Raw genomic sequence first — 115,343 nt, 5'->3', positions numbered from 1 at the left:
GCTCACAATATCCCGCTTGCTACGATAGGAACGTTCATCCTGTGGTTCGGCTGGTGGGGATTCAACGGTGGATCCGCTCTTTCCGGAAATCCTTTCGATACTTCCCTCATTCTGGTGACGACGAACTTGGCCGCAGTCGCTGGCATTATTACGGCCACGGCGACCTCCTGGATTCTTTCGAAGAAGCCCGATGCCACGATGGCTTTGAACGGATGCCTTGCGGGACTTGTCGCCATTACCGCTGGAGCTGATACGGTGACTCCCATGAGTTCCTGGATTATCGGGGCGATTGCTGGAGTGCTGGTAGTCTTCTCCGTGTTCTTCTTTGATAGAATGCGCTTGGACGATCCCGTTGGTGCCCTCTCTGTCCACTTGGTCAATGGCGTCTGGGGAACTCTCGCTGTCGGCATCTTCGATTACACGGGACGATTCAGCGTTCTGACGCAGCTCATCGGCGTTGTCGCTTATGCGATTCCGTGTTTCCTCTGCGCTGCCATTATTTTCCTTGCCATCAAGAAGACCATCGGTCTGCGGGTGAGCGAAAAAGAAGAACTTCGTGGACTGGACCTTTCCGAACATGGACAAGAATCCTACGGCGGATTCCAAATTTTCAGCAACACTTAATCGGTTTGGATTTTTTAAGAAAGGCATCTGCGTAGGCGGGTGCCTTTTGTCATGGGAAAAATGGAGCGCTTTGATAAAAATGTTAATGCGTAGGAACAGTCATTCCCCAATAGGAATGACATAGTTGCCTGTCCAGTCGTTGTATTCGGAATCGGATAGCGAATAGGGGCGGATGGCGGTAATGGTAAATGTACAGGGACGGGATTCGCTTCGCAGATAAAAATCCGTAGTTTCCTGTTCGTTGGAATTGAGGGAAAAAGAAGTCGTGCCGTAATCCTTGTAATTGTCGGCTTCGCAAAAGATGAAATAGTCCATATAAAAATGGGGAAGCGCTCGATTTTGCATATTTTTGACAACCAAGGTGAAGTTGGAGTAATAAGAAGAATTGTAGTAGGCGTCGATAATGGCGAAATCTTCTCCGGGCACGATGGTTGCTTGGGTGCTTTCGCTGGACAAATCGGAGCAGCCGGAAAGAAGGATGGATACCGGTAACAGCAGAAGAGAAATGGATTTTTGAAAAATAGGCATGGACTTCTCCTTTTTGACAAATATATTTTCTTTTCTTGTCAAAGCCTGTCAAACGGAAAAAAGTGGTGCCTTGCGAGGGCGCAGTGGGCTTTCTCTAAAAATTGCTTTGGTGAATGCTTCGACAGGCTCAGCAACCGGTTAAGAGTTAAAACTGAAAACTGAAAACTACTCTTTCCCTAGGGCAATGCTTTGGGAAGGCCCTTTTCGCCAGTGGAACTTTCTTTTTGCTCGTTTCTTTTATTTTCGTCGATTCTTGGCAATTTTCTTTTTGCACCTGGAACTTTTTTGTTTTGCTGCGGCTTTATTTTTCTGCGTATATTTGAATCATGCAGGAATCTCTTAAAATCAAAGTCTTTGTGTCGCCTTTGGTGCGTTCCCAGTTGGAAATGGACGTGCAGGATTATAAACTGCGCGGGCTGGGGGAACTTTGCAATCGGATTATCGCCCGCTTTCCAGAGCTGGAACCGATGCGAAAAGGGGAATCTTCCGAGGAACTTTACAAGAACTGTCCGCCGTTGCAGTTTTATGTCCGCAAGGAAAATGCGGATTTTCTCCGCTTTGCCCAAGAAAGGAACTTTAAAAAGGGAACTCTTTGCCGGCATTACTTTGAAGAATACGTGAATCTTTCGCGCGGGGATCGGGAATGTTTTTTGCAGCGGGACTTGTTGCAGAAAGTGAATGCCGCTATCGAAGCCAAGGAAAATCTTTTTATCGGTTATCGGGATGCCGTTTTGCACGTTGCGCCTTGTTTTGTCGCGTTTTCTCCGTCTCGGGTTCGGGCGTATCTGGTTGTTTGCGAAGAGGCGAACAGGGTTTCGGAGGCGTTTCGTGCGCTGCGGATTTCCCACATGAAAAGCGTTGTGGCGGATCCGAAAAGCGAAGCGTTTCACCTCTCCTCGTTCGCCCTCTCTAAACAGGCGGAACTTTTCCGGGAACATTTTGATCCCTTTCTTTGCTATGGAAAAGAAGTGCTAGTTCGCTTGAATGAAACGGGAATCGATTTGCTCCGGCGCGCCGTGACCAACCGTCCTCCATTTGAAAGGGTAAAGGGTTTGGATGGCGTTTACCGTTTTCAGTGTTCCGAGAAGCTCGCCCAGATTTATTTTCCGCAGTTCCTGGAGAATGCGGAGATCCTTTCGCCGCAGTCCCTTCGCGAGTGGTTTTTAACGCGTTTTCAAAAGGCGATGGTGCTTTATCGAAAAGCTTGATACAGGCTGGGGAGAGTGGAGGTGTTTGAAACGCTGTCGATTCAAAGGAAATCGGGACAAAAAAGAAGAACCGCCTTGTGACGGTTCTTTTATCGGAATAGCGGGATTCGGACCCACGACCTCTTGCTCCCGAAGCAAGCGCTCTACCAGGCTGAGCTATATTCCGAGGTCGCCCCTATTTTAGCAAATTTTAGGGGAAATCGCAAGGGGTAATCGGAAAAAAAGTGAACTATTTGCGTCTTCTGTCCCGAGGAATGACATTGAAAGTGTCGGTGCGGTTGATTTTCATGATGCTGGACCCGGAATTGTTCGGTTCCGTTTTGTAAAAAGAGACTTTGTGCCGCCAGACCGTCGCCACTTTTTGGTCGATGATGCGTTTGACATTTCCGTATTCGGGATTTCCGCCGCCGTGGATGATGCGGAGAACGGAAAGGCCGGCGCGCCGCATTCCTTCCATCAGATTTTCGACAGCCGCCGCCGCTTCTTCGGCGACATAGCCGTGCAGGTCTATCTCCTGTTCCGGTTCGGGGAAGTTCCACGCTGCCGGATTTTTCCGCGGTTTGAATTTCTTGACTTGTTCCCTTTTCTTTTCTTCTTCGGCTTTGGCTTCTTCGATGATGCCGTCCTTGTCCTGAATGGGGTGCATATCCATCCAAGCGAGCTGCATTTTTTCGATTTCGTTCAGGTTTTCGCTCATTTTGCAAGTCCTATGCTAAAATTACGGTGATAATTCCAGGTCCACTGTTCGGGGTGCTCCGAAATCCACAGGGAAACTTCTTCCGCAATTTTTCCGGTTACTTCCGCTGCGGGTGAGCGTGGCAAATAATAGTTTTCAAAACGGACGATGTGTTTGCCGTTTTCGAAAAAAGTCCGGAATGTGACGATTCCAGCACCTAATTCCATCGTTTTGAGGGGAAGCCGCAGAAAAAGTTCCGCTGGCTGGCCGAGAATTTGCACGTGGATCCCACGAGCGTCTTCTGCCTGATCGATCAGCATGGCGAGGATTCCCCGGTTTTTGAGGAATTCCCGCAGGGTGTGTGCGACGGAAGAGGTTTCCCGTTCTTCTAGGCCTTGGGTGCCGCGAATCCGGTGCAGAAGCCGGGTGAGGGCTTTGTCCTTGAAACTGTGAGTAAAAAGATAGACGTGGTTGGAATAGCGAGTCAGGACGCGGTGCATCATTTCGAAAGCACCCTGGTGAATGCCGAGGGCGACGAGGGGCGTGCCGTCCTTTAGCGGTCTCCGGATGATTTCTTCGTTTTCGAAATGGACTTTTTGAATGGCGCTGGGCAAGCGGCAAAGGTAGCGCAGGCTTTGCAGATAGTTGGTGTACAGGGAGTGAAAGACTTTCCGCGGACAGGTGCGCGCGTCCATCCGGGTGTTTTGCAAGTGCCGTTGAACACGCCCCCATGCGCGTTTTTGGTGGGTCGCTTTGTAGGCGGGGTAAAGGACGGCAAACAAAAGGTTTTCCACCGGCTTTGGCATATAGAGCAAGAGCAGGAGGAAAAATTTGTAAGCGAAGAACATGGGAAAAAGGGCGGTCAGGCGGGGAATTCAAAAATGCCGCGTCCGAGTTCTCGGTCAAAAACTTCCTGCGAAAGGTTTTCGCCGGCGTAGGTGAGGCGCGGGGAAATTTCGTAGAGCATTCCCGGCTTTATCCGGACTTTTGCTTTTTCCAACCAGAAGCGGTGGAGTTTTCCCAGCCATTTGCGGGCGACTTCCGGGGAATCGTTGCCGGTGGCGTTTTTGATAGGCGCAAATTCGTCTTCGCGTTCCACGCCGAAAAGGAAAATCTTGCCGAGGAAGGGAAAGGCGTCCAGCAGGAACTGTTCAAATTTCCAGCAGTTTGCGACGCCATTGACCGTTTTTCGGGCGGCGTGCCAGGGGAGTTCTTGGGTGGAAATTTTGCGGAGGGCGTCCATGCGGAAAAGATACATTCCCGTGTTTCCCCCGTCGAATTGCAAAGAGCCGTCGGCGTTGGTCGTCGTTCTTAATGCGTCCGAAATGTCCGAGTATTCCAAAACGCAGGGTTTGCCGTTGCGGCTGGCGAATATGCCGACTTTTTCGTCCGCACTTTTTTTGTGGACGACCTTGGCGGCGCAGGGAAGACCGCTGGTGGCGAGCGCCCCGATGAAAATCGGATCGGCCATTTTGACGAGCGCATTATCTACGTTGCAGAGGAAGAGGAATCGAACGCCTTTTTCCACGAGCCAGGCGAGCGTTCCGCTGGCGGCGAGCGCGCGGAAACAGCCTCCGTTTCCGTCCGGAGCTTCTACATAGTCGCCGTTTTCGTCTTGCAGGGGCGTGCCGTCGGGCTTTAATGCGCACAGCATTCCTTGGTCGAAAAAGCGGATGTAGTCGCGGTTGTATCCGAAATAGGAATGCTCTTCAAAATGCTGGACGGTTGCCTCGCGGTTGAGCGGAGAGGTCATGATAGCCCAAGGGATGGGCTTTCCCGCTTTGGCTCCGAGATTCATGAGTCGCCGGGCCTGCAATCGGAAAAGCGTCGCGTGGCTGGGAAGCCCGAAATCGAATGTGCCCTTGGGACCTTCAAATCCGAGGCGAGAACCCTGCCCGCCGGCCAAAGTGAAAGCGGCGACAGCGCCTTGTTTCAAAAGCAGATTGCCCGTTTCTTCCCACATTTCCCGACGCTGGTCCTCATCGGCCATGGTGAAAGGGAGTGGCTGGATTTTTTCCTTATCCGTTTCGGAATTGTCCTTGGGGGAGTCCGCAAAACGGGAGTAGAGCTTTTTCAAAAAATCAAAATCGATAGGGGACATAGGATTTTCGTTTTAACGGATGCCAAAGAAAATGACGAAACTGACGATGAGCGCAAAGATGCTGACCAAGTGCATTCTCCAGACGATTTTGGAGTTCATCAGGGGTTTGCTTGCAAAATGCCCGTCCCATTTTTTTTGGTAATGGTGGTGGAGGGGCGCGCAGAGAAACAGGCGTTTTCCTTCTCCCGACATTTTTTTGGTGGCTTTGAACCAGGAAATTTGGAGCAGGACGGAGCACGCTTCCGCAATGATGATGATGCAGACGAGTGGGAGAAAGAGTCCGGCTTGCACCAGAATGAACATGATACCGATGGCGGCTCCAAAACCGACGGAACCCGCGTCCCCCATATAAATTTCCGCAGGGGGGCTGTTGAACCAGAGATAGGCGAGAAGCGCACCGGCGATGGACGTGGCCAGCGGGAAAAGTTCGTCGCAGCCGGGCAGGAAGGGCATATTCAAGTAATTGCTGAAAATGAAGTTTCCGCACACATAGGCGACGACGCCGACAAAAACCATGCTTGTGAGAATGGGAACCGAGACGAGGCTGTCCAGGCCATCGGTAAAGTTCGTGCCGTTTGCCGTAGCCGCAATGACGAAGGTCATGAATCCGATGAAAGCCCAGTTCGGCAGGTGGATTTGAAAAACATCGACAGGTACGAAGGGAACGGTGAGATGCCCGCGCAGATCGGGAATGAACTTGTAGCAGAAAATGGCGATAATCAGGCTGAATAGAAAATACAGGCCGAGCCGGACGGAACTGGAGATGCCGTCGGCTTTTTCCATATAGGATGCCGCCGTCGCTTTCCCTTGCGCTATCAGCCGTTTCGTTTTGACTTTTGCAAGGTCGTCGATAGCGCCGACGGAACTGAACGCCACGAGAACCAGAAGAGTGGAAATCGTGTAGCCGTTCAATTTGCAGGTCAGCAGAGAAACGATGCCGACGACCACAACAAGAAGCACCCCCCCCATAATGGGCGGGGCTTTGACCTTGCTGTTCTGGTCAAAATCCGAAGTGGCATCCGTCTTTTGCAGAAAGCGGATGTAGGGCGGCATGGTGGTGAGAACAAGAAGAATCGAAAGCAAGGCCGCAATTCCTGCTCGGAACAAGCGACTGTCAAAAAGAGGGATATCGGTAAGATGATAGATCCATTCGCAAAGCATACGCCAAATGTAGAAAAGTTGTCGTTTCGGATAGGGATGAATCTGTAAATGGGATTCTCTAAAAAGGCCGAGGCCGATAGAACTAGCAAATTTTTCCCAATTCTATTTCCGGCAAAATGATGGGACAAAAATCTTCCCGTTCCTTATTATGCCACGCTACCACATAACGGATTTTTATGCTTTTGATGGAATAACCCAAATTCTGGAGATGAGAAATTTTTTCTGCAGCCCTCTTTGACAAAACGGCCACAGGATTCTTTGAATCGCTGGAGTCAAAAAGTCCACGATGAGAATACTTCAATGTATCGCCGCTGCGCAATTTGAAGATTCGCTTCTTCAAGTTTTCCCTTTCGTCAGTGGTCTCTCCATAAGAATAATCCAACCACATATCCTTGTGGCCAAAGTGGCAAATGATTTCTGCAGGTTCCGAATACTTTGCCTTTTCAACAATTGCAGTAGCATACTTATCCAAGAAGGGACAACAATGGAAAACATACAGTTGTTTCTTTGCCCGGGTGAAGCCGACATACAACACGCGGCGCCCCTGCTCGGAGCTTGCTCTTGAATCTTTAATCATCATGTAAACCCTGTCAAATTCACGGCCCTTTGCCTTATGAATTGTAGAGACCACGACTTCGTTCTTTTCACCTCGTTCAAAATCCGAAATTCTGGATTCCATCAAGAACAGCTTCAAATCATTTCTATAGAGTCGCCCATTGTCCTTTTTGTAAACATTAAGGGCCTCCACACAAATAGGCAACAAAGAACTTTTTTGATAATGCTGTTGCAATTTTTCTATGGCAACTTTCCATTCTTCAGGGGCGATGATAGGATTGTCATTACTGGAGAGCCATTTCATGAAACTTCTGAATTCCACAAGATCATAGAGCGAGAACCCGTCGCTGTCTTGAATCAGCTTTGCCTTTATTTTTTCATGATTTAACAGCGCCATCATTTTCAGAGCATCGTCATTCGTCTGGGTCAAAACGCAAACACTTCCTTGAGGAGGATTCTTTTTGATGTGTTCAACGATAGGATACTCCATATTTGCCGAATCAAACTGGTGAACCTGAAGCTCGCCTTCGCCATCAGACATGGCTCGAATAGGTTTCGTCTTTAAACGATTGGGAATATCCTGAACAAAGGCGTTGCTGAAATCCACCACCTTTTTGATGCTGCGATAGTTCTCTACCAATTCATACTTTTTTGCCTTGTAAAGTTCCACAAAGCGATTTAAATCTACAGACCTTGAACCCGCTTTTTGATGGACGCCTTCAAAAATATTCTGGTCATCATCGCCTACAACAATGACACGCATATCCTCATTTTCTTCCATTAAGGTTTGAATAAGAGCGAACTGGTGCTCATCCATATCTTGAGCCTCATCAATAACCAGAACTTTTTTAGTTATCTTGCTGTGTTCAATCTCTCCATTCTTGATTTTAGCTACAGCCATTTCTACAGCAGATCCCGCCTTGTCCAAATTTCCCATGGTGCCAAGTAAATCAAAGGCGTATGAATGGAATGTTTTCGCGGTCAGGAACGAAGCCGCGTTACCTATCAACTTGTGAAGTTTTTCTTTAAAGTCAATGGTCGCACTGCGAGAGAATGTCAGCATCAGTAACTGTTCGTGTTTCACATCTTCCAACAGCATCAATGAAGCGAGTTTGTGTACAAGGACGCGGGTTTTTCCGCTCCCCGGCCCTGCGGCCACCATAATATATTGGCTGTCCTTATCTTCAATAATTTGCTTTTGACGTTCCGAAAGGGAATCTACAATTTTATGGTATTTTTCTGGAGTAATATTGTGGTTTATTTCGTCCAGACGATTTCCCTTGAAATACTTATTCAGGAACATCTTGTAATCCAGAGCAAAATAATCCCTTACAAAAGTTAGCGCCTGTTTACTATCACGCACCATCATATTGGCATACTCGCCAACAATATGGATTTGCTGCATTTTCATTTGGTAGAAGTGATTCAACTTTTCGTAGTCATCGATTTTGTACTTGATTAAATTGCTCTTTTCAATTCGATGAATTTCAAGCGCATTGTAAAGGACGAGGAAACCGTCTTCCAACTGCAAAGCGTTTATCTTGGAAAGATACAGGAGGGATTTCTCCAGTTCCTTATAGGAAACAGCATCCTTTTCAAAAATCGATGGTTGATTTTCGTACGCCGTCAGCAATTCCTTTTCGGAAAACCGGATTAAGGTTTCGTTGCGGGAATCCGCTTCGGCATCCAAATTGGCTTGATACAGTTGATCGATAATGAAATGGGAAAATTTGGCGCGACGGTTGAAGTCGTTCGTCAATTCGTCCGTGGAAACCTTCAATTCGATTTTCGTACAAATGTCGGAGCAATAGTTCTTTTCGATAAGACCGTTGATCATCCAGAAAAACAGAATTGTCTTTATGTCCTTTACGTTGGCTTTCTTGATGCCGTTGGACAAGGCTTCTTCGTTCAACTCCTTCAGATTGAAAACGGATTTCCCGTTTTTCAGTTTGGATATGAGGAAATTTTCCAGGGATTCAAACCGTTTTAAAACCAACTTCGATTTGTTTTCTCCATCGCCCTTTTTGATATAGGCGGTCAAATCCTTGGAGTCCGCCAAAATGTTTTCGGCGCGCAGAAGTTGAACCGTTTCCTGAACTACGCCGCATTCCAGGCCAAGGATGTCGGCGATATAATCGATACGGGATTCCGCCGCGTCGTCCTTTGCTTTGGATACGCTTCGTTCGGAAATCAAAAGGCTTACAATTCTAATGGCGTTCTCTTTTTGCTTTTCGTCAAACATTTTGGAAACCGTAATCTTATTACGCGCTTCCTCCATATTTGAAGCGAGAATGCCGGTTGCGTAAACTCGCGGGCAGTTCTGTTTGCGTTCAATATAGCCAGCTTCTTCCAAAGCAAGAATGGCCGTTTTCACACGGGTTTCCACGTCGCCATTGGGACTTTCGAATCCAGCTTCCCTTGCGATTTCGAGTGGCGAACGCTTGAGCACCGTTCTGTTTTTTGTCAGCGACTTGATGGCTCGCCAGACCTGCTGTATTTCGCTTAAGCTGAGTTTCGTCTGATTCAACAACAAGAAATGCTTGTCTAAATCATTTTCATTGAAAAGAACATAACATTCCGCCTGCAAGCTTTGATCGCGCCCCGCGCGGCCTGCTTCTTGGACATAGTTTTCCAGAGAATCAGAAATTTCATAATGCACCACAAGCTGCACGTCGGACTTATCGACCCCCATCCCGAATGCGGACGTTGCCACAATAATTTGGACTTTGCCGCTAATAAATGCTTCCTGATTTTCCACCTTTTCACGACTTTCCATTTTTCCGTTAAAAGGCAACGCCACAAATCCGTCTTTGCTCAGTTTATCTGCCAACTCCTGAGTTTTCTTGGTTCTAGAGACATAAACAATGGTTGGGCAATTTTGGGTCTCAATCAAGGATCTTAAAGTCTTGTATTTTTGATCGTCATCTTCTTGATAAATGACGTGATAAGTGAGATTTGCACGAGTTGCCCTCGTAGCGAAAATTTTCAAATCAAGATCCAGTTTCTTCTTGAAATAATCACAAATATCCTGCACCACTTTTTGTTTCGCCGTCGCAGTAAAACAAGAAATAGGGATTTTTCTTAAGGCCGATTTTTGCTCCTGAAGTTTTTTGATGAAATCCCCGATATAGAGGTAGTCCACACGAAAGTCATGACCCCAACTGGAAAAACAGTGAGCTTCATCGATTACAAATCGCGCGATCTGCCTTGAAAGTAAAAGCTTTTCTATGGTGCGAGAACGCAGGGATTCCGGAGAAATGTACAACATGGAAGCCAGGCCTGATTCAACACGTTTTATTGCCTCTGCTCGTTCAATAGGATCCAGCAAACCGTTAATGGTGACTGCGTCCGCAATGCCTTTGGAACTCAAGTTGTCCACCTGATCCTTCATTAAAGATTGCAAAGGCGAAATCACGACCGTCAATCCCTTGTAGTTTTCTCCCGCCATCAATGCGGGCAACTGGAAAGTGATTGATTTTCCGCCTCCCGTAGGAAAAATCGCCAAGAGAGATTCATTGTTGACAGCAGCAGAAGCCGCCTTCTCCTGCAAAGGTTCCCCTTCGTAAGTCCTAAAACTATCGTATCCAAAAATTTCTTTCAGTTTTTTGCGGACATCCAATTTCCCATAACAATATGGGCATGTAGGCTCATGACATGGATTATTTCGCAATAAAAAAAGAATGTTCTCCGTATAGGGATAGTTGCGCAGGACCCAAGCCGGTGTAATAGAGCGCTTCTCTTGCAGGTGAATAACAGATAATGCATAAGCCAATTCTACCGGATGCTCCACGACAAAGGATTCTAATGAAGCATTTCCACAAATCAAGCCAGCGAATCGCTTTTGAATCTGCGCAACAACATTCTTGATGTGGGATTTTGCCGAAAAAAGATTGTTAAAGAAGCTTTTGCTTTCTTCTTTCAAGCCGACATATTCAAAAAAATCCTTAAATTCCCTTGCGCCCTTCAAAAGGTTAAAATAGATGTCTTTTAAGTCATTGTCCAAAGAATGGAACGCATTCACTTCGTCATAAAACAGGTCTCTAGACTTTTGGGCGTCCAGCAAGGGATTATTCAATGAATCGCTAAGAATTTTTTCGTCTTTTAGCAACCTGTGACTGGGTCGCATGGGGAACATTAGCGGAGAAAGGTAAAGTGTATCGACAACTTTCTTTTTTTCCAATTCGAGATGTTTGAGGTATTGAAGGTCGTGATTCAAGACATTGTGACCTCCGACATATTCTGCATCCTTTACAAAATCCAGGAATTCGCCCTGACTAGCCGTATGAATTGTCCGGCCAAGAGAATCGACCGCACCGAGATCGGCGATTTTACCGCTGGATGTTGAAACTTCAATATCTAGAAAAATAAGGCTCACCATATTAAAATAATTCTTTTTTTACAAAAGAACTGGATGATTTTCTAGACGTGCCAGCATATCAACGGATTCGTCTTTGCTGCGTGCTTCGTTATGCTTTTCAACTTTTTTGCGAACCAAAGCCTTCTAGACAAAAAGATTCTCCATTTCAGTTCCTTCAGAAGAATATTTTCCCCCTGAAATTCATGGAACCTGCCGTTTTGCATTTTCTTCCAAGCGGCAAAATGCCGCTTCTCCTGTAACTCTCCTCTCCCAACTTTTCACTAATTATCACTAGCCACTCTTATGCTAACGATTTTTTGAAAAGCTCTTTTATATCAGCCGACGCTGTGTTCCAATTTTAAAGTCAGAAGCTGCTTGGCTTCGGTAGCGAATTCCCCGGGGAGTTCCTTGAAAACATCCTTGCAAAAACCGCTGACGAGAGCCTGGATGGCGTCTTCCCGACGGATGCCCCTGCTTTCGAAATAGAAAAGCTGTTCTTCGCTTATCCGGCTTGTGGAGGCTTCGTGTTCGGTAGAGGAATGGCGGTTGGCGACGCTGATATACGGAAAGGTATGGGCCGCGCTTTTGGAACCGACGAGCATATTGTCGCATTCGGTGTAGTTTCTCGCACCGACGGCACTTTTGTGGATGTCCACGAGGCCGCGGTAAGCGTTGGAACTTTCGTCTGCGCTAATCCCTTTGCTGATAATGGTGCTTTTCGTGTTCTTGCCGAGGTGGATCATTTTGGTTCCCGTATCGGCCTGCATTTTTCCGTTCGTGAGGGCGACGGAGTAAAATTCGCAGCGGGAATCGTCCCCTTGCAGAATGCAGCTCGGGTATTTCCAGGTAATGGCACTGCCCGTTTCGACTTGCGTCCAGCTGATATGGGAATTTTTGCCGACGCATTTCCCGCGTTTCGTCACAAAGTTGTAAACGCCGCCTTTGCCCGTTTCCCGGTCGCCTGCGTACCAGTTTTGCACGGTGCTGTATTTGATGCTCGCCCTGTCGAGGGCGACGAGTTCCACGACGGCGGAATGCAGCTGATTGCTTGAAAATTCGGGGGCCGTGCAGCCTTCCAAATAGCTGACGCTCGAGTCTTCGTCGGCGATGATGAGCGTCCTTTCAAATTGTCCCGCTTCCTTGTTGTTGATGCGGAAGTAGGTCGAAAGGTCCATGGGGCATTGGACTCCGGGCGGGATATAGACGAAGCTCCCGTCTCCAAAAACCGCGCTGTTGAGTGCTGCAAAATAATTGTCGCCCGCAGGAACGACGCTTCCCATATAGCGTTCGATCAGTTCGGGATATTCTTGAATCGCATCCGAGATGGAGCAAAAGAGGATTCCCATTTCCATCAATTTTTTCTTGTGGCTCGTGTAGATGCTCACGCTGTCGAAAACCGCATCGACCGCCACGTTGGCGAGCCGTTTCTGCTCGTCAAGGGGAATGCCCAGTTTGTCAAAAGTTTCCAGAAGTTCCGGGTCCACGTCTTCCAGGGAGTCGTGTGCCTTTTTGGTCTTAGGCGCGGAATAGTAAACGATGTCCTGCAAATCGACGGGAGCGAATTGCAATTCTCCCCAGCGGGGTTCTTCCATTTTCAGGAGTTTTTCGTAGGCGTCCAGGCGAAATTTCAGCATGAACTCCGGCTCTTTGCGGATTTTCGAGGCGCGCCGAATAATGCCTTCGTTCAGTCCCTTTTCAAAGGATTCGTTTTCGATGGGGGTGACAAAGCCGTATTTGTAAGGCTCTCTGTAGGAATCGGGCATTTTACGTCTCCGTCGCCGAGGCGAGCGCTTCGCTGAACGGGTCTTCGGGAACGACATTCAGATTGTAGTAAACGTTGTCCCGGAGCTGGTCTTCGATATAATAGAGGGTGCCGCCACTCGATGCGGAACAGCCCGCGCAGGCTCCCTGAAAGCGGATTTTGACGTGGTTTTCGTCCGGCATTCCGAGAATCTCCAAGTCGCCGCCGTCCATTTGCAGAGTGGAGCGCACGTTCACGTGCAGGCAGTCGGCGATTTTTTGCAGGCGTTCTTCCGCAGAAAGAGCCGCCCATTCCTTGTCGGCTTCTTGCCTTCCTTCCACGGTCTGCGTCCGGTATCTGACCTTTTCCATGGTTTCCCGTGCGGCGAGCGCGACCGCTTTCTTTTCCGGGTAGGAATCGACGAGCTTTTGAATCAGCTTGGCAAGGCTTGAAAGCTCGGGAGCGGTTTCGGGGAATGCCGGCGCATCGGGAGTGTCCCGCAATTCTTTTTCCAGCAGGAGAACATTCGTCTTTTGCAAAAATTCAACCGCTTTGCCTTGCAGGTGTTCGCAAAGGGTGTCGGCGAGGGCGGTAAAAATGGGGCCGCCGTAAGTGAAAAAGCGGGTTTCGACAATCTGGTCTTTATCGGGATCCACCGTGATGTAGATTTTGAGGCTTTCTTCCTTGCCGTCGATCAGGGCGAGGCCGTGCTCGTCCGCTTCGACTTGAAAAATGGCTCCTCGATACTTGGGAGCGCGCGCAATCTCTTTGACTTTTTCAGAAACAAAAGATTCTGGATTTTCACTCATCATGGCCCCAAATTTAGTAATTTCACAGGGACAGGATTAAAAAAGGATTTTGAATATGGAAAAACCTGACGAAAAAATCGGCATTGTCTTGGAAGGCGGCGGAATGCGTGGCGTCTATACCGCAGGAGTTCTTGATTTTTTGCAGAGCGAAAACTTTTTTGCGGATGGTGTGATCGGCGTTAGCGCGGGGGCTGTTCAGGCGGTGAATTATGTTTCGAACCAGCCCAAACGGGGCTTTCGGGTGATTGCGAATTATGCGAACGACAAGCGTTACATGAGCTTTCGGTCCCTTCTATTTTCGGGGGATCTTTTCAATAAGAAATTTTGCTACGAGGTGATTCCGAATGCGCTGGATCCGTTTGACTACGACGCTTTTGCGGAGTCGCCGATAAAATGTTTTGCGACGGTCACGAACGTGCTGACGGGCGAAGCGGAACATTTGGAATTGCGGGATTTGCGGGAGGATATGGACAAGTTGCGGGCTTCGGGATCTTTGCCGCTGGTGTCCCGGCTGGTTTCGATCGACGGCGTTCCGCACTTGGACGGCGGCATCGCGGATTCGATTCCCTACGAGGCGTTCCGTCGCATGGGATATGGAAAGTGCATTGTCGTTTTGACCCGGGCGAAAGGCTACCGCAAAAATCCAAACAAATTAATGCCCTTGATCCGTTGGAAGTATCGTCGTTATCCGCGTTTTGTCGAAGCTTGCGCGAATCGCTATATCGAATATAACCGCACTTTGGAAAATTTGGAAGCCGCGGAAAGCCGAGGCGAAGTCTTTGTCATCCGTCCGGAAAGAACGGTGGAAGTCGCACGTCTGGAAAAAAATGTGGATAAATTAAGGGTTTTGTACGAAGAAGGTTTTGATGAAGCGAAATCCCGATTTGAAGATCTGAAAAGGTTTGTGGGGAAGTAGCGAGGGCTTCGGAGATGGAGTGGGAGTATTGACGTCAAAGAAGTGTTACGCTTCTCGAATCTAACCATTGACGCTTGACAACGAGTCGCTATTTGTACGTTCTGAATGCTCGGAGGGGGAGGCATGACTTCAACCATCTTGACAAATGTATGTTTTTTTTTACATATTCGAGTAAAAATAAACAGGAGAAGATTCGATGGATTTGAAACTTTCAAGATTTGCGCTAGGTTGCGCGCTGGCTTTTGGCTTAAATACATTTGTGGGATGCGGTGACAACTCCTCTACAAAGGCGGGGAATGCGGAAAAGATTCAAAACAAGTCTATTGCAGGCGTGAGCCAGAAGGGACCTTTTGTGACGGGTTCCGTAGTCAGGCTTTATGAACTGGATGGGGAATATGCTCAGACGGGCAAGAGCTTTACGGGAAAAATTTCCAGCGATAATGGCGAGTTTACCGTACCGAACGTGACGCTGGCCAGCCAATACGCCCTGCTCGAAGCCAATGGCTATTTCCGTAACGAGGTGACTGGCGAAAAATCTCTTGGCACCATCACCTTGAACGCTCTGACGGATTTAAGCGACCGGGAAAATGTGAACATCAATTTGCTAACCCACTTGGAATACGAGCGCGCCCTTTATCTGGTCGGTATGGGGCTCAGTGTGCCCGCCGCGAAGAAACAAGCCGAGACGGAAATTTTTAACGCTTTCGGTATTTTGGGGGATTTTGAAAACTCCGAAGACCTGAACATTTTCAGCGAAGGCGAAGGCAATGCCGCCCTCTTGGCGTTTAGCGTGCTGATGCAGGGAGAGAGGAACGAAGCGGAATTGACGGAACTTTTGACAAAGTTTGCCACTGATATCGAAATGGATGGCGAATGGAATGACGAAGCCACCAAAATGGAAATTGCGGACTGGGCAATGGAACAAGATTTTAATAACGGCTTGGCATCTATTCGTTCTAATATCAATGGATGGAATTTGGGAACTGCTCCCGATTTTGAAAAGTATGTACGAAATTTTTGGTATATGAATTATGGACTTGGTGTCTGCGACAAGGACTCCGAAGGTGTAGTGAAACCGGTTGCAAACCCGTTGTCTAAAGAATATGGAAATAAATTTTATTGCAGCGCAAACGGATGGGTAAACCTTGAAATATGGAGTTGGGATGTTCCCAAAGAAGTTCGCTTGAATCCGAATATTGCATACAGCTCTATGACGGATGAACGTGATGGTCAGACTTATAAAACCGTCACCATCGGCACTCAAACCTGGATGGCGGAGAACCTGAATTATGCGGATTCCGTCAATACGCCCAGCCTGATGAATCATAGTTGGTGTTATGACGACGATCCTAAAAAATGTGCGGTAACTGGACGGTTTTATTCATTTGCGGCTGCTATTGATTCGGTGGCTTTGGCAAATGACAAGGATAATCCGCAGTTTTGTGGCGTTGAAACAGATTGCGACCGACTTTCTGACGAAAACCTTGCTTTGCATCCAATTCAAGGAATTTGCCCCGAAGGCTGGCACTTGCCTAGCAACGCAGAATGGAATATTTTGATCGCTTATGCAGGTGGAGATAGCGTTGCCGGTACAAAATTGAAATCCACTGGAGGTTGGGGTAGCATTTGGGGGGACTTCGAAGACAATGGAACTGATGACTTTGGATTTTCCGCTCTCCCTGCCGGCATAAGAGAAAGTGATACTTATACTAGCTTTGCTGGTTTCTTTGCTTATTTTTGGTCTGCATCCCAGTATTATGCGATAAACCTCTGTATTGACAATGAATACAGAGATTGTGGCGAGAGAACTTTTTTGGAGTATTTGGGGTGGGCTTCTGGTATCTCCATCCGCTGTATCAAGAATTCCAACTAGCTTTGGAAAGTCCTTTTTTACGGTACAATAAAGGCGGCGAAATTCGCCGCCTTTTCGGTAAGAACGCGAAAGAATCTACCCGCCCATCCGGATTTTATTCAGGGCACTTCCCGCTTTGAACCATTCCCATTGCTGGGCGTTGTAAGTCTGGTTCAGCTTGGCGGATTCCGAGGAACCGTCCGCATGGTGGATTACCAGTGTGAACTGGCATCCCGGCGCAAATGCGGTCAAGCCTTCGATGTCGAAGTAATCGCCTTCGCGGACTTTTTCGTAATCAGCGGGGTCGGCAAAGGTGAGTGCCAGCATTCCCTGTTTTTTCAGATTGGTTTCGTGAATGCGGGCGAAGCTTTTCACAATGACTGCCTTGACGCCGAGGAATCGCGGTTCCATGGCAGCGTGTTCACGGCTGGAACCTTCGCCGTAGTTTTCGTCGCCAATGACAATGGATCCGCAGTTTTCGTCCCGATATCTGCGGGCGAGGGCCGGCACTTCGTAGAACCGCCCGTCGTTTCCTTTGACCTGGTTGGTCTGCCCGTTAAAGGCGTTCACCGCTCCGATGAGCATATTGTTCGAGATGTTTTCCAAGTGCCCGCGGAATTTGAGCCACGGTCCCGCCATCGAAATATGGTCGGTCGTGCATTTGCCCTTGGCCTTGATGAGGAGCGGGGCTCCCGAAATGTTCTTGCCGTCCCAAGCTGCGAAAGGCTTGAGGAGTTGCAGACGCTTGGAGTCCGGATTCACGGAAATCTGGATGCCGCTGCCGTCGGGAGCGGGAGGGACGAATCCCGCGTCCTTCACTTCAAATCCCTTGGACGGGAGTTCTTCCTTTGTCGGCGGTTCGAGTTTTACCTGTTCCCCTTTATCGTTGATGAGAAAATCTTTTTCGGGGTCAAAAAGGAGCGAGCCGGAAAGGGCGGCGACGACGGCCATGAGCGGGCTTGCGACAAAAGCGTGCGTGTTGGGGTTGCCGTCTGCGCGCTTGGCAAAATTCCGGTTGAAGCTGTGGACGATGGAATTTTTTTCCTTCTTGTCGGCGCCGATTCTATCCCACATGCCGATGCAGGGGCCGCAGGCGTTCGTCATGATGGTCGCACCGAATCTTTTGAAAAGGTCGATGAACCCGTCGCGTTCGGCGGTGTAGCGGACCTGTTCGGAACCCGGGTTGATAATGAGCGGGGCTTTGGGGGAAAGCCCTTTGTCGAGTGCCTGCTGGATCATGGAGGCGACTTGGGACAAATCTTCGTAGCTGGAATTGGTGCAGCTGCCGATGAGGGCTGCGCTGACTTTGTCCGTCGAACCGAATTCCTGGAGCGAACCTTGCATTTCGGAAACGGGGAATCCGCGGTCCGGGCTGAAAGGTCCGTTGTAATAGGGTTTGAGGGTCGATAAATCGATTTCGATGACCTTGTCGAAGAATTTTTCCGGATTCTCTTCCACTTCCGGGTCAGCACGCAGATATTCCTGGATTTTGTTCGCTTCGTTGGCGACGGCTTCGCGTCCGGTGGCGCGCAGGTAGCGTTCCATCGATGCGTCATAACCGAAAGTGCTGCAAGTTGCTCCGACTTCGGCACCCATGTTGGCAATGCTCGCTTTTCCCGTGGCGGAAAGGGCCCTTGCGCCTTCGCCGAAGTATTCGATGATAGCGTTGGTCCCGCCTTTTACGGTAAGCAGCCGCGCGACTTTCAGAATGACATCCTTCGGGCTTGCAAATCCGTGGAGCTTTCCTTTCAAGTGAATGCCGATGAGCTTCGGGTACTTGAGTTCCCACGGAAGTCCGACCATGGCATCTACGGCATCTGCGCCGCCGACTCCGATGGCGAGCATCCCAAGGCCGCCCGCATTGACCGTGTGCGAGTCCGTTCCAATCATCATGCCGCCGGGGAATGCGTAGTTTTCCAGAACAACCTGATGGATGATTCCGGCTCCGGGTTTCCAAAAGTCAATGCCGTATTTGGCGGCGACCGACGAAAGAAATCCATAGACTTCCTTGTTTTCGTCCAGGGCTTTGGGAAGATCTTCGTCTTTGCCGTTCCTCGCGGTAATCAGGTGGTCGCAATGTACAGAAGAGGGGAGAGCCACTTTGGATTTTCCGGCGGTCGTAAACTGGAGAAGCGCCATTTGCGCGGTGGCATCCTGCATAGCGACGCGATCCGGGTGAAATTCCGCAAAGGAAGTACCCCGTTCGTAGATTTTGTTTTCTGTTCCGTCAATCAAATGGGAGTAGAGAATTTTTTCGGCGAGGGTGAGCGGGCGACCGAGAAGTTTTTTGGCCGCATCGACGCGGGCGGGGATTTTCGCATAGCGGGCTTGAATCATGTTCAAGTTGAAAAGCATAATGACCTCATAAACGTTTTGCAAAAATTTAGAAAATTGCGGTGGAAATGGGAGTTTGACGATTCGCTTAGGCTTCTATGTCCGTGAGGATTTTCACTTTTTTTTCTGCGTGGCGTCGTGCCGCAAGGGGCGAAACGCTTTTGGAGTTGCCCGAATGGAAATCCTTTTTTAAATTAGGCGACCGCACTTGATTGAGGTTTTGAAATGATAGCTGATGTCGCTTCTAAATTTCCGTTTGCCAAAATGCTGAAAATTTCCAAAATGAAAAAGAACGGCGATATAAAAGATGTGCTGATTGTTGCGCTTCCGATGATTCTTTCCATGTCGTTCGACACGCTGATGACTTTTGTCGATCGCCTTTTTCTTTCGAAGCTTGGACCGACGGAAATGAACGCGTCGCTGGGAGGCGGCGGCATGAGCGTGGTTCTCTTGACTTTTTTTACGGGGACGCTCAGTTATACGACGGCGATGGTGGCGCAACGTCTGGGCGCGCGCAAAAATGCGGACTGTTCCAAAATTTTTATTCAGGCGGTGTATCTTTCCGTTTTTTGCTTGCCCTTTCTTTTTTTGACGATTCCCTTGGGACATTGGGTTTTCCGGATGCAGAATTTGGATGCCGCGCAGTTTTCTGCCCAGACGACGTATTTTGACATTTTGGTGTACGGCGGGATTATCAATCTGGTTCGGAATGCCGCTCCCTGCTTTTTTACCGGCATCGGCGAAACGAAAATCGTCATGAAAGCGGCGTTCGTCGGCATGATTACCAATGTTGTCTGCAATTATTTTTTGATTTATGGTTTTGGTCCGATTCCTTGCTTTGGCGTCGCGGGGGCGGCTTATGGAACGCTCTTTGGAAATTTTGTCTCGACGGCCATTCTTTTGGGGGCTTATTTTGGCAAGCGTTACCGTCGCCGTTTTTTGACGACCTCTTCCTTTGCTTTGAATGGCAGATTGATGCGGGAATTGCTTTCTCGCGGGCTTCCGGCTGGAGTGGAAATGTTTCTCAATATGTCGGCATTTCAGCTTTTGATTCTGATGCTCCATGGCCTTGGACCGGTTTCGGCGACGTCGGCTTCGATCATGTTCAACTGGGATATGGTGGCGTACGTCCCCTTGATGGGGCTGGAAATTGCGACGACGAGTTTGGTCGGTCGTTATGCTGGGGCAAAAGCGGGAGCGGCGGCGAACCGTTCGACTTTTTCCGGCCTGAAAATCGGCTGGATGTATTCCCTTTTTATCGGAATTTTATTCCTCTTTTTGCCGGGCGTACTGGCTGACGTTTTTAGTCCAGAAAATTCCGCATCCGCAGAGGCACTCGCGGTATTTGCAGAGGCGCGACCACATGCGATTTTTATGGTTCGTTTTGCGACGATTTACATTATTGTGGAAGTTTTGATGGTCGTCTATGCGGGTGCTTTGCGAGGCGCGGGAGATACCATCTGGGTGATGTGTATGAGCGGCATCATGAACTGGACGGCGGCAATCGCGCTGTATTTGGCTGCTTACGTATTGAATTTGCCTTCGCATTTCGCGTGGATTGTGGTTATCGCCTCTTACGGCATCGCTCCGTTATTTTATTGGCGGCGTTGGAAAAGTGGACGCTGGCGCCGCCATGTGATGGATGCGGACAGGCGCGTCGCTTAAAAATTTGCGCTACCGGCGAGGATGCGTGAAGAAGACGGTGAAAAATTTCCTGTTTTAAAGTGAAAGCTTGTTTTGAAACGGGGTCTCTGATTCGGGAAGGAAAAGCTTGTTCAGGAATGGATTTCTTGTTCGGGAAAGGAATGCCCGCCGGAGTTTCGGTTTGCAAAGACCGTTCAACATCAAAAGGAATTTTTGTTCCGAATAGGGATTCATTCTTTGTGAAAACGCTCGCTTTTGCATAGCGATTCTTTGTTTGAATTGAAAAAAGCTCCATGTTAAAAAAAATTTTGAAAATTATGGAGAATCCTCCACGAAATACCCACATTTTGATTTTCCCACGTGTGAACTTCTTATCGCAAGATGAACTCTTTTTAAAGTAGGGAACTTTCTTTCACAAAGTGAATTTCCCTCGCAGCCTGTGACAGTGCGCATGGGTACTTTTCCAATTTTCAACTAACCACTGATCGCTAACCACTAACGGCGTGAGGCATACGGAGGGTGGGAAATTTGCTGCCGGGAAATACCGAGCCAGTGCGAAGCGCCGATTGAAAGCAAAAGCAAGGCGATCCTTTGAGCCTTGCGAAGCTGTAGCCCGTAGCTCGCCGACCCGCTAAAGCGGGGCACGCCCAGAATCAGTTCGGGTAGGCGCAGCAGCGATAGGAGATGGACGCGTCCGTGTAGAATGCCGCAGACCCTTTGTATTTGACGGATTCGCCGGTGAAGAAGACCGCTTCGGTTCGGATGGGTTCGTAGGAAAGGTTTCCCGCCAATTCCTGCAACCATTTGTCGCCGCCTTTTTGATATTCCGAGAGAGGGGCGTAGTCTTCGCCGAGGGAATCGCCGTCCGCGGTCGATACTTTGAATATCTGGATGGAGTCGGTGAAGTCTTTCAATGTCAAGATCTTATACAGCGTCCGGCTCGTGTCTGCGGTATAGCTGGTATCGACTTTGGAGCCTTCGCGGTAAAGATAGACGGAGTCCTGCGTGTAACCGGCGCGGTATCGGTTCGGCAGGGAATAGGTGGTGCACTTGGACAGAGATTCCCGTGAAGCTCCCGTGTAGTAAACGTAGCTGGATCCTCGGAGAACGTAGAGCAGCGTGTCCGAAGGGCCGAGCGTCCATTCCTGGAATGCGCCGGAAAGGTTCCGGATGCCGTCGGGGCTTGTGCAGAGCTTGTTTCTTTTTTTCGGGTCGGTCGCGGTCGTCGAATCGCCTGAACCCACGCCGCAGTTTTTATACAGGAATTCGCCTGCCGAAAAGTCGCCCTCTTCGATGAGTCCGTAGGAGCTTCTTCCTTGCGCCATGCAAGCGGCTTTCCAGTCGGCGGTTTTGCAGAGGGAGACGGTGAATCCTTCGGCGGTTATGCTTTCGCAGCCGGCAACCGCTTCGTTAAAGAGAACGCCGTGGGCGAAGGTGGAATCGGAATCCATGTGCTCGAATTTTTCCATGCAGAATCGCGTGGAGTCGTCGGTGCGTACGGGGACAAAGCCTTCCGGGCAATTCAAATCGGCTTCGGGGCCTTGCGATACGACGATCGTGTCGGTCAGGGCCTTGGAGTAGTAGCCGGAAGAATCCATCGAGCGGATGCGCAAAATCAGAGTGTCGCCGGGGACTATCCAACGGATCGTGTCGCCGACATAATCCCCGGTTGCGAAAACCTTCATCGAGTCGCCGTCCAGTGCGTAGGAGCGTGTGTATTTTTCTTCGGAAAGTCCGCCCGCTCCAGTGGCCACTTCCCAATCGCTTCCGTTCCAAAGGTGGATTTCGTAACTTTTGACATGCCTGAAGCAAACCCCTTCATAGCAGGATGCCGGGTAGTGGAGAATCGAATCGGCGACGATGCCGCTGGTGTCGGAAAGCGGGTCGGCACTGCGCGCCCAATAAATGAAAATCCGGTTGGAGTCGAGCCGGGCGGCGGATGGATCCGTGGAATCGGAGCGGAACCAGAGCCTGTTCGGCATGAGGGGCGGAACGTTGTCCGTCGTCATGAAGAGCTGATTCGTCTCCACGGAACCCGTGCCGGACGGATTGCCCGCGGAATCCCAGGCGATAATGCCGATAGTGTAATTGCTTTCCGGCTTGAGTCCTTCGAGCACCATGCGGAAGCGGTTTGCGCTGTCCGATGAAAAATCAAAGCCTTTCCCGTCCAAGACGGCGAGGCGCAAATAATTTTTGGAAGATTCTGCGCGGCTCGTGGTGTCTATCCACAGGGAATCGTGGGTAAAGCGGAATCGGTGGTGGCGTTTCCACAGGGTGTTGCCCAGCGAATCGACTTTGCCGTCGTGCGAAATTTTCACCTTGATATTCCGGATGTCCTGGTTTTCGTTTTCGGACCAGAGCAGAATGTTGTAGCCCGCGATAGGCCCCGAGAGGCTTTCGGGAACGTAGTAGTCGCGCTGGTCTGTGGGGCGAGACCAGTCGATGGCGGCTCCGGTCGTCCAGACGGAATCGGTAATCGTAATGAGTGAGGGGGGCAGGTCGTCGCCGAAATGGATGAAAATATGTTGGATGTCGCCGGAACGCTGCCCGTCACCGTAATCGCACCAGATGGAAATGGAGAGGCTGTCCTGCTTCAGGTAATCTTGGACGTGCGGTGTCAAATCCAGCGTGTCGTAAAGTTTTTCTTCGCCTTTAAAGGATACCTTGATGGAATGCTCCGTGGCTCCGCTCGGGACGCTCGTCGTGGAATCGCCCACATAAAGGGTATCGACCCAGATATGGAATTGCTTTAGGTTTTCCGTCTCGATGGGGATGCGCCAACGCAACTGGTAGCAAAATTTAGACGTGTCATTGTTGCCGGGGCAGCGGCGCAAAATGGAGAGGTCTTGGACGGCGCGTTCAAAACCGTAGTCGTCGGAAGAGGAATCGGCAGAACAGGCGACCGTCAGGAAGGCGAATGCAAAAATAGCCAGAAAGGAAAGTAAAAAACGCATCGCAAACAAGATACAAAAATCTAGGCGTTTTCAGAAACCATCGCCAGGAAGTGCCTGTGCAGACGTTCGTCCGCATTCAATTCCGGATGAAACGAAATGGCCAACTGATTTTTGTAACGGACGGCGACGATGCGGTTTTCCACCCGGGCGAGGATTTGCACCCCTTTGCGGACGTTTTCCACAAAGGGTGCGCGGATGAATGTCATCGGGATTTTTCCGACGCCATCCATTTCCTCTTCTACAAAGAAACTGCCCAGTTGGCGACCGTAGGCGTTGCGCTGCACGGTGACGGGAAGAGTCCCGAAGTAAGTTGCGCTGTCGTTGCTCAGCGTTTCCGCCAAAAGGATAAGTCCCGCACAGGTTCCGAGTACGGGCATCCCTTCTTGAATCCGCTTTTGCAGGGGAAGGAAAAGCCCGAGGTCTTTCAGTAGCTTTCCTTGCACGGTGCTTTCTCCGCCGGGAAGAACAAGCCCGTCAAAAGGTCCGTCCAAGTCTTTCAACTGGCGGATTTCAAAAGCGTCTGCGCCGATTTGGGAAAGCATCTGAACGTGTTCGATGAATGCGCCCTGCACCGCCAGAACGCCTATTCGGGGGATTTTCCCGGAACCCATTTACTTGCCTCTTTCCGCCATAAGCAGGGAAATTTCCTGTTCGTTGATGCCGACCATTGCTTCGCCCAAATCTTCCGAAAGTTTGGCGATAAGCTTGGCGTCCTTGAAGTTTGTCACCGCTTGAACGATGGCGGCGGCGCGCTTTGCCGGATTTCCCGATTTGAAAATGCCCGAACCGACGAAAACGCCTTCGGCTCCGAGCTGCATCATAAGAGCCGCATCGGCCGGAGTCGCCACACCGCCCGCGGCAAAGTTCACCACCGGAAGACGCTTGTTGTCGTACACATATTTCACCAGTTCGTAGGAAACCTGCAATTCCTTTGCTCGGTTGAAAAGCTCGTCTTCGCGCATGGACGAAATGCGGGCGATTTCCTGATTCATCAAGCGCATGTGGCGGACGGCCTGCACGATGTCGCCCGTTCCCGGCTCGCCTTTGGTGCGGATCATCGATGCGCCCTCTTCAATGCGACGGAGCGCTTCGCCGAGGTCTTTGGCTCCGCAGACAAACGGCACTTTAAACTCGTGCTTGTTGATGTGGAAAACGTCGTCGGCGGGGGAGAGTACTTCGCTTTCGTCGATGTAGTCGATTTCAATGGCTTCGAGAAGTTGCGCTTCCACAAAGTGTCCGATGCGGCACTTTGCCATGACGGGGATGGAAACGGCGTTCTGGATGCCCTGAATCATTTTCGGGTCGCTCATGCGGGAAACGCCTCCTGCGGCGCGGATGTCGGCGGGAATGCGCTCGAGTGCCATCACGGCGGCGGCACCGGCTTCTTCGGCGATTTTTGCCTGTTCCGGCGTGGTCACGTCCATGATGACGCCCCCCTTGAGCATCTGGGCGAGATTCTTGTTCAATTCGTAGCGGTTTTCGGTAGCCATTGTGTTTTCTCCTTGAAATCTGCGGAAAATTCCGTTTTCGTTCCGTAAATTAGCTTTCCGCTTGACCTTTTGAAATGTTCAAATTTCTATTATTTCGATACGGCCAGTTTATGGCCAGATTGAAGTCAGCCGAGGTGAAATGCTATCCTACGAAATGAAAAATTCGGGCGACGAAAGCCTCTACCATTTTCTTTACCGCTCCATCCGGAACGATATTCTGGCGGGGCGCCTCGAAGCCGATCAGAAATTGCCGTCCAAACGCCCTTTTGCAAGGCAACTCGGGGTGAGCGTGGTGACCGTGGAAAATGCCTACGCCCAGTTGCTCGCCGAAGGCTTTATATGGACGCAGCCCAGAAAGGGATTTTTCGTGTCGGCAATACGCACGCCCAAAGAATCCGTGCAAAAACAGCCCGCCTTGCCCGAATCGCGTGAATCCCGGGAAGAAAAAAGCGAAGCGCCGACAGAGCTCGTGGCGAATTTTGCCGACAACCAGCTGGAAGAATCCAGTTTTCCTTTTTCGACCTGGGCGACCATTGCCCGGCGGGTGCTGGGCGAACGGCAAAGGGATTTGCTCAAGCGTTCTCCGCACTGTGGCGTTCGGGAATTGCGGGTGGCGATTGCGAAAATGCTCTTCGATTTTCGGGGGCTTTCGGTGGATCCGGAGTGCATTGTAGTCGGCGCGGGCACGGACTGCCTTTACAGCTGGCTCGTTCAGCTTTTGGGATTCGATAAAAAATATGGCGTCGAAGATCCGGGCTACAGCAAAATTTCCAAAATTTATCGCAAGCTGAACGTCGTCTGCCATTTTATTCCGATGGATGAAAACGGCATTCGCATTGACCAGCTGGAAGAAACTTGTACGGATGTTGTGCATATCTCGCCGTCGCACCATTTTCCGACAGGCAGGGTCATGCCGATCAGTCGGCGTTATGAACTTTTGGGATGGGCGTCCAGGTCCAGCAACCGCTATATCGTGGAAGACGAATACGACAGCGAGTTTCGCATGGTAGGGCATCCGATTCCTTCGCTGCAGAGTATCGACGTTCAAGAAAAGACCATTTACATCAACTCGTTCACCAAAACGCTGGCTTCGACGGTGCGCGTCGGCTATATGGTTCTTCCAAAATCGCTGGCCCAAAGATTCCGAAATGAATTTTCGTTTTACACTTGCACGGTTTCCAATTTGGAGCAGTATGTGTTGGCGACATACATCGCGGGCGGTTTTTACGAAAAGCACATCAACCGAATGCGAAATTTTTACCGCGGGCGTCGGGATTTTTTGATAGAGGCCATTCGGCAAAGCCGCTTGAAGGATTTTGTGGAAATCGCCGGGCAGGATGCGGGACTGCACTTCATTTTAAAAGTGAAGACCGATTTGAAGGACGAAGATTTTTGTGCGCTATTGCGGGAAAAGGGCGTTTTTTTGCGGGCGCTTTCCGATTATTATGCCATTTCCGAGCCTTCCAGCCATGAATTTGTAGTCAATTATTCTTCGGTGCCGCAAAATAAAATACCTCTGGCGGTTCAAAAAATCGCCGAAGTTTTGAAGCTCGGATGACGTTTTTCGGGTAATAATTTTCTTGAGGGGGATGTCTTTTTCCAAGAGGGAAGTTAGGAGTAGTGAGTGGTTGGCGAGCCTGTCGAACCATAGCGATGAGTGATTAGTGGGCAGAGGGAAGTTGGAAGAATCGTTTTCTTGCCGCTTTGCGGTCTTCTCGTCGTGACGAAGGCAGGTCATTTATTTTAGCGGGAATTTCTTTTTACAAGGGGGAACTCTTTTTCAGAGGGGACTTTTCCTTTCGCAAGGGGAACTTCCTTTTAAAGTGGAATGGCTCTTCATAAGGTGAACTCTTCTTTAAAACAAGAATTTCTTTTTCACAAGGTGAATTTTCTCGCAGACTGCGAGGTACCCCCAGCCCCCACGGGTACGCTTTTGTTCGGCGCGCGGGCGATAAATATCGTTTGATATTTGCCGGAAAACGCGTGGGGCAGCTAGTTAGTGGTTATGAAAAAAGCCCTTTTTTCGCCTTTTGGGGCTTCGACTAAATGAAAAATGCCTGTTTCGACGCAAAGTCGGCCTTTGTCAAATGGAACACAAGTCATCGCCAGAGTACGTCATTGCGAGCCGCGATAGCGGCCCATGAGCCTTGGGAACTTGTTCCCTTAGGCGAATTGTGCAAAGCCGAAGCAATCTGTGCTGGCACCTCGTCATTGCGAGCCGCGATAGCGGCCCATGAGCCTTGGATGCTCTGCTTCCTTTAGGCGAATTGTCTCTTCCAGAGATACTTCAACTATGGAATCGGAGATTCCCAGTTTCAGGGATGCAAAGCTCCATGAGTCTTGGGAACTTTTTCCCTTAGGCGAATTGTCCCTTCCAGGGATACTTCAACTATGGAATCAGAGATTCCCAGTTTCAGGGATGCAAAGCCGTGGCAATCCTGGCTGCGGGAAAGGATTGCTTCTACACTTCGAGTATAACTCCACTAAGGTAACAAAGTTACCAAGTGTCGTATATCCACATAGAGGATAACTCCACTAAGTCAATAAATTGACAAGTGTCGTATAACCCCTCCGGGGTTCGGGGTGACGCTCGCTTTCAAATATGACTGATTTTCTCCTTGGTGGGTACGTAATGACGAATACTACTAGTCTCCTCGAAGATAATGCCTGCAAGCAAGCTTGCGGCGCAACATTCGCCTTGCAGGCTTTTGCAAAGGCTCCCTTCCAGGGACAATTCGTCTAAAAGAGTAAAACTCTTAAGACTCATGGGCAGCCCCTTTTCCCTTCACCCTATCCCCCGCCACGCTTTGTGGTAGGATGTTTTGGTTTTGTGGGGTAGAATTGGATATTGCGCCATAGCGAGAAGGGGGAACTCGGTTATCAGTTATTAGTTTTCAGTTGTCAGTTTCAACCCTCAACCCTCAACCCTCAACCCTCAACTCCCAACTTTCAACTAACCACTAATCCCTAACCATGGTTCGACTAGTTCGACAAGCGGTTACCGAGCTTGCCGAGGTGCACTAACCGACGGTCCCTGAGTTTATCGAAGGGCACTAACCAAGCAAATCGAGGTGGAATTTTGTATATAAATCCCTTTATTTTCAGATCAGGCTTTTACTATCCTCTGAGCACGAAGCGTTACCTGCCCCGTACCCATTCCACTTTCATCAGAACCAGTTCTTTCATGTCGGCGTTGAAATCCGTTTCGGGAGCTTCGATGCCGATTTTTTGCAACGCTTGAAGAATCAGGGGATTTGCATAGCAGCAACAGGCGATGGAACTGGCGTATAAAAGAATATCCAGCAGAAGTTTGTATGCAATATCTGCGCGAATGCCGAGCATTTCGGCAAGGCGATTCCTAAATGCGTACGCTTTGTCGTAGTATTTCTTTTTGAAAGCGGCGAGCCTTTCTACGGTGACATTGGTTTCGATGACGGGATTGAGATAGGCGACGTAGCGAAGGTAATCCTTGTGGGCGTTCAAAATTCCCGCCCAGATTTCGGCAATGATTTCCGGCGAAAAATGGTTGCCTTCGGGAAAGGCCGCAAGCAGGGAGTCGAAATAGGACTGCATTTTGTCGTTGGCGATGTCCAGAATGATTTCTTCCTTGGTCGTCGCGTATTTATAGAGATTCGCACGCGACCAGCCCAGTTTTTGGGCTATCAGCGTCAGGGTGATTTCGTGGTAGGGTACGTTTTCAAAAAGTTCCGCGGTAACGGTCTTGATTTCGTTCCGGCGAGAGTCCTTTTGATTCTCGCTGCGTGCCCGGATAAAATCGTTCATGGAGCTTTCTTCCTTTTTCCAAAAAGAGAGGCAACGCCGATCATTCCTGCGGTCATTCCCAGCAATTCGCCAACGCACTGGAACAGGTTTGTCGCCGACCTTTTCCACATATTCATCTGGAAAAGGTAAACGTAAAATTCGCTGTGAATCGCGCAGAAGAGTCCTAGCCCCATGGAAAAAATGACGAGGGAAATGTATGGGATTGCGGGCAATTTGTCGAGGAACCGCTTCAGATGAATTCCCAAATGGAAGCCCATCACCAGAAATCCCCAGCTGCAAGAAAACGTGTGCAGCGGGCGACTCCAAGAAGTCATTTGAATGGAGGAAAATTCAAAAATGGAACCGCTCATCATCACGCTGGAAAACGCCATCAAAAGCATCAGAAGGAGCAGCAGCAAATCGGTCGTGCAGAGCAAGATGCGCTGGCGGTTGAAATGCCCTTTGAGAAGGGAACGGAAAAATCCCGGATTCAAAAAATGGTGGACGAGAAACAGAAAGAAGAGCGCGATGCCCAAGCAACCGTGGGCATACAAATCTCTCGTGAACTCGTGGGACATCAAAAACAGAAAGTCCGCAAACATCAGAACGTCTATGAAAATTTTGATTTTCTTTTTGATGCCCATTTTACAGCCCGCTTTTTTTTGACCCAGCTTTCCAGACGGGATTCCAGATCGCTTCCGCCGCCGTAGAAAAATTCAAAAGGAAGTCCCACATAGCTTTGCGGAAGGGCTTTGTTCAAGTCGCTGACGCTATCACCGTAGCGCGTTCCACCGTGGCTCGAAAAACTGATGACCGTTTTCCCGCGAAAATCGTAGCTTTCGAGGAATGTCATGACGGGCATGGGCAGGGTCGCCCACCAGGTCGGGTAACCCAAGAGGATCACGTCGTATTTTTTCATGTCGGCGATTTTGGTTTTCAGCGTCGGGCGGGCACCGGCGTTCAGGTCTTTTTGACTCGCTTCATAAATGCCGCCTCGATAGGGCTTTTGCATTTCGATTTCCACCAGATCCACATTGGCGTTGCCGTGTTTTTTTCGGAGAATTTTGTTCAGGTGTTCCGCGGCGCTTTCCGTGTTTCCGGAATAGGAAAAATAGGCGATGAGGATTTTGGGATTTTTCGGAATCTGGATCTTGGCGATTTCCGAGTCGTATCGCGTTTGGATATTTTCCGAATCGAAGATTGCCGAACGGGCAATGCGGAATCCCAGATTTTCGTCGCTGTCCTGCGGGTTGGTCGCCGAACGGTAAGCGGAACGCAGATGCTTTCCAAAATCGTTGAAGGCGCCGCCTCGATTCACCCGATAAATTCCCGTTTTCGCTCCAGCGGGGTTCGCAGAATCCGAAACGTCGTATTCTCCGTAGAAATCGAACACCCATTCGCTGACGTTGCCGTGCATATTGTAAAGCCCGAAAGCGTTCGGCTTCAGGGAATTGACGGCTATCGGCTTATTGCGGATTTTTCCCGTGACGATGTTTTTCTCCGTGTGGTGCATGTAGTTTTCTTCGATCAGGTAAGGATAGCTTCCTTGGTAGTTCGCTTCTTCTACATGGTTCCAGTTCCCGGTGTTGAAAATGGTCGTCGTTCCCGCCCGGCACGCGTATTCCCATTCGGCTTCCGTCAAAAGCCTGTAACCGTTGGCGTTGCGGTTAAAGAAAACGTCCTTTCCCTGGAGCGTATAGACTTCTTGCAGGCCTTCGGCTTTGCTTTTCAGGTTGCAGTATTCCAGCGCATCGAAATAGGAAACGTTCTGGACGGGGAGCGATTCGCCCTTGTACGTGCTGGGATTTTTCCCCGTGATGCGTTCGTAATCTTTTTGCTGGACTTCGTAGGCGTCGCAGTAGAAATCGTTCACGGTGACGGTGTGCTGTTTTTCGTCCGCGTTGCGCTGGCGCTCGGTCGTGGGGCTGCCCATTACAAAAGAGCCGCCTTTGACCAGAACCATTTTGCTTTCGGCGAAAACGGCGGAATAAATTCCCAACAGGGCGAGGAAGCAGAAAAGTTTCATGAAGCGTTCTCCGTTCGCTTTTCGAGATGGGGAACCCGAATTATTTCAGCAGTTTTTCGACGAATTTTTTGATTTCTTCGGCGCTTCCGCTGGTAAAGTCCTTGCCGCCTTTATAAATGCTGCCTTTGGCGTATTTGCAAAGGTCCGTGCCGCTTCTGCCGAGTTCGCTTCCGCCGCTCGTGACAAGGGCGACGACTTTTTTCCCGTTCAGGTTGTTCTGTTCTACAAAGGTGTAGAGGATTTTGGGAGCAAGTCCCCACCAGATGGGATAGGCGAGAATGACGGCATCGTACGAGGTCAAGTCCACTTTGTTGGCAATCGCCGGGCGGCTTTTCGGGTCGTTGCTTTCGATGGAACTGCGGGATTTGGAATTGTGCCAGTTGAGGTCGTCGGAAGAATAGGTTTGCGCCGGCTGGATTTCGTGCAGGTCTGCGCCGATGGCTTTGGCTGTTTTTTCGGCCAGGGCTTTTGTGGTGCCGGTTGCGCTGAAATAGCATACGATGGTTTTTGCTGAAAGGGAAGTGGAAAGGATTGTCGCCATGAGAAATGCTCCTAATAGTTTGTTCATTTCGAGCCTCGTTTAGGTTAAGCGACGAAGTGTTCCTTAAATATATTCCTTTTTTAGCAACGTGTCAATGCTTATTTTAAAAATAAGTGACATTGTGAAACTTATTTTGGGCGGCTAGATACAAAAAAGCCGTCAACATAAAATGTCGGCGGCTATCATGCAAAATGAAATAGGGATTAGTCTTTGCCGGTAAAGATGATGACCAGCACGCTGGCGATGAAAGCGGCGCTCACAATCAGGAATTCCAGCGGGTTTTCCATGATGGTCTGGCCGGCGGTGCGCGGTTCGCTGCTGGCTGGGGCCTGTTCGGTTTTTGCGGAGTCAGCAGGAGCGGCTGCGGTGGAGTCGGCTGCGGCTACAACGGATTCTACCTTGGCGGAATCCGCGACAGCTTGCTTGGCGGTGTCGGCAACAGCGGCTTTGGCTTCAAGAACTTCCGTCGTATCGGTTTTTGCGGAATCCGCTTTAACGGAATCGACCGGTGCTGCGGCAACGACTTCTGCCTGAGTTGTATCGGCCTTGGCGGTGTCCACTGCGGCAGTCTTGGCGGAGTCGGTTGCGACCGGAGCATTTGCCTGCGCAGAATCGGCTACGGCTTTGGCTGTAGTGTCGGCTGCCGCTACAGGAGCGGCTTCCGCAGCTGCGGTTTTTGCGGAGTCCGCCTTGGCTTCGACCTGAGGTGTCGAGTCGGTTGCGGCAGCGGGAGCAGCGGCTTCAACCTTTTTCGTGGTGTCGGCGACGGCTGCTGCGGCTGCGGGTGCTGCAGTTTCTGCTGCGAACGCAAAGGCAGAGAGTACAAGAGCTGCGGCGAGAGTTTTCTTGATTGTCATTGTTTTGCCTCACTATAAATAAAGTGCTTGGCAGCCAGGCTGCCTATTTCATCCAAAAAGATAACTCTTCTTGGGGAAATGCGGTAATTTTTTTTTCTCAAAATAGCGAAAATTCTATTTTCTAGCCGTTCCATTCTTCTTATAGAGGTTCTTATGGCATTTCAATACGAAGCGACCGTTCAGCACGGTAAAGATACCACAGAATACGTCTGTCTTGGAAAGGAGGGCGTTTCCGTTGCCGAATTTGAAGGCAAGAAAATCCTGAAAGTTTCCAAAGAGGCTTTGACGAAAATCGCTCAGGCCGCTTTTGAAGAAGTCGAATTTTGCCTGCGTCCCGCTCATACGGCTAAGGTCGCGAGCATTCTCCAGGATCCGGAAGCCAGCGACAACGACAAGTTCGTCGCCTTGACCATGTTGAAAAATGCGGTGGTCGCTGCCAAGGGGATTCTTCCGTTCTGCCAGGATACGGGAACGGCGATTTGCGTGGCGCACAAGGGCCAGCAGGTTTGGACCGGATTCGACGACGCCGCAGCGATTTCCGAAGGCATTTACAACGCCTACACGACAAAAAATTTGCGCTACAGCCAGATCGCTCCGCTTTCGATGTACGAAGAAAAGAATACCGCTTGCAATTTGCCCGCCCAGATCGATATTCACGCAGAAGAAGGCGCGGAAATGAAATTTCTCTTTGTGGCCAAAGGCGGCGGCTCGGCGAACAAGACGTATTACTGGCCGATGACGAAAGCGCTCCTCAACCCGAAGTCCTTGGAAAAATTTTTGGCGGAAAAAGTGAAGACTCTCGGCACGGCGGCTTGCCCTCCGTACCACTTGGCGATTGTTATTGGCGGAACCAGCGCCGAGATGAACACGCATACGGTGAAGCTCGCCAGCTGCGGTTACCTGGACGACATTCCGACGACGGGTTCCGAAGGCGGGCGCATTTTCCGCGATCTCGAAATGGAAGAAAAGGTTTTGCACATTTGCCAGAAGACCGGAATCGGTGCGCAGTTCGGCGGCAAGTATCTGGTGCACGATGTCCGCGTTATCCGCTGCCCGCGCCATGCGGCGAGCTGTCCGGTTTCTATCGGGGTAAGCTGTTCTGCGGACCGCAACATCAAGGCGAAGATTGACGAAAACGGGCTCTGGCTCGAAAAGATGGAACACCATCCGGAAAATTACATTCCGGCGGGGAATGCCGTGAATCTGGCTCCTGCGGTGGAAATCGACCTGGACCGTCCGATGAAGGACGTGCTTGCGGATCTTTCCAAGTATCCGGTCAAGACCCGCTTGAATTTGAAAGGCACGATGATTGTCGCCCGAGACATGGCGCATGCAAAGATTGCGGAAATCTTTGACAAGCAGGAACGGGGCGAAGCCTTGTCGGATATGGAAAAGACGGTTCTTCAACTGGTTTCCGACCATCCGATTTATTACGCGGGTCCTGCCAAAACGCCAGCGGGAATGCCGACCGGAAGTTTTGGCCCGACGACGGCGAATCGCATGGATCCGTATGTGATGCGCTTCCAGAGCAAGGGCGCGTCGATGATCATGGTGGCAAAGGGAAACCGCAGTCAGGAAGTGACCGACGCCTGCAAAAAATACGGCGGATTCTTCTTGGGTTCTATTGGCGGACCGGCAGCGATTCTCGCCGAACAGAACATCCTCTCGAACGACGTGGTGGCATTCCCCGAACTCGGCATGGAAGCCATTCGCAAAATTACCATCAAGGATTTCCCGGCGTTCATCCTCGTTGATGACAAGGGAAATAATTTCTTTGAAGGCTTGATCTGATGTAGGATTGCCGTTCCTTTTGAATGCAGCGCGGGCGCGAAATTTTCGCTCGCCCCTGCATTTTGAAGGCGGTGATTTTCCTGAATTCATTCTGGAATTGATATGGAACGTTTTATTGTTGTGGATTACGATGCCGGCAACTTGACTTCGGTTCTAAATGCCTTTGCGCATTTGGGCGTCGTGGTGAAGGCTTCCCGAGACCCGAAAGAAATCGCCGAAGCGGACAGGCTGGTCTTTCCTGGGGTGGGAGCCGCGAAAAGCTCGATGGAGACTTTGGAAAAAAGCGGAATCGGCAAGGCGATTTCTCAAGTTGTCGCGCGAAAATGCCCGGTTCTTGGTATTTGCATCGGCTGCCAGATTATTTTGGAATCCAGCGAAGAGGACGGCGGCGTGAACACGCTGGGACTGATCGGCGGAAAGGCTGTCCGTTTTCGGGAAGAGGCGGGGATCAAGATCCCGCACATGGGCTGGAACCAGGTGCATTTTTTACGGAGGCATCCGATTTTCGACGGCATTCCCGACGACAGCGATTTTTACTTTGTGCATTCCTTCCATCCGGATGAAATCCGTGCGGAAAACGCGCTTGCGGAAACGACCTACGGTTCGCAGAAATTCGTTTCGGCGCTGGGCTGCGAAAACCTGGTGGCGACGCAGTTCCATTTGGAAAAAAGCGGGGATGTCGGCTTGCAGGTCCTGAAAAATTTTAGCGCATGGAGCGGAGTATGCTGACGAAGCGTTTGATCATCTGCCTGGATGTCCGGAACCGCAAAGTGACAAAAGGCGTCCAATTTAAAGGCAATGTGGATATCGGCGATCCGGTAGAACTCGGAGCCAAATACAGCGCGGACGGCGTAGATGAACTCGTCTTTTACGACATTACGGCTAGTGCGGAAAATCGTCCGTGCGACTTTGACATGGTGAAAGACATTGCCAAAAACGTATTCATTCCTTTTTCCGTCGGCGGCGGGATTCGCCATTTGGACGATATGCACCGTGTTCTTTTGGCGGGAGCCGAAAAGGTGAGCGTCAATAGCCTTGCCGTTTTGCATCCGGAAATCATTTCGGAAGGCGCAAAGGCTTTTGGCAACCAGTGCGTGGTTCTTGGCATGGACGCAAAGTGCGTCGGCGTTTCGGAAAAAATTCCTTCCGGCTACGAGATTTATATCAAGGGCGGCAGAGCGGCTACGGGCTTGGACGCCGTCGAGTGGGCGAAAAAGGCGGAATCGCTCGGCGCGGGGGAAATCTGCCTGAATGCGATGGATACCGACGGCGTTTGTAATGGTTACGAACTCTCGATTACGGACAAGGTCGCCAAAGCTGTCGGCATTCCCGTTATTGCGTCTGGCGGTGCGGGAAAACCGGAACATATCGCGACTCTTTTTCAAAAAACAGCGGCGGATGCCGCTCTGATCGCGAGCATGGTACACTTTGGCACTTATTCGGTTGCGCAGATCAAGGACGATATGCGGAAAGCGGGCGTTCCCGTAAGGATGATGGGAAAACGATGAATCGTGATGTAGCAGAATCGATTTTGGAAATGGGTACGCAATCCGGAGCGGACTACGTGGAAATCTTTGAAGAAGAGACCAGACAGTCCTCGCTGGCGTTGAAAGACGGCAAGATTGAAACGGCGTCCGCAGGGACGGAGTTCGGCATCGGCATCCGCCTGATTTTTGGGACGGAAGTGCTTTACGCCTACACGAGCGACGAAAGCAAGGACTCTCTGCTGCAAATGGTAAAGAACCTCGCCTTTGGACGTGGACAGGCAAAGTCTGCGGGGGCGCCGCATTTTGAACCGCGGGTTTCTCCGTTTGGTTTTGAATATCCCGGATTTTTGGACCCGAGGGCGCTGGGCAATTCCTACAAATTGGATTTTTTGCATTTGGCGGATTCCAGTGCCCGGAAGGTTTCTGATAAAATCTGCCAGGTGACCGCCAGTATTACGGATTCCTGTTCGCACATCCACATTGTGAGTTCCAGCGGAATCAACGTGAGCGATTTTCGTTCTCATACCCGTTTGGGTATCAATGTGACGGCGGGCGAGGGCTCGGAAAAAATCGTTTCCCGCGAAGCTCCCGGAGCGCTTGCCGGTTATGAATCCCTGGAAAAATTCGGCGTTGGCGATTTGGCAAGAACAGCCGCAGAACGTTCTTTGCGAATGCTCGCTGCGGGGTATATCCAAGGCGGGAAAATGCCCGTCGTGATGGGACCGGGCTTTGGCGGCGTCATTTTTCACGAAGCGGTCGGGCATCCTTTGGAAACCGAATCCATCCGTCGCGGGGCGAGTCCTTTTTGCGGAAAGTTGGGACAGCGGATTGCCAACCCTTGCCTTTCGGCCATCGACGACGGAACCATTGCCGGATCGTGGGGAAGCGTCGCAGTCGATGACGAGGGCATGAAATCGGAGCGCACGGTCCTGATTGAAAACGGCGTGTTGAAAAATTATATGTCGGACATGGTCGGTGCCAAGGAAGTCGGGTGCGCACGTACGGGAAGCGGACGTCGGGAATCGTACAAATACGCGCCGGTGAGTCGGATGCGGAATACGTTTATCGCTCCGGGAAAAGATTCTTTCGATGCGATGATTGCCAGTGTGGATCAGGGGCTGTATGCGGCCAAAATGGCGGGCGGATCGGTGAATCCGGCGACGGGGGAATTCAATTTTGCCGTTGAAGAGGGCTACGAAATCCATCATGGAAAAATCGGACGCCCGGTTCGCGGGGCGACTCTTATCGGCAAGGGCGATCAGGTGTTGCAGGGAATTTCCATGGTCGGCAGCGATCTATCGCTTTCGGCGGGAGTATGCGGAGCTTCGTCGGGATATGTTCCCGTGACTGTCGGGCAGCCGACGATCAAAGTGGATTCCATTCTAGTCGGAGGAAGATAGCCTGTGAAATTCTTTGCCGTCTTCATTTTTTTCTGGACGACTTTTCTGTGGTCCTTTGAAACGCTGGAAGATTCTAAAACGCGTTTTGTTTTTAAAGACAAAGTTTTGGATTCGGAACTTGCGGCCTGTGAAGACGGTTCTTATCGCCTGTTGCCGGAAAATGGAGTTTATAAATCTTCATCGTCCATGCCATATCGCGCCTACCGCATAGCGGTTCCTGCCAATGAAAAGCCTTCGGTTTCCATTAGGGATTCGATTCGTTTTCGGTTTCCCGAAAAATGGTGCGCTGAAGATTCCTTGCAAAATAGCGCGGTGGAAGTTTCTGCGCCTCGCTTGCATGACGGGCTTTGGGTTGTGGACGTTTATGTCCCGCTGCTCGAAATTTCGGGCGGGGATGTCTTTGTCCGCAAGAATTTTAAAGTCGATATTTCGTTTGCGGGAAAGCCGCAGAACAAGCGTCCGGGAAATCGCGCCCTGGAATTTGTGCTGAATGCCAAGGGGGCGGCTTCTTTTGGAATGGGGACGCGGGTCGGTGTTTTGCGCAAGGCGGCCCTTTCGGAAACTTCGAATATGACGTGGCTTGCCCGCATTTCGATTGGCGACAGGGATAATGGCGGCCTCTCGGAAGACGGGCTTTACGCCGTGACATATCGGCAGGTTTATGCGGCTTGTCGGGAGGTCTCCCGGGCTTCGGACTGCGAAGGAATTCCGATTGAAAAAATCCGGCTTTACGGTGCTTCGCCGGACACGCTTCCTTCGGTGATTCGCGCTTCTTCGGATATTCTTCCGCATCACCTTTTTGAAATTCCCTTGGACGTGCGGGACCACAGCCCGAATTCTTCGCAGGCGGACGGCACATTCGATGACGGGGACACCCTCTTTTTTGTCGGTTACGGAACGTCGCTTTGGAAGCGTTTCGACTTGGAAAATGGTTTCAAGAACGACGGCATGGAATATTATTATTCGTCTTCGCCTTACAGCTTTTTTCAGTATTTCCAGCTGGGACTCGCTTCGACGGGAAAGGGGATGCGGCTATCGACCTTGGCGTCTCCGGCGACCGGATCCGTTATCGATGTTTTGCGCTATGTCCGAACAGAAAGGGACGCCGCTTTGCGCGACAATTTTTTTGGAGAAAACGATGGATCGACTGGCAAGGAATGGTTCTGGATTTGGAACGGCAAAAATGATTCTTTGACGGTTTCTTCTTCGACCCTGTTCTCGTCAAAAAACGCCACTCTCCCGCATTTCAAAAACGGAGGCAGAAATTTCCTTTCGGTTTCCTATGTGCCGCATTCTCATACATCGGCGGCACCAATACGTTTTGCGATGACGGTGAACGGGAAAAATTATGACGGCTATGATAAAAAATTGCCGATGGGAAATTTTGAAATCGCCCCGGAACTGAAGGTCTCGGGAAATACGTATTCGCTGAAGCTGCTTCCGAATGGAAGTTATCCCGATCGCTTTGACGGCTTTTCGATTGCGTATTCGTGGACGCCCGCTTTGGAAAACGATACGTCGGAATGGGTGCTTCCCGGAGCAAAGAATGGAAAAATTCGCATTCCGGTGAACTCTTCTGCGGATATGCGAGTGATGAAATTTTTGGATTTCGCGCCGGTCGGTCTGATTTCTCTTCAAAACGGTTATCTTCTGGACAGCGTTTCGGAAAAAAACGACACCCGCTACCTTTTATATCATGCCAAGAATTTCAGAAAGCCGGCGAGCATCGAAGGAATTCCGTTTCATGTCGAGGGCACGCTTTCCGATCTTTCCCGCATTTCGTCTCAAACGGAATACCTGATTATCGCGCCCGAGGCGTTTCAGGTTCCTGCGGTGAACTTGGCCAGTTTTCGTTCCGGGAATAAATCTTTTCGGTCGTATCGGACGACGGTCGTGCTTGCGGAAGATATCTATCGCGCGTATTCGGGCGGATCGATGGATCCCGTAGCCATTCGCAACTATCTGTCCTATGCGCGAAGCGTTTCGCCGAATTTGACTTATGCGGTTCTGGCGGGAAACGGCCATTTTGATTATCGGGGGTTCCATTCCGGTTTTAAAACCAACTGGATTCCGCCTTTTGAAAAGGAAGACGCCGCTCCCGAAGACTTTTTCGCTGTGCTGGATTCGGGCGAACAGGTGCTTGTCGGATCATACGATTTGGATCTGTTCGTGGGAAGGTTGCCGCTTGGAAGCGTTGCGGATTTCAACGCCTACAATGCAAAAATCGAGGAACATGAAAAAATCGGTCCGGCGGACAATTCGGTCTGGCGCAATTCGTTCGTCATTTCTGCGGACGATGCCTGGACGGGAACCGCGGCGGATGCCTTGGATCATACGACCCCTGCGGAGGATGTCGCCCGGGCCATGCAGGATCTGGCGACTCTCCATGGAAACCATCTGGACATTCACAAAATCTATCTGTTGAATTATTCCGCGGACGCTTCGGGGCAAAAGCCGGCGGCGACTTCGGATTTGATCAATCGCATCAATCAAGGGGCGCTGTTCACGGTTTATTTCGGGCACGGCTCCATTACGGACTGGGCGTTTGAAGGCCTGATGAAACCCTCTTATGTTTCCGGGCTTTCCAACGAGTCCCGCTACACGATTCTCGGCTCTTTTTCCTGTACGGTCGGTCGGTTTGAAAAGGGAAACGAGACATCCCTTTCCGAAACTTTCATTCAGGCTTCCAAGCGCGGGGCGATTGCTTCGATCGGGGCCACTCGGGAAACCTACGGATCGTTGAACCGGGTCTTTGCGAAGTCCTTGCTGCTGAATGCGCTGGAACCCAAGGGGATGACTTTGGGAAAGGCCTATGCGACAGCGAAAGGATTGACTTCGGAAGCCAATTCCTCGCAGCGTTACAACAACGAGCGCTATGCGCTTTTGGGGGAACCCGTGGTTCCCATGCCGTCGTCGGAATTTTCCCTTCGGCTGGACAAAAAACTGGACACTCTTCGGGCCTTGGATAGCGTTTCGCTGAGCGGATCGGTGGACGGCATGCAGAATGGAAAAATACACGTTGCCGTTTTGGAACAGAGCTACGAAAAAAAATTGAGCCAGGCTCCTGCGGACAGGGATTCGGTCGCCGTTCTCTATGACGGTTCTCTGATTTTTAGCGAAGACGCGGAAGTCAAGGATGGCCGTTTTTCCGTCCAATTCATCACTCCGCGTAAAATGGCGTTTGGCGATACGGCTGCGGAGATTCGCCTTTGGGCAAATGAAAATGCTTCGCCGCGAATCGGGCGGCTTTTAATCCCGGGAATTGCGATTTCCGGAACCTCCCCTTATGCGGATTCGATTATTGCGAATGACACCGTGCCGCCGACAATCCAAGTGCAAAGCTGCCTTTCGCCTTCTTCGGGAACTTCTTTTTCCGAAGGGGAAGTCGTGACTCTGGCGTCTCCCGCCTGTTTGCAGGTGACTGTCGAAGACTCTACGGCGATAAACTTTCGGGAAGATGCCGACGAGGGCGTGGAATTTGAAGTCTCGGGTCCCGTTTCCGCATCGCCTTTCCACCCTTGGCCCTTTGTGGAGCAGTCCAGCAAAAAGGCCGTCGCTCGGATGAATTTTACCGAAAGCAAATATCCGGCGGGAAGTTATCTCTTCAAGGTTTCTGCGACCGATATCATCGGCAACGCTTCGAGTCGGACGATTCGGCTGAATATCACCGACGGGCTTTCGGAAGGGCTTTCCGACGTGTTCACCGCCCCGAATCCCATGAAGAAAAAGGGGACGACGTTTTACTTTAAAGATCTGGCGGTCGGCAGAAATTCGGACGTGACGATTTTTATATACAACCAGAATGGAAGGCTTGTCCAGCGCATTCCTCATGCGGTTTCCGGTGTAACCCGCTGGGACGGCAGGGATTTTTATGGGCGCAGACTGGCCAACGGGCTTTATCATTACATCGTCGTATCCAAGGTGTCGGCGGAATCCGGACAAAAAGCGAAGACATTCCGGAAAAAACAAAAACTGGTCATATCGAGGTGATTTATGGATTTGAGAAAAAAGGCTTCGGCAATTCAGCTGTTGGGCGAATGGATTCTTCGGCTTCGGCTGATATTCGTTCTGGCTTTTGCGGTTCTTTATGTGATTTTTGCTAGGGACTTTTCCGCTATTTTTGCCTATGCGCATTCGGCGGGGGATTCGCTCCTCGCGTATTTTGGCTTGACATTTGCCGGGATGCCGGATTTTCTTCGGGAATGGGGAGCTTTCTTGGCTGCCGGGCTGGTTTTTCTTTTCCTTCTGGCTTTTTTGTTCGTACCGATCGCTTTTTTCAAAGCCCTGCTTCCCGCTCTTCTGGTCGCGTTTTTCTGGACTGCCATTTCTGCGCAAATCCAGTTGCCGCCAGCGGAATATGCCGCGTTTCTTTTGGTCGATGCCCTAGGCATTTTGCTCGCCGCAATTTTTGCGGGAAGCCTTTTGAAAAAAGGAACTCCCGTTTCGGGTGCCCGGATGGGGGCGTTTTGCCGGATGTTTTTTCCAGTGCTTGCTCTGCATCTGATTATCGGAGGCGTCTGCGGCTACTTTTTCCGCCACGAACCGCTTCCCGTATGGATTCTTTTCCCGCTGATTTCGCTTCTGCTCTTTTTGTTTGCGGAATTTCCGATGTTCACTTTTGCGCCGATGGGAAAGATGCGGGCCGCGCAGAGGACGATGGATTTGTGAGCAAACGAGAAAATCCTCTTTTTTGTTCCGGTTTCCGCTTTTATTTAGTATATTCTAACTTGGAATATCGGAGAATTTGAATGAATCGTTACGACCTTGTCTTGCTTGGGCTGATCAAAGAAAAAGAACGCAGCGGCTACGACATCATGACGGAAATCAAGAACCGCGAGCTGGATCGCTGGGCAAAAATCAGCACATCCACGATTTATAATCGTCTGACGCGTTTGGAAAAGAACGGTTCCATCGAAGGGCATTCGGAAAGGGACGGCAACCGTCCGGAAAGAACCGTCTATCGCATTCTGGACAAGGGTTCGGAATTGTTGAAAAAGGAAGTGCTGCGCCACCTGACGGGCTTTAACGACGACCCGCGGACTTTGGGCTACGCGTTCCTCTATGCGGTCGATCCGATCGATTCCGTGCGCGTTTTGGAAGTGCACGAGAAGAAACTTCTGGAAGAGATTTCCCGCTTGCAAAAAATGATCGACGAGGAACCCCGTCCGACTCTTTATCCTGAAGGCCCTTTTTTGAACTGCATGAGCCGGGACCATATTCTCGTTGAACTGAAATACACGCGTGCGGCGATTGCGATTCTACGGGATCCGCAAAAGCAGAAAAAACTCGGCGGCTATTTTTATATAAATTTCGGTTCTCGCCACTTTGACACGAAAATTTGAATTTTCATTAACCACTCACGGAGACAACATGAAAGCTACGACAAAGAAGAAACCGGCTGCAAAGGCAAAGAGCGCTCGCTACGGTTACTTTGATGATGCTGCTAAAGAATACGTCCTTACTACACCGGCGACACCTATTAAATGGTGTAACTATGTAGGCACTTTGAAATTCGGCGGCATCGTGGATTCCACAGGCGGCACTCTCGTCTGCAAAGGAGACCCGGCACTCAACCGCATCACCAAATACATTGCGCAAATGCCTTGCTCCGATTTCAAGGCGAGCACGGTCTATATTCGGGTGAAGGATGGAAAAGGCTACAAGATTTTTTCCCCGTTCTATGTCCCGACTCTCGTCAAGCTCGACAAGTGGGAATGCCACGTGGGGCTTTCTTACAGCCGTTTCATCGCCGAAGCTTTCGGTCTTCGCGTCCAGGTGACGATTTTCGTCCCGACGGGTTCAAACACCCTGTTGCAGGACATTCAGGTTACGAACATCGCTGGTGGCGCCAAGGAAGTGGACATTGTCCCGGTTTATGAATTCAGCCATTTCGAAGCGGAAAAGCAGCTGACGAATGCCGACTGGGTTCCGCAGACGATGACCCTCAAGGCGCATCCGCAGAAAGACGGTCGTATGATTTTGGAACAGTACGCCTACATGAAGCGCGATACCGCCGTCAATTATGTCACTGCCGACGCCAAGGTTTCGAGCTTTGACGGAGATCGCCGCGTATTTTTGGGACAAAACGAAATGGGTTCCTGGCAGCATCCGCTTTCCTTGGACAACAAGGAACTGTCGAACAGCGAATGCGACCGTGGCGATAACATTGCCGCCCTCATGATTCATGCGGGAAAAATCGGAGCCAAGAAAACCTTCCGTACTTGCACGCAGCTCGGTCAGGAACAGTCCTTGAAAGTCGCCGCCAAGGCCATCAAAAAGTATTCCGACTTGAAGAACGTGGACAAGGCTTTTGACGAACTGGCCAAATTCTGGGAAAACTACCTTTCCACGATTCAGGTCAAGACTCCGGAAGCGTCGTTCAACACGATGGTGAACGTTCACAATCCGCGCCAGTGCCACACGACAAAGAACTGGAGCCGTTACCTTTCCCTTTACCAGTTGGGCTATGGTACGAGCCGCGGCATCGGTTATCGCGACTCCACGCAGGATCTGATGGGCGTGATGAGCCACATGCCCGAAGAAGCGCTCGAACTCACGAAGAACCTGATTTCCGTGCAGCGTCCGGAAGGCAATGCCATGCACCAGTATGCGCCGCTGGCCCTTGCCGAAGATACGGGTAGCGAAGCGAACGAAGGCGATTCCCGTGAAAAGGCAAACGCCGTCGATGCAAACGGCAATCACCTTTATGCCGACTGGTATGGTGACGACCATCTCTGGATTGTTCTCACGGTGGCTAGCTACTTGAAAGAAACCGGAAAGATGGAACTTCTGAAAGAAGAAATTCCGTTCTACGAGAAAGGCAAGAAGCGCGCTGAACGTGAAAAGGGTACGATTCTGGAACACCTGAAACGTTCTTTGGCTTTCACGCATTCCCACCTTGGCAAGCACGGCCTTCCGCTGCTCGGCTTTGCCGACTGGAACGACTGCATGAATTTGCCGCTCGGAGCGGAATCCACATTTAACACGGCTCTTTACGCCAAGGCTCTGCTCGAGATGATGGATATCGAAGAACATCTCGGCGATACCGACGCGGTTGCCATGTACAAAAAGTGGTACGAAGAAGTCAAGGCCGCTTTCAACAAGAGCGCTTGGGACGGCAAGTGGTGGGTTCGCTGGTTCGACAAGGACGGCAACGCTTACGGCACGAACAAGGCGAAATACGGCAAAATTTATTGCAACGGACAGAGCTGGCCGATTATCGGCGGCATTGCGACGGGCGATAAAGCCGTTCAGGGCATGGACAGCCTGAATAAAATGCTGAATACGCGTTGCGGCGTCAAGAGTTCGACTCCCGGTTACCGCGGTTTTGACGGTGCCGTCGGCGGCATTTCCACCTATCCTCCCGGAGCCAAGGAAAACGGCGGCATCTTCCTCCACACGAACCCGTGGGTGATGATTGCCGAAACGATTCTCGGTCGCGGCGACAATGCCTACAATTACTACTGCCAGATCAATCCGGCGGCCAAAAACGACAAGCTGGACGAATTTGAATCCGAACCGTATTGCTATCCGCAGAATATTCTGGGAGATGAACACAAGCAGTTCGGCATGGGACGCAACGCTTGGCTTTCCGGCACATCGACTTGGACATACCAGGCGGCGACGCAGTACATTCTCGGCATTCGCGCTAGCTATAACGGACTTGTCGTGGATCCCTGCATTCCGTCCAAGTGGAACGGTTTCGACGCTGTCCGCAAGTTCCGCGGGGCGACTTACGAAATCTCCGTGAAGAATCCGAAGCACGTCTGCAAGGGCGTTGCCAAGATGGTCGTGGACGGTCAGGAAGTCGATTCCAACGTGGCGCCGATCTTTACGAAGGGCGTGCACAAGGTTGAAGTGACTCTCGGATAACAACTGAAATTTTCCTGTGAAAGCGGGAAATTCTTTGAAATTTTAGGCCGCGGCTTGATGCTGCGGTCTTTTTTTGTGGAATGCCGAAAGGAGAAATGGAATGTTTTTGAATGTTTTTTTTAGAGAAGGCCTTTTTTGAGACTTGTATGCAAAATTTCACCCGATTTATTTGCAAGTGGTCAGTGATTAGTGCCCTTCGATAAACTCAGCAACCGCCTGCCGAACCATGGTTAGAGGGAAGTTGGGAACGTAGGAGAAACGGCTAGTCAGAATGCAAAGCATCTTGCGGCCCGCGAGAAGAAGTTCACTTTGTGAAAAAGATTCCGCTTTGAAAGGGAATTCATCCTGTGAAAGAAAATCATTTGCGAGTATTTGATATTTTTATCCATCGGCGATAGGACGATGCCATTGCCATCTACGGTGAAACGGGAATCTCCGCATTTTCTGAAATGTTTAAGTGGACTCGTTAAATTCTTCAGCAAGGATGGCTGTTTTTTCGCCGAAAATCCGCGTATAGAAGAGAATGCCCTTTCGGGAGCCTTTGGCGGCAAGTCGCTTGATTTCCGCGTCGGGATGGATCTCGACTCCGCGTTTTTTCACGGTGATTTTTCCGATGTCAAATTCTTTGAGGAGCTTTTTGACTTTGCCCGTAGAAAGGGGAGTGCTGCCCAGGACGCGGTAGTTGCGAAATGCGGCTTGGGGAAGAGGGCTTTCACTGGAAACGTAAGCGATGCCGGTAGAAATCAGATGCGCCGTAGGATCGCTTTGGCGGGCCACTTCGGAAAAAAGATGGCTGCGAACCAGAACGGGAATGGGTTCTGCGAGAAAGGTGGAAAGGGGGGCGACGGGAAGTTCAGAAAGGGAAGCGCGGCGGGCGCGCCATTCGTGGCAGCCCGAAAAATCAATGGAAATGGCCCGGACAGAATCCGGCGAGGCCGCCAATTTTCCGAAAAGCAGTAGGCATTCCCGACAATCGTTTTTGGCTCCGAGATAGAGGATTTCCGTGCCGTCGGGAAATTCGTCAGCCGGGTATCCGGGAGGCAACTTTGCCATGCCGCCTTTGTATTTTTTTGCCATTTCGACGATTTCGGAAAGGCTCGGCGTCAATGCGGAAAAGTCCCGCTGGTTGTCTCCGTCTGTTTGCCTTCTGGCCGGATCGATGGTGAAAAAATCGCTGCGGGAATCCAGTGTGCGAACGTCGGCGATAACGGCTTCTCGGGGAGTGCCGAGAGTTCGGGTGTTGAACCGGTACATTTCGACGCGCTTTTCGGAAAGATCCACGCCTTTGACGCGAACAGGCGAAGGCAAAAAGAAACTGTCTCCACCCATGCCGCAGCACAGATCGTCAATGGAATCGGCTCCTTTGAAAAGTTCCGCTTTGTAACGCCCGATGTCCGCCGCCGTGGATTGTTCCAAAGCCAGTTTATCGCAGGCGAGGATTTTGTCCGTTTCAAATTTTTTCCGGTATTTGGGAACCAGCGCAATGTAATCGAGAATCTCCGCCCGACAATTTGCCCACGGACTTCTCACGAGTTTTTCGGCAAGCTTGAGCTCGTCCGTTTTTTGGCTTACCGCATCGTTCACGAATTGCGCAAAGGCGATGTCTGCAAAAGGAAGCTCCATCTGCTAGAGAACTTTCCGGGCGATTTCGTACAAGCCGAGAGAAAGGGCGACGGATGCGTTGTAGGATTGCGCTTCGGCTTTCATCGGAATACGGAGAACGTCGGTGCACTGCTTGCGGATAAATGGCGGAAGTCCGGCGTCTTCGCCGCCCACCGCGAGAACAATCTGCTTGCCAAAAGAGTAATCTACCAGAGAAACGTCCGTGTCGGCGTCAAGCCCCAGAATCTGGTAGCCGGCCAGTTTCAGCTCGCCGATAGTTGCTTCCAAATTGTCGGGACGGCAAATGCGGAGCTTGTCGATGGCGCCAGTCGATGCGCGGGCGACCGTGGGCGTTAAACCGCACATTCCCTTGGAGGGCATCAAAAGGATGTCGGCCCCAGACCCAGGGAAGAACGGATGCAGGCCCCGAGATTGCGGGGATCTTCGATATTTGTCGCGATGACAATCAGTTTGCGTTCGTCCTTTTCTTTGGCCTGGAAAAATTCGTCTTTAACGGAGTTCCACTGGAGGAGTTCTTTTTCGTTGCAGAGGGCGACAACTCCTTGGTTGGGAACCGCATAGGAATCCAGAATGCGGGCTTCGACCTGCTGAACGTGAATGCGATTTTTCTTGGCGATTTTTTGCAGGGTGTAAAGTTTGGGATTTCCCGAATTGTGGCGAAAGAGAACCCGGTGAACTTTCATCGGGGAATTGGTCAGCAGCTCGGTCACTTCGCGAATGCCGCCGACAGCGGTCTGCGGAGCACTTTCTTCGTCGCCGATGGCCACGCTTACTTGGGAAGGCTTTGGACGAGCATCGAAATTTTTGCTGGAACGGAGGCTTTCTTCGCTGAACCGGGGAGCGCGACCGTAGCTAGTGAAGCGAGGCCTTTCCGGGGTGGCGTCGTTTTCGTTGCGCGGTTCTCGGCGGGCGTTAAACGGTTGCTTTTTCCACATGGGGAATCTCCTTTGACGGATCGTTTTTTGAAGCTACAATATAGTTCATTGGAATATCGTGCGGCTTGCATTCCAGAGGTTTTGCGGACACTTGGACGCTAAAGGCCACACCGCATTTGACGGTTTCAGGATGTTGCGCCAAGAAACGGTCGTAATAGCCTTTGCCGTGCCCGTGCCGATTGCCGTTTCTGGAAAATTCGACTCCGGGAACGAGGGCCAGTGGAATTTCCCCTTGGTAGGCGGGCAAGTATCGCGGAGGCTCGTGCACGTGGAATCGGCCTTCGACAAGATCTTCCATCCGGTGGATTTCCACAAATTCCATCTGAAAATTTTCCAGGGTTCGGGGAAGCAGCAAGCGGCCTTCCTTGGCCAATTCTTTCAGCAGCGGACAAATGTCGGGTTCGCCAGCCAGCGGGTAAAAAGCGGCGACTTTGGGAGCGGAACGGTACAGGTCGAATCGGCGAACGGCTTCGACAATCCACGCGCTTTCGGCGTCTTTGTCAAAATTGTAGAGCATCGCGTCTTCCAAATCGAATTTCATCCGGTAGAATTTTCCTTTGTAGTATTTGAACTTGGCGAGTGCCTTTCCCAAGTCCCGGGGAGAAAAAAGCAGCAGCGCAAGCAGCAAGAGCAGGGTGAATTCCGAAAATCCCAGATCGGCGTTCATTTTTTTCTCCAGGCGAGGCGATAGGTGAATGCGCTCAGCAAGAACAGGAGGAACATGGGGATGGCCATCCAGAAAAGGGAAGGCAAATCGGGCGGCGTGACCAGAGCGGAAATCAGGACGATGAGAAAGAGGATGATCCGAAAATGTTTCCACAGGAAATTTCTGTCGGAAATGCCGGAACGTCCCCACAGGGCGCAGGCGACAGGCATTTGAAAAAGAACGGCAAAGAGAATTTCAAAACGAAATAGGAAAGAGACGTAGGCGGTCTGCGACCAGAGCTGCTTGACATCCGAGTAGTTTAGCAAAAATTGGAATAACAAGGGGATGGCGCAGAAATACGCAAAAAAAGCGCCGAAAAAAAATAGGGCGCAGGCGGAAAGATACGATGCGAAAAAAAAACGGCGGTTCTCTTTTTGAACGGCAGGGGCGCAAAAAGCGTAGGCGTGGTAGAGAAATAGCGGGGAAGTCGCGAATGCCGCTGCCATACAGGAAACCAGAATGCTGACAGAAACGCCTTCCGCGGGCGAAAGGTTTACAATTGTTACCGTATCGGCTTGAAGAATGGGAATTTGTACAAAATGCCAGAGTCGAGGGAAACAGGCAAAAGCGGTTGCGGCGATTGCGGCAAAACAGACGATGCAAATCAAGAGGCGACGGCGGAGTTCCTGAAAATGTTCGGAAATCTCCATCACTAGAATTCCTTACTTCTTGTCATGAGTCGCGTTGTCGTTTTTGCCGTCTTTTTCATGGGGGAGGATTTCTTTATCTTCGTCCTTTTCCGCTTTTCGAAATTCTCGCAGGGCTTTGCCGAGAGCCGCTCCAAGTTCCGGAATGCGCCGAGCGCCCAGCAAAAGAATCGCCAAAAAAAGCAAAAGAAGAAGTTCGGGAACACCAATTCTCATCAGTTACCTGCCAGTTTATGGGAAAGAATTCCGTTCCATACGGAACGCTGCCAGTTCAAAAAATGCGCGGCGTCGTAACGGTCGTCCCAGGACGCTCCTACCGGAGTGGCGAGGGCGATCAGTTGGGCACGATTGGCCAGCATGGACTCGTTCAAATCCAATTCGTGCGCCCTTTCGTCCCTCCATTCTTTCAGCGAATCGATGAGTTCGCCGTCGGGAATGATTTGCGGAGGCGGCACTTTGGGCTGCATGGGTGGCCACTGCTTCTGGGGAATGGACACGGCACTTTGCAACATGGAAAGAAATTCCGCTCGGCGTTCTCCAGTAAAATTGCGGGGCAGTTTAGGAAGGATGTTTTCTTGGATTGCCGGGAAAGAGTAGGATACGGCGCGGACGATGGCGAGCATCAGTTCATTGCCAAAAACCTTGTAGGGCGGGCGATCCATTTTTTGCGCTTCCTTTTCACGCCATAGCCAGATATGTTTAAGAATATTCAGGGATTTGGGCGGCAAACGGAAAGCACCGGCAATGCGCCATCTTTCCCCGTTTTCCTCTTTCGCCTGCATCGCCTTGACGATCAGGTTGTTGCAGGTTTCGATCATCCAGCTGAATTTTCCTTGAGCTTTGAGTTGCTCGCCCAAAAGGGCACAAAGTTCGTGCAGATAGAAAGTGTCGTGAATGGCGTATTCGCACATATCCGAGGGCAGCGGGCGGGTTGTCCAGTCGGATTTCTGGTTGTCCTTGGGCAAGTCGATTCCAAAATACTTTTTAACCAGGCTGGCGTAGCCGAGTCCTTCTTCGCCCAAAAATTTAGCGGCGATCATCGTGTCAAAAACGTGTTTTGGAGAAAAGCGGAAAGTATGCCAGAGCATCCGCAAATCGTAATCGGCCCCGTGCAAAATCAAGGTGTTCATCGCCCGTGTTTTAAAAATCGGACGGATGTCGATGGGAGCCAAGGGATCAACTATGTAATGGTGCTCTCCGATAGTGATTTGCACAAGGCATAGGCGGACGTTGTAGTGATACATGGAATCCGCTTCGGTATCGACAGCAGCCATATCGTAGAGGGAAAGGTCGTCGAGCAGTTTGTCGAGAGCTTCCTGGTTTTCTACAAGTATATAGGGGTCGTTAGCCATTTGATGTGCAATATAATATCTTATTCCGAATCTGTTTTGCGGGGAATGTCCACGAGGAATGATTTGGCGTTGCCCGCTTCATCCTGGATTCGGATGGTGAAATTTTTTCCGGAGGGAAGATCGCTGTAAACAAAGACGAGTTCTTTCGGCTCCGAATCGTATTCGGCATAGATGAAAGGCTTGCCTTTGGCGCTTGCCTGGATAGAGTTGCCGTTTTCGATTCCGGACTCCGTTTCGATGACGGGAATCCGAAGGACTTTTTGCCTTTTGCCCGCAATCATGGCGGAATCCAGACGAGGCGTTCCCAATTCGGGCGGCGTTTTGTCCAAGATGAAACCGATATCCCGAAGTTCGTTCATGCTGGCGCTCCGCTCCCGGATGGCGGCTTTCTGCTTGCTGAAGAGGAACCATTTCCGGCTGGTTTCCCCAAGATAGTAGAGGGGCACTTGGGCGAGTTCCGCGTCAAAAGCGACGGTCCAGCTTCCCAAAAAATGAAGTCCCTTGGGATGAAATTCAAAAGCGGGAACGCTGTCGTTCTGGAATTTTCGTACGGCGAGGATTCTTGTCCACGGAACGTCGGCAAGTTCGGTGACCTGTTGCCGAATGGAATGCCCGTCCCATCGGGTCTCCAGTTGAAAGTTTTGAGCGTCTGCGGGAATTTCCCCGATTCGGATGGTGTCCGTTTTTCCGTTCTGCACAAGACGGATTTCGTCGATGCCGGGGTATATTTCCAGAAGTTTCCCCAGAGGCGTCGCGACGGGTTCGACTTCTTTGCAGGCGTCGGCCAGCAGTTCTCCGCGGCTGAAGAAGAAAAATGCGGTTTTGGAATCCTCGCTCTGGCAAAGATGCAACCCCACCCATGGGCGGCTTAAAAACGTGAAGAGTTCGGGGCGTTGATTTTTTCCTTGCCGTATCGGCTTTTCCCCAGGGCATTCTTTTGAAAACGTCAATTTTCGGGAGGCGACGTGCCCGACCATGTCTTCGGCTTCCAGAGTAAGAGAGTCGTTGGCTTCCGGGATGTACGGCTCGGAAATCCAGTGCCAGTCGCCAGCCGTGTCCGCTTCTTCCGCCCACAAAAGTTCTTCGCGAATTTGAATCATGCCGGAATAGGACAGCGTGTCGTGAACGGTTTCGCCGATGATTTTACCGCCATTTTTTAAGGTCAGTCGCCGAATGGACATCGGATTTTCCAGCGGTTCACGGCTGTAGTCGGCGATTTTGAATGCGAATCGCAACGGATCCTGCCGGTTTTTCGGGTTCGGCTCGGCCAGACAGCCCGCTTTCAAATCGCTTTCGCCGGAAAGGGAAATGCTTTCTCCCTGAAAAACCGCGGCTCCGAGAATGAGCGGTTCCAGCGTGTCTCCGCAAAAGACGCCGTTCCGACAGGGATTCAGGACATTTTCACCGGCTCGCAATTCCAGATGCAAATGCGGATTTCCGATGCCGGAGCTGCCGGTAAATGCCAGCGTGTCTCCATAGCGGAATGCGGGAATTTTCGGATTTTCCAGAGCGACATCGTTCCGGCGTTTTTGATTCTGGGTCTTTTGAATCAAGGCGTGGAGCGGCTCCGAAAAACCGCTGAGGTGCGCAAAGACCCAAGTGCGCCCGCTTTTTCCCTGAAAGTAGATGACCTTGCCGTAAAAATAGGGCGAGACCTTGACCCGGACGATTTTTCCCTCTTCCGGAGCCAGGACCGGGAAGCCTTCCTGCATTTCCGTGGAATAGTCGATGCCCGCATGGTAACGCGTTCCCCGATTTTCTCCGAAGGAAGAGGTGAGAAATCCCGGCTTTCCAAATGGCATGTACAGCAAGTCCTGTCCCCAAAGCATGGCGGCGCAAAGGAAAAGGCTAAGTCGGAAAATGGGCATTCAAAACCGTCCTTTTATAAAAGTTTCTGGAAAAATCGGGGCTGGTGAAAATCGGGACGTTCTGTCGAAATGGGAAATAGGGTCAGGTAGTGGGGAGTGAGAGCCCTGTCCGCGCATTTGTAAAGATTCCCGAAAATTTCTTCCCCCGCCAGATTTTCGGCTCCCAGGAGTTGCGCGGGAATGGAAACGTGGATTTCCCAGGAAACCGTGCCGTTTTGAAAAACGGGAGCGGTCGCCGAACGCAGAATGCGGGAATACCGGTTGCGCAAAAATTCTTTGCGATGAAAGCGATCTCTGCCACGGGCCGCATAACAGAAGGCTTTGCTGGTGAATTCAAAATTGATATACTCGTTCGGATTGTCGAGAGCCTGAACGAAAATTTCGACGCAGCTGTCTTCCCAAGCGTGATCTCCGTCTTGACGAATAAAGGAGGCGTAACAATTTTCCGGCTCGGAAACTTGAAAGCGGACATGCAAAAAGGTATTGTCTTTGAAAAGATGGGCGACGACAACGGGGGAGTTCTTTTCTTTTTTGGATTCCCAAAGGGGATTTTGTTTTAAAAGCATAGTTTCAATTTAACAACATTTTGGTGTCTGCGCTGTGGGTTTAGTAGCGCGTATCCGTTTTGCGGGAATAGTCCTGGAAAAGTTGCAGGCAATCTTCCCGACAGGCTGTGCGCCGCTGGAGTTTTCCGCGTTCTTTCCCGGTGAGAATTTCGTAAAAGGAATTGTCGCCGAAACCGATTTTTTCGGCATCCCGGACATTGCACCCGCAGACGATGGAATCGATCTTCGCCCATAGAATACCGCCAAGGCACATGGGGCAAGGTTCCGAAGTCGTGTAAAGCGTGCAGCCTTTTAAAATATGCGTCCCCAGATTTTTGCAGGCATCGCGAATCGCTTCGATTTCTCCGTGGCAGGTTGGGTCGTGCTTTAAAAGAACGCCGTTGTGTCCGCGTCCCACAATTTTTCCGTCCTTGACAATGACGGTTCCAAAGGGCCCGCCTTCATTGCGTTCGATGCCGGCTCTCGCTTCTCGAATGGCTTCTTGCATCCAGATTTCATCATTCATTTCGTAACCTCTGATTTTTTCAAGTTGTCCGGTTCCATATACAACGGGAACGAAAGGCGTTGGGGTGAATTGGCATGGGTGGAAATCGGAACGTCCCGTATAAGGGGAACTTAATTTTGTTTTCGCGATAAGTCAAGCATTTTTTGTTGACGAAGATTTTTCCGCCCATCTTGCCGAACGCTTTTTATTATATTGTATCGGACTTTTTTTGGGAGGCTTTATGCTCGACTTGCCGGTCATCCAGATGGTTCGCGATTCCGACGTCGCCACAATCATCATCCTTTGCGTTCTGGCTCTGATGTCGCTTTTCAGTTGGGGCATTATTATTCTGAAGTGGATTTTTTTCCGTAAAAATCAAAATGCCAACGCCCGCTTTTATCGCCAATTTGAAAAAGTGGAACGGTTTGTGGACTTGAAGGACCTTTGCGATTCCAGCGGAATGAGCGCCCTCAAAAGCCTGACGGAAGAAGTCCTAATCGAAGCGTCCAAATTCAGCAGCTTTGTGAGTTACGATTCAATACAGCACCGTGCTTCGCTTTTGGAAGATACGATCCAGCGTTCGATAGAAGGCATCCGCCTGAGCGAAAATCGCCATGTGAATTTTTTGGGGATGTGCGCCAACCTGGCTCCGTTTTTTGGACTTCTCGGCACCGTGTGGGGCATTATGAGCGCTTTCTTTGAAATCGGCAAACACGGCTCCGCCGATTTGACCGTCGTAGCCCCGGGCATCGCGATGGCTTTGATTACGACGGTCGCCGGTCTCGTTGTCGCCATTCCCGCATCGGGCGCTTACAACATCTTCGTTTCGCGTACCGGAGAAAACGAAATCGCTTACTATAATTTTGGCAGCCGGATGCTCAGCCTGTTCAAACGCGGCGACTTGCTGGCGTTGGAAGAAGTGGCTGGCTAAGGAGTTCTTGTGAAACGCAGTCGTGGCAAGCCTATCAATCAGGAAATGAACCTCACGAATATGATTGACGTGGTGTTCTCGATTCTTATTGTGTTTATGATTTCCGCACCGCTGATGAGTCAAGGAATCAAAGTGGAACTGCCCAAGGCGGAAGCGCCCACGATGGAGCAGGAAAAACTGCTGAAAGTCTCCATCAACAAGCAGAACGAAGTCTATATCGCCGACATGAAAGTAAACCCCAAGGATTTCAATAGCGTTTTCAAATCCCTTTGGGACGGCAATATGGCGGTGGTCATCAATGCGGACGAATCCGTAGATTATGGCAAAGTGATGAAAGTCGTTTCGCTCGTGCAGAATGCGGGCGTGACCAAGCTCGGTTTTTTGACTCTGCCGGATGAAAGATAGCGATGTCCCATAAAAATCCGCAGAAAAATTCGCCCTTTTTCAGAACCGCTTGGAGCGGAAAACTCCTCCAGATTATTGCGGTCTCTGTCGTTTTTCATCTGCTGATTGTAGCCGCCGTTATCGGATTGAATCAAATCCATTTTGAACGTCCGCCGGAAGCCGTTAAGGTTTTTCAGCTGGTTCAAGTGCAGTCGCCCAAGCCCGTAAAACCCGCCGCGCCGCGTCCCAAACCGCAGCCTCCAAAACCGGAACCACCCAAAACAGAACCGAAAAAGGAACTGCCGAAACCCAAGCCGGAAATCAAGAAGGAACTTCCTCCGGAACCGAAAATCGCCGAAGAAAAACCGAAGCCCGTCGAGCCGCCTCCTGAACCCGCACCAGAGCCGGAAGAAGTTCACGAAGAGGAAACGATGAATCTGCCGGACGATATGGATTTGCCCGAAGAAATCGCCGAAGAGTCGGGATTAAACCCGGTCGGCTATGTGGATATGGATCCGCTGATGCAGGTTTATCTGGAACGCCTAAAGCAAATCATCATGCAAAATTTCAGGCCGCCATCGGGATTGAAAGTGAGCAAGAGTACCAAAACATCGGTGCAATTCACCGTGGATCGTTTTGGCAAAATCACGAACATTTCATTGAAACGCTCGTCGGGAAACCGGACTTGGGACCATCTTTCCATGCGAGCTGTGCAGAGATCCACTTTGCCGCCATTGCCTGCGAATTACCGGGAACCGGCGCTTTCCCTTAAATTCAATTTTACGCCGAATTGAGCCTAAATGATTTGCCGCGTCGCTATGCTCCGCAGAGTGACGAAAGCCCAAACGCGCAATTTTACAAAGCTTATGGGATTTGCAGCCTGAATGGAAATAGAAAACGGCAAGAAACCGCTTTCCCTACCAAGCAAAAAATCCCGAGCGAATGCCCGGGATTTTTCTTGTAAATAAGGAAGCGCGAATTAGACGGCGCCCTGCCATTTCATCGCGTCGGCTACCTTCTTGAATCCGGCGATATTGGCTCCCATGACCAGGTTGCCCTTCTGTCCGTATTCGACGGCGGCTTCCGATGCAGCCTTGTAGATGCTCTTCATGATGCCTTCGAGCTTGGCGTCCACTTCTTCGAAAGTCCAGGAAAGACGTTCGGAGTTCTGGCTCATTTCAAGGCCGGAAGTAGCGACTCCGCCTGCATTCGCGGCTTTGGCCGGTCCAAACAGAACGCCTGCATTCAGGAATGCTTCAATAGCTTCCGGAGTGGAAGGCATATTCGCACCTTCGGCGACAGCTTTTACGCCATTGGCGATAAGAGCCTTGGCACTTTCTTCGTCAAGTTCGTTCTGCGTGGCGCACGGCAAAGCGATGTCGCATTTGACCGTCCAAACGCCCTTCGAACCTTCGTGGTATTCGGAACCCTTTACCCGGTCGGCGTATTCCTTGATACGTCCACGATGGGCTTCCTTGATGTCGCGAACGATGTCGAGCTGAATGCCGTTCGGGTCATAGATGTAGCCGTTGGAATCCGAAACGGTAACGACTTTCGCACCAAAGGACTGCGCCTTTTGGCAAGCGTAGATGGCGACGTTGCCCGAACCGGAAATGACGACGGTTTTGCCTTGGAAGGAATCGTTGGCGAGATCCTTGAGCATTTCGCGGGTGAAGTAGCAAAGGCCGTAGCCGGTCGCTTCTGTGCGGGCGAGAGAACCGCCGTAAGAAAGTCCTTTGCCGGTCAGAACGCCCACAAATTCATTGCGGATGCGCTTGTATTGACCGAACATATAGCCGATTTCACGAGCACCTGTTCCCTGGTCGCCAGCCGGAACGTCCGTGTCCGCGCCAATGTGCTTGCAGAGTTCCGTCATGAAGGACTGGCAGAAGCGCATCACTTCGTTGTCGCTCTTGCCTTTCGGGTCGAAGTCGGAACCGCCCTTGCCGCCACCCATCGGAAGAGTCGTCAGGCTGTTCTTGAAGACCTGTTCAAAACCGAGGAACTTGAGCATGGAAAGGGTGACATTGTCACGAAGACGGAGACCGCCCTTGTAAGGGCCAATGGCCGAATTGAACTGGACGCGGTAGCCGCGGTTTACTTGCACATTGCCCTTGTCGTCAAGCCAGGGGACACGGAACATGATGACGCGTTCCGGTTCGACAAGGCGGTCGATGATGCCGTTCGTTTCATAGGACTTGTCCTTTTCAAGAACCGGGTCGAGCGATTCGAGAAATTCGCGGACTGCCTGGTGGAAAAGAGCCTGATCCGGGTCGCGGGCGACAACTTTGTCGTAAACCTTTTTCAGATATGCATTTTTGATGGTCATGTTTATCTCCAATGAAAACAAAATTGTTTTTCGTGGGGAAATATAACAAAGCCAAAAGCCGATAATTTGGTGCGGAGAAAAATAAAATGTTACAATTTTGTATAAAACGGAAATCGTTCTGAACAAAACGATTTTTTGAAGAAAAATGCGAAAAACAAAAAATGCCAAAATGACATTTTTGTAATCTGCCTTCAAAATTTTTTTTCAAAATCTGCTTTTTTATCGCATTTTTTGTGGAAAAAGGTATTTTGATGGCAAGAATCGTATGAAAAGCGAAGACTTTCAATCCCTTCCGGCGCTGTTTCTCGATATGTGCCGCGATCCCGATTTCCCCGGCTGGTTCAAACGGCGGGATGGTTTTTGGGATGCGTATTCGGGCGACAAACTGGAAAAAATGCTGCTCTATGCGACTTTGGCTCTCGCTAAATATGGCGTGGGCGAAGGAAAAAGTCTGGGTATCATTGCCGACTCTTCACCAAACTGGTTTATTGCGGATCTGGCGTGCGAAATTTGCCATGCGCCGACCGTTCCGCTTTTTCCCAATATCAGTGAAGAACATTTTGAATTCCAGTGCAAGGATTCGGAAATCGCTTTTTTGGCCGTCGATCGCATTGACAACCTGGATGCCGGCGTTCGCAAGCATCTGGCGCATTTTCGCTACATTTTTTGCTTTGACGAAAATTCGCCGCTTCCCTTGAATGGCGTCTATTGGAAAAATCTGCTTTACGAAGGCGAAATCCTCGCGAAAGAGGAAGGTGCCCGCGCCTATTTTCAATATCGTCTGGAGGGAATCCGCCCGCAGGATTTGTTTTCGGTCATTTATACGAGCGGTTCGACCGGGCTTCCCAAAGGGGCGGAGCTTTCGCACCGGAATATGCTTTCGATGATTGGCGCGCTTTCGCCGATGATCCATTTGGACGTGAAAACGGACTCCGCTTTGAGTGTTTTGCCCGTTGCCCATGTTTTTGAGCGGATGGCGATTTGCTTTTACATTTCCCGCCATGTAAAGATCTATTTTGCGGACTCCCCCAAAAATCTGGGGGTTATCGCTTACGAAGTGCATCCGGCGATATGCACCTTTGTTCCGCGGATTTTGGAAAAACTCGCCGACGCGGTTTCGGCGCGGGAATACAAACTGCGGGGGCTGAAGCGCAGGATAATGCACCGGGCGATGCTTTTTGCGAAGAAGAATATTCCCGGTCGAGGAAAATGGCGCAGAAATTTTTACGACAGATTGGTCTATCGGAAAATTCGCGAAGCGTTTGGCGGAAATTTCAAATGGATTATTTCGGGAAGCAGCGCGTTGAACAAGACGGTTTTCCGCTTTCTGGTCAATGTCGGCTTTCCGGTTTTTGAAGGCTACGGCCTTACGGAATGCTGCCCTGTGGTCAGCACGAATATCACGGGGGCGTACAAAATCGGATCGGTAGGAAAGCCCATTGCCGGATTGCGCGTCAAAATCGGTACGCAAAACGAAATTCTGGTCAAGGGGCCGAGCGTGTTTCACGGCTATCGCAATATGCCCGAAATGAATCGGGAAGCGTGGACTTCGGACGGGTATTTTCGCACGGGGGATCAGGGGCTTCTCGACGAGGACGGCTATCTTTTTTTGACGGGGCGAATCAAGGAAATTTTTAAAACGAGCACGGGCAAATATGTTTCGCCGGTTCCCATTGAACTAGAACTGGGACGCCATCCGTTGATCGATGCCGCCTTGGTAATTGCGAACAATCGGAAATTCGTTTCGGCGATACTCTTTTTGGAATGCGACGACGCTATGCGCATTTTGGGAACGAACCGCCGGAATTTTCACGCCGAAGAAGCTTTGCAAGACGAGCGCATTCTTTGCCGTGTGCAGGATTATATCGATGCGGTAAATCGAAAGCTGAACCACTGGGAGCGCATCAAAAAATGGACGCTGGTCGCCGAGCCGCTTTCGGTGGAATCCGGATTGCTGACGCCGACTTTCAAACTCCGCCGCAAAGCGGTGGAAGCTCGCTTCGCCCAAGAAATCGAACGGATGTATCTGCCTTCAGGCGGGTAGTCCGGAAGGCTTTGCGAAAAGTAGGGAAGTCGCAACTCAAAGTCGTCGGAATTTCAAGCGAAACCACGTGCGTTCTTAAAAATTTTACAAGGAGAAACCCTTGCCCTGTCCGCTTTACCGCAACTCGATCAGGGAATGCAAAAACGCTACGGAATGAGCGCGGTTTTGACGCCCGACGAAAACGGCTACATCCCAAAAGTCTGCTCCGGAACATTGAAAATGCAGATCTACATTTAATATGGCCTTAATTTGGCATCTTATGTCTCGGTCGGCTCTCATCTTCTCGGTCGAAAACGCAAGCTAGAATCAAGATTATCCCTAAAATTCAATTTTTAGGGATTTTTCTATTCAAGACTGGATTTACTTGGGCATAACAATCTGCGAGTCCTGTGAAATTAAATAGTAAGAAAATTCGTTGGTGATGGCGCTGTCCAGTTCTGAAAGGGGAAACCTGAAAAGGCCATCTGCGGCGGCAGCGTAGAGCGTGTCGCCGACGACATCCAAACTTTGGACTGTGCTACCGGTCTGGCATTTGCCCTTGGCGGTGCACCAATTGCGGTTGAGCATTCGCCAGCCTTTGGGTTCACTCTCGTAAGGCTCTCCATAATCGCCCATATAGACCATAGGAATAAATGGGCGTTCTCCTGAAGCGAATAGATGTTTCTCGTCAGAAGCTAAAGAGGTGACTATTCCCGGAGCGCTTGTTACACATCGTCCTCGATTTTTTTAAAGTGTACGCTGTCAATCGAAATCCAGGAATCTGTTTCATCTCATTGGTAAATCACATTATGTGAAATGGCGTAGAGTTTTTCCTTATGCGTAAATATTTTATAGGCATATCGCGTGGAGTCTGTCTGTCGGTATGGTGGTGGGAATTTGGCAAGCTGTTGATAGTTTCCTGAGTTCAAATCCAACTTGCAGACGCCTAAATCGTATGCGGAAACAAAGAATGTCCCGGAAATTTCTACAGCACTCAAAAATTGCAGGCCGTCTTCCTCTTCGTATTGATTCCAATTGGAATCCTTTTGGATGGCGATAACGGTCGTGATGCGCTTTGCCGCTTCTTCAATGCTGTCCTTGTAGCCGGCCAGATTGACGACTAGGCGGTTAGAAGTCCTTCCGATGCCCATAACGTCGAACCATCCGCCAGCCCCCACTTCTTTTTTTAGCAACCTTTTCCAATTTTTTTCTTCTGGGGAATACTTCCAGATTTCCCCGGAACGGTAGGTTCCCACGTAAAGTCCGCTGGAATCTGCGAAAACATTTTTTACATAGGCATCTGTCGGCGGCGCAATCGTGTCCCAGACCGAAGAGCCGATTTTCGAGATGAAAACCCTTGGCGAGAACGTGCGATAATTGGGCTTGCCTTTAACGGGAGACATCCAGTTATCCCTTATAATGAGCCAGTCTTTGGAATGTGTGACTTTCCGTAGGCTTCCACCGCGCTCATTGTCGATGACGGGACTGAATCCCGCCGGCTGCCATCCGAAATCTTCGGAAAGTTCTTCTTCGCATGCTTCGCTGACCAAAAGCTCCAAGGGAATCATCGGTCCTTTGCAGGGGTCTTCCGAATGTGTACTGCAGGCGATCACTGCGAAAGCGAAAAAGAGACTCAAATAAAATTTCATCTGAGTCCGCAGAGTTCGCGGGCTTTCGCCTCGACCGCTTCGGAAAGCGCTTTTTCATCGTGGGCGTATTTTTTGATCAGCCTGACGAAAACGGATCCGGCGATGACTGCTTCGACGGAATTTGCGATGGCTTTCGACTGTTCGCCTGTGGAAATCCCGAAGCCGCCGTACACCGCGGAACCTCCCTCCCGCACCTTGGATATGAACTGGAGGGTTTCATCATCGATGACCGTCGTCGTTCCCGTGATGCCGACGCGGAGCGATGCGTAGATGTGCGGAAAACCCGCATGCGCCATTTGGGAAAGTCTCGCCTCGTCCATGCTGGGACTTGCCACGGGAATGTTCTCCATCCCGTATTTTTTACAAGCGGCGGTCAGTCCTTCGTCGTGGTCGAATGGCAGGTCGGGGATGATCATGCCGCGAACCCCCGCTTCGCTCGCACGCTTGCAAAAATTTTCGACTCCCGGCGTATAGACCAAAGAGGCGTAACTCATCAGGTAAATGGTCGTTTGCGGAAAAGCTTTGTGTATTTTGGCGATGAAGGCGAGGCCGTCGCTGACGCGGTAATGGCGACTTAGAACTTCGGTGCAGGCTTCCTGAATTGCCGGACCGTCTGCGGAAGGATCGCTAAACGCCAACTGAATTTCCAGAATATCGGCACCGCCCTTGACCATAGCCGAAGCCGCTTGAAAAGAGATTTCGTCTGTCGGGTAACCGGCGACCAGATGACTCATCAATTTGATTTTAGGCATTGGCTGTTTCTCCTAGTAATTTGGCGTTGTGAATATCCTTTTGTTCGTTGAGACGCTGCAATTCGCTTTGCAGGAAACGTTTCCATTCCTCCGGTCGGAATTCCGGGCTGGTAATGAAAACGTCCTTGTCCCCGCGCCCCGACATATTGATGACGATGGCTTTGTCTTGCGGAATTTCCTTGGCGATTTTCATGGCTGCCGCACCGGCGTGCGCGCTTTCCAAGGCAAAAAGAACGCCTTCTTTTTGCGCAAAAAAAAGGACGGCTTCCAGAGCTTCTTTATCCGTTGCGCTGACAAATTCAATGCGCCCGCTTTCTCCCAAAGCAGCCAGTTGCGGTCCGATTCCGATATAGTCGAGTCCTGCGCTGATGGAACGCGTCGGCAAGGAGTTCCCGTCTTCATCGACAAGAAAACGACTTTTATATCCTTGAATAATGGATTCTCTGCTGGCATTTCCCAGCATACGGCAGGCATTTTCACCGATTTTCGGACCGATTCCGCCCGCTTCGACGCCGATGAGGCGGGGCGATTTTTGCTGGAGAAAAGGACTGAAAAAACCGATGGAGTTGGAACCGCCGCCGACACAGGCTATCATGGCTGCGACATCGATATTCCGTTCTTCGCATTGCGCTTTGACTTCTTCCCCGATAATGGATTGAAAGGACCGGACAATATCGGGAAAGGGGGCAGGGCCTAAAGCAGAACCCAGAACGTAATGCGTGGAATCGGGATTGCTCGCCCAGTCGCGCATCGCTTCATTGACGGCGTCTTTTAAGGTGCGCGAACCGCTTGTCACCGAACGTACCTTGGCACCATAAAGTTCCATAGCGGCGACATTGGGCTGCTGGCGACGAACATCGACTTCGCCCATATACACGGTGCAATCCAAGCCGAGTTTAGCGCACGCCGCGGCGGTCGCAACGCCGTGTTGCCCGGCTCCGGTTTCGGCGATAATCCGTTTTTTTCCCATGTATTTGGCTAAAAGGACCTGGCCTATCGCATTGTTTATTTTGTGGGCACCCGTATTCGCCAAGCCTTCGAGTTTGATGTAAATCTGCGCGCCGCCCAGATGTTCTGTCGCTCGAGGGGCAAAAAGCAGCGGGGTTTCCCTGCCGATGTAATCTCTCCGGATTTCTTGCAATTCCGCAGAAAATTTCGGGTCGCGGGAAAAATGCCGAAACGCTTCTTCCAATTCGTCCAGAGGGCGCTTCAAAACTTCGGCGACGTATTTGCCGCCGAAGCGGTCGAAAAAGCCATGATTGCTGTTCATATTCTTCCTTTACAAAAAGAAAAAGACCTTCCGAATACGTCCGGAAGGTCCTTAAAACCAGTGAAAAACACAAAAACCGGACTTATGTCAAGCCCGACGCCACCAGCAGTTGATGTTTCTTGTGTTTTGCATGACGCAAAAATAGACATTGCAAAAAAAATTGGCAAGGGTATTTTCTAAATTGGCGTTTCAAAAAAAAAGAAGGCTCGTGATGAGTGCAATTCTTGAACAGTTTGATGTAGTTGTGATTGGCGGCGGACACGCCGGAATCGAAGCGGCGCATGCGGCGTGGAAAATCGGCGTGAAAACGGCCATGGTGACGATGGATTTGAATGCCATCGGCAGAATGTCCTGCAATCCAGCAGTGGGCGGTGTAAGCAAAGGGCAAATTGTCCGCGACATCGACGCATTAGGCGGGCTGATGGGAATTTTGACGGACAAGGCGGGCATCCAGTTCCGGATGCTGAATCAGAGCAAGGGACCCGCCGTATGGGGACCGCGAGCGCAATGCGATTTGAAAAAATACAGCGAATGCGCACGGGAAGCTTTGGAAAGTTGCGTCGGACTCCATCTGATTCCCGGGGAACTCGCAGCCTTTGAAAAAAATGCCGATGGAAATTTTGAACTGACCCTTTTAAATGGAGCGCGCTACGAAACCCGAACGCTGATAATCACCAGCGGCACTTTTCTGGCGTCCAAAATGTTTACCGGTCTCGAAACGAGTATCGGCGGGCGCGTGGGGGAACCCAGCGCGGACGCGCTTTCAAAGTCCATTCAGGCAAACGGGTTGCAGCTTCGGCGATTGAAAACGGGAACGCCCAGCCGTCTAGATCCTTCGACTATTCATTTTGAAGAATGCGAAGTCCAGCCGGGGGACGCAAATCCCTGGCCGATGAGCGACCGGCATGCGGAAGCGATTGACAATGGCAACGTCTGCTGGATTACGCGGACGAACTTGAAAACGCACGAGATTCTGCGTTCGGGCTTCAAGGACAGCCCGATGTTTTCCGGTCGCATTCAAGGGAAGGGGCCGCGCTATTGCCCGAGCATCGAAGACAAAATCAATCGATTTGGCGACAAGGACGGGCACCAGCTTTTTATGGAACCTGAAACCAAGGACGTTTCCCGCATTTATTTGAATGGATTCAGTTCGAGCCTGCCGGCGGACGTGCAGTTGAAAGCCTTGCACACCATTCCGGGACTTTCGGAAGTGCGGGTCATGCAGATCGGCTATGCGGTGGAATACGACAGCATCGATGCCACGCAGCTTTATCCGACTTTTGAATGCAAGCGGCTTTCGGGCCTGTATTTTGCGGGGCAGGTCTGCGGCACAAGCGGCTATGAAGAAGCGGCGGGGCAAGGAATTGTCGCAGGAATCAATGCGGCACTTAAATGCCAAAATGCGGAACCCTTTATTTTGGGGCGTTCGGAAAGCTACATCGGCGTGATGGCGGACGACCTTTCGCATTTCCTTTTGGACGAACCTTACCGGATGTTCACCAGCCGTGCGGAATACCGACTTTTTTTGCGCTCGGACAACGCCGACTCTCGCCTGAAGGAAAAAGCGCGTAGCCTGGGCATGATAACCGACGCCGACTATGGAGCATGGACCCTTCGGAAACAGGAAATGGAACGGGTGAAAAAATCCTTGGCGGAGACGAATGTCTCGGCTGCGGAAATCAATCCGTTTCTGGAATCGTTCGGCGAAGCGCCCGTTCGGGAATCCGTGCGGCTGAACACGATTCTGCGTCGGCCCAAAATCGACCCCGAAGCGTTTTTCCAAAAATTCGTTCCGGACAACAAGCTCATTCGCCGCGATTTGTGGAATCTTTTTGCCGAAGAAGCCTATGCGGGATTTTTTGCCCGCCAGGAAAAGGAAATCGAGCATGAAAAGAAAATGGACCGGATCAAATTGCAGCCGGACATGGACTATAGCCGGATTTCCGCCCTTTCCATCGAAAGCCGCCAACGACTCGCCAACGCCAGACCGCTTACCGTCGGTAGCGCATCCCGTATTCCCGGCATTCGTCCCTCCGACGTGATGGTTCTTGCGCACTGGGCCGAAAAGTAAATTTTGGCAGAATCGAAGCCTGATTCCCGCTTGAAAACTCCCGCCATTGTCCATGGACAACAGAGACGATTATTTTTAGCGGCGCATCCCGTCTTTGGATGTATATTTCTTTTAGGTGAATGGGATGATACGTCAAAAATATGATAATCTGCTCTGGATTCTGCTGGCGATACTGGCCGCTTTTTTCACTTTGAACTGTTCGGATGACCGGACATCGCTGGGAAATAGCGCAGAATCTGGAAACCCGGAAATTGCGGGCGTTCTGTATTTTGCCGACGGCTCGTTTGCCGCGCGCGTTCGCGTCCGGGTCGTTCCCGATGATTTTTCCGTATGGAGCGATTCTGTCGATTCCCTTTGGACGACTTGGACGGATTCCTTGGGCCGTTTTGAATTTTCAACCCTCCCTTCCGAAATTTTTACGCTGGAAGCCGTGGATTCCCTTTCAGGAATGCAGCTGGTGCAGATGGGCATATCGAAAGATTCGGAAAGGGAAAATATCAAAGGCTACTTGGAAAATACGGGAAGCGTCCGCTTGGGTGCAGAAAATTTTGCAGACGGCACGACCGGAGTGGTCTATGTGCCGGGAACGACGATTCTTCGCCCGGTGACGGTGGAGCTGGGCAATATCTTTGTGGATTCTCTGCCGTCGGATTCCCTTTGCCCGCTGATTTTCCGTTCGGATTCTGGGGATTCTCTGGAGGTAAACGAACCTGTTCTGGTTGTCGCCGACTCAGTCACAAGCGTGCATTCCCATTCCGTTTCGTTGCGCTTTCGCGTCCCGCTCGATATGACCTCTTCGGGAATCGCCCTGTCCGAAGACTTGCGCAATTTCCCGCTGGAAATTCGTTTGGATTCTTCGGACTACGATTTCCGCGGACTGGAGCGGCTTCAAGGCGCGTGGAATGCCGTGCTTTGCGGCGATACCCTTCCGCTTTCGCTTTCCTATGCCGACATGGAAAAAGGGGATTTCGCCTTTTGGACTCGGATTGCCAAATTGCGGGCGAACGCAAAGGATACGCTCTTCCTGTCGTTTGAAGAAAATACAGAAGCATCGCTTCAATCGCAGGGAAATGTCTTTTCGGACGGTTTTATCGCCGCTTGGCATTTTGACGAAGGGGATTCGACGGCAAGAGACGCTACGGGAAACGGTTTTGACGGCATTCCCGAAGATCTGTCCGTTGCCGACGAGGCGGTTGCCGGCGGAGCGCTTTATTACGACGGCAGTCAAGGGGCCGTGACCATTCCGAATTCGGCGACCGGCGCTTTGGATTTGACTCTCCAGACTTCGGTCACTTTTTCCGTCTGGGTTAAAATGGAAGGGCTGGACCGTTCGCGCGTTGTTTTTGGAAAGGGAGCTTCTCAATATCACTTGATGTATTTGGCGGGAACAAACGAGTCCAGCTGGCTGTACGAAATCTTCACCGACGAGATTCTGGATTCCTCCAGCAATTCCGCAAGATACTGGTATATGGACTCCTCGAAGGCTTCCGAAGAATGGACGCATCTGGCGGTGGTCCAAGATTCGAGCGGAGCGGCCCTGTATGTAAACGGGGAAGTCGCCGCCTCTTCGCCGCGGATAGGAACAAGTACGACCGTGCGTACGACGGACAGCCTTTTTGTCATCGGCAAATTGATTTACCCGGCGGATGATCCGACGGATTTGGTGACGCATTATTTCAAAGGAGTCATCGACGAATTTCACGTTAGCCGCAATGCGCGATCCTCCGCCTGGATTTTAACGACTTATCAAAACCAGAATCCCCAAAAGCGCTGGCCGGTTCCCGAATTTATCGATTAAGGGAAATTTACAAACGTTGTCCGTGGACTGCGGTTTTAAACCGCTGAAAATAGAATTCTCCAACGGGAGGGTATTTTATTAGAAAAAGGAGTTTCCATGAGCGTTTTTGGGTGTAAATTTCATTCTTTGGCGATTTGTACGTTGTTGGGAGCGGGCGTTTTCGTTTCTACAGCGCAGGCTTCGCCGCAAATGGAAAAATTGGGCAGGGGACTTTCCGTGGCGAAAGCGGGCGAAGGAATGTTCGTGTGCTGGCGACTTTTGGGAACAGATTCTCCGCAGGCGACGTTCACGCTTTTTCGGGATGGCGCAGAGATTGCGAAAATCAACGGCTCCTCATCTACTTGCTATGCGGACAAGGCGGGGAGCCCAACAAGTAAATACACTCTTCAGGATGAAGCCGGCATCGTTTCTTCGCCCGCAATCGTCCTCGGGAATTATTACAAAAATCAATATGGACAAGCGGCCTACACGAACATTCCTCTAGATGTCCCCGCGACACTCACCATGCCCGACGGCTCGAAATGCACCTATTCTCCAAATGACATGAGCGTGGGGGATTTGGATGGCGACGGCGAATATGAACTGGTTCTCAAATGGGATCCGAACAATTCTCAGGACAATTCCAAAAACGGCTATACGGGAAACGTCTATATCGATGCGTATAAATTAAACGGCAAAAAACTTTGGCGAATCGACCTCGGCAAAAATATCCGGGCGGGAGCGCATTACACGCAATTCATGGTTTACGATTTGGACGGCGACGGCTATGCGGAAGTGGCGATGAAGACTGCGGATGGAACCATTGACGGCAAAGGAAAAGTTATCGGCGACGCGTCGGCGGACAATCGCTCTTCGGCGGGGACGATTCTTACCGGAAACGAATACTTGACTGTTTTCAAAGGCGAGAGTGGCGAAGAAATTACTACAGTGGACTACTTGCCCGCGCGTTCCATTCTGGAGCAATCGAAAAGCGTCGGACAATGGGGAGACGACTACGGCAACCGCTCGGAACGTTATCTGGCGGGAATCGCCTATTTGGACGGCATCCATCCGAGTCTCATCATGTGTCGTGGCTACTATACGGCTGCATACATTGTCGCCTGGGATTTCGACGGGAAAAATCTTACGCAGCGTTTTTATCACAAAAGCGATGTACCCGAACAGGGGCTTTATGGCGAAGGCAATCACAATTTGAGCATCGGCGACTTGGACGGCGATGGCTTGGATGAAATCGTTTACGGTTCCGCAGCATTGAAGCATGACGGCACTCTTTTGTATCGCACGGGATTCGGGCATGGCGATGCGATACACTTGTCCGATATGGATCCGGACAGGCCGGGATTGGAACTTTGGGATGTTCACGAGGAGCTGACTTCCGATTACGGATTTGAATTTCGCGCAAACGATGGAACCGTGATTTTTGGAGAAAAGACGGGAACGGACAACGGCAGGGGACTGGCGGCGGATATCGATTCCACGAGTCGGGGTTTTGAAATGTGGAGCACGGCAAGCGGCAATGTTTATAACGTCAAAGGGGAAGTTGTCGGCACGAACAAGCCCTCCATCAACTTTCGTCTTTACTGGGACGGCGACTTGCAAGATGAGCTTCTCGACGCTACGGGAAGCGGCGGCTCTGGCGGCAAAATCGAAAAATGGAATTCTTCGACAAAGGGCGTGGAGAGAATTTTGAATATCTATGACATCAACGGTTCCACGTTGAACAATTACACCAAGGCGAATCCCTGTCTTTCGGCGGATATTTTTGGCGACTGGCGTGAAGAAATCATCGTTCGTACGACGGACAATGCTTCTGTCAATATCATTGCGACCCTTGCCGAAACGCCGCACCGGGTTTACACTCTGATGCATGACAGGCAGTACCGCGAGAGTGTCGCCTGGCAGAATGTCGCCTACAACCAGCCTCCGCATTTGAGTTATTATCTGCCGGACAATGTGGGCGCGAATTTGAAGCAGCCCGATATTTTCACGATTTCCGCTATTGAAAAAGATTCGGTAAAATTCGTTTCGGTTTTTGAAGCGTCGGAACCGGATTCGGCAAGCGGCGGCTTTGTGGAAACGGACCATGCGGGCTTCTTAGGAAAAGGCTATTACAATTTTGAAAATGCGCTCGGCTCTTTTGCGACATATTCTTTGGAATCCTCCAAAGCGACGACGGCGATTTTGGCGATTGTCTATGCGAATGGCGGCACGGCTAACCGCCCAATGCAAATTGTTTTGGGCAAAAAAATGTATTCGGTGAATTTCCCGGCGAACTCGTGGGACATTTGGGACACCGCTTTTGTGGCTGTCGAAATTCCCCAAGGCGAATTTGATTTGAAACTTGTTTCCGCAACGGATGACGGTGGCCCGAATATCTGTATTTTCGCTTTCGATGTGGCGAGCGTCAGTAAGGCGTCTAGCGGCGAAACGACAGCATTGAAAAATGTCTATGCGGAATCTTTCAACGTGCGTTCCGGTATTTTACGGACAAATTATTCGGGAACGGTGAAAATTTCGATTTACGACATTCGGGGAAATCTTGTTCGGACGCAAATTTTGGATGTGCGTGCGGGAAGTAATGCTGTTTCCTTAAGAACCGAAAGTCTTTCAGCGGGAATGTATTGCGTGAAAGTTTCAAACGGAACGCGTACGCTCTCCATTTCGAAATTCTGGATTCGAGAAAAATAGGAAGTTTCTATGAATGCTTTGAAAAAATTTTTTGCGGCTCTTTTGACCGTGTGTTTGACGGCGACTTCCCTTTACGCCAAAGTGACCATTTACCTTTGCGGCGATTCGACCATGCAGGATTGGAAGGATGGCTATTACCCCAAGCGCGGAATCGGTCAGGAGTTTTCGTTCTTTTGGAATGCGGATGCGGTAACTGTCGTCAATAAAGGAGTCGGCGGTTTATATGCTAAAGGATTTTACGAAAAATACTGGTCGGAAATTTTGAATAATTTGCGCGCAGGGGATTTTGTCATTTTGCAATTCGGCATCAACGATCGCAGTTACAGTAACGAGAGCGAGTTTCGGGAAGCGACCACGCAGATGGCAAAGGAAGCGTTGGAAAAGGGAGCCACTCCGATTATTGTGAATCCGGTGCGTCGAAGCGATTTTCGCTATTCCTCTTCGGCGTTGACGGTGCCGGACTCCATTTATGAATCCTATCACGCCTATCCGATTATCGCAAGAGAAATCGCCGCCTCGTTGAATGTTCCGTTGATAGACATGGATACGCTTTCCCGCAATTATCTGCTTTCCGTGGGGCAGTTCTATGCATTGCGCTTTGTCAATCTTTATTTGAATGCGGGGGAGTATTCCACTTACCAGAATGGAAACTCCGACAATTTGCATTTGCAGCAGAACGGTGCCGAAGTTTTTGGAAGAATCATCACCGAGCAGATGCGCGTGCATCCGAATGCCGATGTTCGCAAACTTTCGGAATCGCTTGCCCCGATGTATGCGCTGAAAGTGAACGTAAGCCCGGAAGGTTCCGATTCGGCGACGACGATTTCGAGCTATTATCCGGCGGGTATGACGGTCACCCTCAAAACCATTCCGCAACCGGGAAAAACTTTTTTAGGCTGGTTCGACAGCGAAGGCAATAAACTTTCCAACTCGATAAGTTCCGTGCAATCGGAATATATTTGCACCATAAAAATGGGAGCAAAATCCACCGGCGTGACAGCGGTTTACGGAGGCGGTTCGTTCGTCCCTTACACGGGCAGCGAAGCCGCCTTGACGGATTTTCCCAAAGGAACTCCCAAAATTTTGGAAGACATCATTCCATCGGCGGGAAATTCGGGGGACAGCGTTTCCGCTTTTGACAAGAAAATTGCCAGATGGTTTGATGCCTCGGTTGCGCCAGATTCCTTTGATGTTGGCTGGAGCGAAAATACCAATGCGGGATTTACCGGAAATGGCTACTGGAATTTTGACAATGCGGTCAATACATTTGCCGATTATCGGATGGAATTTCCTTCGGCGGGTTATGTCACCATGGGAATCATTTATGCCAACGGCGGAACTTCTTCCCGGCGATTGAACGTTTATCTGGAGCATGATTACCATGTGGATTTCCCATCGACGGGAAGCTGGGAAAATTGGGACACCGCTTGGGTGAATGTGGATTTGGCTTATGGCGAGGAAACGCTCCGATTTATTTCGCTCACGTCGGATGGCGGCCCGAATATCGATGCCTTCGGCTTCAGTATTGACGGCGTCTTACGGAAAACAACGCCAAGCGATTCCGTGAAAGATTCGACGTTGAAAATTTCGCGCAAAATAGCAGCTTTGGACGCGGGCATTTCTCTTCACGGGAAAACTCTCGTGCTGAATCGCGCAGGAAGGGTTTCTGTCCGGCTTTTCGATTTGCACGGCAGGGAAGTGTGGAGGCGATCCTCGGAAATGGTGCGAGGAACTTCGGAATTGCCCATTCCCGAAAATTTGCCTGCGGGAATTTACCGGCTGGTTGTCCGCTTGGGAAACGAAACTTTAAATGCTAGTTGGCTAGAACTTGGGAAATAAAATGAAAAAGTGGATTTTTGGCGCGTTCTTCTTTTGCGTTCTCGTTGCGATTTCGATAAGCGAAACCCAGTCGGCAACAATTTATGTCGTCGGGGATTCCACGGTACAGAGCTATGCGGAAAAAGCCTACCCGCAAACGGGCTGGGGGCAAATCATCGGCAGTTTTTTCGATGCGTCTAAAATTGCGGTTTACAATGCGGCAATCGGCGGCAGAAGTTCGAAAACCTTTATTCAGGAAGGCCGCTTGAATGCGCTTGATGGGAAAGTAAAAAACGGCGACTATCTGTTTATTCAGTTCGGGCACAACGACCGCTATTTCGGGAGTAAAGAGAGGGAAGTTCCGTTTGATTCTTTGGAGTATTGGCTGAACCAGTATCTTGAAAAGGCTAAATCTTGGGGCGCGACGCCGGTATTGATTTCTCCGATGATGATGAACACCTATCCGCGCAACGTATTTTCGTCGAAGTATTCCTCGCGATCGGAATACGACGTTCGGGATTTGATGGAAAGCATGGCAAAGAAAAACGGCATTCCCTTTGTCGATTTAAATTACCGCTCTTACGTCGCCTACGGAACGGAGCTCTCAGCCGCTTATGTTTCTCGCTATCTCTTTAAATACTTCTTGGCGGGCGAATACCCGAATTATCCGACTGGCGTCACTAATGACGGGACGACGCATTTTCAGGCGGCGGGTTCGCTCGGTCATGCCGAATGGATTGTCGAAGAATTGGAGAAATCTGTCGGTGCGGAATATCTCAATGCCGCTTCCAAGGCTGCTATTGTCAAGCTCGTTTCAGCAGCGAAACCGCGCTACCGCATGACTGTGAACGCGAATGTTTCTGGCAATTCTGGCCTTATTACGCACAGCCAGGAGCTTCCCGGCGGAGCACCGCTTGTGCTGCATGTGAGTCCCGGCAGTTTCGGGAAAAAGTTTTTGCATTGGGTGGACGACGATTGTAATGTTCTCACGGATGATTCTAATTTTTACGGACAGAAAACCCTCTACCGGAATGCGACTTACACGGCGATTTTTGAAGGCGGTTCCGCTTGCGTTCCTCAAAGCCATACGGTCGAGGATTCCACATTTTACAGTTCTAGCAGCGTGGAAATTTCAAGCAGTTCCTCGCTTTCTCCCAGCTCTTCTGCGTCCAAGGCTTGTTCGGATTTGCGCGGAAACGTAATGTGGAAATCTCCCATCGATATGGTTTTCCCTGAAGAGGGAAATGGAACGACGGACACCAATCACGTTGGCTTTAGCGGACTCGGATTTTTCAATATTGAAAATCGGGAAGGCAGTTCAGCCGTTTTCAAACTCGTCTCGGAACAGTCGGCATCCAACGCCAAGCTGATGATTCGCTATGCGAACGGCAGCACCAATGCCCGCCCAATGAAAATCACCGTCGATGCGGGAACGTATGAGGTGGATTTTCCGCCCACGGCGAGCTTTGATTCCTGGGACAGCGTTGTCGTGGAAAACGTTTGGATGGATGCCTTGCCCTTTGACTTGAAAATGGAATCGCTGACTGCGGAAGGCGGCCCAAATATCGATATGATTGCTTTCGACATCGTCGGGGTTTATCGCGACGGTTGCTCGACCGCCCGCATGGAAGAGGATGACACTGCGAGACTCCGCAAAAATGCCGCGAGACAATTCGGCAGTTTTTCTCCCCGATTCCGTTTTGACGCGCTCGGAAAAATCCGCCAGCCGGACAAAGCGAAAAACGTTTACTTTACGCATTAAGGGAAAATGAAGCGAAAATCAAAGCTTTGGGATGAGTGCTTTTACTCGAAAGTCGCCTTATCGAATGTCAGTTATTAGTGGATAGGAATCGTCACCCCGAGGAACATGAGCACCGAAGCAATATGGATGCCGCATCTCCCTTTCTCTCCGTTCTAAGCACTCCTAACTTTAAACTCCCCACAGTTCATTCGCTTTTCCCTCGATGCCCTTTTCGGCAAAAGGCGAATCTTGCTAGGTCCAGTCGAGTCTTCCGTGAATTTCCCAATTCTTTTCTATATTTAGGCCACCTTTTCAAGGAGTTCACAATCATGATGACTTTGAAGCAAGAAGATCCGGCAATCTACGACCTCATCCAAGAAGAAGCCGATCGTCAGGAATACGGAATCGAACTGATCGCCTCCGAAAACTACACGTCCAAGGCGGTGATGGAAGCCATGGGTTCCGTCCTCACCAACAAATACAGCGAAGGCTACATCGGCAAACGCTATTACGGCGGCAATCAGGTCATCGACAAAATCGAAGCGATTGCGATTGAACGCTGCAAGCAGCTGTTCGGTTGCGACCATGTGAACGTCCAGCCGCTTTCCGGCTCTCCGGCCAATGCTGCGGTCTATTTTGCGGTTCTGAAACCGGGAGACAAGGTTCTCGGTCTCAAGCTGGACCACGGCGGACATCTTTCCCACGGTCATCCTGTGAATTTCTCCGGAATGCTTTATAATTTTGTCCAATACGAAGTGGACAAGGAAACCGGACGCATCGACATGGACAAAGTCCGCGAAATCGCTCTGCGCGAAAAGCCGAAGATGATTCTTGCGGGTTTCTCCGCTTACAGCCGCAATCTGGACTGGAAGCGATTCAAGGAAATCGCCGACGAAGTCGGTGCGCTCACCATGGCGGATATTTCGCATATCGCCGGCCTGATCGCGGGCAAGGCGATTGAATCTCCGGTGCCGTATTTCGACATCGTGACGACGACGACGCACAAGACCCTCCGCGGTCCGCGCTCCGCCATCATCATGTGCAAGGACAAGATGATTCAGAAAATGGTCAAGGGCGAACTCAAGGAAGTTTCTTTGGCAAAAGAAATCGACAAGGGCGTTTTCCCGGGAATGCAGGGCGGACCGCACGATCACATCACGGCGGGCAAGGCGGTCGCCTTTGGCGAAGCGCTCAAGCCGGAATTCCAGACCTATGCGAAGAACATCATCAAGAACATGCAGGCGATGGCCGACGAATTGATGAAACGCGGCTACAAAATTATTTCGGACGGAACGGACAACCATCTGGTCGTCATCGATATGACTTCCAAGAACGTTTCCGGTAAAGAAGCCGAAGTCGCTTTGGAAAAAGTCGGTATTTCCACAAGCCGTTCCACGATTCCGTTCGATCCGCGCAAGCCGATGGATCCCTCGGGACTTCGCGTGGGAACCGCAGCCATTACGACTCGCGGCTTTGACGAAAACGATTCCCGCAAAGTGGCCGACATCATGGATCGCACGATTCAGAACAAGGACAACGATGAAGCTCTGAAGGCCATCCGTCAGGAAATCGTCGATCTCTGCAAGGCTCATCCGCTTTACAAGTAAGGCGTCTTTTGCAATTCCAGAAAAGCATTCTGCAAAATAGCGGAATGCTTTTTCTATATTGTCCCCATGTCGTTTTGATGCGCTTTTAAAATTCGCGTTTGAGCCGACGAATGCGAATTTTCATTTTGGAAATTTTTGCCTTTGATACTCTTTGTGTTAGATACTCTTTGTTTTAGATGGCCATGAAAAAAAAGTTCTATATGCCGATTATTCTCGCTTGGATTTTGGGAATCCTTTCCGTTGCCTGTGCCAGAATGCCCGAATCCCCGCAGCATTACAATTTTGCAAATGCCAAAAAGCAGATGGATCGCATCTATTACGGCGATTTGCGAGTGACGGTTTACTGCGGATGCACTTATAAGAACAATAAAAAGCCGAACGAAATCGATTTTGAAAGTTGCGGATTTCAACCGCGAAAAAATGAGAATCGGGCGTCCCGCATTGAATGGGAGCACGTCGTGACCGCGCATAATATCGGAATGTCGCGCCAATGCTGGCATAAGGACGGCAAGCGCAGCGCCAGAAAAAATTGTGAAGAGACCGATCCGGAATTTGCTTTAATGGAAGGGGATTTGCACAACCTTTTGCCCAGTATCGGAGAGGTGAACGGCGACCGCAGCAATTTCATGTTTTCGCAATGGACAAATTCGCCAGAACCGATGTATGGCCGCTGCGAATCCATCGTGGATTTTAAAAACCGCAAGTTTCAGCCGCGAAAAGAAGTGCGCGGTATGCTCGCCCGGATTTCCTTTTATATGGAAAAAACCTACGGCATCACGATTTCCAAGGAACGCCGACGCCTATTTGAATCTTGGGATAAACTCTATCCGGTGAGCGCTTGGGAATGCGAACGAGACTTTCGCATATACAAAGTGCAGGGCGACCATAATCCGTTTGTATTTGAAAAATGCCGGGAAGCGGGGATTATATGACGACTCTAGATTTTTCCGATTTTTTTTCGTCTCAAAATCTGGGGGGGCTTTCCGCTTTTTCGGAATGGCGTTCCGGAATGCTGCACGTCGAAGGTCTTTCTCCAGCAGCGGAAGCCTTGATGGTCGCCGATCGTTTTGCCAAATATCCGCAGAGCATTTTGGTCGTCGTCGATGATTATCGGAACGGCGAAATCTGGATGCAGAATTTGCAAAGCCTTTGCGGCGAAGACAACGTCCGATTTTTTCCTGCGCTGGGAATCAAGCCTTACGAAGCAAAACTGCCGTTCGACGGCATTCTGGAAGAACGCTTGCGTTTTTTCAAGGCAGCGGCTGGGAAAAAGCCTTTTGTTGCAGTGTGTCCCATCGATTCCTTCTTGCTACGGATGCCGTCCGCAAAAATGCTGGAAAAGAAAAAGCTGGAATTTCATGTGGGCGATGTCGTCGATCCGCTTTCCCTGCGGAAAACTCTGAACGACCTCGGCTTTGTCGAGCAACCCGTTGTCGGCTCCGTCGGTGAATTTTCCATCCGCGGCTGCATTGTGGATATCAACCTGTTTATGTCGGAGCATCCCGTCCGCTTGGAATTTTTCGGCGACGAAATTGAAAGCATCCGCCAATTCGATATATTTTCCCAGCGTTCCATCGAGCGATTGGAATCGATAGAGGTTTATCCTCATGGCGAATTTACTTTGACGTCAGATGAAAAATCCCGGATTCCCCAGGAAGAAGACGCTTTGCTCTGGTGGCGGCGCGCGGAATTTGAAGAACTTTCGGCAAGCGTCCTGGATTATATGCCGGATGCGGCTCTCGCCTTCTGCGGCCTTTCCCATTTGGAAGAGCTGGCGGCAAAAATCGGAGCGTCGCAAATCAAGGCTTACGAAAAAGCCATCTCCTTTTCGCAGAAAGTTTCGGAACCGTCCGCGCTCTGGTGGCGTTTTGATGCGTTGCGAAACTCCATCGAAAAAAGAACTTCTCTGAATTTTACGCGAGCGCAGATGGATTCCTCGAACTGGATTACCATTTCCATGCGCCCCCAGACCAAAGGCGTCGAAGGAACGAACGGCCTGATTCGCGAAATCGAGAATTTTCATTCTTTGGGCGGGAAAATTTTCCTGCTCGCCCATTCGGAGGGAAGCGCGCAAAGATTGCAGCATCTTTTTGAAGAAGCGCCTCTGGAAGGAATTCTTGTGGGGGACATTTCGGAAGGGTTCTGGGCGGATTCGGAAAACGTGGCGTTCCTTTCGGAATCGGGCATATTCAACCGCACGGGAAAGCCGCGTCGCAAGCATTCCGTTTCGGGTTCCGTATCGGACGCTCTGCTTGTCGAATCGCTGAATCGAGGCGATTACGTGGTGCACGAGGATCACGGCGTGGGCCGCTACCGGGGACTTGTCCGCGAAAAAATCAACGGTGGCATGGTGGACTGCATCCTTTTGGAATACGCGGGCAATGACCGTTTGAAATTTCCCGTTTCGGACTTGCGAAAAATCGAGAAGATGCCGAATACGGAAGAGGGCTCGCCCGAGCTTGCCCAGTTGGGAACCAAGACGTGGGAACGCCTCAAGGAACGCGTCAAAAAGAAGGTCGTCAAAATTGCCAAAGAGCTGGTGCAACTTTACGCCAAAAGGGAACTCGTCGAAGGTTTCGCTTTTCCGCCGGATTCCCGAATGCAGCAGGAATTTGAAGCGGCTTTCGAGTTTACGCCGACGCCGGATCAGACTCGGGCGACCGCGGAAATCAAAGCGGACATGGAAAACAGCCGCCCGATGGACAGGCTGGTCTGCGGTGATGTCGGCTTCGGCAAAACGGAAGTCGCCATGCGGGCTGCGTTCAAATGCGTCTATTCCAAAAAGCAGGTCGCCGTTCTTGTTCCGACGACCATTCTGGCGGCTCAGCACTACGAAACTTTCCGGGAACGATTCGCCGCTTTCCCCGTGAACATCGCGCTTATCAACCGTTACAAAACCGCGACGGAAAAAAAGAAGCTTTTCAAGGAAATTTCCGAAGGGAAATTTGACATCGTCGTGGGAACGCATTCCCTCCTTTCCAACCAAAGTTCTTTCAAGGATTTGGGGCTTCTGATTATCGATGAAGAGCAGAAATTCGGCGTCAAGCAAAAGGAACGCCTGCGCGAATTGCGCTTGACCGTCGATACCCTCAGCATGAGTGCTACACCCATTCCGCGTTCCCTGCATCTTTCCCTTACCGGAGTCCGGGACATTTCCCTCATCAATACGCCGCCGATGAACCGCCTGCCTGTGGAAACCAAAATTTTGCAGCGGGATGACGCTGTTCTGGCCGAAGCGATTCACGACGAACTCGCTCGGGGCGGACAAGTCTTTGTTGTAAATGATCGCGTACAGAGCATTGAAAACCTCGCCGAAGATATTGAGGCGATGGCTCCCGGAGCGCGCGTTGCTGTCGCGCACGGTCAAATGGAGGATCGCGATTTGGAGCGGGTGATGGACGCTTTTGTCAAACGCCATTTCGACATTCTGGTCAGCACGACCATTATCGAAAGCGGATTGGATGTGCCCAACGCCAATACCATCATCATCATGAATGCGCACCATTTCGGCATTAGCCAGCTTTACCAGATGCGTGGGCGTGTCGGTCGCTCGGATGTTCTCGCTTACGCCTATCTGGTCATTCCGAAAAATGAAATCGTTTCCGCCGAATCCACAAAGCGATTACAGGCTTTGGAGCAGTTCACGGATTTGGGCAGCGGCTACCAGCTGGCCATGCGCGATTTGGAAATTCGTGGAGCGGGAAATTTGTTAGGCTCGGAGCAGCACGGCTTTATTTCAGAAGTCGGCTTTGAAACTTACGTCCGCCTAGTTCGGGAGGCTGTCGAAGAACTGCGTGGCGGTGGGGAAGGCGCTCCCAAATTGCAGCCCCGCGTCGAATTGCCCGTGGATGCGTTTTTGCCAGAAACCTACATCGCCGATGGCATTTCCCGCATTTCCATTTACCAGAGGCTCGCCAGAATTTCCAAGCAGGAAGATTTGGCCCCCTTGTATGCGGAACTGGAAGACCGTTTTGGTCCAGTCCCTCAGCCTGTCAAAATGCTTTTCTCCGTTTCGGAAATCGCTTTGGTTGCGGCAATGCTGCGCATACAAGGAGTCGAAGCCCGGCGCGGAATGCTCGTGTTCACTTTTGCCGAGTTTCCTCCGCCCGATCCCAGAAAGCTCGCGGAAATCGTTGCGAAATCCCCTTACACGATGCGCTATGTAGGCAACTCGCCTTTGCAAGGAGCGGTCGAACTCGCAACCCAGTCCAATGAAGAAATGGCGAACCGGGCTTTGGCATTTTTTAAGGCCATTTCTTCCGAAGCCGTTTGACGCATTCTAAACGCAAGCGGTGCCGCACTTGAAGATAAGTATTCCGTGTTACTTTGTTCAATAAAATTTTGAAAAAGGGGTGCCGCGATCTGCATTGCAACAAGAAATTCTGGATTTTAACAAACAATCTCACAATCGCAAGGAAGTGGACAAAAAATTCAAGACAGAGATTGGGACCGCTTAGTTGATGGCGCAATTTGTTTTGTCCAATGGTTGAAAAAGGGTTGCTTGCGACGAGCTTTCCCGAAAAGCCAAATAGCAAGAATCAAAGATTTGTACGGAAACAGGGAACGCGCATTTTTTGAGTGTAATAAACATTTGGTAATTTGTAATGTCATGTTTTGCCAAATCTCAAGATTTTTAACACATTGAGTGTATATTATATCAAAAAATCCATCAAGGAGAACCGAATGACTAGCAAAAAGAAAAAAACGAGTCCTGATAACGACAAGATTGACTTGAAAAAATTGAAGATTGCATTAAAAAATGTACTGGACAACGAAGAAGTCCCACTAAAGGAGAACATAACATTAAACGATTGGTTAGAATTGAAAATAGCACTAAATCCAATCAATAATTTTATAACAAAAAAATTAACCATTGCATTTATAAATAAATTGGAGATAATATTCAAAAATACACAAGACAGTCGTCTTAAGGGTATAAATGTCTCGGATTTGGAAAAAAAATATGACGACGAAGAAAATGTAAATAAAAACGGTTATGACTTTGGTATAGCCAATTTACCTATAATCGCAGAAGTAAAAGCAAATATTCCTTATGGAAAGAGGAAATATGGCTCAAGTCAAAAAACAGGTTTGAAAAAGGACCTTGATGGCTTATTTACTAAAAAGAAAAAGGCCAAAATTACAAAGGAGGCATTCGACGAAACTTACAAATTTCTTGTGGTTTTGGATTATGATCGCAACGGATACAATACATCGGAAGCTGTCGAGGATTTGATACATGGTTATAGTAATTGCGAAGAGGTTATAAAAATCGATCTAAATGATCCGCAAAAATTGGACAGTGGCCATGTTTACATCGTTATGCTAAAACCTGAGGATTCTAACCAACTCTAAAACAAATGAGTCTTTACAATATTTTATCCGTCATCATTTGTCGCATTTCCTATATATCTTTGTAGCTTCCAAATTTATAGGAGCAACCAATATGACGCAAAAGGAAATTATCGACAAGGTTCATGGACAAATGTATGAACCCATGCCTCTCAGCGAAGTGATTCACCGCATAGCAAAAGTCATTTTGCAAGAAAGCGAAAAAGACGGGAAAAAATTTCTTTCCCGCTTAGAACCTGCAACAAGCGCTTACGCCCACGCATATCCGGATGACATCTCGGATGGTCCGTGGGATATTTAGGATTTTCTTTTTTACACACAAACTGCCGATTTTAGGGGATATTCTGCAATTTAAAACCCCATTACGCGGCCCTGACGACCGTCTTTGTACGAGATTTCCAATTTTAGTGCATCAAGGATCGCTTCGGCGGTGAGGTCGCTCTCAAAGCGCAGGGTGCCATAAGCGGCGTTGAAGTCGCCAGGGGTGAGCATGCGCAGGTTCTTCGCCTCGGTAGGGCATTCCACCTGCGGAAAGAAGGCCCGCCACATCTTTTCAATGTTTTCGGGCTTGAGGAAGTCGAATTTCACCTTCAGCGCAAAACGTCTGCGCGATGCGGTATCGAGGCTCCCTTCAAAGTTGGTGGCGGCAATGAAAATCCCCTTGAAGTTTTCCATCTGCGTGAGCATTTCATTTACCTGGGTTACTTCCCAATTGCGGGCAGCGCCTGCGCGGTCGCGGATTAGGCTGTCAGCTTCGTCCAGAAAGAGAACGGCCTTTTTCTCTTCGGCTTCCCTGAACATGGCGCGGATTCGCTGCTCGGTTTCGCCTACATAGCAGTTCAGCAGGTCGCTGGTTCTCTTGATGAGAATCTTGCGGTTAAGCGTCCGGGCGACATGTTTCGCAAATTCCGTCTTGCCGGTTCCCGGCACCCCGTAAAGGAGGATGTTGAGCGAGTCGGGGCGGTCGCCTTCTTGCATGGAACGCCACTTGGCATCGAAGGACTGCGTGACATTCAGAACCTTTTCCATTTTGGTATCGATATTCAGTGCGTCCAGAATGTAGCTGGGGGAACGGCTTTCCTTGTCGCGGTTTGTGTACTCGATGTTCAGCTTCAGGAGCGTTGCCTGCGATTCGGCGATCGTGCGCACCGTTTTTACGGGATCAATTTTGCAGCCCGATTTGAGCAGTTTCTTGGTCCCGACAATGGCCTGCGTGATTCCGCCTGCGGTAATAGGGAGTTCCTCAGAGAGTTTTTTAACGGCCTCTTTGGGCAGGAACGATTTTGCTCCGTGCTCGTTCACCACAGAGTCCCAGACTTCACGACGTTTTTCGGCATCGGGACGCTCGAATTGGATGGAATAGTCAAAGCGGCGGAGCGTACTTTTCTCGACCCAATTAATGTTATTCGAAATCCAGATAACGGGCTTCTTGATTTGTTCTAAGAAGAAATTCAACGCGCCCTTTTCGCAGCAGTTCAAAATGACATCGGCCTCGTCCACCAAAAGGATTGCCTTTTTCTTCTGGTACTTGCTTGCGGCATAGAGAATGCTGCTCATGCGGCGACGTACCACGGAATCTTCCTTGCTTTCGCGATGGGCGCCTTCGGTGCTGATGTTGGTGAGAATGAGCGGGCACTTGAGTTCCTTCGCGATTGCTTTCGCAAGTTCCGTTTTGCCGGTGCCTTCTACACCGTAGAAAAATACGTTTAGGCAGTCTCCCGTCTTGCAGTGCTTCAACATGTTGAACGCGAGTTCCACTTTTGGATTTTTGCGGCAGAGTTTCTTGAACGGAATGCTGTCTCCTTCGTAAACCCTGAAGAAAAGGCTGTCCAGGTCTTTGCCGGAGTGCCCATCTAAAAACATCCCGATGCGTTTCGAAATGTCGGCGTCCTCGTCGATAATCGCCATCTTTTTGAGGGTTCCCTGATTCGAGACTGCGGAATCGAAATCCAATTCTGGATAGAGCTTGGTGAAAATTTCGGGCATAACCGTATCGCGGAAACGGCGAGAACTGATAGCATTCGTAAGGGATTCGCACTGTTCTTTGTGGAAGAAAATCCACGAGAACATCAGGAGTTCCATTTCGGTATCGTTCAGGCCAAACGCCTTCTGCACAATGTTCAAACGTTTAAAATACCCGTCGTCTTCGATATCCTGATTTTCTTTCAGGGTTTGCATAAGTTCGCGAATGATGCTTTCATAAAACACCTTTTGCGATGGGGTATCAAAAATACCCTCGTGATTCAAATAATTTTGCACGAAGTCGGAAATTTCTTGAATGGAACACTCCCTGTGGATGACGTCGTTGAAGCGGACAATGGCATTTTGACGACGCTGGTAAGCGACCGATTTCTCGTCATCATCGCAGCGGAGCCTCTTGCCCGCATATGCTGCATTCGAATCTTGAATATATTGTTTCTTTTGGGTTTCAGGCATGCGGTCTTCTTCGGCATTGATCTTTTCAAAATATGCCGATAGGTTCAAGAGCACGCGGGAGGCGTTTTCTTTGGGGAAAATGGCGATGCAGTCGTCCGGATCGGGGTAATTCTTGACAATGTGAAGCATGCGTATCCAATATTCATAACTCTTGAGAGTCACGAAGTCAAAATGGATTTTCTTTTTGGAGAAATCGGAATTAAGCGATTCTACCACGCCATTAAAATAATCTTTTTTCATAAAATCTCCATTTTTACATCAAAATATAATATGCGAATGTGACAAAAACTGACGCAACTCTACTTCTGAAAAACGGGTTGAATTTTTCATTCTATATATCGTTGCAAATGGAGATTTTGTAAATCAAATATTTAATCCGACCTTATTTATCGTATTAAAAGCCGCTATTGCGTGTTTGAAATCGCCACGTCTCTAACGAGGCAAGCAATGTCGGGTCGCTTGAATGTTTTTTATCCGTACATTTCTTTCAGGTAGTCCGCGAACTCGCTCAGCTTTTTCCGCAATGAAACGGGCTTGATAACGCAGGCGACGTTGGCGAAGGAAACGACCCAGTTGAACAGCAGCTGATTGTTTTCCACTTTCATTTTCGCAATGATTTTTCCGTTGCGGCCCTTGCTTATGCGCAAACTGCGGTTGAACGGACGCTCTTCCAAGTAAAGCTTCGCGCTGCTTTCGAATTCGATTTCGACATCTTCGAGTTTCGGTTCCTGACCGCTCATGAATGCAGCACCAGAAGCCACCTGCCTGCGGAGCTTTTCGACGGTTCTCGGATTTTCGACAAAGGTTTCTTTCGATAGTTTTACGCTCTTGATTCTACGGAACTTGAGTGTGTAGGTATCGCCAGCATGTTTTGCCGATTCGCAACCCACATAGATGTCGTTCTGGTAAATGATGATCATTAGCGGGATGCGTGTGGAACGCCTGTTCGAATCTTCGGTGAGATACTCGATATCGATTTTGCGGTGGTCGTGAATCGCCTGCAATATTACGCGAATTTTGTCGCTCGCGTCTTCTTCAAAATTGGGCGGCGTGCCCATGAAAAGAATTTTGCTGTTTAGTTCTTCGCCAAGTTGCTGAATAGATTTCTTTTCGCGTGTCGGCAGACTGTTTTCGATGCGTTCCAGCAACTGTGTAATGATTTCGCTCGTGGCCGGGTAAATGTTCGCGATGCGCCGCAAAAAGACGAAATGCAGCATCGTATTCTCGAAATTTGGAAACAGCAAACGATCGGCGTTTTGCAATGCAGAACTATAATAGAACGTGCGCCCCACGCTTTCCGCCTGAATGTAGCGACCGCCATCCATCTCGCTAAGGAAGCGCATATCGCGTTGCACGTTGCGTTTTTCGTTCTCGGGAATCTCCAGAGCCTCCGTCAAATCGTTGATGGTGAATTTCTTGTTCGGGTTCGCAATCACCTTCGCAAAAAGCTGTACCGTGCGTTCGCCGCGAGTCTTGTCTGCCATAATTACCTCTAATGGCAATATATATTTTTTCTATGCGGTTATAATTGTCGCATGCCGTTGATGTGAGAAAAGGAGAGTCAAAGGTAGCCGAACGAGTTTTTCTGCATTTTGAGCGTGAGAGGACGTTTTTAATTTTGACCAAACCGGTCCATATTCCACAGCAAATACAATGGGAGGCTCACGGTCGCACTGCCCTCGCAGTCGTTTACGGCAAGGTTCTTTAGCGAAACCTTGTAACCTATTGGTGGGGAATACTTCTTGCAGAATTGCCTGTAGCTTTTGGCTTGCGTGTTGGTTGCCGCCTTGACTTCTACAGGAACAATTTTTCCATCTTTTTCGTACAAGAAATCCAGTTCGGCACTGTTTCCAGAACGCCAAAAATAGGGATTCTTTTGTTGGTTGACAAGTTCATTCAATACGTAATTTTCGGTAACAGCACCTTTGAATGTAGAGAGCGCTCCGTCGTCCAGCAAAAGACTTTTGTAGCCAAGCGAAAGGCGACGGCCAAGCAATCCGATGTCCGAAAGATAAACCTTGAAATAAGAGGCATCTGCATTTGCCGAAAGCGGATGTTCGGCATTTTGGACAAGTTCGACCAGATGGACGAGGCCTGCATTTTTTAGCCACTGGAGTGCCCCCTCCAATTCATGAGCCCTCTTGCCCTCTTTTACATGCGAAAAAACAAACTTGTTGTTTTCCTTGGCGAGCTGTTTCGGCACGGAATCCCATGTCATACGGATTTTTTCGATTTCCGAAACGGGTGCATGTTTTGAAAAATCGTCGGCGTAGTCTTCAAGAATTTCGTCTTGAATTTTGCCCACCTTCTCGAAGTCCTTTGAAATCGCATATTCGCTCACAGCCTCGGGCATTCCGCCAACAACAAAATATTCTTTCAACAACCGTTCAAGCGGTCTCGTATAGACTTCGGGAATTTCGCGGTCTATGGGCCACTCTGAAAAAAGTTGTACGTATTTCTCTTCGCCGCACGCCATTAAAAATTCCACAAAATTCATCGGGAACATTTGCATCCGATTCACCTTCCCGACGGGAAAAGATATATTTTCCCTTTTCAGGGCAACACCTAAAAGCGAACCTGCACAAACCACATGAAGCTCGGGCTTGTTTTCGCAGAAGTATTTAAGCGATGTAATAGTTCGCGGAGCTTCTTGAATCTCGTCAAAGAAGAGGAGCGTTTTGCCAGCCTCGATTTTAGTCTTTTCAAGCAGTTCCAGTTCGGCGATAATCCGATTTACATCGAAATCGTAATCGAAAACGGCTGCGTACTTGGCGCTCGATTCAAAGTTGATGTAGCAAACATTTTCAAAGTATTCTGAACCGAAATCCTTCAGCGTATGCGTTTTTCCGCATTGGCGAACCCCGGTCAAAAGCAGTGGCTTCCGACGCTTACTGCCCTTCCAGGCAACCAAATCCTTCAAAATTTCGCGATTCATAGCCCCAATATACAAAAGTCATAGGACTTTTGTAACAGAAATTGCGTTTTTCGTATGACTTTTGTTGTTTTTTTGACTTTTGCACCGGCTATTCAGATAAAAAGAACAAATTACTGCGCGAATGTGCAGAATTTAGCCATGCAGTTAAACGGTTTGCCAGTTTTTTTCAAAAAATTTGTCGTTGCGAAAGTATTTGTCATAAAAAGATGTTATTTTTATTTCCACATAGCCCCGTACCGTGCTCAGATAAAGTCTAGCAATATTTATGGCAACAATGACTTTGATTCTGATTTTGCTACGGTTGAAGTTCGTAATGATTTCTTGAAAAAATGCTTTGCTAAAATTGTTGGGATAGAACCTTATATCGAAGTGAGCAACCATTCACATCCAAGATTCTTAAGAATCAAAGGTGCGAAGTATGAATGCGAAATTAGACCCGATGCTGGTGTAGCATGGGGATGGGCTTTAGACAATAGAGATATGGACAATCGCGGCTTGCGACTCAAGGACTGCGATGAATCTCTTGATAGGGATTTTGCACTTTTCAATAAAAGGACTTATGACGGCATTCTCTATACAGTTGCTTGGAAAAAGATCTGAAATTATATAAAATAGTTGTACATATACTAGGCAAACCTCAGTCGAGGTTTGAACAATACGGAATAGACGCTTTCCAGAGGGCGATCCCGCCACGTCTCAATTTGCGGCATGAGCTTCATCTCCGTTACGTCGGAGATGAAGCCTTCCGAAGCCTCGAAGCCGTAGATGTCCATGAGCATGTCCGAAATCTGGCGGGTCGTCATTCCCTTGGCATACATCGAGATGATTTTCTGGTCGATTTCAGCGATGTCCTTCAGGCGTTTCTTGACGATCCGTGGCTCGAATTCGGAGTTGCGGTCCAGTCCATTATCGAAGATGGCAAAAACAATCTGTTCCAACAATACGATCATCACTCCAAAAACATCGTCATGTAATATGGCAGCGTAACCATCTTGCCCATAACGCCTATGTTGTTTTCTGACAACTTGTAGCAAATTTTGGCCGCATAATTTTCGTTGTTCAGTACGGTCTTTGCAGATTTTGAACGGCCCGTCGTCGCCTTCACTTCGATAATGGCGAGTTCGCCACCGATGCTTTCTACAAAGTCAATTTCAAGGCCCGAATCCTTGCGGAAATAGTAAAGTTTGCGTCCCTGTTTCGAGAAGCAGTCCGCGACGATGTTTTCGTAGATGGCACCTTTGTAAAAGCCCATGTCCCCGCTCAGGATTTTTGCAGCAGTACCGCGCTCCAGCATGGCGACAAACAGGCCGGAATCCTGAACATATATCTTGAACGTGTTTTCAATTTTATAGCCGTCAAGAGGTTCCGCGATGTTGGTCAGGTTGTAACAAATGTTGATTATTCCGCAATCATGGAGCCACTGGATTGCGGTTTGGTAATTTTCGGAACGACCCTTCTTTTCAAGGGCTGAATAGACAAACTTGTTGTTCTCTTTGGCGAGTTGAGAGGGGATAGAGTCAAACACGCGGTTGATACGGCCAAGGAGCGTGCGGTCAATTTCCTCGTTCTCGTTCTCGTCAAGGTGCTTGCCGAAATCGTCCTTGTATTCTTCAAGAATGTCCTGTTGTTCTTGCCAGACTATGTTCATGTCGCTTGTTTCGACAAATCGTGAAACGACATAGGGTAGGCCACCTACGCAAAGGTATTCCTTGAAATAACGGAGCAGGGCGTTGTGTGTCGCTTCGCTTACGGGTTCCTTTCGTTTGAAACAACCCTTCAGGTATTCGATAACATTTTCGCCAATGCCTTTTGCCCACAGAAATTCCTCGAAATCCATGGGCTTCATGTAGATGATTCGTTCAAAACCGGTAGGGACGCCTTTCCCCTTTTTGCGGTTATAGCCTTTGATGCCGAGCAGTGAGCCTGTACAAATGAGATCATAGCGGCCATCTTCCATAAAGGGCTTGATGCTTGCTCGTGCATTAGCGCATTCCTGAATTTCGTCAAAGATGATGACGGTCTTGTTTTTGACAAAATGCGTGTTAGGGAAAAGCGCCGATAGGTCGATGGTAATTCTGTTTATGTTGAGGTCGCCTTCGAAAACCCTTTTAGCACTTTCGTTTTCCTTAAAGTTGATATAGACAATGTTCTCGTAGTTGGTTCGGGCGAATTCCATGACGCTAGACGTCTTGCCAATTTGCCGCATGCCCTTGACGACCAGAGCCTTCTTTTTGCCCCCCGAAACCTTCCATTTTTCAAATTCTTTAAGGATTTTTCTCTTGAACATGTTGTAAAACTACACTTTCTCAAGCGAATTGTCAATGTTTTACCGCACTTTTTCAAGTGAATTAGTGCGTATAATATGCACTTTTTCAACCTAAAAAACGTAAAAATGTCAATTTTAAACGAAAAACGGCAGCTTACAATCCAATTACGTAGGCCTAGCGGTCGTCCTATACTTGATGAACTTTTTGAAATCAGATATGGCGCTGTAGCGGTGCATTTAAAGCTCCGACTTGCCCTTCCTTTTATCAAAGAGTTCGCCATCATCGTCAAAAAAAGCTCTCTTGAAAAAAAAGTCCAGGCTCTTGAGGGCATTTTCAAAATAACGCTCTGCAATAATTACTCCTTTTTTGCCATTTCAAAATAACATGGAAACCGTTTTACTTATCACCATAAAAACGCATACTATCCACGACAAATACCGACGCGATTGGAAGCGTTTTTAAATTTCAACTCTTTACTGTTGCTAAAAAATCCAAGTTTGGCACAAATCCTTTTTACGGAGATCTAAAGTGCTATTTCATTTCTCCGTTAATAATTGATGTTTTTTATCTGTTTTCTTTCAATTAATACAAATTGGCGGTCAATCATTTGGCCCGCATGGAATTTTTCATTGGATTCCTTTTTATTGAAATGGCTTTGCTTAACTTTTATATTGCATCCTTCATTTTCACTTGGATTTATCCATTCCCATTTATTAGATCCATTACTCTTAACTTGATAAGGATCGTAACAATACACCCAACCTTTTTTTATAAAATACAGTGATATAATGCCAGCAAGGTTTTCAGTTTATACAAAAAAACGCACGGCGTAAACCGTGCGATTTTATAGTATTAGGAGAAAAGAAATTTATTCTTTATCCTTGGCGGCTTTCTGCATTTTTTCCAAAGCCGCTTTCGGGTCGAGTTCAATTTCTTCGGAAGCGTCATCGACAAGAGAGGCAAAATCATTGTACCAATCGGTAAAGATTTCCACTTGCAGATGGTCTGGTCCCGGCAAAGTCAGGCGAACTCCGCATTCGTCGCCGACACGTTCGTTGTATTTGTCGAGTTCCGGCTTGAGCAGGGAAAGGTCCATGCCTTCCATGTCTTTCGGGTCGAGCCAAATCGGCAATTCCTCGGCTTTATCGGCTTCGGCATCCTTGTCGCTTTCGTCGCATTCGCAGGAACAGTTGCCGCAGCAATTTCCGCAGCACTCCTCGTCGTCTTCAATGCCCGAATCGTAATAGAATTCTTCGTCTTCCAGATAAAGGGTTTCGACGAAAACGCATTTGGAACCGAGAGCCTTGGCGACATCGACAAATTCCTGGAAGGTTCCGCCGAAATAGCGCACGGTTTCGGCTTCCGGGTTGATTTCCTGAACGGGAACCGGCAAAAAGCCGAATTGTTTCAGGTTGTTGAATATTTCGTCTGTGACATTTTTAATATCTGCCATTTGATTTCCTCACTGGTGGTATTTAATAAGGCTTGGCGCTTTTTCGCGAATCAACTTGAGAATCCGAGCTTCGGCTTCGTCACCGCGGGCGGTATCCCGAACGTTGCACATGGGCTGGAAAAGCGGGCTGTTGAAAAGCGTTCCCAGAGGAATCGGATTTTTGCGGCAGAAAGTCGTTTCCACAAAATCGCGAGCCGCGTCTTGCAAATCGTCGCATTTCTGGAATTCGCCTTTCTGGAAAGATTCGTAGAGTTCCACGAAAATCTTCGCCGCTTCGGGAATATTCGCCGTGGCACTGACGAGGGCCGTTCCGCCCATTTCGAGCATATCGATAAAAAATCCGTCTTCGCCGCTCATGACGGCAAAATCGTTGTTCTTGGTCTCGTTGATGACGCGCTTGGTGTCTTCGTGGAATTTTTCGCCGATGCGGAAATCGACAGCCTGCTTGAGCCCGATGATGTTTTTGTCTTCGGAAAGGCTGATCAATGTGTCGGGGTGGACATAGCTCGCCGTGCGGCCAGGAACGTTGTAAATGATAATCTTGGCTCCGGTTTCGGAACTGAGCGTCTTGAAATGCTTTTCGATGCCTTCTTGCGAGGGATTGTTGTAATAGCCGGTCACGCAAAGAACGGGGACCGCAGCTATTTTCAGCACTTCTTCAATCATTTCAACGGATTCGCGAGTGCAATTGGAACCCGCACCCGCAATCACGGGAACTCGACCGTCCACATAGTCGAGAGTAAACTTGATGATGTCGAGATGCTGCTTGTGGGTGACGGTGGCACTCTGGCCGGTGGTTCCGACCGGAAGAATCCCCGAAACTCCGGCTGCAATCAAATCGTCTATCATTTTTTCCATCTTTTTGTAGTCGATGGAATTCCGAAGGTTCTTGGGATCGTCGTCCTTGAGGGGCGTAAAAAGAGCGGGGAAGACTCCGCGCAATTGAGAAGCGTTTGTAATTTGCATGGTATAAAAATAAACAAAAATCGGGAAAAATCGCCCACATTTTCAAAGGAATTGGCATTTTTGCTTTCTTTTTTGCGGTAGGATGGAAATAATAATTTTCAAAATCCGATTCACGGGTATATTTTTAGAGCGTTCATTTTTTAGGCGTTTGATTGCCAAAACGCTTTTTGCAAACGAGGTGAAGTGTATGGTTCAAATTTGGAAAATTGCCGTTCTGGGTGCGGCTCTGGTTTCGGTGGCATCCGCTGTGGATTCTTTCAAGTGGAGCAGTGTGGCCATGGGCGGCGGCGGATTCGTTTCGGCGATTGTGGCTTCTCCTTTGGAAGAAAATCTTTTTTATGCAAGAACGGACGTGGGCGGCGCCTACCGCTGGAACAACGCTTCGGAACGGTGGGAATCCATGATGGACTGGGTCGATGTTTCGGAGCGCGGACTTTTGGGCGTGGAAGCCATTGCCGTGGACCCCAAAGAAGCGGAAACGGTTTACCTGATGACGGGAACCAGCTATTTCAACAACGGACGCAGTGCCTTTTTGAAATCCACGGATAAAGGAAAGAGCTGGGAACTCCATTACGTTTGGGACGAAACGGGCGAAAAGGGCGGCGCGGTCAAAAATTTCGGTGTTCACGGAAACGGCATGGGACGCGGAAACGGGGAAGCCCTTGCCATCGACCCGAACAATTCAGACAATATGTTCTATGGTTCCCGGCGCTCCGGACTTTGGAAATCCACGGATAACGGCAAAAGCTGGACGCATGTGGATGCTTGGACTGCGGCTGCGGGAAGCGATACGACCTGGAACGGTTCGGGTTTCAGCTTTGTCCAGTATGCGCCCGGAAATTCCAACGTGATTTATGCGGGATTTTTGCGGGACGGCTCAAAAGGGAACGGCACATTTGAAAACGTCTTCACCTCGACGGATGGCGGTGCTTCTTGGAAAGCTCTCCCCATTCCAGACAAGTTGCGTTCTACTGCGGGGGGAAGCCTTGTTCGCCTGATGCCCCAACGTGCGGTGGTGGCCAAGGACGGTTCTTTTTTAATTGCGACTTTTGCCGATGGCGCAGGCCCCCATACCATGGCATGGGACGAAGGCTGGGGAATGATTTACGACGGATTCGGGCGGGGTGCGGTGCTGAAATATGATGTGGCAAGCAAAACCTGGTCCGATGTTTCTCCGGAAAATTTACTGTATTACGACGGCGCGAAATACGACATTGTTGATGTGGCCGATTCCAATTATCAGTATTGCGGTCCCTATGGCGGTATTGCCATCGATCCGAATAATTCCCAGAACATTGTCATTACGACGGAAGGCTATACCGGCGCACAGTACTGGAAGCTCCCCAGCGGCTCTTACGATATGGATGGGCAGTGGGGAACCCAGATTTACTACTCCACAGACGGTGGAGAAACTTTTGTGCAATCTTTTGCCTATAATACGACGACGGTCACCATGGATGAAAACGGTATCGGCTGGATGAACAACAGTTCTATCCACTGGTCGGGAAGTGCCGCTATCGATCCTTTTAATCCGAAACGGGTCTTTGTCACTTCGGGCAATGGAGTTTTCCGCTCGGAAGATATTACCGCATTCACTTTAATCGATGATCCTTATCTGCATTCCGGTTCCCGTGTTTATGATGCCTGGGGAGCGGTCACCAATAATCAGGTCTGGAAAGTTTCGTCCCACGGAATCGAGGAAACGGTGCCATACGACGTAGTGAGCATTCCGGGCGGTCCCATGATTTCCGTCATTGCGGACTATGACGGCTTCCGTCACGACAGCATCTGGAGCTACCCCAGCAATCGGCATCTTTCGTCTGTAAATAGCGGAAGCCCTGTAGGTTCCACCTGGGGGCTTGCCTATGCTCCTCTTTCAGGAAAACTGGTGAAAGTTAGCGACGCCCGTGTTTACAAAGCCAAGTATAACGATATTCCCATGGCTCCGCTGCAATACTCTGCGGACTCTGGCAAATCCTGGAGCGTGGAAACCTATACCGGTCCCAATTCCTCTTACAAGGGCGGCACGGCAGCCATTTCTGCAGACGGCTCTGTTGCCATCTGGGTTCCGGGGGAAGGGACGACTCAGGTTTTCCGCAATTACAATTCGACCACTTGGGACAACGTTTCGGGAATTACCAATTCGGCTTATGTGGTGGGTGACCCGAAAAACGCCAACGTGTTCTACGCTTACGATAAATCCACGGGCGCATTCTACAAAAGTTCGGATCAGGGCGAGACTTTTGCCAAAATTTCCGAACCGGGAGTGAGCCAATTCAAAAAATTCCGTGCGATTCCGGGAAAGGAAGGCGATCTTTGGCTTCCCATTGGCGAAATCGATGAAAACGGCAATCCGAAAAGCGGAAAGCTGTTGCACTCCACAGATGGTGGCACGACGTGGACGGCGGCAGCGGGCATCGGCTATACCGAAGCGGTGGGCTATGGAATTGGCCCCAAAAATTCGGGAACCGCCCTTTATGCTTTTGGCATTGTGGATGGCACATCGGGAGTTTTTGAATCCTCCGACGAAGGGGCGTCTTGGACGCGTGTCAATGACGACGCTCACGAGTATGGCGGCCTTGCCAACGGAGAATTTGTCATGGGCGACATGAACACTTATGGCGTCGTCTATATGAGCACAGCCGGGCGTGGAATCGCTGTTCGGGTGCCCGTCGATTGGAATATGGAATCGACAAGTTCCTCTTCGGCAATTCCCAAACCGTCTGCTGAAAATGCCGTCAAATTTAGCCGAGTCGCCTTTGTGGAAGCCGGCAAGCTGAATCTGGTGGTAAATCGCTCTCAAGTCAAAGTCGCCCTGTACGATTTGAACGGCGAAAAAATTTACAGCCGGACTTTAAATCATTCCGAAAGCATTCCTTTGAAGAGCATGGTCAAATCCAGTGGCTCATACGTCTTGCGAGTCACCAGCGGCAAAACTTTGCTTCTTTCCGAAAGACTCGGCATTTCTCGCTAGTTTCGCCCGCATCAAACGATTTTTTTGCGCAGACGTTTCTTTTGCCCTCGAATAAAGGGGGCAAAGCGTTTGCTTCCCCCAAAAATTTCGTTTTAAAAGGCCAAAAATTTTTATATTATGCGGCGATATTTTGACCAATCTGACGATTGAAGGTATTTTATGGGCAAAAATCTCTATCAAAAAGTATTTGAAAGTCACATTGTGGCAAAGCTGCCAAGTGGACAGTATCAGCTTTTTATCGGAACGCATCTCTGTCACGAAGTGACAAGTCCGCAAGCGTTCGCCATGTTGCGCGAAGAAGGACTCCGGGTAAAATATCCGGAACGCACTTTCGCTACGGTGGATCACATTATTCCGACAACGGCGGATGCCCGCAAGCGTCCGCTCGCCGATCCGATTTCCGAAGAAATGCTTTCTCACATTGAAAAGAACACCAAGGATTTTGGCGTACGTTTCTTTGGTCCGGAAACGGGGGAGCAGGGCGTCATTCACATTGTGGGACCGGAAGAGGGCGTGACCCAGCCGGGTATGACGGTGGCTTGCGGAGACTCGCACACGGCAACTCACGGTGCGTTCGGAGCGGTCGCTTTCGGCATTGGAACCAGTCAGGTCGCCGATGTTCTCGCCACGCAAACTTTGGCGATGAGTCCGCTGAAAACCCGTCGCATCAACTTTACCGGAAAGCTCAAACCGGGCGTTACCGCCAAAGACGTCGCTCTGGCCTACATTGCAAAGCTTGGCGTAAACGGTGGTGTGGGATATGCTTACGAATTTGCCGGTCCGGTCATCGAAGCCATGGATATGGAAGGCCGCATGACCGTCTGCAATATGGCGATTGAAGGCGGAGCTCGTGTCGGCTACTGCAATCCGGACGAAAAGACTTTCGCCTTCCTCCGCGGGAAGCCCTATGCGCCCAAAGCGGACAAATGGGATGAAGCGGTCGCTTACTGGAAGTCAGTTGCGACAGATGCCGACGCCGTATTCGACGATGAAGTTGAAATCAACTGCGACGAGTTGGAACCGATGGTCACGTGGGGAATCACGCCGGCTCAGGCGATACCGCTGAACGGAAATATGCCGCGTATTGACGAGTTCCAAGGGTCGGAACAGAAAGTCATTCGCGAAGCCTATGAATACATGGGTTGGGAAGAGGGCGGAAAAATGATCGGAACCCCCATCGACATCGCCTTTATCGGTAGCTGCACCAATGGACGTCTTCCGGATTTGATCGCAGCCGCAGAAATTTTAAAAGGCAACAAGGTTTCTCCGAAGGTCAAATTGTGGGTGGTTCCCGGTTCCATGAAAATCAAAAAAGAAGCCGAGTCGCTCGGTCTGGACAAAATCTTCAAGGAAGCCGGTGCCGAATGGCGGGAAGCGGGTTGTTCTCTTTGCCTGGCGATGAATCCCGACAAACTCCAAGGCCGCCAGATTAGCGCCAGCTCCAGCAACCGCAATTTCAAAGGACGTCAGGGAAGCCCGACCGGCCGCACTATTCTTATGAGCCCGATTATGGTCGCTGCTGCGGCGATCGAAGGCAAAGTGACCGACGTCCGTAAATACATCAAGTAAGGAGCGAAACGATTATGTTGACTGTGATTGATTCTGTAAAAGGTTCCGGCATCCCTCTGCGTGGAAACGACATCGACACTGACCGCATCATTCCGGCGCGCTTCCTCAAGTGCGTCACCTTTGATGGTCTGGGCGACAACGCCTTTGCCGACGATATAGCCGGCCTTGCCGAACAGGGGAAAACGCACCCTTTCCGCGATCCCGCTTACAAAAACGGCTCCATTCTGGTTTCCAACCGGAATTTTGGTTGCGGCTCCAGCCGTGAACACGCGCCGCAGGCTCTCAAGCGTTGGGGCGTCCGCGCCATCATCGCCGAAAGCTATTCCGAAATTTTCTTTGGAAACTGCGTCGCCATCGGCATTCCTTGCTACAAGGTTTCGCACGAAGTCGCCGACAAGATTCTCGACTGGATTGAAACGCATCCGTCCGAAGAAATAGAAACGAGCACGAAGGACAGAACCCTTAAAATGGGAAACGAAGTCGTGGCACTTGAACTTGCCGACGGTCCTCGCGGGCAATTCCTCGACGGCTCCTGGCATGCTCGCGGCGTCCTGCTTTCCAATGCAGACAAAGTAACCGGACTTGCGGAAAAACTCCCTTATATGCAGTTCCTTGCCCGCTAATCGGTAATTGCAAGCAAAATCAAAACCCGTCAGCATTCATCTGGCGGGTTCTTTTTTTAGGATTGCGAATTTTACGGAGCTAAAACTCGAGTTCCCCTTGAGTTCCTTGGGGAGTGGGCAAGTGCAAAGCCTGATAAGCTCTAGGAGTCAAAATGCGACCGCGAGGAGTCCGCGAGAGAAATCCCTGCTGGATTAAAAAAGGCTCGTAAACTTCTTCCAGCGTATCCGGGTCTTCGCCGAGAGACGCTCCGATTGTTCCCAGCCCGACGGGGCCTCCCGAAAAATTCACAGCAATCGTCGAGAGAATCTTGCGATCCATCGGATCCAGGCCTTGGGAATCGATTCCCAACAGTTTCAAAGTCCGTTCCGCCACGTCCAAATCGATGAGGCCTTCGCCCCGCACCTCGGCGACATCGCGCGCCCTTCGGAGAATGCGGTTGGCGATGCGCGGCGTCCCTCGGCATTTAGAGCTCAAAAGTGCCGCGGCTTCATCGGTAATTCGGGCGTTTAAAATTTTTGCGCTGCGCTTGAGAATTTTTTCCAAGTCTTTGGCGGGGTAGAGTTCCAGGCGAAAATGCAAACCAAAACGATCGCGAAGAGGCCCTGTCAACAATCCGGTTCGAGTTGTCGCGCCGATCAGCGTAAAATGCTTCAGCGGCAAATTGACGCTGCGTGCTGCCGGTCCGGAATCCAGCATGATGTCCAAACGGAAATCTTCCATAGCGGGGTAGAGATACTCTTCGATAACGCGACCCATCCGGTGAATTTCGTCGATAAAAAGAACATCGTTCTCGCCAAGGCTTGTGAGAAGTCCAGCAAGATCGCTCGCTTTTTCTAAAACGGGACCGCTCGTAATGTGAATTCCGACCCCCATCTCTTTGGCGATGATTCCGGAAAGAGTCGTTTTCCCGAGTCCCGGAGGTCCCGCAAAAAGGCAATGATCTAGAGATTCGCCTCTTTTTTTGGCCGCTTCGATCGCAATCTGCAAACTTTCCTTGATGTGATCTTCGCCCGTAAAATCGGCAAGGGTTTCGGGGCGCAAGCTGCGTTCCAAATCCGCTTCTTCGCCATTCGCCTGTTCTGGAGAAATAATACGTTCCGACATCATTTACACGTGTTTGAGGGCTTCGGGGATAAGATCTGTCACTTTGGCATTTTCACCGAGAATTTCCACAGCCTTTGCGACGGCCTTCTGTGCAGTGGGATCCTTGACTCCCAGAGTATGCAAAGCCTGAATCGCTTCGCTCTGGTTGGGGGAGAGAAGCGCCGTCCGTTCGCCGCCTTCGACAGAAGAAAGCGCAAGGGCTTTGTCCTTAAGGGTAAGCACAAACATTTCCGCTGTCTTTTTTCCGACTCCCTTAATTTTTCCAAGAGCGGCTTTGTCTTCGCGCGCAATGATGGAGAGAAAATCCCCGGGTGAAATGGAAGAAAGAATGCGTTGCGCCGTTTTGGGACCCACGCCATTGACGGAAATCATGCTGCGGAAAAGTTCTTTTTCCTGCAAATCCGCAAAACCGAAAAGTTCCATCGCGTCTTCCCGCACAACAAGATGCGTCAAAAGGGTCAGTTCCGCCCCTTCTTCAGGCAGACGCTCGCCGGTTCGTGCGGAAATCTGGACTCCATAGCCGACACCGCCACATTCGAGAACAGCAAAAGTAGGATGGCGTTCCACCAGAATTCCGTGCAATCTTTCAATCATAGCTCAAAATATAGAAATTGAGTGCCGCAGCAAAAGATTTTAAAAGCACAAGTCCAAAATAAAAGAATCCACGAAAGCATTCCAACTATATGTCCGATAATACCCATTATGTAAACTAAACGAGTGTTTTAAATATGCGGATATCGCGACGCTATATAGTTTGAAACTCCGTTTCCACCCCGTGCAAAACGAATTTCCAAACCACAGGTTTCCCACCAGATAGCCAAACAATAGTTGCAAGCCCATGTGGCAAAACGAAGCTGCGGTTTCAAACCCTGGTTCAAAACCCAGTTTCGACACATGGTAGGCAACGGGTGTTTAAAACGCTCTGTTTGCCACAAATTGTTTAAAAATTGGCTTTTTTCGCTGATTTTCGTGGAAAACGGGTTTAAACTGCGGTTGGACACCAAGTTTGCCACGCTAAAGACGCCATTATCTTTTCCAGGATTTTCTCGTTGCCAGATCAAGAGGCGTTCGAGCGTAAAGTTTGCCCGGACCTCCATTAATTTGAAGAAGCCATAAAGTTGTCTGCCGAACTTTCTAACCACCGAAAATCCTTAAAAGACATTGCCCGTTTGTTTGCGTTCTCGCTCCTTGGTTTGCCATTCCTGCGGCTCATCGTCTTCTACTTTACAGAAGGGCTAGGCGTCCCATCAACAAAATCTGGAAAATTTAAAAGACGACTTTTCCAAGATTCCTCTTCATCCTTTTTTTCCCGACAAAACTCACTTTTCTTATGATGGCGAATCTTTGATTTCCGCTTGTTTATTTGGCCGAGTTGTTATTTTATTGCATTTATCTTGGGAAAAATCTTTTTTTTTGCAAGAAAAAAGCCCTTTTCCAAAATGGAACAGGGCTTTCGTGGATGATGCAGGGATCGAACCTGCGACCCGCTGATTAAGAGTCAGCTGCTCTACCAACTGAGCTAATCATCCATTGCGCCACAAAAATAAAAAAACAAAATAGAACGGCAAGGGAAATTTTTAAAATTGATATATTTTCTGTCATGGACAATGGCGAGTGGCTGGATGCGTATCTGTCTTTTTTAGGTGTCGAACGGAATCTCTCCCCCGCCACCATTCAAAGCTACGGCGAAGATTTGCGCCACTTCATTTTTTGGGCAGACAACCGCGGTTCCAATATCGGCGATCTGAAACCCGAGGAGCTGGATTCCTTTTTAACGGAAATCGCTGGTCGAGAGGAATACAGTCCCACTTCTGTCGCCAGGCATTTTTCCAGTCTCCGAGGCTTTCTCAAATATTTGCAACAAGAAAAACAATTTCCTTATTCGACAGACAATCTTTTGGCGACTCCCCGAATCGGCAAATACTTGCCGCAATGCTTGACCCGAGAAGAAATGGACAGCATTTTTGAAAGGATTCAAACGGAATCTAAAAATCCGGAACGGGATACCGCTCTTGTCGAATTGCTTTATTCCGAAGGCTTGCGCATTGCCGAAGCGCTTTCTTTGCGCCCGCAAGACATCGATTTTGACAACGAATGGATTACGCCAATAGGAAAAGGAAATAAGCAACGTCTCATTCCTTTGGGTTCGCAAGCCAAAGACAACATCAAACGATGGATGAACGGTCCTCGCTTGCGATTCCAATCCAAAGCCAATACGGTCATATTGAATTCGCGAGGAAAAAAAATGTCGCGTATGGGCGCGTGGAAAATCATCCAGAATTTTACATCCCACTTGGATAAACACGTGACTCCGCACACTTTCAGGCATTCTTTCGCAACGCATTGCTTGGAAGCGGGAATGGATTTGCGCGTTCTGCAAGAGCTTTTGGGACACGCCAATGTAACGACTACGCAAATTTATACCCATATCAATGGCCAGATGATGCGTGAAGAACATCGGACTTTCCATCCACGGGAAATTTCCAAGTAAGAATACGGCTTTCGTGACATCCCCATTGACTATAAATCTCTGGCTAGAGAGCAATTATTCCGCCAGCAACAAGATTTCCCCACTTCTTCAATTTTTGACAAAACGACTCCTCTCTCAAAAGAAAAATCCCCATTCCAAAGGAACAGGGATTTCGTGGATGATGCAGGGATCGAACCTGCGACCCGCTGATTAAGAGTCAGCTGCTCTACCAACTGAGCTAATCATCCGATTGCGAACCCAAATATAGCAAGGCGATTTTCTTTTGGCAAGGGAACATCGACAAAATGATGAAATTTTTCAGAGAAACGCGAGTCCATTTGGGATGTTTTGACTAGTTCACTTTGGCAAAGCTGTCGAGAACCGCTTTGTGCACCTTTCCATTTGTCGCCACGGCGCTGTAACCTTCATAAATTGAATGCAGCGGTTTTCCCCCGTCGTCAAACAAGTCGGTTTCACCGTTCAAAAGGGAGAAGCTCCCGCCCGCTTCGGACAAAAGAAGCGGAAAAGCCGCGATATCCCAAAGCGACACGATCGGATCCACCATCGCTTCGGCGCGACCTGTCGCCACCAGATAGTACCCGTAACAATCTCCCCAGCCGCGGTAAAGTGCCGAAGCGCGCCGGTATTTTTCAAACTCTGCGGATAGTCCCCTATCGTCAAAGGTATTCACCGTCCCCGAAAGCACTAGAGACTTGTCCATTTTCGCAACGTCCGAAACCTGCACTCGGGTTTCTCCTAAAAAGGCTCCCCCGTTTTTTACCGCATGAAGCCGTTTTTTTTGAGCGGGCAAATTGACAATGCTCACGAGCGGTTCATTTTTTTTATATAAGCCTATCAGAGTTCCAAAAAGGGGAACGCCTCGGATAAAAGATTTCGTTCCATCGATAGGATCGAATATCCACTTGCATTCCGCATCGGGATTTTCGATTCCAAACTCTTCGCCGATAACGCCAAATTCAGGGGTTTCTTGTGCAAAGACTTGCCGGAGAACTTCTTCGGCTCCTTTGTCCGCAATAGTCACCGGAGTATTGTCCGGTTTCCACTCTACCGCCAGATTGGAATCAAAATGCGAAAGGATGATGCGTTCAGCAAGCGTGACCGCTCGAATGGCGACTTTTTCCAGCTCTTTCAACTCTGCGGTTTGCATAAAATTACAGAGCCTTCCATTTTTGAACCAGGTCCACAAAAAGCTGGTTTTCTTCGGGCTTGCCGATGGTCACCCGAATCCATTCCGGCAAGGAAAAGCTTTTCAAATGACGGACGATCATGCCGTTCCGCTCCAGATATTCCACCAGTTCCTTGCACTTTTCGCCGATTTTAATGCACAGGAAATTAGCCTGCGTCGGCAAAACGACAAATCCGAGTTTTTCCAAATGGCTGGTCAAGAATGCTTTTCCCGCTTCGGTCACTTCTAAGGAAAGCCGAATATGCTCGTCGTCCAACAAAGCGGATTCTGCGGCGGCCTGCGCCGCGATATTCACGTTGAAAGCCGGTTTCACTTTCCAGATTGCCGCGCTGACTTCCGGACTGGCAAATGCGAAGCCGATCCGAATTCCCGCAAGGCCATAAATTTTGCTGAAAGTTCTGTTTAAAATCAAATTGGGATGGGATTCCATCTGGGAAATCAAATTCGGGAAATCCGCGGCGGTTGCAAAATCCAGATAGGCTTCGTCCAAAAAGACAAGAATATCTCGAGGAAGCTTTGCCAAAAAATCGAGCAGTTCCTTTTCGCTGTAATAAAAGCCGGTGGGATTATTGGGATTGCAAATAAAAACCATTCGGGTTTTAGGCGTAACCGCTTGAAGATAGGCGTCTAGCGACGGGCGTTCCGGGGACTGGGAAACCGAAACGTATTTGGCACCATAAAGAATCGCTGTCGCCCGATAAACGGAAAAAGTCGTCGAAATTCCTAGACATTCGTCGCCGGGTTGCAAAAACGCTTTCCCCACCATATCGATGATTTCATCCGAGCCGTTTCCCAAAACGATTTGGTTTTTGGGAACTCCAAACTTGGCGGCAATCGCTGAAATCAAGTGGGGCGCATTTCCTCTTGGATACAAATGCAAAGACGACGCCATTTCACAAAAAGCCTTTTGCGCTTTCGGGGACGGGCCCAACGGATTCTCGTTGGACGCCAGCTTCACCGCGCTTTGCAAACCGTATTGTTCACAAATTTCTTCTATGGATTTTCCGGGTACATAGTCAGAAATGTTTTTCAATTCAGGACGAGTTTCAATCATAAAATCCTCGGTCGGCAATTTAGAAATTCTTGTCGTATATCGCTTGCAAAGCTGCCGTTAAATAGGCCAAAGGAGCGTTCCAATTAATGGCGACTTCATTGGTTGCGTAGCTGCAATCATCGTCCAAGTAAGCCAAGGCGGGCAAATTCGCCGAAGCGTAATTCGGGCATTTCCAGTGTTCCTTTCCCGTGAGGTCAATATCCTGTTTGCCCAAGTGCGGGCCGCCGACAAGCATTCCCGGTATAGGTTCATCCACAAAATCCGCTTCGCTAATTCGATGGTGCGGATTTTTGGGGCTTCGGTAACCGAATCCCGTTACATAAGTGATGTTCAGCGGATTTCTGCCCAAAAGATAGTCCAGAGTTTGCTGCGTTGCGTTCAAATAATTTTTGTCTTTGGTCAATAGGAACGCCTGCAAAAGAAGAATGCCATTATTGGCTACCGCGCTGTTGCTGCCCCAGTTCCAATTCCACGAGTGCATAGGCAAACGGTACGCACTGGAATCGCCGATGGCGCGAAGGGCATTCGCTTCTTCTAAAAGAATGGTCCTCGCCGACGAAGAAAGTTCCTTTCCAAATAAATTCGGATTTTCCGCAACTCGGAAAACGGAAAGCATGTTCAAGTCTCCCCACCAGGCTCCATTCCGCGTAAACGGATTTTCTTTCAAATCGTCCAAATACGTCTGTTTTGCAGTCGCCAGATACAACTCGGCACTGGCAAAACGGAATTCATCGCGACCGTCTTCGTCTTTAGGCATATAGCTGCCGGTGTTTACATTCGCCGGTTGTTTGTAAAATTCCTGGGGATTCTTTTTTGCCCATGCGTATGCTTTTTCCGCCGCTTGCCGCGCTTTTTGGCTAAACGCCAAATCAAACGGAGCGTAGATGACGCTGGCCAAAGCCATTACTCCTGCAAAATTTAAAGAGGCGGTTACATTTTTGATGATGGCGTATCGCTTCGCAGTATCTTTGTCGGGCATGACGGATCCGCTAAATTTTAAAGTCGTTACTTTGTGATAAACGCCGCCGTCTTCGGCTTGCATGGAGAGCATCCAATCCAAATTGTAGCGAATCTCTTCCAGCAAAAGGGGCCACTTTTTTTGATGCCTAGGAATATTCCAGGAAAGCGTATCCATATAATGAGGAAACTGCCGATACAATTCCAAAAGAGTCCATACGGTGATTCCCGAATTGACGACATATTTGCCGTAATCGCCCGCATCATACCAGCCGCAACGGGAAGAAATCGTTCGACCGGCACCTTTGCCACCTGTTTCGGCATCCGTCCCATAAATAACCACCTTGTTGTCATGATGTCCGGCCGATCTTGCCCATTTTCCGGCATACTCGGCTTCTAACGCCATTCCCGAACGTTGAAAATAGAACCACTTCAATGCCGCTTTGGAAATTTCCTCGTAGGGTTTCTTTGCTATTACAAGAGGATTCCCAACAAATTCACCACCGCGATAAAGTCGATAGGTTCCAGGAATTTTGATGGAGGAAATATCAAAAACCTGAGTTTCTTCACCGCTGTATTCCCAATCCCAGACAAGGGGCGCGTTCAATTTTAAAACCCGCTTTCCCTGTAAATCATACACTTCCAACGGGTTGGCGTCGTTTCCAGGAATCACAATTTGTTTTTGGGCTTCTGGGGTATAACCTAATTGATTAAAAAGCGGAGCCGCCGTAGCGACCGAGAAAAAAATCCATGGGAATAAACAGGCTTTCATATTTTGAATATAATTATTGGGATTCTGTCCATTTTTTGAATTCCGCGCGAAATGGATACAAATGCGAACTTTCTTTGCGAAAAGAGCTCTTGCCATCCCCTTTCTTCTCCATTATTTTTCTTGCGTCAATTTCTCAGGCAGAAATTGCTTACTCGGCAAATAAAGAAACTCGAAGTCTTGAATCCCTTCTATCGGCCAAGAACTCCCCCGCTTCCTCAATATCGCCGAAATCAAAAGTTGCTCGCTAGCGAACTCACTCAGCATTTTTTACAGAAAAAGGCTCCGACAAAATCGGAGCCTTTCCCAAGGAGATGTTCTAGAGAAACGAAGTTACTTGGTCGCCACAGCGATTTTCGCCATGCCGGTCATGCGTTCGCGGAGCCACGCACCGATGATCTCGGTCGGGTGCTGGCGAATCGCCCTGTTCACTTCGATGAGTCTTTCATTATCCACGCCGGTGTCCTTGCCTGCACCATAGACTTCGCCCAAGTCTTCCTTGGTGATCTGTTTCATAAAGTCTTGAAGCAGAGGAACGCAGCGGTTCGCAAACAGGTAGCAGCCGTATTCGGCGGTGTCGCTGATGACGCGGTTCATTTCATAGAGCTTCTTGCGGGCGATAAGGTTCGCAATCAGCGGAATTTCATGAAGCGTTTCATAGTAGGCACTCATCGGCTTCATGCCAGATGCGGTCATCGTTTCGAACGCCAGCTCGGAACCCGCCTTGAGCATCGCGACCATCAGAACGCCGCGGTCAAAGTATTCCTGTTCCGTGATTTTGGCGTCGCTGGCTGCCGTCTTTTCAAAAGCGGTATTGCCGGTTTCTTCGCGCCAGCGGAGCAAGTCCTTGTCGCCCGCGTCCCAGTCTTTCATCATCGTCGAAGAGAACTCTCCCGAAATGATGTCGTCCTGATGACGGCGATAAAGATCCTTCATGATTTTCTTGAGTTCCACGGAAAGTTCGTAGGCGCGAATCTTCGCCGGGTTGGAAAGGCGATCCATCATATTGGTGATGCCGCCGTGCTTCAGCGCTTCGGAAACGGTTTCCCAGCCATACTGGAGAAGCTTGGCTGCATACGCCGGTTCGATGCCTTCCGAAACCATCTTGTCGAAACCGAGAAGGGTACCAGTCTGCAGCATTCCGCAAAGAATCGTCTGCTCGCCCATCAGGTCGGACTTGACTTCGGCGATAAAGGAGCTTTCGAGAACTCCCGCCCTATCCGCATGAAGGCCTGCGGCATAAGCCTTGGCATAATCCCAGCCCTTTCCTTCCGGATCGTGATCCGCCTGGACGGCAATCAGACAGGGCATACCGAAACCGCGGACATATTCTGCACGGACTTCGGAACCCGGCCCCTTCGGCGCGCACATGATAACCGTGATGTCGTCGCGAATCTGCTGGCCTTCTTCGATGATATTGAAACCGTGGCTGTAAGAAAGGACGGCACCCTTTTTCATGAGCGGCATGATTTGCGGAATCACATTATGGTGCTGCTTGTCCGGTGTGAGGTTCAAAACTAGGTCGGCACTCGGAATCAATTCCTGATAAGTTCCCACCTTGAAACCGTTTTCCGTCGCATTCTTGAAAGAAGCGCGCTTTTCCTGAATCGCCGCTTCGCGGAGGGCGAAAGAAACGTCGAGGCCGCTGTCGCGAAGGTCGAGTCCCTGGTGAAGGCCTTGCGCTCCGCAGCCGATAATGACAATTTTTTTACCTTGAAGTGCTTCGGTTCCGCGAGAGAATTCGGAAGCTTCCATAAAACGGCAATGACCCAATTCCTCAATCTTGGAACGGAGAGGAAGTGTATTGAAGTAGTTCATTTTATCACCTCTAATGTGTTTGCTACCGAGGACAAATGTAGCAAATCCCGCTGAAAATTTCAGGATTCGAAAAGAAAAGGAGGAAGGAAACGCCGAAGAATCCAAGGAAAGGTGCCTTCATGGCGCAGAAAGAACGATTTCGGGGACGGGCCGGCGGATTAAAGGATTCTGGTTCCGGTAGGTAGCCCGAATCCAGGCGGCGGAACGCGTGTTGCGGCTCACATGAAATTCGTCTATCACACCTTTAAAATAATGGGTGACCAGATCCGTCGGGTCGTCCGCCGGGTAAATCAACTTGCCGATGGCAAAAAGGCTGTCGGTGGAACGCGTCGCCGTGCTGCTGCCTATCCGCGGCGAAGAGGAAGCGACTTCCCCATTCACATAGAGCACGGCGCCGTTCGAATCCTGAACAACGGCGAGATGTGTCCATTCTTCGAACGCTTCGGAAGAGTCCATATACCAGTATCTTGCGGAATTGCCGGAGGAATCCAAAAATTTCGTCGGTGTAAATTTCATAGAGCTAGCTCGATGCACTAGAACCCGCGAAATACATCAGGTGGTATTGCGATGCGCCCTTGCGAAGACCACCCGGGACATATCCAGCCCTTCCATTTTAACCCAGACGGAAAAAGTCGCCGAACTCTGGAGGGTCAAATCGAAAGCGCCTGTCGCCGAATTCGGAATCGTCACCGAGCCTTTATTGCCGCTATAATAGAGCGCACCGCCCGCCGCCGCTTCCTCCGCAACGGACACCTCTTCGGGAATACCGTCAAAACCGTTACCAGTCGCATCCCATACCTCCGAATCCCCTTCGTCAAAATGCCAAGCAGCGATAAAGCCGTCCGAAAAGACGTTTTCCAAAGTCCGGGAAGATGCTTCCGCGTTTTCTTCGAACGACAAAAAGAGCGTGTCCACGGCATTTGCGCGCAATTTGCTCACCCGAGCCCAGAAGGCGAAAGTCCCCTTTTCCGCATCGGCATAGGAGAGCGAAAGCGGAAGGGTGTCGCCGCAGAGTACGGCATTCCATGCGCCTTGAAGACGGTCCAAACCACGGAAGTCGTAATCCGAAGAATCCAGACGGATTTCCAGCGGGAAATTGCGCAAGTCTTCGTCCAGGGCGATTCCCGAAGAGGTCATGTCGAGCGGAATGCGGAAACGCAACGAAACGGAATGGAAATGCACGCTTGTGACTGAGTCGGCGACAACCAGAACAGGTTCGTTTACCTCCAGAGAATCGCCGGAATCCGCAACGAAAATCAGCGGGCAAAGCGAATCCGCCGGCAGAGAATCCACAAAAAGATGCCCCTGTTCCACGGTGACCGGGCGGAAAATCGTCGTCCCCGGTACATAAACCACTCCCGTTGTCCCATTTTCAAAATTTCCCGCACCCAAGCGGACGCTTCCCGTATTTTCCAGATAGCCTAGGATATTTGCATTTTCCGCATCTTTTGAAATGCCCATTTGCACCAGCTGTTTTCCCGAAACGGAATCCACGGCTTCCAGGGTAAAAATTTCGGCGGGCGAAGCGGAAAATTCGAAACGGCCCAAGGAATCCGTCCAAGTCGTCCAAAGGGAATCGACGGAATCGCGCCATACAGAAAAATCGTCGGGAACGAGCAGGACGCGCACCCTTGCGGCGACCGCCCCGTCAGCAAAATAAAGAACGCCGGCGATTTCCGGATTCCCAGATTCCGCACTGTTTCCAAGCGATGTCCTCTCGTCGGAACAGCCCGCTCCCCAAAACGCGGCAAGAAGAGCCACGAAAATCCATAACAAGCGATAATTTTTTTTGCCGTATCATCCCATTTACCTAAAGGAAATATACATCCAAAAAAGGGGTGCGCCATAAAAAGAAGAGTCTCTGTTGTCCGTGGACAATGGGAAAGGGATTCTTCAACCCAAAACGCTTCCCCGGAAGGGAAGCGCGGTTTGGAAACTCGGATTTAGTCGATGTCCTTTAAGCAGCGGACGGAGAGGCCGTAGGACTTGTCGGTGCCCCCGGTGGTGTATGCAGTCTTGTAGTCATAATAGATGCTCATATAATAGACTTCATTATCGAAGTTCTCGCTCTCCGAGGAACTCCAAAAGTGGGCCCAGTAGCGTACTCTTGAGAAGTTACCGATACTATCGCGCCAACCCGCCGGAAGAGCGGAAAAACCGTAAGCGTCTGTGCCGTAGCCTTCTCTATACCAGCCGCTTGTAGACTTGAGTGCCTTTCCTGCAATAGAGGTGCCACCAGCAGTTTTAACCAAGGTGTTGAATTCGCTTTTGCTGGGCAAATGCCAGCCATCCGGGCAAACGCCCCGGACCACGGTCGCCGAGCCTGTCGCACACGTCGATCCGAAACCGCAGCCCTTGCCCAAGTTGCCAAATATCGCAGCACTGTCCATCGCAGCGCTCCACAGGTAGATCCTACCGTATTTGGCGCAGGAATCCGCGCTGTTATCGTAACAGAAACTGGAGGCGTTTAGGCTAGACGTCTTTTGATTGTAGGCAAAGTTCAAATTTTTAGCCATCCAAATTTGCTTTCCAATGGAAACAAAAGGATATTCTTGCGAATCCCGAGAATCAACAAAGCTTCCTGAGGATAACCAATTCCCATTTTGACAGAAAAACGCACTATCATTCCCAGCCGCCGCCGTCCCCTCAGTAGAAGACGAGCAAGCTTTTTTGAGATAAATTTCCCGAGCAGTAACCCCAGCGTTCCAACCGCCATAGGTGCATGCGAATCCATTTATCACCGTATCCAAGCGCACCGTAGCCAAACATTCTTTCCCTGTAATCATTTCCTCTTCCGAAGCTTTTCTAAAGTAATAAGAGGTATCAAATACGGTAGAATATTTTCTGCAAAGAAATCCATTATGTACCGAATCCGCCACATCGGCTCTACATACAGAGCCAAATGCAATTTCCGCTTCGCTTGCTTCACGCCATCCCGTGCTGTCGCATGCATATTCATTCATTACGGAATCTATAAGTGCAGCATTGCATATTTTGTTTGTGGCTATTTCTCCTGCAGTTGCAGTCCTCCATCCCGTATTTTCGCAGACGTAGCCATTCATCACAGAATCTAAAATTCCATTTGAGCAAACTCTCCCGGTCGCCTTTTCCGCTTCGCTCGCTTCACGCCACATATTGCAATCTTCGGCGGTCAAATTTCCGGCAAGGAATTTTTCGTAAAGGGCATCGCTTGTCTGGGAACATTTGGTAAGCGCGGCTTGGATGGTTTCGCTGTCGGCGGAAGAATCGACCATCACTTCGCAAACATAACCATTTGCGACAGAGTTAGCAATGGCTGCGGTACAGACCTTCCCGGTCGCGATTTCCGCCGCGCTCGCCGTCACCCATTCGCCGGATTTACAGACCTTGCCCTTCTCCACGGATACGACGTTTTCGGTGGATTCCAGACAGGCGGCGCCCATCTCCACTTCGCCGGACGAGGCTTTCTTCCACTTGCCGTCCAGGCAGAGCTTGCCTTTCAGCACCTGCGCGTTCAGGTTGCCCGTGCAGGGGACGCCGTTGTTGGAGAGGTCGTATTTCGACGCCTTCACCCATGTGGAAGTATCGCAGACGAAGAGGGTGTCGAAGGTCTTCAGGTTGAAGTTCGTTTCCGCTCGAACGCTGTCCTGCATTTTCAAATCGCAGATGCCGAGGAGCGATTTCTTTAAAATTTCCCAAGCAAAACCTCCGTTATTCGCGCATACAAAAAGGCTGTCGCCTTTCTTCAAGTTCGGGTTCGGTTCCGTCCGGATGGAATCCAGCGAGTCCGCGTCGCACTTTCCGAGGCCGCTGGTCATAACGGCAATCCAGTCGTTTTCCGCCGCATGGCACACAAACCAGTTCAGCGTATCGCCGTCCACCTTCTCCGTGCAGAGCTTCCCGGTCGCCGCCTCGCCCGCCGTCGCCTCGCGCCAAATCTTTTTGCTTCCATCGCACACATAGCTCGAGTCGAACGCCGTGGAGTGCAGCCCGAAGAGGCGGTGCGGGTTTTCCTCCTTCACTATCTCGCCTTCATTCTTGTCCGTGCAGTTGCCAAGGCTGGTCGTCGTGTCCTTTTCCCAACCGCCTTCCGTGCAAATGTAGAAGTTCAAAGTGTCACCGTAGAGGGTCGAATCGCAGAGGCGTTTTGTTGCGCTTTCCGCTTCGCTTGCCATTCGGAAAAATTCACCGTCGCATACGTAGAGCGGGAGCGCCTTGTCCGCAGAATCCGCCACAAAAAGCCCGTAATTGCCCGCATCGCAGACGACTCCCGCCGCCTGTTCGATAGAAGAAGCTTCAAGCCAGAGCGAGTCCTTGCAGACATAGGTTTTCACGTTTTCCTTGTCGCTGGAATCCGTCGCGAAGCTCCCATAATTTTTATAGGTGCACAGCGCCTTCGCCGCCAGTTCGGCCTCGCCCGCCTCCCGCCAGAGGTTCCCCGTGCAGACGTAGTGCTTGACTTTCTTCTTGTTCGTGGAGTCGTCCCGGAACTCGCCGTCCAGGCTTTCCACGCAGGCGTTCTTCAGCGCGACTTCCACGTCGGTGGCCGGTCGCCACGCGCTGTCCGCGCAGACCAAGGACTCGCCGTAATTGGCCAGCGCCTTGTGGGTCTCCTTGCGGACCGTTCCCGCCGCCGCCAACGAGTCCGTGCATTCGCCCACTCCCGGAACCGGGTTCCACGCGCCCGATTCGCAGACGTAGGAGCCCTTCATTTCCTCCACGAAGTAAGTGTCGCCCTCGAAGGCCGAAAGGCACTTGCCCAAATCTTCGACGGTTTCGACGGAGCCCTCCTCCTTTTCGCCCTTGTCGGAACCGGAGGAGGAGTCATCGCCACAGGCGGAAAGGATAGCGGTCACTGCGACAAGCACGGCAAACATTTTGAAGGGGATTCTGGACATGGGCAACTCCTCTGTAAAGCTTTCTTTTGTTAGGAAAGATAGGAATCTTACAAAAACGAGTCAAGGCGTTCTCCTCTCCATAATAGACCGATTTTCCGTCCCAAATTCCTCTTTTTCCTGCAAGCAACATTTTACACAAATCGAGGTGGAAAAAACGTCCGCAAAAACGTTTAAAGGAGTTGGACTTTCATTTGGGAAAGTCCACATTTCAACGAGGAAATCCATGAAAGAAAACAACGCTAACGCCCGCGCTGGGCACGACTCCTATTTCCGCTCCGTCTTCAAGGCTCCCGACCGGGCCGCGGAACTTTTGCGCCTCGTCGCCCGCAACAACAGGAGCCTCGCCGAATTTCTGAAGACCGTGGACCTCTCGACCCTCACCGAAATCTCCGAATCCTTCAGCGACACGGAAAGCTTCGGCTACGCGGACCTGGCGTTCACCGTCAGAATCGCAGGCGTCGGATGCGAAAGCAACGATGTAAAAGACGGCGAGAAAACGAAACGCTCCGCTGATCTCTTGGTCGGCATCCTCGAGGAACACAAGTCCTCGAAAGACCCGAATGTGGTGGCGCAGCTCGTCAAGTACTGGTACCACATCATGGTCAAGAATCAAAGGAACATCCCCACCGTCGCCATCGTCTTCTACAACGGCAGGGAACATTGGGAACTGGACGTGCGAACCATGTTCCCTGACTACCCGGAATACTACCACCGCATCGGCCTGCCGTTCGTGCTTGAACTTGTGGACATCGGCGACAGTTTCAGCACAAACGAAATCCGGGACATCTCCCCGAAAATCGCGCTTGCCCTCGTAGCCATGAAATACGTTTTCCACAGCGAGAAAATGCACGCGCACTTGCAGACGGCGATTAAAACTCTCAAGGAGCTTCCGCGCGAAGAAGCGGAAAGTTTTCTCACGCAGACTTTTCTATATTTGAAGAAGCTGCTCCCTAAAGAAGAGAAAGAGGAATTCAAAATGGACTTCATCAAGACATCCGAAGCCTACGGCTACGAGACCATCGCCGACGCCGAAGAGAAGGCCCTCGCCGCAAAATACGAGGAGGGGCGTGATGAAGGCTTCGGGATCGGATTTGAAAAGGGTCGTGACGAAGGTATCGGGATTGGTATGGAAAGGGGACGGGAAGAAGGCGACTTGAATGCCCGCAGGGAAATGGCGAAAGGTTTCCGCGATGTGGGAATTCCTGTAAATATCATTGCCAAGCAGACCGGTTTTTCCGAAGAGGAAATCCGGAATTTGTAATTCACATTTTCAAATCCAAGCCTCGCCTCGAGCGTTTTTTTGTAAATACGAAAAAGCCCGCCTTAAAAAAGGCGGACTCTTTTAGAAATCAGGAGAACTTCGGAAGGAAACATCTACTTGTTCCGCCGGCAAAGCCTTTGCGAACCTTTCGCCGAAGTTCTTGACCGATTACAATACCAATTTACTTAAACTTCTTTGTTCTTTCAAGGAAAAAAAGCGTGTTCCATAGACCACGATAGCATATTCCATGTTGGAAGAAATTTTGTTTGCCGTCCTTTTTCTATTTTTGGCTTGAGGTTTATATGCACATTGGACATTTTGAATACGCCCGGGTCGAAGACGTGAAGCCGCAAGGATTTTATTTAGAAGTAGAAAGCGGAGGACGAGTTCTTTTGCCCGGTTCCAAAGCCCCCGAAGGATTGCAGGAAGGCGACGAATTAGAAGTATTCATTTATGTCGATAACGAAGGCCGTCCAATAGCAACCATACAAAAGCCCTATGCGACCGTCGGCGAGTTTGCCGTTCTGGAAGTCAAGGACGTCAATGAAGTCGGCGCTTTTTTGGACTGGGGCTTGGACAAGGATCTTTTTTTGCCTTACAAGCAGCAACTCGGAAAGCTTCTGCCCGGAGATCGCTGCGTGGTCTATATTTTAGAAGACGAACGCACGGCTCGCATTGTCGCCACGGAAAAAATCAAAGCGTTTATCGACAGGGATACGCGGGATTTGCACATTTCCCAAAAAGTCGATCTGGCGGTCTATGATGTCGCTGAAGATTACGTCGATTTTCTGGTAAACTATCGTTATACGGGTCGATTGCATCTGAATTCTTTCATTCAGGACACTTTTGAAATCGGAGATTGCGGAGTGGGCTACATTCAAAATATCCGCGAAGACGGCGGTCTTTCCATCAGCCTGAAACCTGTGGGCTACCACGCGACGATGGATGCCGCAGACGACATCATTCAAAAGTTGGAAGAGGCTGGCGGTTCTCTTCCCTATTCCGACAACAGCTCTCCCGAAGAAATCCAGCAGGAGTTCGGCGTTTCCAAAAAGGCGTTTAAAAAAATCATCGGCGGACTCTTCCGTCAAGGGCGCATTTTTATCGGGAACGACGGCATCCGTCTTGCACCTAAAAAAGAAAATCGGCGATTTTCCCATCAAAAGCCGCGTAAAAATTTTCGCAAACACCCGTAATCGGAGGAAAGTATGCTTTCGTTAAAAAATGGCGTCAATTTAGGCGGATGGCTTTCTCAATGCGATTATTCAATCCATCGATATGAGACCTTTATTACGGAGAACGATTACAGGCAAATTGCAGCCTGGAATTTCGACCATGTTCGGGTTCCTTTCGACTTTAACCTCATCGAAGACGAGTCCGGAAACGATATTCCCGCCCACTGGAAATATCTGGACAACGCCGTCCGCTGGGGAAAAAAGTTCGGATTGAACGTCATTCTGGATTTGCACAAAACCGCGGGTTATGATTTTAACGATTTCGGAAACAATGAAAAAAATTGCCTATTTGACGACGAAAAATTGCAGGAACGCTTTTTGAATCTGTGGAACAAGGTTTCTAAACGCTATGCCGAAGAATCTCACGTCGTTTTAGAATTGCTGAACGAAGTCACCGATTTGGATTTTATCGAACCATGGAACAAGTTGATTGTCCGGGCGGTTCAAGTCATCCGCCAGAACACCGATGCTCCAATTATCTATGGCGGCGTCTGCTGGAACAGTGCTTCTTTTGTACAAAATCTGGTTGTGCCTCCGTCCCAAAACATCATCTACACGTTTCATTTGTATGAACCGCTTTTGTTCACGCATCAGAAAGCCGGCTGGGTAGAAGCCCTCAAAGATTCGCCGAGCATTCCTTTTACAGAAAACATTCAGTTCTTCCGTGAAAAGTCCAGAGACCTCGGTTATATGGGCGAAAACATTTTGAAGGCAAAATCCTCCCGAATGGGAACAGAATTTTTTGAAGATTTTTTGCAAAATGCGTTGGCCGCGGCAAAGGCGAACGGCGTTCCGCTCTATTGCGGAGAATTCGGCGTTATCGACAAAGCCGATCCCCAAGAAACGGTCAAATGGTTCCGCGACGTTTTGAACGTTTTTGACAAACACGATATCGGACACGCCATTTGGAGCTACAAGGACATGGATTTCGGTTTGACAAGCGCGCACTACGAACTGCTTCGCCGGTATCTTTTTTCAAGACGATAACCTTTTTTAACGTCAAATGACGCGTCTTCTGACCGTCCTTACTTTCAGTTACTTCACTTCATTAAATCCCAAATACGAACTGAATCCTAGCATATACATTGCTAGAGTTAAATTCACATCTTCGTCTCCGGCTTTGTAAAACTCTGAATGTAGCCGTTTTGTATAATCACTAGAAACGATTTATTTTGAACCTTCTTACAAAAAGAAATCCCCCGCCATAAAATGACAGGGGATTTCTTTTAAAATAGAGGGTTTTTTAGGACTTACACCGTCGTGTTCTGGCTCATGGCTTCGTAATACGCAAAGCGTGCGTCCACTTCCTTTTGCAGGTCGTCGGCCAACTGTGCGGCGACTTCCGGCTTGGTGCGGGTCAAAGCCTTGAAGCGGTTCTCGGTGTAGATGTATTCCTTCACCGGAATGGTCGGCTTCTTGGAATCGAGGATCAGCGGGGCCTTGCCTTCTGCGGCGAGTGCCGGGTTGTAACGCAAAAGCGTCCAGTAGCCGGAATCCACCGCCATCTTCTGGTGAGCGAGCTGGTTGTTCAAATCGAAACCATGGTTGATGCACGGACAATAGGCGATGATGAGCGAAGGACCGTCATGCGCTTCCGCTTCTTGGAAGACCTTCAGCGTTTGCGCATCGTTTGCACCGATGGCCACGCGACCCACATAAACGTTCTTGTAGCTCATTGCAATAAGTCCCAAGTCCTTTTTACCGGCGCGCTTTCCTGCAGCGGCAAAGAGGGCGACTGCGCCACGGTTTGTCGATTTGGAAGCCTGTCCTCCCGTATTGGAATACACTTCGGTGTCGAGCACGAGGATATTGACATTTTCTCCGGTTGCCATCACATGGTCGAGTCCACCGTAGCCGATATCATAAGCCCAGCCGTCGCCTCCGATAATCCATACGGATTTTTTGACCAGATAGTCGGCGAATTCGTCCGCCAATGTTTTGGCATCGTCGCTGCCGATTTTCTGAAGTTCCGCCTTCAACTTGGCGACATTTTCACGCTGAGCCTGGATGCCGGCTTCGTCTTTTTGCTCCTGCGTTTTCAATGCGTTAACGAGGTCGGCAGGAAGCTTGTCTGCGAGGGAGTCCAAAAGATCCACCGCCTGTTTTGCATGCTTGGAAACGCCGAGGCGCAAGCCTAAACCAAATTCGGCATTGTCTTCAAAGAGGCTGTTCGCCCAAGCAGGGCCGCGTCCGTCCTTGTTCTTTGCCCAAGGAGTCGTCGGGAGATTGCCGCCGTAGATGGAAGAGCAGCCTGTCGCATTTGCGACGACCATGCGGTCACCGAAAAGCTGGCTTACCAAACGGACGTAAGGCGTTTCGCCGCAGCCCGCGCAAGAACCGCTAAATTCAAAGAGCGGTTCCAGAAGCATCGCCTGCTTGACCAGATTCTTATTGACCTGGGTGCGGTCAAATTCCGGGAGATCCACAAAGAAGTCCCAGCACTTGCCTTCCTGCACTTTAATGGGAGCCTGCGGAACCATATTGATGGCTTTCTTGGTTTCGTCGGTTTTGTCCTTGCCGATGCAAGCCTGCGTGCAAACGCCGCAGCCCGTACAGTCGTAACTGGAAACGGAAAGAGTGAACATCGGCTTTTCGGAACCCGCAAGCTTGTAGCCCTTTGCCGCCACGGATTTGAATCCTTCTGGCGCATTGGCGAGTGCGGATTCGTCCACAACTTTGATACGGATCGCTGCATGCGGGCAGACCATCGCACACTTGCCGCACTGTACACAGACGTCCGGATTCCAGCTAGGAATCGCCAAAGCGAGGTCGCGCTTTTCATATTTGGTCGTGCCCGTCGGGAACACGCCATCAACCGGCATTTTCGAGACGGGCAGTTTTTCGCCGTTGCCGCGGATGATTTCCGCAGTGACTTCGTTCACGAACTGCGGGGCGTCGCCGTGAATGGCTTCGCGGAACTCCGTTTTGCTCGTTACCGCATTCGGCACTTTGACTTCGTGGAGGTTCGCGAGAGAGGCGTCGATTGCGTCCCAGTTTTTCTGAACGACTTCCATGCCTTTCTTGGCATAGGTCTTTTCCGCATACTTCTTGATGTATTTGATGGCGGTATCTGCATCCAAAACGTTGCCGAGCTTGCTGAAGAAGCAAGTCTGCATGACGGTATTGATCCGGCGTCCCATTCCCGTTTTCGCAGCGACGGCATAGGCATCAATGACATACACCTTGAGATGCTTGGCAATAATCGCTTCTTGTACGGGGCGAGGGAAAGTGTCCCACACGGTTTCAGCAGAATGCGGCGTGTTCACGAGGAATGTCGCCCCATCCTTCGCATATTTCAGCATATCGACCGATTCCAAATGCGGCGTGTGATGGCAAGCCACAAAGTCCGCCTGATTTTCTTCAATGAGATAAGGCGCGTCGATAATGGACTTTCCAAAACGCAAGTGCGAAGTCGTCATGGAGCCGGACTTTTTGGAGTCGTAAACGAAATAGCCCTGCGCATAATTGTCAGTCTCGTTGCCGATAATCTTGATGGAGTTCTTGTTGGCGCCGACAGTGCCATCGGAACCCAGACCAAAGAACATCGCCTGGAAGAAGTCGCTTTCGAGCTTGAAATTCGGATCGACATCCAAACTAGTGTGGCAAACGTCATCGTTGATGCCCACCGTGAAGCGGGTTTTCGGGGAAGCCTTGGCGAGTTCGTCAAAAATCGCTTTGACCATCGCCGGCGTAAATTCCTTGGAAGAAAGGCCGTAACGCCCGCCGATAATCGACGGAAGCGCAATTTCGCCTTTCATCGCTGCACCGGAAATCGCCGTGATCACATCTTCGAGAAGCGGCTCGCCTGCGGAACCCGGTTCCTTGGAACGGTCGAGGACGGCAATTTTCTTTGCGGTTTTAGGCAGAGCGGCGACAAGCTGTTCCGAGGGGAACGGACGATACAGGCGCACAATCAGCACGCCGAGCTTTTCACCCTTCTTATTCAGATAGGCGACCGTATCCTTGATGGTGGAAGCGGCCGAGCCCATCACGACGATGACGCGTTCCGCATCGGCGGCCCCGACATAATCCACCAGATGATACTGGCGACCGGTAAAGCTCGCCACTTTGTCCATATATTTTTGGA

General features: G+C 50.0%; 89 protein-coding genes, 3 tRNA genes and 1 pseudogene (2 of these 93 cut by a window edge). 38 read left to right on the top strand and 55 right to left on the bottom strand.

Translation table 11 applies throughout. The features are described 5' to 3' along the window. On the top strand, window positions 1-624 hold the 3' portion of the coding sequence (locus tag BGX14_RS00930; RefSeq protein ID WP_073304680.1) for an ammonium transporter. 636 nt of this gene lie to the left of the window's left edge; 624 of the gene's 1,260 nt are visible here — the last part of the coding sequence; its start codon lies off the left edge, out of view; its stop codon occupies window positions 622-624. Window positions 625-723: 99 nt separating this feature from the next. Here BGX14_RS00930 and BGX14_RS00925 read toward each other — a convergent pair whose 3' ends face one another. Then, complete coding sequence (locus BGX14_RS00925; protein WP_073304647.1) at window positions 724-1,152, bottom strand: hypothetical protein; 429 nt, start codon at window positions 1,150-1,152, stop codon at window positions 724-726. A 326-nt stretch (window positions 1,153-1,478) separates the two neighbouring features. Here BGX14_RS00925 and BGX14_RS00920 point away from each other — a divergent pair, with 326 nt between their 5' ends. Beyond that, window positions 1,479-2,360, top strand: a complete 882-nt coding sequence (locus tag BGX14_RS00920; protein WP_233126359.1) for a WYL domain-containing protein — start codon at window positions 1,479-1,481, stop codon at window positions 2,358-2,360. A 92-nt stretch (window positions 2,361-2,452) separates the two neighbouring features. On the opposite strand, the gene BGX14_RS00915 is transcribed toward BGX14_RS00920, so the two are convergent. From BGX14_RS00915 to BGX14_RS00880, 8 genes are all read right to left on the bottom strand, one after another. Further along, window positions 2,453-2,526, bottom strand: a tRNA-Pro gene (locus tag BGX14_RS00915). Between the two features lie 63 nt (window positions 2,527-2,589). Continuing rightward, window positions 2,590-3,057, bottom strand: a complete 468-nt coding sequence (locus BGX14_RS00910) for a Smr/MutS family protein (RefSeq protein ID WP_073304650.1) — start codon at window positions 3,055-3,057, stop codon at window positions 2,590-2,592. After that, window positions 3,054-3,884, bottom strand: coding sequence for a hypothetical protein (locus BGX14_RS00905; RefSeq protein ID WP_095878804.1), 831 nt, complete (start codon window positions 3,882-3,884; stop codon window positions 3,054-3,056). Before BGX14_RS00905 ends, BGX14_RS00910 begins: the two co-directional genes overlap by 4 nt. A gap of 14 nt (window positions 3,885-3,898) precedes the next feature. Further along, window positions 3,899-5,137 (bottom strand): UTP--glucose-1-phosphate uridylyltransferase, encoded by a 1,239-nt coding sequence (locus tag BGX14_RS00900; protein WP_095878803.1) that lies wholly within the window; start codon window positions 5,135-5,137, stop codon window positions 3,899-3,901. 12 nt (window positions 5,138-5,149) lie between these two features. Continuing rightward, window positions 5,150-6,298 (bottom strand): phospho-N-acetylmuramoyl-pentapeptide-transferase, encoded by a 1,149-nt coding sequence (locus tag BGX14_RS00895; RefSeq protein WP_095878802.1) that lies wholly within the window; start codon window positions 6,296-6,298, stop codon window positions 5,150-5,152. An 82-nt stretch (window positions 6,299-6,380) separates the two neighbouring features. Beyond that, complete coding sequence (locus BGX14_RS00890) at window positions 6,381-11,231, bottom strand: RecQ family ATP-dependent DNA helicase (protein ID WP_095878801.1); 4,851 nt, start codon at window positions 11,229-11,231, stop codon at window positions 6,381-6,383. A gap of 314 nt (window positions 11,232-11,545) precedes the next feature. Further along, the gene (gene sufB, locus BGX14_RS00885) at window positions 11,546-12,973 is read right to left on the bottom strand and encodes a Fe-S cluster assembly protein SufB (protein ID WP_095878800.1); all 1,428 of its coding nucleotides are present in this window, start codon (window positions 12,971-12,973) and stop codon (window positions 11,546-11,548) included. Between the two features lies 1 nt (window position 12,974). Further along, window positions 12,975-13,763 carry a NifU family protein gene (locus tag BGX14_RS00880; protein WP_073304661.1) on the bottom strand — a complete coding sequence of 263 codons (789 nt, stop codon included), beginning with the start codon at window positions 13,761-13,763 and terminating at the stop codon, window positions 12,975-12,977. 52 nt (window positions 13,764-13,815) lie between these two features. Between BGX14_RS00880 and BGX14_RS00875 the strand changes: the two genes are divergently transcribed. Both BGX14_RS00875 and BGX14_RS15905 read left to right on the top strand, forming a co-directional pair. Further along, the gene (locus BGX14_RS00875; protein WP_095878799.1) at window positions 13,816-14,676 is read left to right on the top strand and encodes a patatin family protein; all 861 of its coding nucleotides are present in this window, start codon (window positions 13,816-13,818) and stop codon (window positions 14,674-14,676) included. A 196-nt stretch (window positions 14,677-14,872) separates the two neighbouring features. After that, window positions 14,873-16,549, top strand: a complete 1,677-nt coding sequence (locus tag BGX14_RS15905; protein ID WP_233126358.1) for a fibrobacter succinogenes major paralogous domain-containing protein — start codon at window positions 14,873-14,875, stop codon at window positions 16,547-16,549. Between the two features lie 75 nt (window positions 16,550-16,624). Here the strand turns inward: BGX14_RS15905 and BGX14_RS00865 are convergent, their stop codons facing one another. Further along, on the bottom strand, window positions 16,625-18,883 hold the full coding sequence (locus tag BGX14_RS00865; RefSeq protein ID WP_073304665.1) for an aconitate hydratase: 2,259 nt from the start codon (window positions 18,881-18,883) through the stop codon (window positions 16,625-16,627). A 204-nt stretch (window positions 18,884-19,087) separates the two neighbouring features. Here BGX14_RS00865 and BGX14_RS00860 point away from each other — a divergent pair, with 204 nt between their 5' ends. Next, complete coding sequence (locus BGX14_RS00860; RefSeq protein ID WP_095878798.1) at window positions 19,088-20,527, top strand: MATE family efflux transporter; 1,440 nt, start codon at window positions 19,088-19,090, stop codon at window positions 20,525-20,527. 632 nt (window positions 20,528-21,159) lie between these two features. Here the strand turns inward: BGX14_RS00860 and BGX14_RS00850 are convergent. The 3 genes from BGX14_RS00850 to pdxS are packed head-to-tail and all read right to left on the bottom strand — an operon-like array spanning window position 21,160 to window position 24,950. Continuing rightward, window positions 21,160-23,460, bottom strand: coding sequence for a hypothetical protein (locus tag BGX14_RS00850; RefSeq protein ID WP_095878796.1), 2,301 nt, complete (start codon window positions 23,458-23,460; stop codon window positions 21,160-21,162). 20 nt (window positions 23,461-23,480) lie between these two features. Further along, a complete protein-coding gene (pdxT, locus tag BGX14_RS00845) occupies window positions 23,481-24,071 on the bottom strand; it encodes a pyridoxal 5'-phosphate synthase glutaminase subunit PdxT (RefSeq protein WP_073304672.1) in 591 nt (196 codons plus the stop codon). After that, the gene (gene pdxS / locus BGX14_RS00840; RefSeq protein WP_095878795.1) at window positions 24,072-24,950 is read right to left on the bottom strand and encodes a pyridoxal 5'-phosphate synthase lyase subunit PdxS; all 879 of its coding nucleotides are present in this window, start codon (window positions 24,948-24,950) and stop codon (window positions 24,072-24,074) included. A 139-nt stretch (window positions 24,951-25,089) separates the two neighbouring features. On the opposite strand from pdxS, the gene BGX14_RS00835 reads away from it, so the two are divergent. Beyond that, window positions 25,090-26,508 carry a PLP-dependent aminotransferase family protein gene (locus BGX14_RS00835; RefSeq protein ID WP_095878794.1) on the top strand — a complete coding sequence of 473 codons (1,419 nt, stop codon included), beginning with the start codon at window positions 25,090-25,092 and terminating at the stop codon, window positions 26,506-26,508. Window positions 26,509-28,088: 1,580 nt separating this feature from the next. Here BGX14_RS00835 and BGX14_RS00825 read toward each other — a convergent pair. From BGX14_RS00825 to BGX14_RS15415, 6 genes are all read right to left on the bottom strand, one after another. Then, the gene (locus tag BGX14_RS00825) at window positions 28,089-28,733 is read right to left on the bottom strand and encodes a TetR family transcriptional regulator (RefSeq protein ID WP_073306256.1); all 645 of its coding nucleotides are present in this window, start codon (window positions 28,731-28,733) and stop codon (window positions 28,089-28,091) included. After that, entirely contained in the window at window positions 28,730-29,314 is a 585-nt protein-coding gene (locus BGX14_RS00820) for a DUF4405 domain-containing protein (protein WP_073306257.1), read from the bottom strand. Before BGX14_RS00820 ends, BGX14_RS00825 begins: the two co-directional genes overlap by 4 nt. A gap of 8 nt (window positions 29,315-29,322) precedes the next feature. Beyond that, the gene (locus BGX14_RS15420) at window positions 29,323-30,738 is read right to left on the bottom strand and encodes a flavodoxin (protein ID WP_158223185.1); all 1,416 of its coding nucleotides are present in this window, start codon (window positions 30,736-30,738) and stop codon (window positions 29,323-29,325) included. Between the two features lie 40 nt (window positions 30,739-30,778). Next, window positions 30,779-31,306, bottom strand: coding sequence for a flavodoxin (locus BGX14_RS00810; RefSeq protein ID WP_073306259.1), 528 nt, complete (start codon window positions 31,304-31,306; stop codon window positions 30,779-30,781). A gap of 176 nt (window positions 31,307-31,482) precedes the next feature. Beyond that, the gene (locus tag BGX14_RS00805; RefSeq protein WP_078776526.1) at window positions 31,483-32,136 is read right to left on the bottom strand and encodes a hypothetical protein; all 654 of its coding nucleotides are present in this window, start codon (window positions 32,134-32,136) and stop codon (window positions 31,483-31,485) included. Further along, entirely contained in the window at window positions 32,133-32,270 is a 138-nt protein-coding gene (locus tag BGX14_RS15415) for a hypothetical protein (RefSeq protein WP_158223184.1), read from the bottom strand. Before BGX14_RS15415 ends, BGX14_RS00805 begins: the two co-directional genes overlap by 4 nt. 19 nt (window positions 32,271-32,289) lie before the next feature. Here BGX14_RS15415 and BGX14_RS00800 point away from each other — a divergent pair, with 19 nt between their 5' ends. The 8 genes from BGX14_RS00800 (at window position 32,290) to BGX14_RS00765 (ending at window position 44,686) form a co-directional block, all read left to right on the top strand. Next, window positions 32,290-33,927 (top strand): fumarate hydratase, encoded by a 1,638-nt coding sequence (locus BGX14_RS00800; protein ID WP_073306261.1) that lies wholly within the window; start codon window positions 32,290-32,292, stop codon window positions 33,925-33,927. Window positions 33,928-34,029: 102 nt separating this feature from the next. Continuing rightward, window positions 34,030-34,656, top strand: coding sequence for an imidazole glycerol phosphate synthase subunit HisH (hisH, locus tag BGX14_RS00795; RefSeq protein WP_095878792.1), 627 nt, complete (start codon window positions 34,030-34,032; stop codon window positions 34,654-34,656). Beyond that, the gene (gene hisF / locus BGX14_RS00790) at window positions 34,650-35,435 is read left to right on the top strand and encodes an imidazole glycerol phosphate synthase subunit HisF (protein WP_095878791.1); all 786 of its coding nucleotides are present in this window, start codon (window positions 34,650-34,652) and stop codon (window positions 35,433-35,435) included. The genes hisH and hisF overlap by 7 nt, the downstream gene beginning before the upstream one ends. Continuing rightward, window positions 35,432-36,814: a TldD/PmbA family protein gene (locus BGX14_RS00785; protein WP_095878790.1), complete on the top strand. Its 1,383-nt coding sequence runs from the start codon at window positions 35,432-35,434 to the stop codon at window positions 36,812-36,814. Before hisF ends, BGX14_RS00785 begins: the two co-directional genes overlap by 4 nt. 3 nt (window positions 36,815-36,817) lie before the next feature. Beyond that, window positions 36,818-40,804 carry a C25 family cysteine peptidase gene (locus tag BGX14_RS00780; protein WP_095878789.1) on the top strand — a complete coding sequence of 1,329 codons (3,987 nt, stop codon included), beginning with the start codon at window positions 36,818-36,820 and terminating at the stop codon, window positions 40,802-40,804. Between the two features lie 3 nt (window positions 40,805-40,807). Next, window positions 40,808-41,482, top strand: a complete 675-nt coding sequence (locus BGX14_RS00775; RefSeq protein WP_095878788.1) for a hypothetical protein — start codon at window positions 40,808-40,810, stop codon at window positions 41,480-41,482. Between the two features lie 80 nt (window positions 41,483-41,562). Further along, window positions 41,563-42,156, top strand: a complete 594-nt coding sequence (locus tag BGX14_RS00770; RefSeq protein ID WP_073304383.1) for a PadR family transcriptional regulator — start codon at window positions 41,563-41,565, stop codon at window positions 42,154-42,156. Window positions 42,157-42,184: 28 nt separating this feature from the next. Next, window positions 42,185-44,686 (top strand): GH36-type glycosyl hydrolase domain-containing protein, encoded by a 2,502-nt coding sequence (locus tag BGX14_RS00765; RefSeq protein WP_073304381.1) that lies wholly within the window; start codon window positions 42,185-42,187, stop codon window positions 44,684-44,686. A 453-nt stretch (window positions 44,687-45,139) separates the two neighbouring features. Here BGX14_RS00765 and BGX14_RS00760 read toward each other — a convergent pair whose 3' ends face one another. The 10 genes from BGX14_RS00760 to BGX14_RS00720 are packed head-to-tail and all read right to left on the bottom strand — an operon-like array spanning window position 45,140 to window position 52,888. Beyond that, entirely contained in the window at window positions 45,140-46,309 is a 1,170-nt protein-coding gene (locus tag BGX14_RS00760) for a class I SAM-dependent methyltransferase (RefSeq protein ID WP_095878787.1), read from the bottom strand. A gap of 3 nt (window positions 46,310-46,312) precedes the next feature. Continuing rightward, on the bottom strand, window positions 46,313-46,654 hold the full coding sequence (locus BGX14_RS15900; RefSeq protein ID WP_233126357.1) for a TrmH family RNA methyltransferase: 342 nt from the start codon (window positions 46,652-46,654) through the stop codon (window positions 46,313-46,315). Window positions 46,655-46,668: 14 nt separating this feature from the next. Next, entirely contained in the window at window positions 46,669-47,244 is a 576-nt protein-coding gene (locus BGX14_RS15895; RefSeq protein WP_233126356.1) for an RNA methyltransferase substrate-binding domain-containing protein, read from the bottom strand. Beyond that, window positions 47,222-47,911, bottom strand: coding sequence for a 5-formyltetrahydrofolate cyclo-ligase (locus BGX14_RS00750; protein WP_073304375.1), 690 nt, complete (start codon window positions 47,909-47,911; stop codon window positions 47,222-47,224). Before BGX14_RS00750 ends, BGX14_RS15895 begins: the two co-directional genes overlap by 23 nt. Next, the gene (gene tatC / locus BGX14_RS00745) at window positions 47,908-48,600 is read right to left on the bottom strand and encodes a twin-arginine translocase subunit TatC (protein WP_095878786.1); all 693 of its coding nucleotides are present in this window, start codon (window positions 48,598-48,600) and stop codon (window positions 47,908-47,910) included. The genes BGX14_RS00750 and tatC overlap by 4 nt, the downstream gene beginning before the upstream one ends. A 12-nt stretch (window positions 48,601-48,612) precedes the next feature. Further along, window positions 48,613-48,813, bottom strand: a complete 201-nt coding sequence (locus BGX14_RS00740; RefSeq protein WP_073304365.1) for a twin-arginine translocase TatA/TatE family subunit — start codon at window positions 48,811-48,813, stop codon at window positions 48,613-48,615. Further along, a complete protein-coding gene (locus BGX14_RS00735; RefSeq protein ID WP_095878785.1) occupies window positions 48,813-49,949 on the bottom strand; it encodes an HRDC domain-containing protein in 1,137 nt (378 codons plus the stop codon). Before BGX14_RS00735 ends, BGX14_RS00740 begins: the two co-directional genes overlap by 1 nt. A gap of 20 nt (window positions 49,950-49,969) precedes the next feature. After that, window positions 49,970-51,778 carry a M23 family metallopeptidase gene (locus tag BGX14_RS00730; protein ID WP_158223183.1) on the bottom strand — a complete coding sequence of 603 codons (1,809 nt, stop codon included), beginning with the start codon at window positions 51,776-51,778 and terminating at the stop codon, window positions 49,970-49,972. 53 nt (window positions 51,779-51,831) lie between these two features. Then, window positions 51,832-52,383, bottom strand: coding sequence for a carbohydrate-binding family 9-like protein (locus BGX14_RS00725; protein ID WP_095878783.1), 552 nt, complete (start codon window positions 52,381-52,383; stop codon window positions 51,832-51,834). 40 nt (window positions 52,384-52,423) lie between these two features. Then, window positions 52,424-52,888 (bottom strand): nucleoside deaminase, encoded by a 465-nt coding sequence (locus BGX14_RS00720; RefSeq protein WP_073304350.1) that lies wholly within the window; start codon window positions 52,886-52,888, stop codon window positions 52,424-52,426. A 220-nt stretch (window positions 52,889-53,108) separates the two neighbouring features. On the opposite strand from BGX14_RS00720, the gene BGX14_RS00715 reads away from it, so the two are divergent. Genes BGX14_RS00715 through BGX14_RS00705 form a run of 3 tightly spaced genes read left to right on the top strand, consistent with a single transcriptional unit; the run spans window position 53,109 to window position 54,976 of the window. Further along, window positions 53,109-53,798, top strand: coding sequence for a MotA/TolQ/ExbB proton channel family protein (locus BGX14_RS00715; RefSeq protein WP_073304348.1), 690 nt, complete (start codon window positions 53,109-53,111; stop codon window positions 53,796-53,798). Between the two features lie 9 nt (window positions 53,799-53,807). Continuing rightward, window positions 53,808-54,203 (top strand): biopolymer transporter ExbD, encoded by a 396-nt coding sequence (locus tag BGX14_RS00710; protein ID WP_073304346.1) that lies wholly within the window; start codon window positions 53,808-53,810, stop codon window positions 54,201-54,203. A 2-nt stretch (window positions 54,204-54,205) separates the two neighbouring features. Continuing rightward, window positions 54,206-54,976, top strand: coding sequence for an energy transducer TonB (locus BGX14_RS00705; RefSeq protein ID WP_095878782.1), 771 nt, complete (start codon window positions 54,206-54,208; stop codon window positions 54,974-54,976). Between the two features lie 185 nt (window positions 54,977-55,161). Here the strand turns inward: BGX14_RS00705 and gdhA are convergent, their stop codons facing one another. Next, window positions 55,162-56,511: an NADP-specific glutamate dehydrogenase gene (gene gdhA / locus BGX14_RS00700; RefSeq protein WP_073304484.1), complete on the bottom strand. Its 1,350-nt coding sequence runs from the start codon at window positions 56,509-56,511 to the stop codon at window positions 55,162-55,164. A gap of 265 nt (window positions 56,512-56,776) precedes the next feature. Between gdhA and BGX14_RS00695 the strand changes: the two genes are divergently transcribed. Next, complete coding sequence (locus BGX14_RS00695) at window positions 56,777-58,555, top strand: long-chain fatty acid--CoA ligase (RefSeq protein ID WP_095878781.1); 1,779 nt, start codon at window positions 56,777-56,779, stop codon at window positions 58,553-58,555. A 360-nt stretch (window positions 58,556-58,915) separates the two neighbouring features. Here the strand turns inward: BGX14_RS00695 and BGX14_RS00690 are convergent, their stop codons facing one another. The 4 genes from BGX14_RS00690 to trpB form a co-directional block, all read right to left on the bottom strand. After that, the gene (locus BGX14_RS00690; RefSeq protein WP_073304340.1) at window positions 58,916-59,179 is read right to left on the bottom strand and encodes a hypothetical protein; all 264 of its coding nucleotides are present in this window, start codon (window positions 59,177-59,179) and stop codon (window positions 58,916-58,918) included. 146 nt (window positions 59,180-59,325) lie between these two features. Continuing rightward, a complete protein-coding gene (locus BGX14_RS00685; RefSeq protein WP_095878780.1) occupies window positions 59,326-60,183 on the bottom strand; it encodes a hypothetical protein in 858 nt (285 codons plus the stop codon). After that, complete coding sequence (gene trpA / locus BGX14_RS00680) at window positions 60,180-60,935, bottom strand: tryptophan synthase subunit alpha (RefSeq protein WP_233126355.1); 756 nt, start codon at window positions 60,933-60,935, stop codon at window positions 60,180-60,182. The genes BGX14_RS00685 and trpA overlap by 4 nt, the downstream gene beginning before the upstream one ends. Then, the gene (gene trpB / locus BGX14_RS00675) at window positions 60,928-62,205 is read right to left on the bottom strand and encodes a tryptophan synthase subunit beta (RefSeq protein WP_073304336.1); all 1,278 of its coding nucleotides are present in this window, start codon (window positions 62,203-62,205) and stop codon (window positions 60,928-60,930) included. The genes trpA and trpB overlap by 8 nt, the downstream gene beginning before the upstream one ends. Here trpB and BGX14_RS15160 point away from each other — a divergent pair. The 11 genes from BGX14_RS15160 (at window position 62,191) to BGX14_RS00625 (ending at window position 79,581) form a co-directional block, all read left to right on the top strand. Beyond that, window positions 62,191-62,385, top strand: a complete 195-nt coding sequence (locus BGX14_RS15160) for a hypothetical protein (protein ID WP_143159386.1) — start codon at window positions 62,191-62,193, stop codon at window positions 62,383-62,385. The two genes, trpB and BGX14_RS15160, sit on opposite strands and share 15 nt — an antisense overlap. A gap of 31 nt (window positions 62,386-62,416) precedes the next feature. After that, complete coding sequence (gene mnmG / locus BGX14_RS00670; protein ID WP_078776407.1) at window positions 62,417-64,276, top strand: tRNA uridine-5-carboxymethylaminomethyl(34) synthesis enzyme MnmG; 1,860 nt, start codon at window positions 62,417-62,419, stop codon at window positions 64,274-64,276. 124 nt (window positions 64,277-64,400) lie between these two features. Continuing rightward, a complete protein-coding gene (locus BGX14_RS00665; RefSeq protein ID WP_095878779.1) occupies window positions 64,401-66,074 on the top strand; it encodes a LamG domain-containing protein in 1,674 nt (557 codons plus the stop codon). Window positions 66,075-66,170: 96 nt separating this feature from the next. Beyond that, a complete protein-coding gene (locus BGX14_RS00660) occupies window positions 66,171-68,762 on the top strand; it encodes a T9SS type A sorting domain-containing protein (RefSeq protein WP_095878778.1) in 2,592 nt (863 codons plus the stop codon). A 9-nt stretch (window positions 68,763-68,771) separates the two neighbouring features. Beyond that, the gene (locus BGX14_RS00655) at window positions 68,772-70,601 is read left to right on the top strand and encodes a GDSL-type esterase/lipase family protein (protein WP_095878777.1); all 1,830 of its coding nucleotides are present in this window, start codon (window positions 68,772-68,774) and stop codon (window positions 70,599-70,601) included. Window position 70,602: 1 nt separating this feature from the next. After that, window positions 70,603-72,342: an SGNH/GDSL hydrolase family protein gene (locus BGX14_RS00650; protein WP_073304329.1), complete on the top strand. Its 1,740-nt coding sequence runs from the start codon at window positions 70,603-70,605 to the stop codon at window positions 72,340-72,342. A 308-nt stretch (window positions 72,343-72,650) separates the two neighbouring features. Beyond that, window positions 72,651-73,928 (top strand): serine hydroxymethyltransferase, encoded by a 1,278-nt coding sequence (gene glyA, locus BGX14_RS00645; RefSeq protein ID WP_073304328.1) that lies wholly within the window; start codon window positions 72,651-72,653, stop codon window positions 73,926-73,928. A gap of 182 nt (window positions 73,929-74,110) precedes the next feature. Beyond that, entirely contained in the window at window positions 74,111-74,860 is a 750-nt protein-coding gene (locus BGX14_RS00640) for an endonuclease (RefSeq protein WP_198951118.1), read from the top strand. Next, window positions 74,857-78,201, top strand: coding sequence for a transcription-repair coupling factor (gene mfd / locus BGX14_RS00635; RefSeq protein ID WP_233126354.1), 3,345 nt, complete (start codon window positions 74,857-74,859; stop codon window positions 78,199-78,201). The genes BGX14_RS00640 and mfd overlap by 4 nt, the downstream gene beginning before the upstream one ends. A 410-nt stretch (window positions 78,202-78,611) precedes the next feature. Next, window positions 78,612-79,283, top strand: a complete 672-nt coding sequence (locus BGX14_RS00630; RefSeq protein ID WP_143394066.1) for a hypothetical protein — start codon at window positions 78,612-78,614, stop codon at window positions 79,281-79,283. 91 nt (window positions 79,284-79,374) lie between these two features. Continuing rightward, entirely contained in the window at window positions 79,375-79,581 is a 207-nt protein-coding gene (locus tag BGX14_RS00625) for a hypothetical protein (RefSeq protein WP_095878775.1), read from the top strand. A gap of 50 nt (window positions 79,582-79,631) precedes the next feature. Here the strand turns inward: BGX14_RS00625 and BGX14_RS00620 are convergent, their stop codons facing one another. The 3 genes from BGX14_RS00620 to BGX14_RS00610 form a co-directional block, all read right to left on the bottom strand. Next, complete coding sequence (locus tag BGX14_RS00620) at window positions 79,632-81,956, bottom strand: ATP-binding protein (protein ID WP_095878774.1); 2,325 nt, start codon at window positions 81,954-81,956, stop codon at window positions 79,632-79,634. A gap of 230 nt (window positions 81,957-82,186) precedes the next feature. After that, a complete protein-coding gene (locus tag BGX14_RS00615) occupies window positions 82,187-83,200 on the bottom strand; it encodes a YafY family protein (protein ID WP_095878773.1) in 1,014 nt (337 codons plus the stop codon). A gap of 128 nt (window positions 83,201-83,328) precedes the next feature. Next, window positions 83,329-84,651 carry an ATP-binding protein gene (locus BGX14_RS00610; protein ID WP_095878772.1) on the bottom strand — a complete coding sequence of 441 codons (1,323 nt, stop codon included), beginning with the start codon at window positions 84,649-84,651 and terminating at the stop codon, window positions 83,329-83,331. Window positions 84,652-84,705: 54 nt separating this feature from the next. Here BGX14_RS00610 and BGX14_RS00605 point away from each other — a divergent pair, with 54 nt between their 5' ends. Further along, window positions 84,706-85,251 carry a hypothetical protein gene (locus tag BGX14_RS00605; RefSeq protein WP_095878771.1) on the top strand — a complete coding sequence of 182 codons (546 nt, stop codon included), beginning with the start codon at window positions 84,706-84,708 and terminating at the stop codon, window positions 85,249-85,251. Between the two features lie 29 nt (window positions 85,252-85,280). Here BGX14_RS00605 and BGX14_RS00600 read toward each other — a convergent pair. Both BGX14_RS00600 and BGX14_RS00595 read right to left on the bottom strand, forming a co-directional pair. Continuing rightward, a pseudogene (locus tag BGX14_RS00600) lies at window positions 85,281-85,550 on the bottom strand (transposase); the annotation flags it as partial. Window positions 85,551-85,600: 50 nt separating this feature from the next. Beyond that, window positions 85,601-86,938, bottom strand: coding sequence for an ATP-binding protein (locus BGX14_RS00595; protein WP_073306464.1), 1,338 nt, complete (start codon window positions 86,936-86,938; stop codon window positions 85,601-85,603). Window positions 86,939-87,043: 105 nt separating this feature from the next. On the opposite strand from BGX14_RS00595, the gene BGX14_RS00590 reads away from it, so the two are divergent. Then, entirely contained in the window at window positions 87,044-87,301 is a 258-nt protein-coding gene (locus tag BGX14_RS00590) for a hypothetical protein (protein ID WP_158223182.1), read from the top strand. Between the two features lie 164 nt (window positions 87,302-87,465). Here the strand turns inward: BGX14_RS00590 and BGX14_RS00585 are convergent, their stop codons facing one another. From BGX14_RS00585 to dapA, 3 genes are all read right to left on the bottom strand, one after another. After that, entirely contained in the window at window positions 87,466-87,675 is a 210-nt protein-coding gene (locus BGX14_RS00585; protein WP_095878769.1) for a hypothetical protein, read from the bottom strand. Window positions 87,676-87,786: 111 nt separating this feature from the next. Then, the gene (locus BGX14_RS00580; protein ID WP_095878768.1) at window positions 87,787-88,371 is read right to left on the bottom strand and encodes a hypothetical protein; all 585 of its coding nucleotides are present in this window, start codon (window positions 88,369-88,371) and stop codon (window positions 87,787-87,789) included. Window positions 88,372-88,380: 9 nt separating this feature from the next. Further along, window positions 88,381-89,337, bottom strand: a complete 957-nt coding sequence (gene dapA, locus BGX14_RS00575) for a 4-hydroxy-tetrahydrodipicolinate synthase (RefSeq protein ID WP_073306096.1) — start codon at window positions 89,335-89,337, stop codon at window positions 88,381-88,383. Window positions 89,338-89,524: 187 nt separating this feature from the next. Here dapA and BGX14_RS00570 point away from each other — a divergent pair, with 187 nt between their 5' ends. From BGX14_RS00570 to BGX14_RS00560, 3 genes are all read left to right on the top strand, one after another. Next, on the top strand, window positions 89,525-92,311 hold the full coding sequence (locus BGX14_RS00570) for a T9SS type A sorting domain-containing protein (protein ID WP_158223181.1): 2,787 nt from the start codon (window positions 89,525-89,527) through the stop codon (window positions 92,309-92,311). A 159-nt stretch (window positions 92,312-92,470) separates the two neighbouring features. After that, the gene (gene leuC, locus BGX14_RS00565; RefSeq protein WP_073306098.1) at window positions 92,471-93,880 is read left to right on the top strand and encodes a 3-isopropylmalate dehydratase large subunit; all 1,410 of its coding nucleotides are present in this window, start codon (window positions 92,471-92,473) and stop codon (window positions 93,878-93,880) included. Window positions 93,881-93,894: 14 nt separating this feature from the next. Further along, entirely contained in the window at window positions 93,895-94,503 is a 609-nt protein-coding gene (locus BGX14_RS00560) for a 3-isopropylmalate dehydratase small subunit 2 (protein ID WP_073306099.1), read from the top strand. Window positions 94,504-94,582: 79 nt separating this feature from the next. On the opposite strand, the gene ruvB is transcribed toward BGX14_RS00560, so the two are convergent. The 4 genes from ruvB to BGX14_RS00540 form a co-directional block, all read right to left on the bottom strand. Next, window positions 94,583-95,611 carry a Holliday junction branch migration DNA helicase RuvB gene (ruvB, locus tag BGX14_RS00555; RefSeq protein ID WP_078776431.1) on the bottom strand — a complete coding sequence of 343 codons (1,029 nt, stop codon included), beginning with the start codon at window positions 95,609-95,611 and terminating at the stop codon, window positions 94,583-94,585. Next, window positions 95,612-96,202 (bottom strand): Holliday junction branch migration protein RuvA, encoded by a 591-nt coding sequence (gene ruvA / locus BGX14_RS00550; RefSeq protein ID WP_095878766.1) that lies wholly within the window; start codon window positions 96,200-96,202, stop codon window positions 95,612-95,614. It abuts the gene before it with no gap. Between the two features lie 128 nt (window positions 96,203-96,330). Continuing rightward, window positions 96,331-96,750, bottom strand: coding sequence for a hypothetical protein (locus BGX14_RS00545; RefSeq protein WP_143394065.1), 420 nt, complete (start codon window positions 96,748-96,750; stop codon window positions 96,331-96,333). 314 nt (window positions 96,751-97,064) lie between these two features. Next, window positions 97,065-97,137: transfer RNA gene (locus BGX14_RS00540), tRNA-Lys, on the bottom strand. Between the two features lie 71 nt (window positions 97,138-97,208). Here BGX14_RS00540 and BGX14_RS00535 point away from each other — a divergent pair. Further along, entirely contained in the window at window positions 97,209-98,099 is an 891-nt protein-coding gene (locus tag BGX14_RS00535; RefSeq protein ID WP_073306102.1) for a tyrosine-type recombinase/integrase, read from the top strand. A gap of 154 nt (window positions 98,100-98,253) precedes the next feature. Here BGX14_RS00535 and BGX14_RS00530 read toward each other — a convergent pair. From BGX14_RS00530 to BGX14_RS00495, 8 genes are all read right to left on the bottom strand, one after another. After that, window positions 98,254-98,326 (bottom strand) — tRNA-Lys (locus tag BGX14_RS00530). 104 nt (window positions 98,327-98,430) lie between these two features. Beyond that, window positions 98,431-99,246 carry an inositol monophosphatase family protein gene (locus BGX14_RS00525; protein WP_095878764.1) on the bottom strand — a complete coding sequence of 272 codons (816 nt, stop codon included), beginning with the start codon at window positions 99,244-99,246 and terminating at the stop codon, window positions 98,431-98,433. 4 nt (window positions 99,247-99,250) lie between these two features. Next, window positions 99,251-100,339: a histidinol-phosphate transaminase gene (gene hisC, locus BGX14_RS00520; protein WP_073306109.1), complete on the bottom strand. Its 1,089-nt coding sequence runs from the start codon at window positions 100,337-100,339 to the stop codon at window positions 99,251-99,253. Between the two features lie 19 nt (window positions 100,340-100,358). Continuing rightward, window positions 100,359-102,068, bottom strand: a complete 1,710-nt coding sequence (locus BGX14_RS00515; RefSeq protein WP_095878763.1) for a glycoside hydrolase family 9 protein — start codon at window positions 102,066-102,068, stop codon at window positions 100,359-100,361. A gap of 330 nt (window positions 102,069-102,398) precedes the next feature. Beyond that, window positions 102,399-103,883 (bottom strand): ketol-acid reductoisomerase, encoded by a 1,485-nt coding sequence (gene ilvC, locus BGX14_RS00510; RefSeq protein ID WP_073306105.1) that lies wholly within the window; start codon window positions 103,881-103,883, stop codon window positions 102,399-102,401. 117 nt (window positions 103,884-104,000) lie between these two features. After that, window positions 104,001-104,399 (bottom strand): LamG domain-containing protein, encoded by a 399-nt coding sequence (locus tag BGX14_RS00505; protein WP_095878762.1) that lies wholly within the window; start codon window positions 104,397-104,399, stop codon window positions 104,001-104,003. 36 nt (window positions 104,400-104,435) lie between these two features. Beyond that, window positions 104,436-105,659 carry a hypothetical protein gene (locus BGX14_RS00500; protein WP_158223180.1) on the bottom strand — a complete coding sequence of 408 codons (1,224 nt, stop codon included), beginning with the start codon at window positions 105,657-105,659 and terminating at the stop codon, window positions 104,436-104,438. A gap of 167 nt (window positions 105,660-105,826) precedes the next feature. After that, window positions 105,827-108,760: a fibrobacter succinogenes major paralogous domain-containing protein gene (locus BGX14_RS00495; RefSeq protein WP_095878760.1), complete on the bottom strand. Its 2,934-nt coding sequence runs from the start codon at window positions 108,758-108,760 to the stop codon at window positions 105,827-105,829. A 223-nt stretch (window positions 108,761-108,983) separates the two neighbouring features. On the opposite strand from BGX14_RS00495, the gene BGX14_RS00490 reads away from it, so the two are divergent. The 3 genes from BGX14_RS00490 (at window position 108,984) to BGX14_RS00480 (ending at window position 112,243) form a co-directional block, all read left to right on the top strand. Further along, window positions 108,984-110,021, top strand: coding sequence for an Rpn family recombination-promoting nuclease/putative transposase (locus BGX14_RS00490; protein ID WP_158223179.1), 1,038 nt, complete (start codon window positions 108,984-108,986; stop codon window positions 110,019-110,021). Between the two features lie 302 nt (window positions 110,022-110,323). Continuing rightward, window positions 110,324-111,217: a S1 RNA-binding domain-containing protein gene (locus BGX14_RS00485; RefSeq protein WP_095878758.1), complete on the top strand. Its 894-nt coding sequence runs from the start codon at window positions 110,324-110,326 to the stop codon at window positions 111,215-111,217. A 12-nt stretch (window positions 111,218-111,229) separates the two neighbouring features. After that, window positions 111,230-112,243: a glycoside hydrolase family 5 protein gene (locus BGX14_RS00480; RefSeq protein WP_095878757.1), complete on the top strand. Its 1,014-nt coding sequence runs from the start codon at window positions 111,230-111,232 to the stop codon at window positions 112,241-112,243. Between the two features lie 263 nt (window positions 112,244-112,506). Here the strand turns inward: BGX14_RS00480 and nifJ are convergent, their stop codons facing one another. Continuing rightward, window positions 112,507-115,343 carry the 3' portion of a pyruvate:ferredoxin (flavodoxin) oxidoreductase gene (nifJ, locus tag BGX14_RS00475; RefSeq protein ID WP_095878756.1) on the bottom strand. Its footprint extends 727 nt past the window's final position, so only the last 2,837 of its 3,564 coding nucleotides appear in the window; its start codon lies beyond the right edge, outside the window — the gene reads right to left on this strand; it ends in the stop codon at window positions 112,507-112,509.

The organism is Fibrobacter sp. UWS1 (assembly GCF_002300445.1).
Classification (GTDB): domain Bacteria; phylum Fibrobacterota; class Fibrobacteria; order Fibrobacterales; family Fibrobacteraceae; genus Hallerella; species Hallerella intestinalis.
This window is presented reverse-complemented; position numbering and strand designations above follow the sequence as displayed.

Coding starts and splice junctions, on each gene's coding strand:
- BGX14_RS00800 (WP_073306261.1), top strand. CDS start 32,290: ATGGCATTTCAATACGAAGCGACCGTTCAGCACGGTAAAGATACCACA.
- BGX14_RS15895 (WP_233126356.1), bottom strand. CDS start 47,244: ATGTGGAAAAAGCAACCGTTTAACGCCCGCCGAGAACCGCGCAACGAA.
- BGX14_RS00580 (WP_095878768.1), bottom strand. CDS start 88,371: ATGGCAGATATTAAAAATGTCACAGACGAAATATTCAACAACCTGAAA.
- BGX14_RS00590 (WP_158223182.1), top strand. CDS start 87,044: ATGTCAATTTTAAACGAAAAACGGCAGCTTACAATCCAATTACGTAGG.
- dapA (WP_073306096.1), bottom strand. CDS start 89,337: ATGCAAATTACAAACGCTTCTCAATTGCGCGGAGTCTTCCCCGCTCTT.
- BGX14_RS00660 (WP_095878778.1), top strand. CDS start 66,171: ATGAGCGTTTTTGGGTGTAAATTTCATTCTTTGGCGATTTGTACGTTG.
- BGX14_RS00720 (WP_073304350.1), bottom strand. CDS start 52,888: ATGAATGATGAAATCTGGATGCAAGAAGCCATTCGAGAAGCGAGAGCC.
- BGX14_RS00905 (WP_095878804.1), bottom strand. CDS start 3,884: ATGTTCTTCGCTTACAAATTTTTCCTCCTGCTCTTGCTCTATATGCCA.
- tatC (WP_095878786.1), bottom strand. CDS start 48,600: ATGGAGATTTCCGAACATTTTCAGGAACTCCGCCGTCGCCTCTTGATT.
- ruvA (WP_095878766.1), bottom strand. CDS start 96,202: ATGATTGAAAGATTGCACGGAATTCTGGTGGAACGCCATCCTACTTTT.
- BGX14_RS00865 (WP_073304665.1), bottom strand. CDS start 18,883: ATGCTTTTCAACTTGAACATGATTCAAGCCCGCTATGCGAAAATCCCC.
- ilvC (WP_073306105.1), bottom strand. CDS start 103,883: ATGAACTACTTCAATACACTTCCTCTCCGTTCCAAGATTGAGGAATTG.
- BGX14_RS00775 (WP_095878788.1), top strand. CDS start 40,808: ATGGATTTGAGAAAAAAGGCTTCGGCAATTCAGCTGTTGGGCGAATGG.
- BGX14_RS00825 (WP_073306256.1), bottom strand. CDS start 28,733: ATGAACGATTTTATCCGGGCACGCAGCGAGAATCAAAAGGACTCTCGC.
- ruvB (WP_078776431.1), bottom strand. CDS start 95,611: ATGATGTCGGAACGTATTATTTCTCCAGAACAGGCGAATGGCGAAGAA.
- gdhA (WP_073304484.1), bottom strand. CDS start 56,511: ATGACCATCAAAAATGCATATCTGAAAAAGGTTTACGACAAAGTTGTC.
- BGX14_RS00535 (WP_073306102.1), top strand. CDS start 97,209: ATGGACAATGGCGAGTGGCTGGATGCGTATCTGTCTTTTTTAGGTGTC.
- BGX14_RS00685 (WP_095878780.1), bottom strand. CDS start 60,183: ATGAAATTTTATTTGAGTCTCTTTTTCGCTTTCGCAGTGATCGCCTGC.
- BGX14_RS00610 (WP_095878772.1), bottom strand. CDS start 84,651: ATGAATCGCGAAATTTTGAAGGATTTGGTTGCCTGGAAGGGCAGTAAG.
- BGX14_RS00835 (WP_095878794.1), top strand. CDS start 25,090: ATGCTATCCTACGAAATGAAAAATTCGGGCGACGAAAGCCTCTACCAT.
- BGX14_RS15415 (WP_158223184.1), bottom strand. CDS start 32,270: ATGGAACGGCTAGAAAATAGAATTTTCGCTATTTTGAGAAAAAAAAAT.
- trpA (WP_233126355.1), bottom strand. CDS start 60,935: ATGCCTAAAATCAAATTGATGAGTCATCTGGTCGCCGGTTACCCGACA.
- BGX14_RS00805 (WP_078776526.1), bottom strand. CDS start 32,136: ATGACAATCAAGAAAACTCTCGCCGCAGCTCTTGTACTCTCTGCCTTT.
- BGX14_RS00495 (WP_095878760.1), bottom strand. CDS start 108,760: ATGTCCAGAATCCCCTTCAAAATGTTTGCCGTGCTTGTCGCAGTGACC.
- BGX14_RS00695 (WP_095878781.1), top strand. CDS start 56,777: ATGAAAAGCGAAGACTTTCAATCCCTTCCGGCGCTGTTTCTCGATATG.
- BGX14_RS00900 (WP_095878803.1), bottom strand. CDS start 5,137: ATGTCCCCTATCGATTTTGATTTTTTGAAAAAGCTCTACTCCCGTTTT.
- trpB (WP_073304336.1), bottom strand. CDS start 62,205: ATGAACAGCAATCATGGCTTTTTCGACCGCTTCGGCGGCAAATACGTC.
- BGX14_RS00895 (WP_095878802.1), bottom strand. CDS start 6,298: ATGCTTTGCGAATGGATCTATCATCTTACCGATATCCCTCTTTTTGAC.
- BGX14_RS15160 (WP_143159386.1), top strand. CDS start 62,191: ATGATTGCTGTTCATATTCTTCCTTTACAAAAAGAAAAAGACCTTCCG.
- BGX14_RS00665 (WP_095878779.1), top strand. CDS start 64,401: ATGATACGTCAAAAATATGATAATCTGCTCTGGATTCTGCTGGCGATA.
- BGX14_RS15900 (WP_233126357.1), bottom strand. CDS start 46,654: ATGTGCGGTTTAACGCCCACGGTCGCCCGCGCATCGACTGGCGCCATC.
- sufB (WP_095878800.1), bottom strand. CDS start 12,973: ATGCCCGATTCCTACAGAGAGCCTTACAAATACGGCTTTGTCACCCCC.
- BGX14_RS00810 (WP_073306259.1), bottom strand. CDS start 31,306: ATGAACAAACTATTAGGAGCATTTCTCATGGCGACAATCCTTTCCACT.
- leuC (WP_073306098.1), top strand. CDS start 92,471: ATGGGCAAAAATCTCTATCAAAAAGTATTTGAAAGTCACATTGTGGCA.
- BGX14_RS00740 (WP_073304365.1), bottom strand. CDS start 48,813: ATGAGAATTGGTGTTCCCGAACTTCTTCTTTTGCTTTTTTTGGCGATT.
- BGX14_RS00505 (WP_095878762.1), bottom strand. CDS start 104,399: ATGAAATTTACACCGACGAAATTTTTGGATTCCTCCGGCAATTCCGCA.
- BGX14_RS00615 (WP_095878773.1), bottom strand. CDS start 83,200: ATGGCAGACAAGACTCGCGGCGAACGCACGGTACAGCTTTTTGCGAAG.
- mfd (WP_233126354.1), top strand. CDS start 74,857: ATGACGACTCTAGATTTTTCCGATTTTTTTTCGTCTCAAAATCTGGGG.
- BGX14_RS00570 (WP_158223181.1), top strand. CDS start 89,525: ATGGTTCAAATTTGGAAAATTGCCGTTCTGGGTGCGGCTCTGGTTTCG.
- BGX14_RS00760 (WP_095878787.1), bottom strand. CDS start 46,309: ATGGAGCTTCCTTTTGCAGACATCGCCTTTGCGCAATTCGTGAACGAT.
- pdxT (WP_073304672.1), bottom strand. CDS start 24,071: ATGGGTTCCGGGAAAATCCCCCGAATAGGCGTTCTGGCGGTGCAGGGC.
- BGX14_RS00785 (WP_095878790.1), top strand. CDS start 35,432: ATGAATCGTGATGTAGCAGAATCGATTTTGGAAATGGGTACGCAATCC.
- BGX14_RS00735 (WP_095878785.1), bottom strand. CDS start 49,949: ATGGCTAACGACCCCTATATACTTGTAGAAAACCAGGAAGCTCTCGAC.
- BGX14_RS00920 (WP_233126359.1), top strand. CDS start 1,479: ATGCAGGAATCTCTTAAAATCAAAGTCTTTGTGTCGCCTTTGGTGCGT.
- glyA (WP_073304328.1), top strand. CDS start 72,651: ATGATGACTTTGAAGCAAGAAGATCCGGCAATCTACGACCTCATCCAA.
- hisH (WP_095878792.1), top strand. CDS start 34,030: ATGGAACGTTTTATTGTTGTGGATTACGATGCCGGCAACTTGACTTCG.
- pdxS (WP_095878795.1), bottom strand. CDS start 24,950: ATGGCTACCGAAAACCGCTACGAATTGAACAAGAATCTCGCCCAGATG.
- BGX14_RS00650 (WP_073304329.1), top strand. CDS start 70,603: ATGAAAAAGTGGATTTTTGGCGCGTTCTTCTTTTGCGTTCTCGTTGCG.
- BGX14_RS00690 (WP_073304340.1), bottom strand. CDS start 59,179: ATGGTCTATATGGGCGATTATGGAGAGCCTTACGAGAGTGAACCCAAA.
- BGX14_RS00620 (WP_095878774.1), bottom strand. CDS start 81,956: ATGAAAAAAGATTATTTTAATGGCGTGGTAGAATCGCTTAATTCCGAT.
- BGX14_RS00925 (WP_073304647.1), bottom strand. CDS start 1,152: ATGCCTATTTTTCAAAAATCCATTTCTCTTCTGCTGTTACCGGTATCC.
- BGX14_RS00875 (WP_095878799.1), top strand. CDS start 13,816: ATGGAAAAACCTGACGAAAAAATCGGCATTGTCTTGGAAGGCGGCGGA.
- BGX14_RS15905 (WP_233126358.1), top strand. CDS start 14,873: ATGGATTTGAAACTTTCAAGATTTGCGCTAGGTTGCGCGCTGGCTTTT.
- mnmG (WP_078776407.1), top strand. CDS start 62,417: ATGAGTGCAATTCTTGAACAGTTTGATGTAGTTGTGATTGGCGGCGGA.
- BGX14_RS00890 (WP_095878801.1), bottom strand. CDS start 11,231: ATGGTGAGCCTTATTTTTCTAGATATTGAAGTTTCAACATCCAGCGGT.
- BGX14_RS00480 (WP_095878757.1), top strand. CDS start 111,230: ATGCTTTCGTTAAAAAATGGCGTCAATTTAGGCGGATGGCTTTCTCAA.
- BGX14_RS15420 (WP_158223185.1), bottom strand. CDS start 30,738: ATGAAACTTTTCTGCTTCCTCGCCCTGTTGGGAATTTATTCCGCCGTT.
- hisF (WP_095878791.1), top strand. CDS start 34,650: ATGCTGACGAAGCGTTTGATCATCTGCCTGGATGTCCGGAACCGCAAA.
- BGX14_RS00770 (WP_073304383.1), top strand. CDS start 41,563: ATGAATCGTTACGACCTTGTCTTGCTTGGGCTGATCAAAGAAAAAGAA.
- BGX14_RS00765 (WP_073304381.1), top strand. CDS start 42,185: ATGAAAGCTACGACAAAGAAGAAACCGGCTGCAAAGGCAAAGAGCGCT.
- BGX14_RS00725 (WP_095878783.1), bottom strand. CDS start 52,383: ATGCTTTTAAAACAAAATCCCCTTTGGGAATCCAAAAAAGAAAAGAAC.
- BGX14_RS00880 (WP_073304661.1), bottom strand. CDS start 13,763: ATGATGAGTGAAAATCCAGAATCTTTTGTTTCTGAAAAAGTCAAAGAG.
- BGX14_RS00625 (WP_095878775.1), top strand. CDS start 79,375: ATGACGCAAAAGGAAATTATCGACAAGGTTCATGGACAAATGTATGAA.
- BGX14_RS00730 (WP_158223183.1), bottom strand. CDS start 51,778: ATGCTTTGGGGACAGGACTTGCTGTACATGCCATTTGGAAAGCCGGGA.
- BGX14_RS00630 (WP_143394066.1), top strand. CDS start 78,612: ATGACTAGCAAAAAGAAAAAAACGAGTCCTGATAACGACAAGATTGAC.
- BGX14_RS00715 (WP_073304348.1), top strand. CDS start 53,109: ATGCTCGACTTGCCGGTCATCCAGATGGTTCGCGATTCCGACGTCGCC.
- BGX14_RS00640 (WP_198951118.1), top strand. CDS start 74,111: ATGAAAAAAAAGTTCTATATGCCGATTATTCTCGCTTGGATTTTGGGA.
- BGX14_RS00860 (WP_095878798.1), top strand. CDS start 19,088: ATGATAGCTGATGTCGCTTCTAAATTTCCGTTTGCCAAAATGCTGAAA.
- BGX14_RS00560 (WP_073306099.1), top strand. CDS start 93,895: ATGTTGACTGTGATTGATTCTGTAAAAGGTTCCGGCATCCCTCTGCGT.
- BGX14_RS00820 (WP_073306257.1), bottom strand. CDS start 29,314: ATGTTTGCGGACTTTCTGTTTTTGATGTCCCACGAGTTCACGAGAGAT.
- BGX14_RS00705 (WP_095878782.1), top strand. CDS start 54,206: ATGTCCCATAAAAATCCGCAGAAAAATTCGCCCTTTTTCAGAACCGCT.
- BGX14_RS00605 (WP_095878771.1), top strand. CDS start 84,706: ATGACTTTTGTTGTTTTTTTGACTTTTGCACCGGCTATTCAGATAAAA.
- BGX14_RS00595 (WP_073306464.1), bottom strand. CDS start 86,938: ATGTTCAAGAGAAAAATCCTTAAAGAATTTGAAAAATGGAAGGTTTCG.
- BGX14_RS00485 (WP_095878758.1), top strand. CDS start 110,324: ATGCACATTGGACATTTTGAATACGCCCGGGTCGAAGACGTGAAGCCG.
- BGX14_RS00750 (WP_073304375.1), bottom strand. CDS start 47,911: ATGAACGCCGATCTGGGATTTTCGGAATTCACCCTGCTCTTGCTGCTT.
- BGX14_RS00515 (WP_095878763.1), bottom strand. CDS start 102,068: ATGAAAGCCTGTTTATTCCCATGGATTTTTTTCTCGGTCGCTACGGCG.
- BGX14_RS00525 (WP_095878764.1), bottom strand. CDS start 99,246: ATGCAAACCGCAGAGTTGAAAGAGCTGGAAAAAGTCGCCATTCGAGCG.
- BGX14_RS00850 (WP_095878796.1), bottom strand. CDS start 23,460: ATGCGTTTTTTACTTTCCTTTCTGGCTATTTTTGCATTCGCCTTCCTG.
- BGX14_RS00655 (WP_095878777.1), top strand. CDS start 68,772: ATGAATGCTTTGAAAAAATTTTTTGCGGCTCTTTTGACCGTGTGTTTG.
- BGX14_RS00910 (WP_073304650.1), bottom strand. CDS start 3,057: ATGAGCGAAAACCTGAACGAAATCGAAAAAATGCAGCTCGCTTGGATG.
- BGX14_RS00490 (WP_158223179.1), top strand. CDS start 108,984: ATGAAAGAAAACAACGCTAACGCCCGCGCTGGGCACGACTCCTATTTC.
- hisC (WP_073306109.1), bottom strand. CDS start 100,339: ATGATTGAAACTCGTCCTGAATTGAAAAACATTTCTGACTATGTACCC.